The organism is Pedobacter superstes, from assembly GCF_037622515.1.
Lineage (GTDB): Bacteria > Bacteroidota > Bacteroidia > Sphingobacteriales > Sphingobacteriaceae > Paradesertivirga > Paradesertivirga superstes.
In genome coordinates, this window is sequence record NZ_JBBJCN010000005.1 from 230,687 (window position 1) to 346,029 (window position 115,343).

Sequence of the window (115,343 nt, forward strand, 5' to 3'; positions counted from 1 at the left end):
TAATAACTAAATTTCAAGCACCTTGGTCAACACTTAATCTCCTTATTTCTAATTAATTCGGTTTGAGCAATATGTAAAAGTCTTATTTACATTGTATAACTCCAAATGATTGTTCTTTTTTATTGTAATATTTTGAAGACAGAAATTCAATCAAAATGAACAATCCGAAAATCTTTAGATCGGGTCAGCTTTGAAACCCAGCTTTTCAACAATCTTTTTAATGTCTGTCTCCTCCATGTTTTCGGTTTCAACAGTCAGTGTTTTCTGCGGATCATTAATATCAACATTCCAGTTTTTGATACCGGCATTTGCATTTAAATGAGGAGTAAGCCTGGCTACACATCCTCCACAGTTTATTGTTGTTTTGAATTGATACTTTTTCATTTTAACAGCTTTTATTGTCACAGTTTATTTTTTCTGATTCGAGTTCAAACGTGCTGTGATGAACGTTTTGATGCTCAAGAGAATGGCGCAAACTCTTAATTACCATCATTTTTTGATCGAACGTAAGAGAGTCATTAATTCTGATATGAGCGGTAAGCGCATTTTCGGTAGTACTCAGTGGCCAGATGTGTATGTGATGTACATCTGTTATATTTTCATTTGACAGGATGAACTGTTTAATATCATCCACAATTATTCCATGGGGTACAGCGTCCACCGAAAGCTTGAAACTTTCTATTAATAATTTCAAGGTGCTGACAAGAATTATCAAAGCAATAACCAATCCCATAAAAGAATCTATCCAGTTCCAACCGGTAAAGGATATAATTATTCCGGCGGCAACAACACCAAGGGAAACTAAAGCGTCGGCAACCAGATGAAGATATGCACTTTTTACATTCAGGTCGCTGTCTTTATCTTTAAAAAAAAGGAATGCCGAGATTCCATTAACAACGATACCTGCTGCGGCTATCCAGGCTACCACCATCCCTTGTACTTCTTGTGGCTGGTAAAATCTCCTTATTGATTCATACATCATAATACCTACGGCTAGAAGTAAAATAACAGCATTGGCTAAAGCTGCCAGAACGGTTGTTTTCTTATATCCATAGGTGAAAAACTCAGTTGCTTTCCGCCTGGCTAAAGTAAATGCCAGTAGGGAGATGGCTAAACTTCCCACATCGCTTAAATTGTGCCCCGCATCTGTAAGTAAGGCCATCGAATTAAACTTTAATCCGGCAATTGTTTCAGCAATTACAAAAAGAATGTTAAGTATAATCCCGATTTTAAAGGCCCTGCCGGCGAGTAATTTGGGGCTCACAGCATGGGTATGATGATGATGTTCGTGGGAATGCATTTTATAGTTTTATGTATTTTAACCGCAGGCTGTTTGTTACCACGCTAATACTACTCAAAGCCATTGCTGCACCTGCAAGCATAGGGTTTAACAAAAAACCTGTAAATGGATACAATATCCCTGCCGCTACAGGTATCCCAATGATATTGTAGATGAAAGCCCAGAACAGGTTTTGTTTAATCACCTTAACGGTTTGCCGTGAAAGTTTAATGGCTTTGGGTACCTGTAATAAATTAGAGGAAATCAAAGTCATTTTCGCTACATCCATGGCAATGTCTGTTCCTTTTCCCATTGCAATACTTACATCAGCCTGCGCCAGAGCCTGACTGTCATTTATACCGTCGCCAACCATGGCCACTTTTTTTCCCTGCTCCTGTAATTGCTTTACAAAATCGGCTTTGTCTCCGGGCAGTGTTTCCGCTTTATAGTTTATGATTCCAACCTGTCTGGCCACAGCCTGTGCAGTTGTTTCATTGTCGCCCGTCAGCATATACACCTCAATATTCATATCCTGTAAAGTTTTTACGGCCTCTGAGGACGAGTCCTTAATTTTATCTGCTATCGCGATAGCCGCAAGTGCATTTTCTTTGTCAGCGAGCCAGATAACGGTATAGGCCCGGTATAGCCATTCCTCTGATTTTTGCCTCAGTTCATTATCAATATGAATCGCATTCTGAGTCATGAGTTTAGGACTTCCAACAAAATATGCATCCCCTTTATACATCGCGAATACACCTTCGCCTGTTAAGCTTTCAAAAGAATCTAAAGATAATTTATTCAATGTTTCAGTTTGCAAGTGTTTCACCACCGCCTCTGCCAGGGGATGCTCTGATTTTGACTCGATGCTATAAATTAAATCAGAAAGTTCTTTCTGATTTGCACCCGCTTTCCATTCTACCGATATTACCTCCGGCTTTCCTTCAGTAATTGTACCGGTTTTATCAAGAATTATGGCGTCTATATTTTTTGCCTGTTCGAGGCTTTCCGCATCTTTAATCAAAATACCGTTTTCTGCCCCTTTACCAACGCCGACCATTATCGCAGTTGGAGTGGCAAGCCCTAAGGCACACGGGCAGGCAATTACCAATACTGTTACCATGGCTAACAAACCCTGCGTAAAGCCATCATCGCCACCCAGTATTAACCATGTAAATAAGCTGAATATTGATACAGCAATAACTATTGGAACAAAAATACCTGCAACTTGATCCACCAATTTCTGTACGGGAGCTTTACTTCCCTGCGCGTCCTGAACAAGTTTAATAATCTGGGCAAGGAGGGTATCTTTTCCCACTTTTTCTGCAACGAACTTAAAGCTCCCCTTTTGGTTGATGGTACCTGCAAATACTCCGGCATCCCTTTCTTTGAGCACCGGGGTAGGCTCTCCTGTAATCATACTTTCATCGACGTATGATTTACCTGATACTATTTTACCGTCAAGCGGTATTTTTTCTCCGGGTTTAACCAAAAGGGTATCGTTCACCTTAACCTGCTCAACCGGAATGATTTCTTCGGTTCCATTTGTAATACGGATCACCGTTTTTGGCTGAAGACCCATTAATTTTTTAATAGCTTCGGAAGTATTCGATTTTGCACTTTCTTCTAAAAGCTTTCCTAAAAGAATAAAAGCAATTACAACAGATGCCGCTTCAAAATATACGTGTGGTTCTAAGCCCCGATTGGTCCAAAACTCGGGATAAACGGTGTTAAATACACTAAACAGATAGGCAATTCCCGTGCTAAGGGCCACCAGGGTATCCATATTGGCCTTTTTATGTTTTGCCTGTTTATAGGCATTGACAAAGAACTGCTGACCGAAAATTAGAACCACCGGGGTGGCAAGCGCCCATTGTATGTAATTTCCATAAGGCATATGCATGAAAAACATTCCCATTGCCACAATAGGGATTGAGGAGAGAATAGACAGCCATGTATTTCTCTCCAGCTCTTTAAATTTTTCTGTTTCTATAATTTCTACAGTGGCTTTCGCCGATTCTGCATCTTCAATAATTAAATCGTATCCGACAGATTGTACGGCGGATTTTAAATCCTCTGGCTTCACTTCAGAAGGGAGATATTCTATTGATGCTGTATTATTTGCAAAATTGACAGCCGCATTAATAACTCCTCTTTGCGACTGCAAAATGGTTTCTGCGCTTATTGCACACGAGGTGCAGCTTAAGCCTGTAACCGGGAAGTTTTCTTTTACACTGGAACTCTGGGCTCTCATATTCTTCTTTTTTGAATAATCAAATTTCGCTTTATTTATGAGGGCTTTTGTTACATAATCATGGAAAAGATTTATAAAATTTTTAGAGATATAGAACAAGAGTTCTCTTATCTCGTTTTCCGGAATACACCGATGTTAATGTTCAGTAGATTGAAATTTATTCCTTCTTCTTTCCTAAGATCAGCCTGATTCCCTTATCGAAACTAAAATAGCTTGACATCCAGTTTAAAAGCACAATGAGTCTGTTTTTAAAGCTTATTATTGAAATCAGATGAATAAACATCCAGATCAGCCATGCCAGAAAACCCTGGGTTCTGAATTCTTTTTTAAAAATTTTTAAATCAGCAACTGCGTGATTCCGGCCTATTGTGGCCATTGAGCCCTGATCGTGATAGTTAAACGGGACAGGAGATTCGCCTTTAAACTTCTTTTTTAGGTTTTTAGCCAGAAGCTTTCCTTGCTGTAAAGCCGGTTGTGCAACCATGGGATGTCCGTCGGGGTATTGCTCACTCAGCATACACGATACATCGCCAATTGCATAAATATTTTCATAGCCTTTTACCAGGTTATATTCATCTACAAGTATTCTGTTTCCTTTAAAAATACTTTCCTCTTTTAATCCTTTTATTGGCGATCCAATTACGCCTGCCGTCCAGATTAAGGTCTGGGCTTTCAGCTCTTCCCCGGAATCGAGCAGTACCGTTTGCCCGTCATATGACTTTACCCGGCGGTTCAGCCAAACCTTTACCCCGTAATCCTGTAAAAACTCAAGTGATTTTTCAGATGCTTCGGCCGACATACCTTTCAACAACTGGTCACCGCTTTGAATCAGGTTAATGTCCATTTGCTTAATGTTTAGCTCCTTGTAATCTTTTGGAAAAACATGTTTGCGGAGCTCACTGATTGCACCTGCGAGTTCTACCCCGGTAGGGCCACCCCCCACAATCACAAAGTCCATCAAAAGGTTTAATTGATCCTCGTCCTGTGCCTGCAACGCATTTTCAAGATTGCAGAGTATGGTATTTCGAAGCATTACTGCGTCGCTTATGCTTTTTAAAGCTATTGCATTTTTATGCATGAGCTCATTACCGAAAAAGTTCGTTTCCGCACCGGTAGCGATAACCAGATAGGTGTAAGTAATAACACCAATAGAGGTATTCAGGATATTCTGATCCGGTTCTACAGATAAAACTTCTGCCAGGCGAAAAAAGAAGTTGTTTTGCTTTTCGAAAAATTTTCTGAAAGGGTATGCGATAGAGGCCCCGTTTAGTCCTGATGTTGCAACCTGATATAATAAAGGCTGAAAAGTGTGATAATTGTTTTTATCGATAAGTACTATCTCAACTTCCGCAGATGTTAAAGATTTCGCCAGTTCTAAACCTCCAAATCCACCACCAACTATTACTATTCTTGGTTTTTCTGTATTTGGAATGACTGATAATTTACCCATGCATTATGTTTTTCTTACAAACACTAAGAGCTAATAATTGTTCCCCATATTGATTAAAGCTGACCTGTCGCTTTTGATTTATGCAAATAAACCTGCAATGGTTGTTGAAAGTAGCTTGTGAACCTTTAAGATAATTAATTTAGAAATGTTAGAGCACTTAACTCTGTTATGATTCAAAACCGGCCAGACTTATTTAATCAGATTTCCAGTCATCAGGCATTTCAGCAATTTCATGATACAGGTGTTATAAATATTCTGGGTATAAATAAAGATGGTATAATAGTTTATGCCAATGCTGCAGAGCTTAAGTATACAGGATATACAGCGGAAGAATACATTGGCAAACCGCTATCCGATTTTTATACTGATGAACAGGTACTTCAAAAACTTTATGAAAGCATGAAGGCTTCAGAGGAATTGTATAACCTGGAATCGGTTATTAAATGCAAAAACGGGAATCTGAAATATGCTTTATTAAGTTCAAGGAACATTGAGGATGCTACCGGAATAAATTATGCCTATTTATTTATCAGAGATATCAGCCTTTATAAGAAAAATGAGCGCTTGTTATCTTACTTAAATACAGCAGCTGAGGTATTAGCCGGGGCAAGAAATACATCAGACGCCTTAAATAAAGTTTCAGATTTAATTGTTCCGAAGTTTGCGAATTGGTTTACAATAGATCTTTTGAAGGATGGTAAACTGGAACTGATCAAGCTGGCTCATGAAGACCCGAAGTTCATTAAAGTGGCATTAGAATATCGTGAAAAGTATCCGGTAGGTTTAAATGCTGATCAGGGTAGTGCATTCGTTTTAAAAACTGGCCAACCCTTTCATTTGCCTTTTATTACTCCTGAAATGCTCGAAACTTTTATACCAGATCCAGAGCAGTTAACGATTGTTAACCAGCTGGGTGTTCACTCGAGCATTACAGTTGCCATGTTTAATAAAGAGACAATTACAGGATTAGTAACCTTCATTTCTTCTTCTCCGGATAAAAATTACGATGAAGCGGATCTTCGTTTTGCCCAGAACTTTGCCAATCATATCGGGCTGACCTTAGAGAACACCCGCCTGAATGCGGAAGCATTAGCAGAGATTGAGCGGAGAAGAAAAATAGAGGAAGAGCTTAAAAGAACTCAAATTCAGTTAAAATCTGCTCTCTCTTCCGGATTAATTGGTACATGGGTACGTGATTTGGAGAATGAAGTGATGTATGTTGATGAGAGTTTGTCGAAGATTTTTGATCTGGAATACTCATCGCATGGTATTGATCCAATGCTGTTTATAAACAGAATTCATCCGGATGACATTGCCGCTACGGAACTTAAGCGAAAAGAGTGTATAGACAAAGGCGGCATCTATGAAGCCGAATACCGTATAATCACTGGTGATGAAAGGATTAAATGGGTGTTTGCTAGAGGAAGTACAGATTTTAACAGTGCCGGTAAGGCTGTGAAGTTTTCGGGCGTGGTAGGTGAAATAACGGAACGGAAGCTGGCCGAAGAAGCTTTAAAACAAAGCGAAAAACGATTCAGACTGATGGCCGAAACTATGCCGCAGAAAATTTTTGTAACAGATGCCAAAGCGAATTTATTATATCTGAATCCGCAATGGGAAAAGTTTACCGGTTATTCAATTGAAGAGATCAACAAGCTTACTCTCTCTCATTTTATCCATCCTGATGATTTGAAGGAAAACCTGAAAAGATGGAAAGATGCGGTCGAAAATAGCGATGAATTTCAATTTGAACACCGGTTCAAGGCCAAAGACGGTAAATATTACTGGCATTTAACCCGGGCGCTTGCACTTCAGGATTCCAGCCAAAATAATATGTGGATCGGCTCAATAACTGATATTGATGAGCAAAAGAAAAATGAGCAAAAGAAGGATGAATTTATCAGCATCGCAAGTCACGAGTTAAAAACACCGATTACCAGCTTAAATGGCTATTTGCAAATTTTATCCCGCCGTGCTGAAAGTGAAAAGCTATTTTCCGTTAGCGATTTAATTGTAAAAACTCAGCGGCAGGCCCATAAGTTATCTTCATTAATAAGCGATTTGCTGGATGTATCTAAAATGCAGGCGGGAAAGATGAATTACAATTTCGCCGAATTTAATTTTGCAGAAATCATAGATGATGCAATTACTGATTCCCGGAATAATTATCCATCTCATACTATAAAATTAAATGGCAATCATGATGTTCTTGTGTTTGGCGATAAACACCGGCTGGAACAGGTTCTTTCAAATCTCTTATCAAATGCAGCGAAGTATTCACCCGATTCTGATGAGATACTGCTGATAATTAAAACCTCCGGAGAAATGCTTACTCTATCGGTTCAGGATTATGGTGTCGGTATTCCGGAGGAGAAAGCGCCCTATATTTTTAACAGATTTTTCAGAGTGGAAGATACATCGTTTAAATTTTCCGGTTTGGGAATAGGTCTGTTTATATCCCGGGAAATTATACAAAGGCATAAAGGAAAACTTTACTTTGATTCTAAAGTGGGAGAGGGATCAACGTTTACATTTACTATCCCAATTCATGGAGAAGAGGGGCCGAAGTAAAAGCCATCAAATTAAAAGGTATTAAGAAAAGCCTGCTATAAAAAAACAGAAACTCTTCAAATTCTCGCCAAGGCTTCGTCTTTGGAAAATTACATGCTATGCAACATTTTCACCATAGAAATTATGAAGGTATGTTTTTAACTTTTCTGCGGAAGTAATTCCAGTTTCGATAATAAGATTTTTAAAAACCTCAGGGCGCAGGCCAAATTGTTTAGACCAGTATTCAACTTCGTAATATTCATCAATATTGATTCTGTCTATATCCAGACTTCTAAATATATTGTCGTCCATATGTTTAATTTATACTAATATAAACGTATATTAAGCAAGAAAAGTTTTATTGGTAAAACAGGTATCTGGAAAACATAAAACGCCTGATTATAAACTCTGAGAACGTATCTTCTCCAAAATAAATTAGGGGTTTTCGGTATTTAAAACTGTATTTTTTTATAGATATTTGTTTGCATCCAGCTACCTGCTGAATAAATTAAAATAACCGACCGTGATAAAAGTATTATTAGCTGAAGATCATAATATTGTGCGAAACGGTATCCGCTCTTTACTTGATAAGCAGGCCGATATAAATGTCATTGGAGAAGCAACTGATGGACTTGAAGTTTTACAATTACTGGAACAGGGTTTGAGGCCGGATTTAGTGCTTACAGATATAAATATGCCCAACTTGAATGGCATGGCATTAATTGAAGAGCTTAAAAAAAAATCCCCGGATCTTAAAGTTCTGATCCTTTCCATGCTGGATCATGAAAACTATGTCCTTCAGGCGGTTAAGATAGGGGCAGCAGGGTTTTTGTTAAAGAATGTTAGTGAGGAAGAAATGGTATTTGCTATAAGGCATGTTATGGCCGGAAGCATGTATGTGTGCTCTGAGTTAACTGCGAAGCTCATAGCAAAACTTAACAACCTCCCTCAGTCTGATAATAAAGAAATAAAAGTCGCTATAGATTTATCGCGCCGGGAGATTGAGATTTTATTATTAATAGCAGAAGGTTTAACGAATAATGAAATAGCCGAAAAGCTTTTCACAAGCAGGCGCACAGTAGAAGGTCACCGCCAAAATCTTCTCGAGAAGACCGGAGCGAGAAACACTGCAACATTAATCCGATTTGCGGTTCGCAATGGAATTATTGATTAGTATTTAAAAGCACCGCGTTTTTCTATAGACTATATAAATCCATTATATAAGATCATAAATTTATCTCTAAACATTTTGCAATGCCTAACGCAAAAAAGGAAAAATCAATAAATAGTCTGGTTAAAAAAAAGAGCAACTCTGATTTAGATGCTACCGGGAGGGCCTCTTTTGCTATTGTTGGAATGGGTGGTTCTGCCGGTTCTTTTCATGCTTTTGAAAATTTCTTTCTGCATATGCCCGCAGACAGTGGGATGGCTTTTGTTATTATTATGCACCTGGATCCTAATCATAAAGGCCGGGTTTATGAGCTTATTCAAAACTTTACAACGATGCCTGTATTGGAAGCCAGAGATGGTTTAGCCGTTGAACCGGATAAAGTTTATATGATCCCTCCCAATAAAGATATGGGAATTCATAATGGAAAGCTCCTATTATTAAAGCCTGCCATGCCCAATGGATACCGGCTGCCAATAGATTATTTTTTTAAAAGTCTGGCCGAGGACCAATGGAACAGGGCGGTGGGTATTGTTTTTTCGGGAATGGGATCCGACGGTGAAACTGGCTTAAGAATGATTAAGGAAAAACTGGGGATTGTTATTGTTCAGGAACCTGGCACAGCGCAGTATGACAGTATGCCCAGAGCTGCTATTAATACCAGTCTTGCAGATTTTATTTTACCTCCTGAAGAAATGCCTATTAAACTTATCCAGTTTCTTAATCATCCGCTGATGGCCGATGAAGTATCAGACGAAATACAGCTCGAAAGCAAAGACACAACAGCAATACATAAAATTTTAATGCTCCTGCGTTCGCATACAGGGCATGATTTTACCCAGTACAAAAAAAGCACTGTAACCCGTCGGATAGACCGGAGAGTGGCTTATCATCAGTTATCGGATTACGGACATTATGTGAATTATTTAAGGGAGCATCCGCATGAATTAGATGTGCTGTTTCATGAATTGCTGATCGGTGTAACCCGGTTTTTTCGCGATTCTGCCTCTTTTGAAGCGTTAACCGATCATCTTTTACCCTTATTAAGAAGCAAGCCTGATAATGAACCCATTCGTATATGGGTAGCAGGATGCTCCACTGGTGAAGAAGCCTACTCTATTTCCATCATTGTAATGGAATATCTCGAATCGTTGAAAAGCAAGAGAGTTCCGAAAGTTCAAATATTTGCGACCGACCTTGATTTGGATGCCGTTGAATTTGCCCGTGTAGGCATATACCATGGTAATATTGTTGCCGATATTTCTGAAGATCGCATCGAACGTTTTTTTATAAAGAAGAACGATACCTACCAGGTAAAAAAGGAACTTAGGGAAATGATTGTTTTCGCTCAGCATAACATCATTAAAGATGCTCCGTTTACCCGGCTTGATTTATTATCCTGCCGTAATGTGATGATCTATCTTACCGCAGAGCTGCAGAAAAAAATCATTCCTATTTTTCATTATTCGCTTAATCCTAAAGGGATATTATTTCAGGGGCCCGCAGAAACAATAGGTGGTTTTACCGATATGTTCGTCCCCTTAGATACTAAGTGGAAAATATTTGAACGTAAAGATGGACTGGCAATATTAGGTAAAATGATTGATTTTCCTTTTAATGTGTCAAGGCAACCCCTTATTAGGCCAGAGGTTAACGAGCCCACCCCTAAAAAGAAGACTTTAGCAGATACCTTCAGTAAAATTCTTCTGGAGAACTACACCCCTGCCTCTATTCTTGTTAATGAGAAAGGCGATATTGTATACATCAATGGTAAACTGAGTAAGTTTCTTGAATTAAATTCTGGTGAGGCGGTAATGAACGTTTTCAGGATGGCCAGAGAAGAATTAAAATATGTAGTGAGCAATGCTATTCATCAGGCCCGTTTAAACAGGTCTGAAGTAAAAGTTGAAGATGTAAAATTAAAGGAGGACTCCAGCACCAGGTTGGTAACAGTTAAGGTCAAAACATTAGACAATACCCCTTTGCATGGCTTAATACTGCTGGTTTTTGAAGATAAAGGGATATTAAAAAAGGCAGCAAAAAAAAGTAAAACAGATAATGCCGGTTATAATGTTGCCATAGAGGAGCTCGAAAAGGATCTGATTTATACCAAGCAGCAATTGCATAATACGGTCGAGCAGATGGAAACCTCGCTGGAGGAATTAAAATCTACCAATGAAGAGTTGCAAAGTACCAATGAAGAGCTGCAGAGCACAAATGAAGAGGCCCTAACTACCAAAGAGGAAATGCAGTCGCTGAATGAGGAACTCATGACAATTAATGTGCAGTATCAGTCTAAAGGTGAAGAGCTAACCCAGGTAAATAACGACATGAAAAACATGTTGGATAATACGGAAATAGGGACTATCTTTTTAAATAACAATCTCGACATTCTGCGCTATACTCCACAGATAAAAAAGATTTTTAATGTAATTCCAACAGATCTGGGTCGCTCGATAACACACATTGTATCTAATTTCGACAACAGCAACATAGAGCAGGAAATTAAAGATGTGATTGATACGCTTTCTGTGAAGGAACTGGAGGTTCAGACCAAACAAGGGGAGTGGTTTAGCTTGCGTATAATGCCCTATCGCACTACGGATAATTTTATTAGTGGTGCGGTTCTGACTATTAATAAGATCACTTCATTTAAACAACTTCAGTTACAGGTAGAGGCTTTATCAGGATTTGCCGAACAAAATCTTAACGCCATAAGCAAGCCTGCACTATTAACAGATAAAACCCTGAATATAATTTCAGGGAATTTGCCTTTAGCACATAGCTTTAATATTAAACAAAAAGAACTGGGGGGGAAATCATTCTCTAAGCTGGTTCATGAAAAATGGGAGAACAGTAAACTTGATAAATTTTTAAAGGATGGGGTTTCAGCCGATAATGATACTAACGAAGATTCGGCTGATTTTTCGACAGAGTCATCTAAACTTAAAATCAGCTTGAAACGCTTTGTTAATAAAAATACTAAAGAAACATCTTCAATATTAATTGTTATAGATATGTAAGCCTTCGTATTGTGACTAAAGTTAAGAAAACGGTATATGCTGAAGATGCGGTGCTTAATCTTTTTCGGAAGAAGGCTGAAAAGATTTTGTCTGATGTGGTAAAGGATAAAGATCTTCAGTTTTCCACAAAGGAGATCCAGGAGCTTTTACATCAGATCCAGGTTCAGCATATTGAACTGGAAATGCAAAACGATGAACTCAAGCTTTCCAACGAAGAGGTGGAAAACCAGCGTCATAAATTCGTTGGATTATACGATCTGGCACCGGTAGGGTATTTTATCCTGGATCATAATGGCATAATACTGGAGGTAAATACTACAGGATGCAACCAGCTAGAAAGTGCAAAGCGTACTATTGTAAACCGTAGATTTCAAAGTTTTCTTGACAGTTCGGATGCAGATGCATTTTATTTGTTTTTCAGACGGATATTTAACTCGTCTGAAAAACAAAGCAACCAGTTTAACCTCTATACCGCAAAAGGAAAAACTATATATACTCAGGTCGAAGGGATTGTTATCCGTGACAGCTTTCTTGGAAAAGAACAATGCTACCTGGCTGTTATTGATATTACTGAGAGACGGAAGGCTGAATTGAAGCTACAGGAGACAAAAGAACGGCTCGAAATGGCTTTGGATGCTTCTGTAACAGGAACCTGGCAAATGGACCTGGGTACTAAGGATATTTTACTTGACAAGTTCAGCTGGCAGATCTATGGAGTAAAAGATCCCAACTCTGTACAAACTCTCGATTCCTTTGTTAAAAGGATTCATCCGGATGACTGGACGGAACTCAACAAGCAATTCCAGGATGCCATACAGTATAAACATGACCTTGAAGTTGAGTATCGTATTATTAAGCCCGACGGAAATATTGCATACATTTCTGCCCGTGGTCATGTAATAGAAAGACCAGGTTCTTCTAAGTCTTTTGTTGGCATACTGATGGATATTACCCATCGGAAAGAAATGGAAGAAGAAGCGATGAAATTAAAGGCAGAACATCAGAAAAATATTCTGACCGCAGTTTTTCGTGCCCAGGAAAATGAACGCAAACGTATCAGTGAAGCATTACATGATAGCGTGAGCCAGTTGCTGTACGGGATAAAGCTGAAACTTCAGGATTATAAACGGACGGATAAAGACGGCGCGGTATTTACAGAGTTAAATACGCTACTGGATCTGGCTGTAAGCGAAACCCGGAATATCTCTTTTGAGCTCGCCCCCGCAATTCTAAACGATTTTGGCTTATGTACAGCCCTCGAAGAAATGTCTAAAAGACTTAATACCACCGATCTGAAAATTCATTTAAGAGTTTCTGGTTTGAAAAGCCGGTTTGATCTGAACAAGGAACTCAGCATTTTTCGTATTATTCAGGAGCTGGTAAATAATGTGATTAAACATGCAAAGGCTACCGAACTAAAAATCGAAGCGACCAGAAAAAACAAAAGCCTAAGAATTAATGTAAAAGATAACGGAAGAGGTTTTAATAAAAATGAAATAAAAGCCTCGGGATCGGGACTTCATAGTATTAAGAATCGTTTGGATTTATTAAATGGTACCATGGATATTCAATCTGAAGAAGGTGCCGGAACACTTGTGGATATTAAATTTAGGGAGATTTTCTGAAACTTTTATGCCTGAAATAACAAAGATAGTGGTTGTTGGTGCTTCGGCCGGTGGTTTGAAAGCGGTAGCGGAATTAATCTCAAAATTCCCTAAAAACAATAATATTTCGGTATTTATTGTACTGCATGTTTCAAAAAACTCGATCGGACCTGTAATAGTTACTCACATTCAAAAGCATACTTCCTTAATTTGTGAAATTCCTTCAAATGGAGACCTAATAAAACCAGGTCATATATATATAGCCCCTCCTGATCACCACATGATTATTAAAAGGGACGAAATTTGCATCCATAACGGAGCACGGGAAAACCGCTGGCGCCCATCTATAGATGTTTTGTTTCGGTCCGCAGCTGTAGCATATGGCAGTAAAGTAATTGGGATTGTTTTAACCGGTTTAATGGATGACGGAACATCGGGAATGGGAGCTATAAAGCGCAGCGGTGGAGTTTGTATTGTTCAGGAACCGGAAGAAGCTGAATTTTCTGATATGCCCGCCAACGTTTTGAATAATGTGGATGTCAACTATCGCGTTTCGATCTCTGAAATGGGATATATATTGGAGGATCTGTTCTCCAAGCCTTCCGGTCCTGAAATTCGTGTACCCAGAGAATTGGAAATTGAAGCAGAAATAACAGAAAAACTTTCGAGTAAGATTCAGGATCTGGAGAAAATCGGCGAGCAAACTCTTTTTAGCTGCCCTGAGTGCGGAGGCGGCCTGTGGAAAATTAAGGGAGATACCGTGGTTCGGTACCGGTGTCATACCGGGCACGTTTATACACTGCAAACACTGTTGCAGGCACAGGCAGAAGGAATCGAAAAAGCGATCTGGGTAGCCATACGGATGCTTGAAGAGAGAAGAAATCTTCTCCTTATTTCTTCAGCTTATAACAGTAATTCACCAGATGATTCTGCCGAAGATATTAAATCGAGGACTGAAGATGTCAATAATCACATCGAGCGACTGAAAACAGTTTTGCAATTCATGAGGGTGAATGAACCGAATGCTTAATGGCAAATTCTATTGCAAGGGTTTCAATATTCTTAATATCATTCAGTTGTTTCCGTTTTATTTTAATAAACCTCACAATTTCAGCTGTTTACTCTGTATAAAACAGGTAATTCCCTCAGTAAACCACGTAGTTTTTCCTTTGCTTAATCGTATATAAAATAATACTTTTGTATTCAATCTAACTAATAAGAAAAAAGGATAATCTAAGCTTTAATTAATCCTATGATTAAAGCGTGCGTTTTCGTTAATGGATATACATTTAATAGTTGTTTAATATGTCAAAGAGAATTTTGGTGCTGGATGATGATATTGCGGTCTTGGAAGCCATGAAAACAGCCCTTGTAAATAATGGTTTCGACGTTAAAACCATAGGTAGGACTTATAATATTTTCAATAATATCGAGGAGTTTAATCCGCATGTAGTTATAGTAGATTTCATTCTTGGCGGAGTAAATGGTGCCGAGCTTTGCCGGCAGATTAAAACCAATCCGGAAACAAGAGATCTGCCTGTAATTATTATGTCAGCGTATGTTCCAAGTCAATTTATACTCGGGTGCTTTGGGTGCGACCACTTTATATCGAAACCATTTGGCACTAATGAATTATTGCAAGGCATTAATAAAGTTCTGAAATTAGATCAGCTTGCTTAGTTTAAGTGAGGAGTGTAAGTTCTTTGCAATTATAGTCGGGAATTAATTAGCCATTTAAACATTTACCCGTGGAAATTTTATTAACGCCTCAAATCCTGGGAACTCTTATAGATCAAGGTTATACGTATGCTCTGGCCAAATCGGAGTTCTTTAACGATAACTTCGAAACAATTCATTTAAGTCCGCTTAAAGAGAAGCCCAAACTGCCTGAACTTCCTGAAGGGTATAATACGTTTTATAAATTAACCCATGAGCCCTTGCAGATGCTGTCATCTTCGGTTAACACCCGTTTATTGGTAGATCTGAAGCCTCAAAATAATTCACCTTTGGGTGAGGAAGATTACTGTGACGACCACTATTTCAGATATAGCGAGGATTTTTTTGAGCAGGTATTGGATAGCATACAGGATTATGCTGTGTTTACAACTAACCGTAAAGGTGAGATCAATAGCTGGAACTCCGGCGCAGAACATTTGTTCAAGTATGCTAAAAATGAGATTCTTGGTTTAAATGTTTCGGTGTTATTTATAGAAGAAGATGCGAGTCATGATGTGCCCGCGTATCTGATCGAAACTGCTCTGAAAGAAGGGAAGGTTATTAAAGAAGAATTCCATATCTGTAAAGACGGCAATCTGTTTTGGGCGCGAGATATTGTTTTTCCGTTGTTTGATGAACAAAACAGGCACAAAGGCTTTACTAATATAATTCATAACCTGGAGGAAAAAAAGCAGTCTCGTAATCAGGCGATTGAGGCCTTATCGCTTGCCAGTAACATTATTGAAACTACTAAAGAGCCAGTGGTAATCCTGGACCAGAATCTGAGTATTAAAACTGCCAGTAAAAGTTTCTATAAATTATTCCGGCTTAAAGAAGAGGAAACTCATGAAAAGAATTTTTATTCTTTAACTCCGGGTTTAGACCAACATCATCTGAGTATATTATTCAACGATATTCTGCCTCGTGAACATAATTGTAAAGATTTCGAACTTAGATATGTGTTACCATCGGGAAAGTCAAGAATTCTGCTTATTCATGCAAAAAGAGTTATATCTGCTCCCGACAATTGCATTGTTAATATTCTTTCAATAGAGGACATTACAGAGGAAAGAATTCTTCAACAGGAAAAGGATGATTTTATAAGCATTGCTACCCATGAGTTAAAGACCCCTGTAACGGTTATTAAAGCGTCCGCACAGGTACTTCAGCGTATAAATTTAGAGGGGGCTTCTCCAATAGTGAAAAAGTACCTGCAAAAAATCGAAGAGCAGTCTGAAAAATTAGTTCAGCTTTCATCCCTTCTGCTTGATGTTTCCCGCCTTCGCTCAAATAAATTACACTTAGAAAAAGACGAATTTGATATTGCCGAACTTGTGGAGGAGGTAGTTGAGGATTTCAGAGTTGTGCAGAAAAACCATGAGATAGATATAGAGGAATTATGTCCATGCTTGGTTGTTGCCGATAAAGTGAAAATTACCCAGGTTTTAAATAATCTATTATCAAATGCTATAAAATATTCTCCGGATTCAAATAAAATAGTTGTTCGCGTTTTTTTTGATCCAAAATCCCATACCATTACGGTTGGTGTGCAAGACTTTGGAATCGGTATCCCCCTGGAAGAAAAGACGAAAATTTTTAAACGTTTTTCAAGAACCAGTCTGGTAGGAGAGAAAAATATTTCCGGTAACGGTCTGGGTCTTTATATCACAGCCGAAATTGTGAGAAGGCATAAAGGACACATTTGGTTCGAGAGCGAAAAAAATAAAGGCGCTAAATTCTTTTTTAGTATTCCCGCTATTTAATTACAAGTTCCAGGCAGGTTAATGTGTATTCGGTTTGTTACTCACAACAGGTAGTTGCCTTGCAATTAAGCGTAATTACCCCCTTTTTTGGGAAACTCGTTAGGTTTAAATTTGATGATACACCAACAAAAAAACATGAAAGTACAATTAACACCACCTATCCTGGATTATTTAATCGGGCAAGGTTATACCTACTGCCTGTCAAGAACCCAAACCATAAATAAAGGTAATACAGACGTTACCATTACGCTTACCCCTGTAACCGTAAAACCTCGTTTGGAAACCTTGCCACTCGGATACGATACCTATTTTAACATCACTCAGGAGCCTAAGCAAATGGCATTGGGTGTGGATGAAACGGAAATCCTGGTGGATCTCGTGAAAAGAGATCAGTTTATTTTGCACACGATCGTAAATAGATAAAATAAATTGAATGGGCAGCAAGGTCTTAGTGATGGACGATGATGATTTGATATTAGAAGTATTGAAAGAAGCGCTTTCTTATGAAAATTTTCAGGTAGAAACTGGCGGAGAATGCTTAAATATTCTTAAAACCGTGAATGATTATAATCCCGATGTTATCTTGATTGATTATTTAATTGGGAAAGTTAATGGCGGAGAGCTCTGTCATCAGCTTAAATCTAATCCTTCAACCCGACATATCCCGGTAATAATTATGTCGGCCTATCCCAGGGTTTTTGAATCATTAGGCAACTATGGATGCAACTCTTTTATTCCGAAACCATTTTCCCTTGATCAGCTTGTTGAGACAATCAACCGGGTCAGAAATCATTAAACTAATACTATGTATATAGAAGGAAAATATTTATTAGTCAGCTATCGCGATATCCCTCATACAGATTTTGTTTGTGAAAATGGCGGAGATCTTCGTGTTAAAGTGACAAAAATTTTAAAATCGGATGAAAAATTTAATGCTCAATGTTTTTTATCCGATGCTGCTGACAGATGTGTTTTTATTTTTGAAAATATAAGTAGTAAAATAATAAACGAACAGGAGGAGCTTTTAAGGGTCATTCACTGGTATAAAAACAAATTTGGGCTTAAAAATACCGACAGCTCTTTTGTGTTATAGCCGAATTTAGAATGAATTATATTTTCCTGTTAACGCTTTGGACCCTCTCTACCTATGTCCCTCAAATTAATTTTTGAGAGAAGTATCAGACACTTTTGACGTGTCTGATACTTCTAAAAGTGGTGTAAACGTCAAATGGTTTTTAAGCCGGAGATTATATGATTTAATGGATTTTTCCTGTTAATAAATTAACCGGTAAGGGAAACTGAAAATCCAGAAGTATTTTGAGAGATATTGAGAATTTAATTGCCGATTCTTTTCAGATCGCGCTTTCTTAACCAGCCTTTGGTGATCTGGCCTGAAGTATTAAAGAATACCACATAAATGTAGCCGTTTTTCTCATCTAATGCAGTGAGTTCTGCATTGTTCCAGTGAACAAGATGAGCGGTTCTTCGGGTATTAGCATCGGGTTGTGAATAAAAAAAAGCCTTATTTACTGCAAGTGTATACTTTTTCCTTTCCGGAATTTTGGGCGGATCGGTATCTGTACTTCCCAGTGGCCTTTCTAATGAGGTATCTATTTTAGAGTCTCCTGTGCCCGCTTCATCATCAGCAGGGACCTCTTCAGATGGCTGATCTTCAGTCGTGTTAGTGCTGTCACTAAGCTTAATTGAATCTCTTCGGGCTACGGCACGTGCGGTGCGCTCCCTTATAGCCGCCAGATCTTTTTCTTTTTTTTCTTTATCACTCAGTGTACTTGAATCAGCCGTGTTCACACTATCTATAGCCATGGTATTTAGATCCTCAGTGCTCTGGCTGTCCCGGTTTAACAAGGAATACGCTGCAAATACTCCGAGGCCTGCAAGTAAAATCAGTAAAGTAAAAAACACGGGTTTCGATATGCTTACTGAGGATTTGCCTGCGACCGTGTACATTTCCCCCTCACGTTGTTCTTTTTGTATAGCTGCAAGTCCGGGCGTTATACTTGCTGCATCCTGGTACTGCAATAACAAGGCATTTAACCGGTCAACTTCACTTTGTAATACAGCAACACTTTCTGCGTCGTCCCCGGGACCTTTAATATGCATGGTGCTATGAGATATTATGGCTTCATGAAGTTCCAGTCCGTCTTTGAATCGATTCTCAGGTTTCTTTTCAAGACATTTAGCAAGTACCCCAAGTAACCACGCAGGAACCTGCATCTCGCTTTCTTTTTTGTGCTGAGGCCAGTTTTCAGGCAAATGTTTTTTTCGTAGCTCCAATACATTAGGAACAGGGGTTTCCATATGTGAAACCATAACCATATTTCTTGAGGTTTCCCCATTGTCATTTAATGGAAAGGGGACCACCCCTGCAAGGAGCTCAAAAAGAATTACGCCGAAGCTGTATACATCTGTCTGGAAAAGCATTTTGCCATCGTTCTGTTCCGGAGCCATAAATTCTATGGCCCCGGCATGACGCAAGCTGCTGCGACGCTGCTCGTCAGACATTACGGATAAGCCAAAGTCAAGTAAAATATAATTTCCTGAACGGATATTGAATTTTACATTATTGCTTTTTATATCGCCGTGTTTAACAGATACCTTATGGCAATGGGCCAATGCGTTGGATAACTGATCAGCTACTTTAATGGCTTCGCGTACACTAAACACGGATTCATGAGGAGGTTTCAGGAGCTCTTCAAGGTCAGGCCCTTCAATAAACTCCATCTCAATAAATGGGAAGGATCCGCTTTCTGTTATTCCCGAATTCAGAATTTTTACAACATTTGGATTGGGCTCCTCATTAACTTTTTTCAGTTTTTCTACTTCATTTTGAAAATCTCTGAAGTTCTTATCATCATTGTCTTCAGTATGAATGGGGGTGGGCAGAAGTTTAACAGCGCTTATAATTTCGCCGATTCGTCTGCCTTTGTAGACAGAGCCCTGACCGCCGGTACGCAGTGCGCCCATGTTTTCTAAGCCTTCTGTTATTGTAAATACTTTGCCCATTTAATTAATTTAGTTCTAACGAAAAACGTGTATTGCCTAGCGTTTTTCAAATATTATATCAAAAAACTTCTTCTTTTTCTTCTTTCCATTATTCTCTGGTTCAGGCTCTTCACTGACAAACTGTGTCTGCTTTTCTTGCTCTGCAATTTGCGCTTTCAATGCTGAAATCCGCTTTGCATGATCGATAGAATCCTGTAACCGCTTGTCATTTAACCGTTCCAGATAAGTGATAGAGTCACGAAGCTGCTGTTTTTCGGCATGAAGCGCAACCGTATCGATCGCAGGTTCTTGATTGTTGAAAAATGAGAAACCCGCGAATAAGCTCAAACATGAAAAGAGGATGATTAGTCCGATCACCACAGGCTTTAACCCGCCTAAAATCGATCCCGACATCCGCTTGGACCGCCCTTCGGAGTTGAGGGCATAACCCGCTTCTTTGGATGTTTTTGTGTTTTCCTGCGACGCCAAAAGACTTTTTAAGCGCTTATTTTCTTCCTGCAAGGCGGCGAAATTACCGGCTGTTGAATTAGAATTATCAGCAATCGGTATTGTGCTGTTTAATACAATGGCTTTGTGAAGTTCAATTCCGTTTTTAAATCTGTTTTCCGGTCTTTTTTCCAGACACTTCGCAATTATGGAAATCAGCCATCCCGGAACCATCATTTCATGGGCCTTCTTTTCATCCGACCAATTGGGAGGGAGATTTTTTCTTCGAAGCTCAAGGATATCAGGCACGGGCATTTCCAAATGTGAAATCATTACAGCGTTTCTTGAAGTTTCTCCCTTATCATGCAGGGGAAAAGGAACTGTACCTGCTATTAGTTCATACAAAATTACTCCGAAGCTATAAACATCTGTTTCGAAAAGCATTTCGCCATTATTCTGTTCAGGAGCCATAAATTCAATAGCTCCGGCATGCCTCAGACTGGTCCGGCGCTGCTCATCAGACATTATTGCTAAGCCAAAATCCAAAAGCATATAATTGCCGGAATGGATATTTAGTTTAACATTATTGCTCTTAATGTCGCCATGCTTTACTGATACTTTGTGGCAATGAGCTAATGCATTTGATAATTGATCGGCTACCTTAATGGCTTCCCTGATACTGAAAACCGAATCGTGAGGAGATTTTAAAAGCTCTTCAAGGTCAGGACCTTCAATAAACTCCATTTCTATAAATGGTAAAGAGCCGCTTTCTGTGATGCCTGAATTTAGGATTTTAACAACGTTTGGATTGGGCTCCTCATTTACTTTTTTAAGCTTTATTACTTCGTTTTGAAAATCTCTGAAATTTTTATCGTTCTCATCTTCCGCATGAATGGGCGTCGGTAATAATTTCACAGCAGTGATAATGTGGCCTGTACGTCTTCCTTTGTAAACAGAACCCTGCCCACCGGTACGCAAAGCGCCCATATTCTCTAATCCTTCTGTTATGGTAAATATTCTGGCCATTCTTATTAATCCAAAGATTTATGTAGTACAACGCATAAGTCTTTATTCTGGTGTGTTTCAGGCTTTTCCTGATATGATAGCCTGATAGTTCTAATGTGTATCTATGATTGTGCCGAAGTTGAAAACTCGATCACTGCAGTTTCTCCTAAGATTATCTGGTCGCCCTCTTTTAAACGATGTCCTATATGCGTAGAATTAAGTTTTATCTGATTGTCATCGTCTCTCGACTTGATTTTAATTTTGTTCCCCGGAGGTACACCACCCTCATCAGCAAAAAGCATAAAGCATCCAGCGTCATTATTCCATTCAATATGAGCGTGTTGGCGACTAATATACTTATTGCAGTCATTTCCGACATCGCCGGGAAAGGCAATGGTATTAATCCGGAAAAATCCATCATTTGTCTGAGCTCTTTTTTCCCGGCCGATAGTGATTTTACCAGAAGCTGAACTAATCTGGTATTCCTCTTTTTCGGCTTGTCCGCTTAGTACCCTGATATAAGCGCTACCTGATTTTTGAATCGCCTGTTGGCGGGTTTTGATGAATAATGCTGCATGAACCTCAGCCAGTTTTTTTGCTTCTGGTGGAAATGTATCTACAAAAGTAATTTCCAATGTCCAGCCTTGTGGCAGATCTAAAGCAAAATCATCCGCTATCCGCTGAATTTCATGTTTAAAGAGTAGAGGCTCTTCAATATAAACTGCCGATTCGTATACATGTTTTTCGTTCTCAGAACATGTAATAAATAATTGAATTCCTCTTATATGTTTTCCTTCTCCGCCTTCTACTATTTGTAATTCTTCTTTTATTGATCGAAGCAAAGCATCACGAAGGCTTTTAACGTCCTGGGGACTTTCTGCATCTGTATTAAATATTTCGAACATTGATCTGCCTTTCTTTTTGAAGTGAGTCTGTATGTAAAGAAACAGAAAACACTGGTTATTGTTGGGATGATTGAAATCTAATTCTCAAATATTCAAAAAATGGCAGTCCGTTTAACAATTAGCCGAAAGATGGCTTTTTTAGATCAACCGTTTTTTGCCATCCCGAATGCACTTTGTCATCTCGACGAAGGAGAGATCTCTTGAGTTGCATTAGATTACTCGCTGCGCTCGAAATGACAATTTAGAATAGAATCCTTCAAAAATTAATTCCCATTTGTGCTGTCACTTTCCGAAGGCTGATTCTCTGCCTCAGGGATTGTAACCGGTGTACTTGTCTCGGAACGGTTTGGTGAATCCACAGGCTTTGCAGGTTGAGCCATACCCGGTATTATCTGTCCTTGTACTGGCTGAGCTGTCGAAAAGCTTTTAATATATCCTTTTTGTAATAGCAAAGGAATTACATGTTTACCCGCAAGCGCCACAGCATCACTCGATCCTTTTGTTGATTCAACTCTAATACAAACCACCATATGCCCGCTGCCTTTTGCCTTAGGGGCAAAAAATACATACCATCCATCATTTATCCGCTCTTTTTTCCATACTCTTTCCGGGGTACCGGTTTTACCGGCAACCGCTATGCCCAGCGTATAGACTTTTCCGGCACTTTGTTTCAGCATATAATCCTTTATTACATCAGCATACTGGCCTTCCTTAGTGATTTTGGCGCTGCCTTTAACATCCTGAACGTTATTGTGAACCTTTAACACATAGCGGTTTGCTACTATGTTCCCGTGGTTTGCAACGCCAGCCGCCATGCGGGCAATCGCAGCAGGGGTTGCGATTAATTCACCCTGTCCCCAGGACATACCCGAAATTCCTTTCGCACGGGTTCGTCTGATGTTATTAGGATTGTATGCCGGTTTAGTTTTAAATTCTGTGCTTCTCCACAATTCCCGCCATTTATTTTCCTGCTGTTCATTCTGGCCGTCTCTCTCATAAAAATAACCCCCAACTCCCCGTAAAAACATGCCTGTTTTAAGATATACATTTGCCATTTCTTCCTGCAAATGTTCTTCATTAGCTAATTTTATAAAATAAACATTATTTGATTTAACCACGGCGCGCTCTAGTGTAATTCTCCCCGTTTCATCAGGTTCAATCCCCTTTGTCCGGATTCTTTCATAAGGACTTACCATATAAGTTTTTTGTGTTGCCGTCATGCCAAGTTTATTGAAAGCTGCGATAGTGGTCGCAATTTTAGCCGTAGATCCTGGCTGAGTTGCGTAAGTAAATCCCAGATCGGCTGTTGTCATCCATTTCGACAATTTGTTCTGCTCCTGTACCGGCATCGTCATTTGTTCCCAGTCGTTTACCGGAGGGAGAGGGTAATTGGCCGAGGCCAGCACATCTCCGGTATTATCTTCCATAATCACCACCGATACGCGGTTGTCCTTTAATGAATCATCTAATGCAATAGACCGTTGAATGCTGGTTTGCAGGCGGGCATCAATAGTTAACTGCACATCGCGGTTACGCTTTTTAAATTCTTCGACTTTATCACTGTTAATCCCGGCCAGTAATAAGGGTGCCAGTTCGCTGTAATCTTTCTTGCTCACAGTCATCTCTTTAATTCCCCTTGCCAGGAAACGATCCTCGCGATAAGCGCTGGCTATGGCCGTAATTTTTTCTGAAGGAGTGTTGAATCCTCTCAGCTCTGCGGCATGCTGATATTCGGCGAAATACCCGTTAGTGCTTCCATTAAAGATTCCTGTATTGGCATCCCCGATCCAGAAAAAGGTTTCCTCAGCAAAGGGATAATACCTGTCGAGGCGTTTATGGATAACCGAATCAATATCAAAATTTAACCCTCCGGAGGCACGCAATAAGCCTTCCTGTTTTTTTATCAGTTCGGGCTTGCTGGTCGCAAGAAGGCGTCCGTCTCTGTCGAATAATGAACCGGCCTGAAGTCTGTTCATGAGAATTGCGATACGGGGGTTATAACTAAACATTCGCAGGCCGCTTCTGTCTGCAACCAAAGATGGCTGTACAACCCATTTCTGGTTGTTGAACAGATATCTCGAAACATTCACAGTTAACAATAAAACACCTATTAAAGCGGCAGCTAATGCCGGCACCAGGTTTTTGTCATGCTGCTTCGTAATGAAGCTCATTTGCACCTCGGTGCCTTTTACCATAGAGGCCGATAACAGAAAACCTGCTGCAAAGAAATTGGCCACCATAGACGAGCCCCCGTAACTTAAAAAGGGTAAGGATACGCCCGAAAGAGGCAGAGCCCCGGTCGATCCTCCGGCTATAAGAAGGAACTGCACAAAGGTGCTGACCCCAATTCCAGCGCTTAAATAAAACAAAAATGGTGTGCCTGTTTTTCGTCCGACCAGAATTGACCGGTGCAGGTAAATCAGAAACAATATAAAAATGCTGATAATTCCGGCCCAGCCAAACTCCTCGCCAACTGAAGGTAAAATCATATCGGTGTGTGCTTCCGGAATAGTCTTGGCAAATCCTTCGCCGACACCCTGCCCGGAAATTCCTCCGCTCGACATTGCCCAGATTCCATTGGCGACCTGGTCGCCTCCATACACTTCATTGTTCCAGGCGTCCTGCCAAATGGCTTTACGCTCTGTCAGACGCTTAACCGGTCCCGGGAAAGCTTTATCAAGGTATGGGATCTGATCAATCAGTAAAAATCCTGCAATAATAAGTAAGGCCATAATAGCCGATTCGCTGATCTGCTTTCGCTTAAATAGCATCGCCAGCACTACAAGAGTTATTGTTATTGCGGTGGCCAGCCATATATTATTTAATATCCAGGCAGCAACAACATACAATACAACCGAGCCGATCATAAACATAAAATCTCCACGGGAGAATGAAAACAGTACGATGAAAGTGAAACACACCACCATGGCCGGGCCCAAATCTCCAAGGATGAGGAAAAGAAGGATAGAAATAACGATTGCGACTAAGGCGAAGTAAAAAAACGACCAGCGTTTCCGGTAGCTTCGGTATTCGCTGATGAAACGCTCATTTGATGCAAAAAATCCCGCAAGGAATAAAATAATAAGGTATTTAACTATTTCACTGGGCTGGAATCCAAAGAGATTAACTTTTACTCCACTCCCTTCGGGACCGGTGCCAAATACAATAGTTAACGATAATAAAATCACAGCCATCACTGCCCATGGCCAGCCATTGGCAGCTTTGCGGTTATTTTTAAATACAAACATCCGGTATAAGCTGTTGTCTACATTGAATTTTCGCAGTTTAACAAACATCATTATACAAATGCCAAGAAGACCAAGTCCCAGATAGAGCAATGTGTCTTTTGCTAAAAAACGATCTCGAAGCGGATCCTGAAGGCTTAATAATGTTAATATGGAAAGCCCGGTAAGTAACATCACAAAAGGGATTATCAGCTGATCTGCTTCCGGGAATCTGAAAGATAAAAGAAGATGAACCAATAAGAAGCCTCCGAAAAAACATCCCATAACAATCCAGAACCACTTATTAAATTCAGCGGGCGTACGTACAATTAATGAACGTTCCTTTTTCAGGATATTAAAGTCGCGGGACGAAAAAAGACGGATTGTATGCGGTTCCTGAACGAAATTTAATTCTTTATCATTATTTAATTGCTGTACACCTTTAGAAATACCAAACTGGTACCCGGGCTGAAGAGGCAGAATTTCAAAAGCTTTATCATCAGGGAGCTTTGTGAAGGTATATACTCCTTCGGCATTTGTACGGGCATATGCTGTTAATGATTCTAATTGTTTGTGTTTAAGAGAGTCCAGAACATAAACCATTTTGAATCCCGGACCTTTTTCTACAAGCTCTGTTTCTACTTCGGTTACAGTTTCGCTATATGCGCTGTCCTGCGGTAATATCATTTCAAGCCGTACCAGTACGCCGGAGGCAGGCTGCTTGTCTTTCGTTAAGATCTTACCTGAGATAGAATTTTTGCCCAAGCCAACATTTGTAATTGATGGAAGCTGCTGGGGCTTGGACCTTTCTTGAGAAAAGGCGATGGAATCATCTCCTGTAAAGCCCAGCAATGATCTTGATACTTTCACCCGTTTTTTGAACGATTCGCCTCCTTTTAAATCAGCCTCATCGGCCTCTACAAAAAACTTGCGTTTGTTTAGTTCTCCAATATTATCAATGGGTTTTTCGGCAGGATTGAGACCTGCGGCTACTGCGGACTGGATAAGGCTGATGTCTTTTTTATCCTCAAAATAATATCCTTTTTGAAGTAAGGTTTTAATGCCTTCTCCGGGATCCTGGCTATTGAGATTTAGCATGGTACCATCCGACAGGCGGCTGCTGACATCTTTAAAGTCGCGTTGTAAAACGAAATAAAGAGAAAAGAATAAGAGTGCCAGTACTGCAGAGATGATTAGAAGAAATAAGCGTTCAGTTTTTCGGCTTTTTTTTAAGGGAGTATCCTCTGCCATGTTATCGTTTTGGTGTATTTAAAGAATCTGTTTTAAAAAAATAAGATCCGGCTAAACGGCCGGTGACATATTGTTTGTCGGGGAAAATGAAATAGTTTTGAACCGGCCATTTGCAATTAACAAAGAGCACATTTCGCAGGTACAAAGCATCATTTTGAGCAGATAGTGCTACATCGAAATTTTCAAATTGAACGCCATCCAGAAGTATGAATCTTGAGTCGGTAGAAAGTGATATAGCAGGACCTCTGAAAGAAGAGTCGGCTTTCAGGACTATTTTTCCTTTACTGAGAATGAATAAAGAATCATTATGAATGGTCAACGTATCGGTAAGAATAATTGCTTGTTTGAATACCGAATCGGAAAGTACCAGCGTGTCGCCGGTAAGTGCATTAATAGCATCCTGTAATTTAATCTCTTCACTGTTCTGTACAGTGTCGGCCGCAGGAATTTCAGCTGATTCTGCAAAGGCATTTTGCCTGGTAGTTCTCCATAATAAGAAGAGACTGGTGCCTAAGAAAAGCAGACAAAGAAAAACAAGGATCTTATTTGTTCCGCTGCTTCTATTTTTTAATGGCTCTTTGTGTATCGATTTCGGTGTAATATCCGGCAATTCCTGCCGGGTTTGACCGGAAGGCGACTTATGAGCCGGATCCTGGTTTTTTTTTGGCAATTCATGAACGGTGCCGAGGGCGGGTGTTGCCTGCCACGAAGACGCAGAGTCGTTCTCTACAAGTACTACTGTAATGTTGTCTTTACCCCCGTTTTTATTGGCCAGTTCAACCAATAATTTTGCTTTTTCTTCAAGAGATGCCTGGCTATTAAGGACTTCTGTAATCGCTTCTTTATTAACCATATCGGTCAGGCCATCGCTGCAAAGCAAAAGCATATCGCCGGGTAAAAAAGGAGAGCTGCCGGTTTCAATATAATCATCCTGCGTTTCGATGTCTTTGCCGAATCCGAGCGCCTTATTAATTTCATTACGTTTAAGGTGTTTCATGGCTGAATTCTCATCCAGGCGTCCCGAGTCTTCTAAAAAGCCTACGAAAGAATGATCCTTTGATACCTTTACCAGGGACAGATCGCGCAGTAGATAAAGCCTGGTATCTCCTACATGGGCATAATGAAATTGATTATTCTCTACATCAACAACAGCAAGCGTCAATACGCAAGCCATTTTGCTATGTTCTTTGTTTTGGAGTTTCTCTGCAAAGATCTTTTGATTGGCAAGAATAAACGAGGCTTTCATCGCTTCGATTAAATTTCCGGCTGGCTTTGCGAAATTTTCAAATATAGATTCCCGGGCTATTTCGGCGGCAATTTCTCCACCTGAATATCCACCCACTCCATCAATAGCGCATGCAATAATAAACTTATTGTTCATCACTTTCTTAGCAATGAAGGCATCCTCATTGTTATCGCGTACCTTACCGGTATCGGTTATTCCAAAAAAGTTTTCAGCCATTACGTTTATGTGTGTTTTTAATATCCCTAAAATGTGCTGCCAGTAAAAAGACACAAATGAGAAGAAGCATTACTGATAATATATGCGACATATTACGATTTAAAAATATTGATTCCGATAATGCCATTCAAAATCATCCTCGAATTTATAGGAAGTTCAATCCATGAAGGAGAATGTGGGTCACTCCTCTGAACTTCTTTTTCATTAACAATAGTTTTTTCGCCGAAAGAAGCCAGATAAAATTTGCCGTCAGTGTTATTAAATTTGATTGATAAGTGGGGAGTATTGACCCATTCTGACGGGATCTTGAAAATATTTGAATCCTCTCTGGTTTCTTCATCGCCAGAAACAATAATCTCCGCATCTTTCATATAATATTCAACCTTATGTCCGCGATAAGCTTTATCAGGCAAAATGGTTTCAAACCGGGCAAATCCGGGTTGTTCAGTATTTTGCAGTTTGCTTGCATCGTATTTTAATTCTTCAACGTAAGGTACTTCATAATATCCTTCACTATAAAAGTTAAAGCCTTTTAAAATGTCCTGGTTTACATCAAAGGTTTCGGCAATACCGGTTTGACGTGGTATAAAAGTAACTCTTAAATTTTCTTCTTTATGACTTCCTCCAGGCAGCAATTTCCCGATAAAACCTTTGTCGCCGCGGGCATAATCCGGATGCGATACAAACCGGAAAACCCATTTACTGCTCGATGGTTCTACAGTTTTTCCGCTTTCACGGTATTCATTAAGTATTTCGTAAAATTTCTTAACCGCTTCCTGAACAATTAGTCCGAAAATGCCCTTTTTGTTATCCATAAACTCCCGGTAATCTTCCGGGTTAAAGCTTATGATGTATTCGTGGTAGAAAACAATTCTGTCGGCAAAAGTCAATTGCCCGATAGATTCTTTGAATTTATCTATGATGTATTTATAAACGACGTTGGGTGTAAGAGCTTCCGGTGCTGTTGGCGCAGAGCCGCTATCATTTAAAAACCATTCGTGGATGCCAATACGTTGCCAGAATGAAGGTTCTGTTGTCATTTGTGATATAATCTAATGTGTAATTGTGATATGATATTATAGAACCACAAAAGGGGGGCGGATGTTTTAGGGGCGAGAGGAATTGCTGGCGGAAATTAAGATGGTAAATTATTTTATACAGTCTTCATACTTGATCTTTTAAGGTGACCCGTGCTAAAATAACTAATAAGAGGTCTTGTTTGGGTTTTATTTTACAGTTGCAAATTGGAAAAGATACGTTCTGCTTTTTTTAGCATTTTGTCATCCCGACCTTAGGAGGGATCTCATAGCGTCCGCTTGTGCTGTACTTGAATTTTAAAAGCTTTACATCTCGAAGCCTGAAGACTGCAATCGCCATTCCCCCCTAATCGTCCTCGTTTGTAACGAGGATGCAGCGAGGTCTGCGAATTTTTCGCCCCTTAACTCACATCCAAAATGAATTTCTAAATTTGGAAAACCATCAACCTTACCACTGTCCGGAGATCGATATTACATTACGAACCAGCATCAAACCTATTTCATCACCTGTACCATTGTTGAATGGGGTAGATCTGTTTACCCGCCCAGCATACCTTAGTTTCTAAATTCATTAAACCTTACATTTATTTTTATCCCCTAATCGTCCTCGTTTGTAACGAGGATGCAGCGAGGTCTGCGAATTTTTCGCCCGTTTTATTCCCATCCAAAATGAATTTCTAAATTTGGAAGACCATCAACCTTACCAATGTCCGGTGATCTATATTACATTACGAACCAGCATCAAACCTATTTCATCACCTGTACCATTGTTGAATGGGTAGATCTGTTTACCCGCCCAGCATACCTTAGTTTCTAAATTCATTAAACCTTACATTTATTTTTATCCCTGATGTAACGGGTTGGCATTGTCAATTGTTATATATAAAACTGGTTCACGATATGGATGCTGCTCGGTTCAAGGCGGAGGTTTTTTGCTTAAAAAATTTGTTGTACAGGTTAGCATTGCGGCTATTAAATAATGCACCCGAAGCCGAAGATGCGGTGCAACATATTATGATGAAGATGTGGCAAAAAAAAGATGAACTGAATGATATAGAAAACTTAACGGCATTTGTAATAAAGGCATTGCGAAATGATTGCCTGAACAGGCTGAAGAAGGAGCAAACAATCGTACAGCACCACGGACAGTTTGCGAAAACGCAATCTCTTTCTACGGAGGCTTCGCCGGGCAACATGGTAGAGCTCATAAAGGGCGCGATAAATAAACTGCCCGAAAAGCAAAGAATTACAATTCATCTCTGCGACGTGGAAGGTTTTGATACTAAAGAAATTGCAGAGTTACTGGATATAGATGAAGGCGCAGTGAGGACAAACCTTAGCAGAGCAAGACAAAAAATAAAAATGCAAATAATAAAACTTCAAGAGTATGAAGAGCGGAAAGTATAGTGGGCTTCTGGATAAATTTTATGCCGGCACCGCAAGTGCGGAAGAGATTAGTTTGTTACAATCAGAAGCGTTGGTCAACGAGCAGGATATTTTATATACCGAAATGCTGAAGGAGGAAAGAGGGCAAAAAATGGATTGGGAATTTGAGGATTTTATGAATGACATTCCCTCAGATAAGGTAGAAGCTTTTCCGGCCCGGAGAGTATGGATGAAAAGAATTTTGTCAGCAGCGGCTATGGTAGCAATAATAGGAGCTGCTTATATTCTGTGGCCGCAACCGCAAACGGATAAAATGGCAAATGTACCTGCATCGAATAAAACGGCAGAACCTAATAAAGAGCTTAGGGCAACCGCTGTATCACCGGAAAATGAAATAAAAGAGGCATCACAGGGAGCAGAAAAAGTAACAACAGTATCGAAAATAAACAGGGACTATGCTGTGAATACCGATAAGAAAAGACCGGTACAGAAAAGTATCAGGCAGGCAGATACAACAGGTGTGAGCAATAATTTAGACTCCCCCGAGTACCTGGTAATTGTAAACGGCCAACCTATTACGAATGAAGCAGATGCAATTGCCATAACCCGCGAATCACTGGCCATGATTTCGCAGAATCTTACCCTTACGGTAGATGAACTAAAACCGATAAAGCCGGATAAAAATAGAGCTATAAGACACCCTGATCAGGAATAATATCTCATAACATGAAAATCGATATAAAAAAACAATCAACGTAAAACTTGATGCAACTTAAAAGCAATAAAAAATTAAAAAAAAATGAATATGAAGAACTTAACCACAATCATCGCCGTCCTTTTCTTTTACGGCACAGCTTTCGGACAATTGAATGATGTCCACAAAATATTTGATAAATACCAGGAGGCAGAGGGTATTACTTCTATTAAAATAGGAAAGCCAATGTTTAGCATGCTGAACCGACTTAACATACATAACGAAGATCTGCAGAAAATAAAACCTTTATTAGGGAAGGTAAATTCTATAAATATCCTGATCTCAGGTGGAGGCAAACTATTAGACAGCCTTGTAAATTTGGGATCGATTTCCATACAACAAGGGAAGAATTCTCCAGGATTGCAAAATGAAATTAACCAGGCCGTAAAAAAATTAAATCTTGTGGAACTGGTAACCATAAATTCCAGCGGAAGAAAAATGAAATTATTAACAGCAGACTCTTCCGGAGACATACTGCACACCTTATTGTTGTCTATCACCGGTGACCAAAATGTTTTAATGTTGCTGGATGGGGAGATACCAATGGCCGAATTATCAAAATTTATTTCGGATCAAAAATGATTTTCTTAACCTGTCACAAAGAGATCATGACCCGAAGTATATTTCGAATAAAGCTTAGTTTTATTTTTTTACTTGCAGCAGCCAGTTTTAGTTCGTGCTTTGTTTCCTCGCGCAGTGATGTTAATGTCTTCAATAAGAATGAATATGCCAGCACGGTTTCAGTGAAAACAATTAGAGTGCCTATGTTTATCGGCAAGCCGATGATAAAAAATTATTTAAGATTTGGGGAAAATGTGCCGGGTGAAATTGTCAAGTTAACAAGCGGGATCAAAAAGGTAAGAGTCACACTTGCAGAAACCACCAATCCAAAACTGGTCACTGACTTTCGGAATTCTATAAATGGGCTTTCCGGTGCAGAATGGCTTTCGGTGCATAATGGTTCGCAATGGTTTTGTTTAAAAGCAGATCAGAATGACCAGGACGTGATAAAAAGGATCACAGTTTCCATTTCCGTCCCGGAAGCAAACCAGTTGGTTTATGTAAATGTTAAGTGTGATCTAACACCCGACCAACTGAGCAAACTGATCAATTATACACTGGATTCAGAGGCGGGAAATTTTTATTCTAAAGGAACCGGTAAAAGATAAAAGAAACCATACAATTAGATTGTCGCTATCCCACCCGTGTCTGGTGCCCTTCTCTAAATCGTCCCCTAAATCGTCCTCGTTTGTGACGAGGATGCAGCGAGGTCTGCGAATTTTTCGCCCGTTTCACAAACACACACACATGCAAAAGTAAATTTGGAAGACCATGTAATTGGGCATTATAGTCATGTAAACGGGTATTATGACTATGTAAACGGGCATTACGCTAATGTAATCGGGCATTGCGTCAGTGTAAATGGACATTACGGCGTTGTAATTGGGCATTACGATGACGTAAATGGTCATTTCTGTTATGTAATAGGCGACGCTTCTTAGAAATTCTTCCCTAAATCGTCCAGGTTTGGAACGAGGTGCAGAGAGCTTGGCGAATTCTTCGCTCGCTCTCATCCACATCGCGTCAGTTAGCAAGGCGATACACAAAGAAATTTATCCTGCTTGTCTTCAGAATGTTAGATAGGTCAGTCGTTTTCTAGCAGTATTTTATGAAACCTAAGATTAAACTTTTCGTATTTGATCGCCAATATGAAGATTATCCAAAAACTCCTACTGCTTTCCTTTTTTTTATCTGCAACCTTTTGTGATTCGTTTGGCCAACAAGTCGAAAAGAAAGTCTCACCCTTTCGTTTTCTAATCCGGGGAGGTCTTGAGTATGGTGGTGATGATGTGGCAGAGGTTTATTTTGTTGATGGAAGCAAGCAGTCTGTCAAAGCGGGTCAAGGGGCCTCTATCGGGATCGGAGCAGAATATCAAGTTCCGGGTTTAAAAAGATTGTTATTTCATGCTACAGCGGGGTACAAATTTGTGACGACTAAGGCCGATAATGCGAACATCAGTTTGAGCAGAGTGCCTGTTCAACTTACTGCCAATTGGATGGCGACTAAAAAACTACGTTTCGGTGCGGGATTAGCTTCTCATCAGGTCATTCGTTTTAAAGCGGACGATCTCGGAGAAGACATAACTTTCCGCGGTGCCCTGGGGCCCACGGTTGAGTTAGCATATAGCGTAATAGGGCTGACGTATACAGCTATAACTTATAAAGACCAGGCAGATCAGAAGTATTCGGCCAACGCTATTGGCGTTTCAATTACCCTTGCACTCCCTAAACGATAGTTTCTCATCCGGTCCCGAGTTTGGCGCAAAAATGTTGTTAAAGCATTCGTTGTAGAGTAAGCCTCTGATTCCGTTGGTGGAATCACCTCACCCTTGATTCCTGTCCTCAAGGAGAGAGTATATGTCGCCTTATCCGGTATGATGCCTGGCCTGTATAACACGTAGTGAGAAGGTTGTTAAAGACCCATCGTCGTATTATCCGCCTCTGTTTCCCTTCTCCTCGAGGAGAAGGGTTAGGGATGAGGTGATAAGAACAATTTTGATTAACGATCATCGGAATTAGGAGACAAATGATACAGATATAGTCTGTGGGACAACTACCATGGAGAAAGAGTTCATCGCCCGAACTCCAATGTTCTACCCATGTTCTACCCATGTTCTGATATATCCGCTATATGTTCCGTATCTGCACCGAATCACCATACCGACTGCACCGAGATTTCTCGGTTCAGATGCGGTTCAGATACGGAGCAGATCCGGTGGTGATCAAAGGCCGGTCAGTGGCCGATATCGATAAAGAACAATTTTGATTAGCGATCATCGGAATTAGGAGAAAAATGATATGGAGATGGGTCTGTGGGACACAGACCACGGAGAAAAATAAAAAAGGCGAGCTGCCCCGCCTTTTTTCTCAAATAATCCTTATTGTGATTTGCTTTTAAAATTTGTTAAGGAAAGCTGTCCTCATAAAACAGCTAAGCAAATCCCTCCTAATATTTCCTTTTCAACCAATTCTCAGGTAAGGGAACAATACAAATATTCATAGATCTGCCGTCTTCCGAAAGCATCGCCGATTGTATTTGAATTCTTGTTCCATCCGGACTAAAAGTTGGGTGGATATGATCCGCAGCTGTTGCTTTATGTCCGGTTGTCAGCTTGATCATTTCACGGGTATGTCTGTCTATGAGATAGAGTGTACGTGAAAAATCATCACCTGTTGCAAATCTGCCGTCCTGAGAGCCGTGAACATGCCAAAGTCCGCTGCCACTCGGCGTTTGACCCGCAATAGTCATTTCTCTTGTTCTAAGATTGACTATAGCCAGTCCGGTGGGCTTTTCGCGGGTTCCTGATGGTCCCCAGTCTGCTTCCTGGCCGGGATTTGCCCCGCCAACAGCAGTTGCCGGTGCTGTAACTCCCGTATTAGTTCCGGGTATTTTTCTGTGACCCATAATTGCCATGGCCACTTCATCACGGGAAATCACCGCCTCGTGCGTCACCCATTCGTAATCGGCCTCAGGGTAAAGAGGGCGAAGCCCGGTTCCGTCGGACAGTACTGTCCAGGTACGTTGCGGCGATTTACCACCGGTTTCCCAGCAAAATACCAGTTCGCCCGGGTTCCATGTATTCGATTGAATATGCCCAACCTGAAATGGTACTGAAATTACATGTTTAAATTGTCCGGTTTTAAGATTCATACTGCCTATGCCGGAAGGCCCTGCTCCCATATTGCGTGGACCGAAAGTTTCGGAAATCTTCGTGCCGGCGGCCAGGTATTTTGTCGCCTCTTCTTTACCTATACGGAAATAAACTAGTTCTTCGCCACCATCCAGGGCAAGATCGCCGCTTGCACCCATTTCTGCAGGCGTTGTGCCACAAATCCGTTGGTAAACAGAGGCAGCCTGCATTTTACCAGCCTTGCTGTCGGCAAAAAGCTTCGCGAGATCTACTTCAACAATATCCATCGAGCGATTGCGGTTTTGCCGCGGACCTGCCGGTTGTGAAACTGCTGCAGCAGGTCTTGTCTGGTTCCCGCTATTGCGTAAGAAGTATAATTTCATCGATTTTTGGGCAATACAAAGAGCTCCGCTATATCCGCCTTCCGATACCTGTACAAGGTCGCCGGTTTTCTCATTCACTGCCATCGCCTCGCCCTGAGCCCGGCTCGATCTGAATATCAGCCACTGACCATCCGAGGTCCACTGAGGGTGTGTTGGATAAATTTTACTGTCGCCCCCGGGTGTGCTGGTTAAAAAAGTAAGCATCGTGCCGGTAACCGGGTCTTTTACCACTTTACGCTCCGAAGGGAATCTTCTGCCAAGCTGAGCAAAGCTTCCGGAAGAGAAGAATAATGTGGTGCATAAAGCCAAGGGAAAAAATAAAACGCGTCTTATTTTTGTCATATATTTATTTTAGAATACGTTGGAATACTGGACAATTGGTTAATCGAAATTACAAACAAATTGAAGACCTGAGTAAAATACAGCGTATCATTTCTGTTATAACCTGAGTTCAATCTATAGATTTAATTTGGTGCCCAGACATCATGCTGAAAACGCTGATCCAATGCTATTAAGTTAAGGATTTGAAAGATGTCGGTGAGGACGCGACACAGGGGGAACAAATGAATCAACCAACCCCTTTAATTTTCCCGCCAGCGGGGACACAAAAGGGTTAAAACCCCGATTCATGAGCTTTGTCGCCGTGTAAGCTAAAGGACACCAACTGGGCATTGTCGCCGTGGTTGCAGTCTCCACCAAGCACTCAACTCAATACTATTGCCCGCTGGCGAAGAAATTTTGCTATTTGAATAAATCGAACTCAGGTTTAGATGTGTCACAAAAACGCCTTACATACGAGCCCGTTTTTTTAAGAATCTGCCAGAACTAAAAAGAATGCTCCCACGTATAAATAGCGTTTGTTTGCACCTAATTCTATAATTATAACCTTTTAAACTTGAGAAACAATAACCCGGTTCATACAGCAGATTCATTATTACTGAGGAAGCTGCATTCTACTAAGCTTATCATTACATTTAGCGTAATCGTAACAGCGATTTTAGTTTTAATAACATGGCTGTTTGATATTCATATTTTTAAGCAGCCTTTTCCTCAGTCAGGTGCTACAAGTCCAATTGTGGCCATTACAGCAATTTTATGCGGTTCCGTCTTACTGTTGGTATCCGGGGAGAACAAAAGTTCTTATTGTTTCAGGGCGGGTCAGGCATTGTCCTTGCTGGTCATTTTTGGTACTGCATTAAGGCTCCTGGTATATTTCTATAATCATAATGTCGATAGCTATATTTTTTCCACAGGAAGGTCTTTTTGGGATGGAAAGTTCGTATTGATTCCGGTGAATTCTGCCTTCGCATTCTTGCTCATTGGGATTTCATTGTTTCTGTTGACTTTTAAAAAGGCATTTCTGTCACAATCACTTTCGCTCATCACTGCTTCAATAGCGGTCATGTCACTTATCGGTTATTTGCATGATATGCCGGAGTTAGCTTTACCATTTCCGGATTCCCTTATTACACTAAACGGAACTCTATGGATACTGATGTTATCGGTATCTATACTTTTAGCGGGTAAGGATAAGGGATATATGGCAGAGATAATAAGTCATTACAGTGGGGGAAGAAGTGCCCGAAGCTTATTTCCAACGATCATAATTGTTCCTTTAATTCTGGACATATTACGTCTTTACGGAGAAAAAAAAGGCTTATATCCCTCATCATTCGGACTAGTACTTTTCTTTTTTACTATACTGGCGATTTCACTTTTTGTGATATTGAATTCAATAAAAGCGGCTAATAGAATTGATTGGGATCTGGAAGCGGAAACAGACGAACGCCAAAAGGCTGAGGACGAAATCAAGAAAAGCAAGTTGTTCCTTGAAACAATTGTTGAGAATATTCCAAACATGATCTTTGTAAAAGATGCTCAGGATCTTCGGTTTGCGGCAATTAATAAGGCTGGGGAACAATTATTAGGCATCTCAAGAGAAGATTATATTGGTAAAACAGATTTTGATTTTTTTCCTCGGGAGCAGGCAATATTCTTCAGGGAAAAAGATTGGGAAGTATTTAAAAATGAATCCATAATTGAGGTGGAAGAGGAGCCAATTTTAACCAAACAAGGCCAGCGTTGGCTCCGCACGAAAAAGATACCTGTAAAGGATGAGGAGGGGAAGCCTTTGTACCTTGTAGGGATATCAGAAGACATCACACAGGATAAGTTTCAACAAGATAAAATCAAGCAGTTTTACGCGGAACTCGAACTGAAAGTTAAGGAACGAACTTTGGAGTTGTCTAACAAAGAAAGGCGCTTCAGAGCTTTAATTGAGAACAGTACAGATTGTCTTACAATTACCAACGCTTCAGCAGTAATCATTTATGAAAGCCCGGCAGTAGAACGTATTACTGGTTATTTATTGGAGGAAAGAGCGGGAAGATTATTGTTCGGGAATGTACATCCGGAGGATGTTGAAAAATGCGAAAAACTCTATAACGCCCTGGTTAAAAATCCGGGGAAACCGGTATATCAGCAATACAGGATACTACATAAAAATGGCGACTATATCTGGATTGAAGGAACAGCAACCAATTTACTCGGGGATGAAAGTGTTAAAGCTACTGTTTTCAACTATCGTGATATTACTGACCGGAAACAACGAGAGCAGGAAAGAGAGGTACTCATACACGAACTAACAATGCATAATAAAGATCTGCGGCAGTTTTCATATATCACGTCTCACAATTTAAGGGCTCCGCTATCGAACCTATTGGGCTTGTTGGGGCTAATTGATATTAATACTATCGAAGATTCATCCTTGAAGGAGATCATTCAGGGCTTTGGAACTTCTACAAACTCATTAAATGATACGGTTAATGATTTGTTAAAGATTTTATATATCAAAGAGAATACTGGCTTAGAACAGGAAGACATTCACTTACTATCCTTATTTCAGAAGGTCGCGGCCCAGGTTTCTAACCTGATAGATGAAGTTGATCTGGAAATTGATCTCAATCTGAAACCCGGGACTGTTATTAACTTTAACAGAGCCTATATGGAAAGTATTTTTCTTAATTTGTTAACTAACGCAATTAAATATCGGTCTGATAAGCGAAAACTCAAGTTGACAGTTAGGATTGAAGAGTATGAAACAAAATCTGTGCTTACCTTTCAGGATAACGGAATTGGCCTGGATATGGAGAAGTACCGGTCCAAGGTTTTTGGACTATATCAGCGATTTCATAATCATCCTGACAGTAAAGGATTGGGTTTATATTTAGTAAAATCACAAATAGAGGCCCTCGGCGGCAGGATAGAGTTAGAGAGTGCAGTTGATGAAGGAACAAAGTTTACACTAACATTTAATAAAGCATATGCTGAACAAAGTTCTTTTTATTGATGATGATAGAGTAGCGTCTCTGATTAACAGGAGGTTAATGGGGAAGGTACTGCCGGAGGCCGAGATAGTTCAGGCTTCAAACGGAAAAGAGGCGATAGCTTATTACGTAAATTTGCTGGAATGTATTGATGAAAACGTATCGTACCCTGAATTAGTTTTTTTAGACTTACACATGCCTGTTATGGATGGTTGGGGCTTTCTGAACGAGTTTTCAAAACCACAATTTCAGCCTTTTAATAATACAAAGATTGTGCTCTTGTCGTCTTCTGTAAGTCCTCTCGACCTTGAACGATCCAGGGGATTCCCCATCGTAATAGATTTTGTTGCAAAGCCAGTAAGCGTAGAGTTGCTGAGAATGTATCAAGCCGATTTATAACAAAAAATGCCCTGGATCCAATATTAGAATCTTTGTCTTAAAGTTACTGAAGGCTGCAGCCCTTCATCAGAAAAACCTGCTACTGCCCTGATAAATAATCGTTTAAAGGGGTATATAAATATTCCGGCTCCATATCCATGATGAATAGTATCGGATGTATCATTTTCTATCCATACTCTTCCCGCATCATAAAAGCCAATCAGGCCAATTTTACCCGGAAGAAAGTATTTCATGAAATTAGGTAGGGTTATCCGGGTTTCGAAGTTCGTATAGGCAAGATTATCTCCTGCAAAGCGGAACTTTCTAAAGCCTAATAAATTATCCTGGCTGCCCAGGAACGCGCTCTGGTAAAATGCGGTTTTACCCAAGGTAAATCCTGCGCCGGTGCGGTTCGTCAGAATAAATTTACCCTTGGAGTCGAGAGATTTGTAAAAGGAAATTTGGGGAAATGCCTGGGCATATGAATCTGAATATTTATTTAATCCTGTATAACCGTGCATTCTTATTGTGAAGTTCAGGCCCTTGGTTGGAAACAGCATGTTGTCTCTGCGATCCCATGCAAAATTCAGAAACAGGCCTGCATGGCTTTTATCCTTTTGTAAATAATCGTATTGGTCAATTATGGGCTGGGTGCTGATTAATCGTCCGGAATTACCTGCGGGATTAAACTTAAAATGCTGGAAGGAAGGACCGGCGCTTATAGAGATGTTTCTTTTAAAGCGAATACGGAATGCCGGATCAAGTTGGAAATATGAAAAGTTGGTGCGGTAGTATGTTCTGAAATCACCACTTTGATCAAAAAAGGTTTCATTTCCCCTGCCAAAGAAGTTAAGGATATTTCCTTTCATATCAGCAAACCCATCGATAGTAAAATCGGTGTTTTTAAAAACGGAAATCCATTGTGCGTTATATTGTAGTATTAAGGCTCTGGAATTCAGGTTTTTTAAGACAGAAAACTTCTGCTTGCTGCCATATGGATCTTTACGAAAACCTTCCTTTTTTATGGAGTAAGCTAATCCTAAAAAAATACCGTCCACCGACCTCAGATCGACGGTAGGCGACATGCCTGAGGTATTGGTGTATAAATTGCTGAATACTTTTTGAGTGTTCAGGGTGTCATTAGACAAATGTTTTTTGAATTGTTCCTGTTTTCCCAGGAATTTATCATCATCCAGGTTTTCATAAATGTCCACTTTATTTTTCGAAGAGCTCAGTTCATAGCTTTTTTGTCCCTCGCCTCCGATAAGCCGCACCTTTATTGAACTGGTTGGAATATTCAGATGGATACTGTCTTTCCCTTTTCCCGTAAAAAGTCTTATTTCCCGGGTTATCTCTGGTTGGAAATTATTAGAAAATAATAGCTTTTCTGAATTTCCTGAGGGAGAAAGTTGGTGAACGGTCACATTGACCTCTCCATTCGCCTGTTCTTTGAATTGTATCAGTTCTTCCTTGTCAGAGCTTCGGATATCAATTATCCTGTAAAGGAAATGATAATAACTATCCATGGCCTGCATCATATTATTCCGTCGTCCCTGAAGTGTTTCGAAAATCCAATCTTTCCGGAAATTCACTGAGCCCGGCAGTTGATTTACAGCTTTTCTTAATATTTCATCAGGCAAGGCGGAAACAAATTCACTGGTCATTTGCATCCATTCTTTATAGGTATAAGAATTAAGCAATTGCTGATTGAGTTTTCTGCCATTGAAGAAAAATGCGTTCACATCTTTATAATTCGCGTTAAATCCTTCAAGAAAAGACAAAGAGCTCATGCCTGATGCTGCTTTGGGTAAAACGCCCTGGTTAATGTACAGGGCCTGGTCGCGGTCGCGGGGTATAACCAGATAGTCTTTGCCATTACCTTTCATCTTATCTACCCAACGCCACTGATCTTCATGCCTTCCCCAGTCGGCAATAAGTAAATCCAGTAGCCGCGCACGAAAAAATACAGCACTGTCTACGATATTTCCGTTACTTTCATCCAGCTTTTCGAGCATTTTAGAGGTGTTGTCAGAATCGCCTTCAGGCTCCCGCTTTTCCAGTAAACATACACTTCCGGCAAAATCTTTTTCATACTCACCCAATGCCTTATCATGAGCAACAAATCCAATAAGCGGATTGGTATGCGGGACTTTAACAGCAGCGGCCAAAACGGGCACCAATAAAGCAGAAAATGGATGCTGCGCCGAAAAATTATCATATATCCAATACTGATAAACCGAGCCTTTAATAATTTCCGGAGCCAGGCCATCCGAATGTTTTTCGACTGAGCGTAAAACCCATTCTACGCCGCTTTTATCCTCGAGTCGCAAAGAATGCGACTGGTGGCCGCCCCCCGTTTGCGTGGGTGTTAAGCCGCCCGCTATTTCAGAAATTTTAATTACAGGAAGTTTTACCGGTAAGGACCATTCTTTCCGGTAATTTTCGCCAAAAAGCTTTCTGTGGATATTTGGAACATCATTGTATGATGGATGCACTCTTACTTCGACGCTGTCCTTTGTCTCAGTTATATATTGTGCATGACAAGTAAAAATGCAGCTCAGGAAGAATACTATGCTCAATATTTTTTTTGTCATGTGTGGTTAGCCAGATTATCGCAATTCGCATATACTTAACAGTATAACCCAAGCAGTGTTTTAAAAGGGCCAGTATCGTTTCTGCAAGCAGAAGAAGACAAGGCTTTTCCGGATAAAATCAGCGCTGTATTTATTGTTAATTTATGTTTCGCCCAAGTTATACAAACAGGCGGTAGTAAATGTTGTTACCGTATAATTAAAACAGATGAATGTCACCACATAGAAAACGAATTCTTTTTTATTTGCTGGGTTTTTTAATTCTGGGTTTTATTATTCTTACCGCCTTAATATATGCTTTCCCCAGTTCTGTGGTCGATCAGGAATTTTCTGAAGAGATACAAGAACATCAGCATCCGTTTTTAGATGCTTTAATGAAGGGTATTAGTGCAGTCGGAGTGTTTCCCTATTCGGTAATAATGGTGTTATTCACAGCCGCAGTATTTCTTTTATTCAAATTTAAGAAAGAGGCTTTCTATATCTGCGCCACACTTCTGTCTGGTTTAATAAGTTCTTCATTAAAAATTATTATTAACAGGCCCAGGCCAACAGAAGACATGGTCAGAATAATAGGGGAAACGAAACGCCAAAGTTTCCCAAGCGGACATGTCCTTTTCTACGTGGTGTTTTTTGGATTTCTGACTCTGTTAATGTATCATCTGAAATCAATTAATACGCGGTTTCGAATAATTCTGGGCTGCATCTCTCTATTTTTTGTATTTACCATCCCTTTCTCAAGGATTTATGTTGGTGCCCATTGGTTTACGGATGTTCTGGGCGGTTTCTTATTCGGTCTGCTTTGTTTGCTTATATTAGGGTATTATTATTTAAGAAAACCAGTTTGAGTATTGTTCAGGGCGTTTTTTCTTAATTCAGATTGTCTTAATCCGGTTCAGTCACCCAAAACCTGTTTTTGTATTCTCCGATTTTTCTCGGGTTAAAGGCGGCCATTTATCTTAAATTATATATAACCATTTTCATCTTTAGCCGTACTAAAGAAATGTTGCCCCCTGCGGGTTTTAACAGAAGAATTTTAGATTGTTCCACACATCCCGGGTTACCTGGTTATAGCGTATTGAAAAGAGTTTATGGAATCGAAAATAGCGTCTTCAATTGGTTTTTTACATCATATGGGTGTTGAAGAGCTTTATGTGGTAACCACCCATTGGTTATCAGACATCGTGTTTTTTGAACAGGAAATCAGCTATTTCCAATCCCTTATCTCTAGATACTTTTTGCCAAATATTGAAGAAGATAATTTGTTGCTGATAAGAAGTCTCTCAACTCATTTTGGATCTCTTAACTTAAGGAAAGAACAGCTTCGAAATACTATTCTTCAACATCAGCATCAGTTAAGTGACCTGCTTCAAACAAATAATATTGAAAACGAATCTCAGCTTAACGTAGTTCATTCCGAGCTTGAAGGAAGATTTTTTAGCTTTATTACTGAGCTGAGGCAAATAAAGCTTGAGTTTTTTAATGCCACTAAGTTTAGCGGACAAGCTAAAACTAAGATCGGGGATAATTACTAAACATTTCGTGCTCAATGAATAATTGTGCTGTTTAATATCAGCAGCATTTTTGCCTTAATTTCACGGCGATTTCTCTTTTTTGCTAGCAGGGGTAAGACTCTCTGACGCTGTTTTCATGATTTGATTCTTAAAAAAATACTCTGATTAAGAATTCAGCAGGGGGCGTACCAGTTATTTTTTAAACACTTTATCGAAAGAAGTATAGATTAACTTTCTTTGTAAAATAATACAATCGATAATAAGGTTCCTTTAGATCAGACATACATAAATGATTTCAACCATCTTAATATTACTTCTGTTAGTTGTCTTTACCTATATTTTCCTTCATCAACCACAGTTCGGAAAGATATCTTCAGGCAAACGGCTTGAAAGAATTAGAAATTCTCCTAATTACAGGAATGGGAAATTTCAGAATATAAATCCTACTCCGGATCTGACCGAAGGTGTTAGTTATTTCAAAGTACTGAGGGAGGTGATTTTTAATAAAAGTAAAAGTTCCAGACCCCCCGCGATATTACCATCATCAAAAACCGACTTATTGAATTTGAATTTAGAAGACGATATATTGGTCTGGTTCGGACACTCTTCGTATTTTATCCAGGTTGACGGAAAAAAGATTCTTGTAGATCCAATCTTCAGCGGACGTTCTTCTCCTGTTAAATTCACTACCAGAAGCTATACTGGCAGCGATGTATATTCGGCAGAGGATATGCCAGAAATCGACTACTTGTTTTTATCTCACGACCACTGGGATCACCTGGATTATGAAACTGTTATCAAACTGAATCCTAAAATTAAAAAAGTAATTACTGGTTTAGGTGTGGGTGCTCATCTGGAACATTGGGGGTATTCGCCGGATAAAATTATAGAATGCGACTGGAATGAGGAAGTGAATTTGGAGGATGGATTTAAAGCGTACACTGCTCCGGGACGACATTTTTCCGGACGCGGCCTTAAGCGGAATCAGGTATTGTGGATGTCTTTTGTTCTTGCTACCCCTTGCATGAAGATTTATTTGGGTGGCGACTCGGGCTACGACTCCCATTTCGCAAAAATTGGTAGTCTGCATGGCCCTGTTGATCTGGCCATTCTGGAATGCGGGCAATACGATAAGAACTGGAAATATATCCATATGATGCCTGAAGAGATAGTTCAGGCTGCCATAGATTTAAAGGCTAAAGTACTATTGCCTGTTCATTGGGCAAAGTTTTCACTTGCACAACATGCCTGGGATGAACCAATAACACGTGTTTTAGAAGAATGTGAGAAAAGGGATATGCCTGTTCTTCATCCGATGATCGGCGAGTCAATTTATTTGAAAGACATGAAAACCTGCACGCCCTGGTGGTTGAATGTTAGATAATTAGTGTTAGCGATATTCGGCATAACCATATACATGATGCATTGCGATGTTCAATATGCGCTGGAGCGGGTTTAACTGTATTCTGGTTTAAACGAGCGGAGAAAAAGTGTATAAAAAAACAGACGATTTTATCGCAAAATTTATCAGGACAGGCTTGATTTTCAGAATGGCATAAATTTGGTATTGTACCTCACATGGAAAAGAAAACTCAACTAAGCAGCACAGACAAGCTTTTAAAAGCTATCCTTTCAAATGACGTAAGAAAATTCAGATTAAAGCAACAAAAAGTTTTAGATATGACGAAAGCTTCTTAAAAGCAGCCCGACACACACACATAAATATATACACGAAAAAAAGAGCATGAAACGGCTCTTTTTTTTATTGCATTAAAATCGTTTTTTCTAAGCAACGGGGTATTCCGGATCTTCCATAATATTGACATCGATGATAGCCCGGGCATTTTTCAATAACTCTCTGCAATCGGGGCTAAGGTGTTTGAGATGCAGGTTTTTGTTCGCTTTTCTATAACGTTCTGTTAACTTGTTTAAGGCATCTATGCCCGACATGTCTGCAACGCGGCTTTCCTTAAAATCGATAATTACTTCTTTGGGGTCTGTTAAGACATCAAACTTTTCATTAAAAGCAGAAACGGAGCCAAAGAAAAGGGGGCCGTAAATCTCGTAATGCTTTATGCCTTGTTCATCGGTATACTTTCGGGCCCGAATTCGTTTAGCGCTCTCCCAGGCAAATACCAGAGCTGAAATAATTACCCCTATTAATACAGCTAGTGCCAGGTTATGGAGCCAGATCGTAATTAAAGCAACCGTAAAACATACGACGACATCAGCCCCGGGCATTTTATTGATTATTTTAAAGCTTATCCACTCGAATGTTCCTATGGCAACCATAATCATCACTCCCGTAAGTGCTGCCAATGGCAGCAGTTCTATAACTGGTGCACCTACCAGGATTATGATTAAAATCGTTAATGCCGCAATAATTCCTGATAATCGTGAGCGTGCCCCTGCAGATAAATTAACCAGGGTTTGCGCTATCATCGGACAGCCTCCCATTCCTGAGAAAAATCCGTTTAATATATTGGCGCTTCCCTGGGCAAGACATTCTTTATTTCCCCGGCCACGGGTCCCGGTAATTTCATCCACCAGATTCAGAGTTAGTAAACCTTCAGTCAGTCCCACCGCTGCCATAATTAAAGCATAGGGGAAAATAATAGTCAGTGTCTGGAAGTTAAAGGGTACTATAGGGATATGAAAAGGTGGAAAGCCTCCGCTTACCGAAGCAATATCTTTCACAGTTTTGGTATCAATGTTAAATCCTAAAACTATGCCGAAAACCACCAGGATTGCGACAAGTGAGGCTGGTATGGCTTTGGTGATTTTGGGTATTGAAACAACCAGTGCAATGGTTAAAGCTGTTAGTCCTGCCATTATTGTCAGGCTACTTCCCGATAGCCAGGTAGTTTGTCCGTTAACTACTGTTTTAAATTGCTCTAATTGTGCCATGAAGATAATCACCGCCAGGCCGTTAACGAAGCCGTACATCACTGGCTGTGGAACCAGCCGGATGAATTTTCCGAGTTTGAAAAAGCCTACCAGTATCTGAATGAAACCGGCCATTGCAACTGCGGCAAACATATATTCGATTCCGTGAGATTTTATTAAAGCAATAAGAACCACAACTGTTGCACCGGCGCCTCCTGAAATCAGGCCGGGCCTTCCGCCAAGTATTGCGGTAACCAATCCCATTATAAAAGCGGCATATAGGCCGGTAAGTGGGGGCAGCCCTGCTAATATGGCAAATGAAAGTGACTCGGGAATCATAGTCATAGCAACGGTGAGCCCGGCAAGTATTTCTGCTTTATAATCCACTTTCTGACTAAAATCGAACAGGCGCAAATAGGGTTTCATTTGTCAAACTGAATTAAAAAGCTGCAAAGGTAGCGATTGGGAGGCTTAGCAGGTGGTGTTTAATGTTCTGGATGATTTATAAATTTATAATTCCATATTAAGCTGTTACGACCATGGACATAATTACGTAAGGTCTATAGGATAGGAACTATTGGTTGAATTATGTGTTATGGAAAATATCAATAGGAAGCATCTAATGTAAACACACAAACACAAATATTAATATGAAGAAAATTATTGTTATCGTTCTATTAACCGTCGTAGCATTTTCCGGATATGCGCAAAATGTTGATACCCGCAGAAAAATTGAAGTTTCAGGATCCGCCGAGGCGGAGGTAACACCTGATATAATTTATGTTGGAATTTCACTTAAAGAGTTTTTTCGTGATAATGCCAATAAGAAAAAAGTTGAAATTGAGGAGCTGGAGCGGCAGTTGCAGAAGGCAGTTCTGGATGCCGGCATCCCTAAAGAAAATTTCACCATTAACAATATTTCCAGCTATAACTATGCTTTTGAAAAAAAGAAAAATCCGGAATTTTTAGCAAGGAAGCAATACAGGATTAAGGTGACGGAGTTAAATAAATTTAATCAGATTTTAAGTTCAGTGGAACCGCGGGGCGTGGAGTATACTAATATTGAAAGTTATGATTACTCAAAAATGGAGTCTTTAAAGCAAGATCTCAAAATACGGGCGCTTAAGGCAGCAAAAGATAAGGCTTTGTATTTGGCAGGCGCTCTTGACGATAAAGTGGGTGACGCGCTTGATATTCAGGAAATAAATAATGAATACTACCCGCAACCAATGTACAGGGCAAATACTGTAATGAGTATGGACAAAGGAATGAGCGCTGAAATGGCTCCTATGCCTGATATTGATTTTAAGAAAATTAAATTAAACTACCAGATGAGGGCGGTATTTGAGCTGAAGAATTAAGCTTTCCACAGGCTCAGCCTCGACAGTCCCAGGGCTCAAGCTGGACAAATTAGTTCGAAGTTCAGCTTGAGCTATCTGTTGATTTAATGCTCATAGAGCACTAAGTAATGTTTCAGGTCGATATAGTTACCAATAAATGTTCAAGTTGATCCAAGTCAAACGGTTTGGCCAGATGTGTATCGGCGCCAGCTTCTTTTGCTAATTTTTCAACATCATTATTCGCTGAAAAATAGATCACCGGAATGTGCTTGTATTCAGAGTGGTTTTTTATTAGTTGAGTAGCCACTTTCCCCCCGGATTCAGGGATCCAGTTATCCATCAGTATAACATCCGGCCTCGTTTCCTCAATATCCGCTAAAATATTTGCACAGGTGGTTCTGGTGCTAATTTTCCATCCTTTTTCTTCCAGCAGATATATTAATATGCTTAAAATATCTTCATCATCATCAAAAACTAAAACGCTTTTTCCCATCATCTACAAAAGTATTGTAAATAAATTATTTGTACAAAAAATTAGTTTGTAATTAATTAGTTAAATTTTTATAGTGGAAGAGAAAACCAGAAAGTTGAACCCTTATTCTCCTCGCTAATTACGCCGACTTTTCCGCCATGTCGCTTTATAATTTCAGCAGAGATGAATAATCCTAAACCCAGGCCGGAGAATTTTGCAGACGATTCCTGAACTCTGAAAAACCTGTCGAACACAAAATTCTTTTTATCACTGGGTATACCAATACCAAAATCGGTAACCGAAACCTTAAGCATTTTATGCTCCTTAGAGATACTCAGCACAACCTCGTCTGCTTCAGGGGAATATTTTATAGCGTTAGACAGGAAATTTGTAATTACCTGTTCTAATCGATGCATATCTGCTTTAACCTTAATGCTTTTATCTCCCTCAACAATTATCTTGTGGCCTATAATATTATTTTCAATCTGATCCAGGCAGTCTTGAATAGCTTCACCAATGGCAAATTCAGAGGGATGGAACTCCAGGCGTCCAGCTGTGATTTTGGTAACATCCAGTAAGTCATCAACAAGTCCGGTTAAACGGTTAACCTGTTTATTTGCTTTTTCTATAAATGCATGGATTTCGTCAATGTTAGCATTTCTCCTGGTAAGGCGGGCTGCAATTTGAAGTGAGCCTTTCATGCTGGTTATAGGAGTTTTAAGTTCATGACTGGCAATACTCATAAACTCATCTTTCTTTTGCATCAGCAACTTCAGGGCGTCCTGGGCTGTTTCCTGTTCAGTAATATCTGTCAAACTACCTATGTATCCTTCAAAAACATCGCTTTCAATAGCATTGCTTTGAGCAAGTACCCAATGGTATTCTTCATCAACAAATTTAACTCTGAACTTAGAATGATAAGCAGTCCGGGTGTTAAAGGCCTCCATGAATTTTTTGTATTCTCGTTTGGCATCATCGGGGTGAAAAGCCTGGCCCCAGCCTAGATTTAAACTGTCATTAAAACTTAGTCCGGTACATTGAATCCATTGCTGATTTACATAATTACATAAACCTTTCGCATCCACTTTCCAGATCATGAAAGGGGCCTGATCAGATAGTTGCCTGAAATAATCTTCCGAAACTCGTAAGGCTTCCGAAACATTTTTCTGTTCATCAATATCTGTACTTGTTCCTACCCACATGGAAATTATGCCATTTTCATCAAACTGGGGCACCGCACGACTAAGATGCCAGCGATAGGTTCCATTCGCACTCAGTAATCTCCGTTCAATTTCAAATACTTCACCTGTTGTTATAGCTCTTTGCCAAACTTCCTTGTTTCGTGCTTTATCTTCTTCATGGACAATAGACTCCCATCCGGAGCTCGTCATTTCTTCAACTGTTTTTCCAGTGTAATCGAGAAAAATTATATTAAAGTAATTTAAGCTGCCATCGGGTAATGCCGTCCATAATTTTTGAGGAATAGCATTAGCCAGAAAACGAAACCGTTCTTCATTTCTTTTTATTTCCTGGTTAGCCCTTATCATATCGCTCACATCAAATGCGAATGTGGCTACACCATCAATGTTACCATCGATATCTAAAACTGGCTGATATACAAAATCAAACCATACATCTTCTGATTTCCCCTCACGCCTCCTGTCGACCTTTAAGTGAAAGGCTTTTCCAAAATAGGGCTTTCCTGTTTTGTAGACCTCTTTAATCAGTTCATCGGCTTCATTGTTCTCAATAGTAAAATCATCCAATTTTTCAATGGCTTTGTCCTGTAGGTCATTTCGCCCAAAGTAATCAGTTACCGCTTTGTTGATGAACTCAATTTTCAGGTTTGATCCGCGTCTTATGGAGATTAGGGCGGGAGCATTCATAAAAATGCTTTTAAACTCTTCTTGCTGATTGGTGATAATTTTTTGAAGCCGTTGTTCCTTGGCTTCGGCCGCCTTTTTATCCGAAATGTCTATTACATAGGTTACCGCAACGGCGTCCTGTTCATTCACCGATGCGGCTCCAAGCAAAACACTAATGCGTTTTCCGTCTTTACGTACATACTCATTTTCAAAAGCTGAAATAACTCCTTTTGTATTCAGCTGCTCTCTTGCCCAGGCATTTTTTTCAAGAAAGCCTGCGGGTGTTATATTTTGCCACGTGATTTTTCCGTTGTCCAGATCTTCCCGTGTGTAACCAAGCATATCTAAAAAAGCATCATTCGCACTAATAATAAGTCCGTCGGCTTTAGTAAAAAGCATCCCCACCATATTCGACTCGAATACTTTTCTGAACTTGCTCTCGCTGTTAATGATTTTTTGCTCCGCCTCTTTCAATGATGAGATGTCGAGCATAGAGCCAAGCATTCTATAGGGTGTTCCGAACTCATCTTGCAGCACACGCCCCCGATCCAGGATAATTGAATATGTGCCGTCAGCCTTTAAAAATCGATATTCTTCATGCCACTGTTCTTCATGATTATTAATTGCAGCAATAATACTTTCTTGAACCCTTTCCCTGTCGTCCGGATGGATTTTACTGTCCCAAAAAGTTCGTTTTTGGACCTCCGGATCAACTTCGTATTGAAATATTTTGTAAAATGATTCGCTCCACCATATTGAGTTATCAACCAGGCTCCAATCCCATATGGCATCATTTGTTGCCCTGGCCACCAGCCGGAAACGCTCTTCACTCTCAAAAAGCTCTTTTGTTCTCTCTTTAACTTTCTCTTCTAATCTGGAATTTGTCTTTTTTAGATTCTCTCTGACCTGAATAAGTTCGTTATAATTACTTTTAAGTCGTAATTCAGCTAATCTTTTGTCCGTAATATCAGAGAAGGTGGCTACAAATCCATCCATCATTTTGACGGCAACCACTTCAAACCATTTTTCTACATTGTTTTCGATAATGTTAATTTCGGTATGAAGAGTTTCCCCTGTAGTTACTACGTCTATATATTTCTCAATAAACCCGTTCTTCGAAATCAGTGGGACACTGCTAAGTTTTTTTCCGGTGGTCTGCCCGTCTATGTTAAATAAGAGCTCAGAAGAATAATTCGCTGTTTGCAGTTCAAAATCGGCGATCTTATTTTTCCTGTTTCTGATAGCTTTAAAAGCTACGATGGCGTTTAAACTCGAATTAAATACACCATTGATTATATTGTTGAGATTTTCAATTGCGGAGATATCTACAAAGGTAATTATCGCCCCATCAAGCGTTTTATCCTGTTTGATATATGGAAGGATCCGCATTAAGCAACGGTTATCATTCTGAAGAATAACTTCCCTCTCAACAGTTTCTCCGGTTTTTAGAACCTGATGTATATCTTTTAACAGATTTTCATACCGGATATTGGTAGAAATATGATTGATCGGCCTGCCTGTATCGGTCTCTATAAGATTGATCATATTGACAGCAGCCGAGTTAAATTTCCTGATTCGCAAATCAGAATCAAGAAATATCTGGCCGATATCCGTACTTCTGAAAAAGTTATTTAAGTCATCATTAAGCTCTATAAGCTCTTTAATTTTGAGCTGATGTTCGGTGTTTAAAGTATGCAGTTCTTCGTTGAGTGATTGAAGTTCCTCGTTGCTCGACTGAAGTTCTTCGTTTGCCGACAATAACTCTTCATTGCTCGATTGAAGTTCTTCGTTAGTGGTTTCCAGGCCTTCTATAGCCATTTGAAGGTTGGAGCGAGCTTCGGTCAATTCTAATTCAAGCTCAGCAACGTATTGATTTTGTTCTGCGGAAGAAAGTATATTAGAGTCTTCTTTATGATGTATCTGACTCTGGAAATGCTCGCCTAATATGATAAGAGTGTTTGGTTTACCTTCCAGAGGTTTGGGGGGAGTAACCGATATACTGACGAAAAGGTCGGTGTCGTTCGATTTAACCCGTACACTTTTCAAAAAAATCTTTCTTTCTTCTTTCCAGCTCCTTCTTACCGCTGTGTTCAGCGCTACTGAAAGCTCCTGCGGAACCATTTTTAGAATATTGAGATTCAGCTTCTTTTCTGGTAATGACAAAAATTTGTTGTAATCGCCGGCTGTTTCCTTTATCTCAAAATTAGTATCAATATAAAAGCCCACATACCCGAAATCCTCCATCATTGAATCACTAAATTCCTGGGTAAGTGTGCTTATTTTACTTTTCTCGATTTTTGGAAAGCCAATAGCCTGCCGTGGAAAAGATTTATTCCCGTCAAAAGGCCGATAGATTTCGTGCGGCTGAGTCTTATTATTTCCGATTTTTCTGAAAATTTTCCACTTACTGTTTACTTCATAAACTGATTCTTTTATAGAAGCGATTGTTTCGCTGGGACCCAAGAACAAATAGCCTTCCATATTTAATGAGAAATGCAGGGTGGAAAGTACTTTTTGCTGTAAAACAGAATTCATGTATATCAGCATATTCCTGCAACTTACCAGATCGTTCTTTATAAAAGGCGGATCCTTTATTACATTGTGACGCGCAAATACAATCTGTTTTCTTATTCGTGGGATGATCGAGTAATTTTTACCATCTTTTATAAAATACTGGTCAAGAGTTTTCTCGTCTATATCTTTTTCTATCGTATCCGGGTAAATATTTCTTGCGGCAAATTCAATATTACTTTCATCAATATCCGTAGCAAAGATTTTTACATCTAAAGACCTTGTTGTTTTTTGCAGGTATTTATCAATAAGTATAGCAATTGAATAAGCCTCTTCACCGGTGCTGCAGGCGCAGATCCATATCTTAAAAATCGAATTGTCTCCTTTTTCTCTTACAATGCGGGGCAGAACATCTTTGTATAAACTTTCAAAAGCCGGCTGATCTCTAAAAAACTTTGTTACACCGATTAAAAAATCTTTGCTTAAGCGATTTACTTCATCCGGGTTTTTATGCAGATGGTCTGCATACTCATTTAATTTACTGAATCCCTTTTGGCCCATACGTTTGCCAATCCTGCGGATAATGGTAGGGGACTTATAATAGTGGAAATCGTATCCGTTAGTCTTATATATCAGCGAAAATATTTCTGTTAGAAGACCGTCATCAATTTTACCTTTATTAAGAACGTGAACAGGATTTTCATGTATATGGTTGTAAATTTCCTCGGGCATCATTTCCGGGGGAAGAATAAAATCGGCATTCCCCGATGTTATGGCACTGTTAGGCATGCCATCGAATTTCGCGGTAACCGGGTCCTGAACGATGACCATTCCTCCGGATTGTTTAATCGCCTCAATTCCCCTTGTTCCGTCTGTTCCTGTGCCCGATAAAATTATTGCAATCGCTTTTTCCTTTTGATCCCCGGCAAGGGTATTTAAAAAATAATCTATCGCTGTATTCGGTGCTTTTTTCTCGATCTTTTCTGTCAGACGGAGTTTTCCGTCTTTAATAGTCATTAATTTTTTATTCGGAATGATATAAATGCACTCTTTGTGAACCTTCATGTCGTTAACAGCCTCATATACCTTCATGTGAGTATGCTTGGATACCAGTTCAACTAATAAGCTTTTATAGTCGGGTGAAAGGTGCTGAATGACGATAAACGAAAGGCTGGAATTTTCAGGCATATTGTCGAAAAACTCATGAATAGCTTCCAAACCACCTGCTGAGGCTCCTATTGCCACAATAAAATGATCACTTTTAGCACTCACCTTTGTTTCTTCAGTGCTATTTTTCAACAGTTCTTTATCCAGCATTTCGGAATATTTTTTTAATTAAATATTTTGAACAACATTCAAAAATGAAGCTCCGGACATCTTCTGAAATATACGAATCGTCTTTATGCCATGGAAGGGGCTTTTGGATTACCCTCTCAAGGACTGGGTGAGAATGTTTGGGTTTCGTTTTTACTAATTCTGATAACATAAAATAAATAAGATTGCCTCACAAATTGGGCCTGAAATACTCCAATGAAATGAGAGGGAAAATTAATCAGATCCTGTAAACCAAAGAAATATGTCACCAATTGACTGAACAAATTCTTTACTTGATGATTCCTTCTGACTCCAGGCGTCTGCCCAATTTACATGGGGTTATACGTTGTGGCGTTTAATAACTGCAGTTTTCTTAACCTGATTTTCATTAATGATTTTAAAATTGGAACTTTGCCAGGCCACTCTTTTGTAAATATTTGTCCCATAACATACCGGTATTATTTCCGTGAAATAACAAAAATCGTGTAGGTCTTGTTTGTGTTGCTGAATAAAAACAGATTAAGTCTGTTTTATTTCCAATTTCAATATATAGTAGAAATAATATTTTGTTTTTCAAAACCAGCCGATCATCCAGGCTAAAAGCTTCCAGATCAGGAACAAGAATAAAATAAAAAGAACGGCTAAAACTACAATGGTAGTGACCCAAACACTTTTGCCGCTACCCCGATGCTTTCCTTCTTCATAATGCTCTTTTAAGAGCCGGATATTTTTTGAATTCGCTTTGTAAAAAAAATCGAATATCTGTCCTAAAATGGGGATAGCGCCAATTGTTGCATCAAGTATTGCATTTATAGACATTAATGCAATTATTTTACCGCTGGCCCCGTTTCTTGCCATGGTTAATATTAAAGCTGATGATAAAACAAAGCCTGACAAATCCCCGGCAATTGGTATCAGGTTCAGAATAGGGTCTAAACCGAATCTGAAGGTTGTTCCGGGGATTCGAAAGCGTTCATCTAATAAATACGCGATTCGTTCAACCCATTTTAATTTCCCGCTAAGTTTTACTTCTGCGGGTGTGTTTCTGTTTACTGTCATTAATTTCTGAAGTTTTGTGTTACCATAAGTCCGTGAATACCACCATCAAGTATGCCAATTCCTAGTCGTCCGAAAGATTTATGCAAAATATTAGCCTTATGGCCGGGAGAGTTCATTAATCCGGAATGGGCCATTTTGAGCGTTTGTGCCAGGGCGAGATTTTCGCCCGCGGTTAAAAATCTGATATTTGCTTCCCGTATTCTGTCAAGTGGAGTTGCGCCTTCGGGACTTATATGCGAAAAATATCCTCTTGCAAACATGTCGTTGGAATGCCTGCGGGCAACTTTCGCAATTTCCGGGTCTGCATTTAGCGGAGGCAGTCCTGCTTTTAAACGTTCCTGGTTTACCATGATAAGCATTTTAGTTTCGAGATCGGTTCTTGGTTTGGGGTTTTTAACCCTGAAACCCAACTGTATAAATTTTTCGGAACCCGGTGGTATGGTGATTTTAGTGATGGATCGGCTCACGTTATTTAATACAGGCGAAAATGCAGCTTCCGCTTTTTCTACCGATGACGATAATCCTGAAGCTATTTTACTTTCCCGGGCTTCCTGCGTCAGTTTTTCGGAAACAGGTAACAGCAATATTAATGCGGCCGATAAGGCGGCGTAAATAACACCGCTCAGTAATCCTGGTATCATACCGGATACTCTATTTAATTTATTTGTATGCAGATCGGGAGTTATAGAAACCAAAAACCATTCGGAGAGATATGACAGAGCAAAGCGGATCGCAAACAGGGTGAGTAAAAATGTAAGCCCTAAAGCCCAAAATCCTGAGGCTATTCTTTGTGTATCTAAAAATGAAACAATGTAAGGATATACAAAAAACGTAAGCAGCAAACTACCTAACCAGCAGATGAGTTCGACCATACCAAGGATAAAGCCCTTCTGAATGCCGCTTCGAATTGATAAAGCAATTATAATTAGCAGAAGAAGGTCTATATAATTCATTGAATGTTCAACTATTTTCTATTGAACAAATACCTTATCTCCTGGTTCTGAATAAAACCATCGAAGGAGTTTATTGAATGATTAAGAGACTTTTAAAAAATTATAAAAGGTCTTTTTTGGTGGGTTTGTCGCAAGGTTTTGGCTGTAATATTAAAAAAATGATATTTTTTCCAAAAAAAACTTGCGCAATTAGCAAAATGGTTTTATATTTACATCAGGTTTATAATTGGTTAGTTAAAGGTCTCCATTCTCCCCGTTTGGAGGCCTTCTTTTTTTCAAACCGATTTATAGAGTAACAGAAGCCTTTTCAGGAATCGCTATAACGCATCGCTCATCTTTCAGGATTTTAATATATTCTTGTATTTCGAAGGTTTTTTTAAAGGTGGATTCTTCCTTTTTAAAAGCTTTCTTCAATTCCTTTCTATGTAGAGCCTCGTAAAACCTTCGGGTCTCAATCGCATTTTGCAGAATAAGACCCGGTACCTGCATCGGTTTATTCGAATCATCTATAGCTACCATAGTAATATAGCTTGTATTGGTATGCTTTACTGCGTGGCTTTTTACGTTTTCTGAGATAACTTTAATTCCAATTACCAGGGATGAATTACCAACATAATTTACCGAAGCCAGTAAAGAGACCAGTTCACCAACTTCTACCGGAGCAAGAAAATCGACCGTGTCCACAGATGCAGTAACGCAGTATGTATCAGCATGTTTAGCTGCACATACATAAGCTATTTTATCCATTAATGATAAGATTACTCCTCCATGAATTTTGCCTCCAAAGTTTGAATAAGAAGGGATCATAAGCTCTGTAAGTATTGTCTCCGAATAGGATACTTTTTTGTAACCGTCCATGGTGTTTTGATTTTTTATAATTCTTTAATTACAAAATTACCATTAATGATTAAAACATTTCAATAGAGGGCAAACTATGCTGTTTTTATGGTTTGATTTCGCTGGAACCAATAAAAAAAAGAAGAAATGGAAAACTACCAAGGAAAAAATGAGTTGTTGATTTAGCAAGTTCAAAAAGCTTGATTATTTACCTATTTAAAAAATCTAATTATGGAAAACGTATCAAATACTGATCAGCGAATGCTGACCGGGATGTTTAAAGACAGAGAGAGTGCCGAGCAGGCATACAATTCGTTAACGTCTAGAGGTTATAGCCAGGATGATGTAAACCTGATGATGTCTGATGAAACCAGAAAGAGACACTTTGCAAAAAGTGATGAGGACACCGATTTAGGGAACAAGGCACTCGAAGGAGCAGGTACTGGTTCCGCCATCGGCGGAACTGCAGGAGCAATAATAGGTGCTATTGCGGCTATCGGAACTGCTGTAGCAATTCCAGGGTTAGGATTAGTAGTAGCAGGGCCACTTGCGGCAGGATTGGCAGGCGCAGGCGCGGGCGGATTAACCGGCGGTATTGTCGGAGCATTGATAGGCTCTGGAATTCCGGAAGACCGTGCAAAGCATTACGAATCAGGTATTAAAGAAGGCGGTATTGTTATGGGTGTGAAGCCCCGTACTGACGAAGACGCTGAATATCTTGAGAATGAATGGAAAAACAATAGAGGAGAACATATTTATCGTTAGTTTTTAATAATTCATTTAAAGTCCGCCGGAATTTTCCGGCGGACTTTTTTGTTTTTGAATCATGCTATGTCTGAAGCATACGCTCAATTTCAATTTCTTTAAACATATTATTTGCATTAGAGTTATCTAGCAATGGAATGGATTTTAATAAAAACCAAATTGCCTGAACAGGGAAAAGATGTACTTCTTTTTGATGGCGGACAAATCTACTTTGGTTATTACAGTGAGATATCCGGAAAATTCATTCTGGGTAATGATAAAGTGGAAGTAAATGACTTTACGCACTGGATGCCATTACCTTCCTTTCCGGGGAAATAAAAACTTTATTAACAAATTTAAACACTTTACTGCTATTCGATAATTGAAATGACAGACAATAATATAGTTGTTTATCCCGGTGAGCCCTATCCTTTAGGAGCTACGTGGGACGGCAAAGGGGTTAACTTTGCTCTGTTTGCTGATAATGCAACCAAGGTAGAGCTTTGTCTATTTCATTCGGCCGAGGATGAAATAGAATATGCCAAAGTAAAACTGATAGAACGCTCCCATCATATCTGGCATGCTTACCTGCCGGATGCAAAGCCGGGACATTTTTATGGATACCGTGTACATGGGCCATTTGACCCGGAGAACGGGCACCGTTTTAATCCGAATAAGCTGCTTATAGACCCCTACGCCAAAGCAATAGCTGGTATTATTACATGGCACGACGCATTATTCGGGTACGAAATGGGACATCCTGACGGAGATTTGAGTTTTAGCGAAACAGACAGCGCCCCCTTTATTCCCAAATGTGTGGTAATTAACCCTGTGTTTGACTGGATGGGTGTCACAGCTCCCAAAATTCCTTATCATAAAACTATTATATACGAAACACATGTTAAGGGCTTTACTCAAATGCATCCCGATATACCCGAAGAGTTGCGGGGTACTTATGCGGGGCTTGCACACCCGGTTACTATTAAGTATTTAAAAGATCTTGGAATTACATCAATTGAACTTATGCCTGTTCACCAGTTTGTGAGCGACAGGTTTCTGGAAGAGAAAGGCTTACATAATTACTGGGGATACAACACTATCGGTTTTTTTGCCCCCGATGCCCGCTATTCATCCAAAGGCTTTCTGGGAGAGCAGGTAAATGAGTTTAAAAATATGGTAAAGGAGTTTCATCAGGCAGGGATTGAAGTTATTCTTGATGTGGTGTACAATCATACTGCCGAAGGCAATGAAAAGGGGCCCACCCTTTCTTTTAAAGGAGTAGATAACAGTTCCTATTATCGTTTAATGGACGACAACAGGCGTTATTATAAAGATTATACTGGTACCGGGAATACCCTGAATGCCAATTTGCCCAATGTATTAAGGCTTATGATGGACAGTCTTCGGTACTGGATCATAGATATGCATATTGATGGATTTCGTTTCGACCTGGCGGCGACCCTTGCCCGCGAGCTTCATGAAGTGGATAAATTGAGCGCTTTTTTCGATATTATACATCAGGACCCGCTGATCTCGCAGGTTAAATTAATTGCAGAGCCATGGGATGTCGGAGAAGGAGGATACCAGGTAGGAAAATTTCCTCCGGGATGGGCAGAGTGGAATGGCAAGTACCGTGATTGCATTCGCGATTATTGGCGCGGGGCAGATAGTATGCTGGGCGAATTTGCCGAGCGCTTTACCGGAAGCCCTGATCTATACCAGGATGATTACCGCCGGCCTACTGCGAGTATAAATTTTGTAACATCTCATGACGGATTTACCTTAAATGATTTAGTTTCTTATAACGAAAAGCATAATGAAGCCAACGGAGAAGGAAACAATGATGGTGACAATCATAACCGGTCATGGAACTGCGGAGAAGAAGGGCAGACTGAAAATCCGGAAGTACTGGCTCTGCGCAGTAAACAAAAAAGAAATTTTTTGGCGACTTTATTTCTTTCTCAGGGTGTGCCAATGCTGGTTGCCGGCGACGAATTTGGCCGTACGCAGAATGGGAACAATAATGCTTACTGCCAGGATAATGAAATCTCATGGGTAAACTGGGCTGAAGCGGATAACGAGCTTCAGGAATTTACAAAAAAGCTAATCCATATAAATAAAAATCATCCGACGTTTTGCAGAAGAAGATGGTTTAAAGGGCGTCCCATAAAGGGTGTCGGAGTTGAGGATATCGTTTGGTTTCAGCCTCACGGTGAAGAAATGTCGGAGGAGAACTGGAATCACGATTTTGCGAAATCTCTTGCTATATATCTTAACGGTAGAGGACTTTTTGCTGTTGGGTCTAAAGGGGAGTCAATAATAGACGATAGTTTTTATGTGATTTTTAATGCTCACCACGAACCTCTTGACTTTAAACTTCCTTCGCAGATATATGCCAGAGACTGGATAAAGATAATAGACACAAGCAGCAGCTTCTGCGAAGAACTATCGTTTGTAGCTGAAGATGTTATTAAAGTGGATGGTCGTTCTGTTGTGCTCCTGCAACATAAAATTCTTAAAAATGATCAGAGCAAAGATCTGTAAGCGGTCTGTAGGGATAAATTTTAATGATCAAAAACAGGCTGATATTTCCGTTTGGGCGCCTTACGCAAAACATGTGGAGATTTTGCTGCCTGAGAAACCATCGATCGCTTTAGAGAAGGATGAATTCGGGTACTGGTCGGGCAGGACCGATACCATAAAAGAAGGCGAACTTTATAAAATCAGGTTAGATAATGAAAAGGAACTTCCTGATCCGGCATCGCTGTCGCAGCCTGATGGAGTGCATGGTTTTTCAAGAGCTATAGACTTATCTAACTACAGATGGCAGGATAATGAATGGCAGAATATTCCACTGGAAGAGTATATTATCTATGAAGTCCATACCGGAACATTTACTGATGAAGGAACATTTGAAGCTCTTTCGAGTAAGCTCGACTATCTAAAAGAACTTGGTATCACCGCTCTTGAAATTATGCCGGTGGCTCAATTTCCGGGAACGCGAAATTGGGGATACGATGGAGTTTACCCTTTTGCAGTGCAAAATTCGTATGGCGGCGCCAAAGAACTTCAAAAATTAGTAGATGCTTGCCATTCCAAAGGGTTGGCCGTAGTTCTGGATGTGGTATACAATCACCTGGGACCTGAAGGAAATTATTTAGGCAATTTTGGCCCTTATTTTACTGATAAATACCATACCCCCTGGGGGAGCGCAATAAATTTTGATGATTGGGGCTGCGATGCTGTTCGAAATTATTTCATAGAGAACGTATTGATGTGGTTTCGCGATTTTCATTTTGATGCTTTGCGCTTGGATGCTGTTCATGCTATTAAGGATTTTAGTCCGGTGCATATTTTAAGGGAAATTAAACTTCGGGTAAATGAACTGAATCAGGAAACCGGCCGCCGGCATTACCTCATTATTGAAAATGATTTAAACGATAACCGTTTCATTAATCCGCTCGAAGAGCAGGGATATGGCATGGATGCTCAATGGATCGATGAATTTCATCATGCACTCAGGATCGTGGCCGGAGGAGCGCCCACCGGATACTTTGCTGATTTTAACGGGATTGATCATTTGGCTAAAGCTTACCGGGATGCTTATGTTTATGATGGACAATATTCTCCCCAGCGCTGTAAAACCTTCGGTATAAAAGCTGAAAACAATCCTGGGCATCAGTTCATCGTCTTCTCCCAAAATCACGACCAGGTAGGAAACAGGATGCTGGGTGAAAGAACCAGCAGCTTGATGAGTTTTGAAATGCAAAAGCTTTTAGCCGGCGCGGTGATTTTTAGTCCGTTTATACCTCTTCTGTTCATGGCCGAAGAATGGAGCGAGCCGCATCCTTTTCAATATTTTGTTAGTCATACAGACTTAAAGCTGGCAGAGGCGGTACGTAAAGGCAGGACTGAAGAGTTTGCCGCTTTTCATAATAAAGGCCAGGCACCTGATCCTATGGCAGAGGAGACTTTTGATAATTCTAAGCTTCAATGGGACCTGCTGGGCAAAGAACCGCATCGAACCATGTTTAATTATTACAGGCAGCTAATTGCTCTGCGAAAACAGCAGCCTGCATTAAAGCATCTGAACCGAAATCAACTCAGTGTTAAACACGATGAAAAGAATAAAACCCTGATTCTTTATCGCTGGTTTGACTCTCAAAAAATTATGTGTTTGCTGAACTTTTCTGCGACAGAGCAGCCTGTTGAAATTCAGGCTCAATTTTCATCCTGGTTTAAACTTATTGATTCTGCCTCTCCTGAGTGGAAAGGTCCAAAGGCGAGTCCTGATGAAATTTCATCTTATAGAAAACTAAATCTGCCTCCGGAATCTTTCTTAGTGTACTACATGCATAGACAATTGGAAGATGATGAAGCATGGCAGATGCTGGGTCATTCTTAAGGGTGTCCTTCATCTTTTCGCTTTGTACTGCTCCCCTGTTTAGGGAAGCTCCCGAAGGGTAGGGTAAAGTGTATATGCTATGGGTAACTTGTCGAGACGAACCGCTTTATACTTCGACACTCAGTACGACGCTTCGACAAGCTCAGTACGACGCTTCGACAAGCTCAGTGTGACGCTTCGGCAAGGTTAGCATGACACGAGCCATATTTTACTTTTTTTGAATTTTGAATTTTTATTTTTCATCACCTATGAACCCTATATCTACCTACCGTTTACAGTTCCATAAAGAGTTCACGTTCGCTGATTTCGAAAAAGTAATTCCTTATATTCAAAAGCTGGGTATCAAAACCATTTATGCGTCACCTGTTTTCGAATCCACTCCGGGAAGCACACACGGTTATGACGGCATGAACCCTCATAAAATTAACCCAGAGCTGGGAACCGAACAGCAACTGAGAGCGATAAGTAAGCGATTAAAGGAAAGCGGGATAAGCTGGTTGCAGGATATTGTTCCAAATCATATGGCTTTTAATCCGGATAATCCATGGATTATGGATGTCCTGGAAAAAGGCCGCCAATCTGTTTTTGCCTCATACTTTGATATAGACTGGAAGAGTCCTGGTGATGATGGAAAGCTTATGGTTCCTTTTCTTGGGGCGTATGTTGAAAACGTATTAGAGCATGAGCTAAAGATTGAATACAGTTCCGGAAGGTTCGTTATAAATTATTATGATGTCCGGTATCCATTGAACCTCAGATCTTATTTAATGCTCCTGAACGGTCAACGCATAGAGCTTCAGGATATTAAACAACTTAGCTTACAACTTGATCTGATTCACCAGGTCGAAGATCCGGAGATTTACTCATCGCAATGGAATGAGTTTCTATTACAGCTTCAATCTTTAATGAAAAATGCCGATGTAAGAGCGTATGTGGATAATTGTTTAATGTCTGTAAATTCCAGCAAAGAGCGTCTTAAGCATTTCCTGGATGAACAGCATTATCGTCTCGAGTATTGGGAAGAGACTGACAGGCAAATAAATTTTCGCAGGTTTTTTATCGTAAACGGACTTATTTGTTTGAACATGCACGATGAAAACGTCTTCGGGCATTATCATGCATATATAAAATTGCTCGTTGATGAAGGAGTGTTTGACGGTTTACGAATCGATCATATTGATGGTTTATACGATCCGGGCCGCTATTTAGAGCAGTTGCGTAAACTGGTAGGTAATAACGTTTATATCACTGTTGAAAAAATTCTACACGCAAAAGAAAAGCTCCCTCAAAATTGGCCCGTTGAAGGCACCACTGGATACGATTTCCTTGCTCAGGTAAATAATCTTTTTACAAATAAGGGCGCCGAGAAAGGATTGACCAGGTTTTATAAAAAACTAAGCTGGGATCTGGGCTCTGTTCAGCAACAGATTCACGATAAGAAAGCCTATATTCTTTATCAGCATATGGGCGGCGAACTGGACAACCTTTTTCATCTTTTGCTTGATTTAACTCTGATTAGTACCCCTGGAAATGACAGTGCAGATAATATAAAAAATGCAATTGCCGAATTTTTGATCCATTGCCCGGTTTACAGGTATTATGGAAATAGTTTTCCTCTTGAAGCATCTGAAGCAGACGCAGTTCAGAGTATTCTTAATCAGATAAGATTTAAGAAATCGGAGTTAAATACTGCTGTTGGTCTATTGGAGGAAATATTCTTGATAAAACCTCAGAAAAGAGATGAAGAATATAATTCAAGAGCCCTAAAGTTTTATATGCGCTGCATGCAGTTCACAGGACCTTTGATGGCAAAAGGTGTTGAGGATACTTTATTGTATACCTATAACAGATTTATCGGACATAATGATGTAGGAGATACACCCGAAACTTTCGGTTATACATCAGATGAATTTCATCATCTGATGTTGAAACGGCAGGAAAAATGGCCCTTGTCTATCAATACTACATCTACGCATGATACTAAGAGGGGAGAGGATATTCGGGCACGTTTAAATGTGCTGACAGAAATTAGTGAAGAATGGATAGAGGCCGTTAATGAATGGCGGTCTATTAATAGAAACCTATCCGAGGAAATTAATTTAGATCCTAATATTGAATATTTCATATATCAAACGCTGGTAGGGGCCTTGCCAATGGCCGGTCAGGAAGATGTTGATTTCGAACGCAGGATTTATGAATATCTGCGAAAAGCCTTGAGAGAAGGAAAGCAGCATTCTGATTGGGCCAGTCCCGATGAGGAATACGAAGCATCACTCATCCGTTTTGTTTCAGTGCTTTTGGATAAAGACAAACCGTTTTACAGGATTTTACAAAAGTTTAATCGCAGAATAGCTGATTTTGGAATTATAAATTCTTTATCGCAGTTAATTTTAAAGTTTACCTGCCCTGGTATTCCCGATACCTATCAGGGCTGCGAATTATGGGATTTAAGCCTGGTAGATCCGGATAACCGTCGCCCGGTAGATTATGAAAAACGTTTAACTTTCCTGGAGAACCTGGATTCACAGGAAGCAAATAGTGCTTTCATTCAAAAATTGTGGGAAAAGAGATCTGACGGACAAATTAAGCTTTGGCTGACACATGTTTTACTAACTATTCGAAACTCACATCCCGACATATTTGTGAAGGGGCAGTATCTTCCTTTAGAAGTTAAGGGGAAATATAAAGAGCATGTTTTTGCTTTTGCCAGGAGATATCAGCACGAGTGGACAATCGTGGCTGTACCCTTGCATTTGGCAAGATTAAGCAAAAATCAGGGACGGAATATCCAGGATTTGAATTGGAAAAATACCCGAATCCAATTACCCGATAGTGCACCCGAAGAGTTTGAACATCTTTTAGTAAACAGTAAAGGGAAAACTGAAAAGGAATTATCCATTAAAAATATTTTCAATAAAGTTCCCCTGGCTGTTCTCAGGATGCAGCATAGGGTAGGAAGCAGAGGGGCGGGCATTTTATTGCATATTACTTCTTTGCCATCCCCCTTCGGAATCGGCGATCTTGGTCCGGGTGCCCAAGTCTTTGCCGATTACTTAAGTAATAGCCGTCAAAAGTACTGGCAGATACTACCTCTTAGTCCTACAGGAGAAGGACAAGGATATTCGCCTTATAGTGCAATTTCAACAATGGCCGGAAATCCTCTGTTAATTAGCCCTGAGCGATTAGCGGATGAAGGTCTTTTGACAAAAACGTTTTTAAAGCAGTATTATCTCAAAGAGAAAGCGGCAGTTGATTTTGCAGCTGCGGAGAAAATCAAAGCAAAGATCTTCGATGAGGCGTATCATAATTTCTGTACTATAAATACGAGGCTTAATCCGGAGTTTAAGCAGTTTTGTGAATCACAATCGGAATGGTTAAATGATTTTGCACTTTATCTCTTGCTCAAACAGCATCATGGGGGTCTGCCCTGGTATAACTGGCCTGATGGATATAAATTAAGGGAAACAGAGGCTTTGATTCAATTCGCTGAAGCCAATGAAAATGATTTAAACAAAATAAAATGGCTCCAGTTTATTTTTGACAGGCAATGGACCGGCTTAAAGACCTACTGTAAAACGCTAGGTATTTATCTTCTGGGCGATCTGCCATTTTATGTAAGTATTGACTCCTCTGACGTTTGGGCAAATAAGGAAATTTTTTCTTTAAACGATGATGGTCAGATGATTGGTGTGGCGGGAGTTCCCCCTGATTATTTTAATGATAACGGGCAGCTTTGGGGAATGCCGGTATTTAGGTGGGACGTGCTTAAGGATCAGAATTACGATTGGTGGATTAAGCGCCTGAAAAAGAACATGCAGCTTTATGATCTTCTGAGACTCGATCATTTCAGAGCTTTTTCAACTTATTGGGAAGTTCCTGCCGGTGAAGAAACAGCCATAAACGGAGAATGGAAAAACGGGCCCGGAGCAGATTTTTTCCAAGTATTGCAGAAAGAATTTGCTGAGCTACCTTTTGTTGCAGAAGACCTGGGTGATGTGGATCAGGCTGTTTATGACTTGAGAGATGAATTTAACTTGCCAGGAATGCGTGTTTTACAATTCTCATTTGGCACCGATCAGTCGCATACTGTTCATAGTCTGCATAATTATGAAGTAAACACGGTGGTCTATACAGGTACTCACGATAATAATACCACTCAGGGCTGGCTCAGGCAAGACGCTGATGAAATAATCAGAAAGAACCTTGAAAAGTACACCGGAAAGACTTTAAGAAAGAGGAATATTCATAGTGTTTTAGGCAAGCTGGCTTATTCCTCGGTTGGTAAAATAGTGATTTTGCCAATGCAGGATGTAATAGGACTCGACGAAGATGCCAGAATGAATACACCTGCCTCAACCGGGAAAAACTGGGCCTGGAGATTGAAGTCAAAACAGATGAAACCCGAATATTCAAAAAAATTAAGAGAATGGGTAAAAATGTATAACAGAGAATAAATTAAAGTTTTTGCTTTAAACAAAGTTTTTGGATCATCTCAAGCAATTGCTCAGGTGTCAAAGGTTTGCTGAAAAAACCTGACAGATGGGAGTTGTTATTTGCCAGCTCTGCATCATTAGGATCTACAGATGAAGAAACCAAATAAATCTCCATAGGCTTTTCTAATGAAGGTTTAATTCCTTTATACGATTCCAAAAAGTCCCAGCCATTCATAAAAGGGGTATTTAAATCTAATAGCACCAAATCGGGAAGCTGGTCATTATTTGTTATGTTTCTCTTCAAAAAGTTGAAAAAGTCCGCACAATTAGAAAAATTTAAAATTTTGCTATCCTGGTGAATTTTTGAAACAGTACGGTTAATAATGAAATGATAAATCTGATCATCATCAACAACGGCTATCTTAAGCGGATTCAAATGCATATGTTATACTGCAATATATAATTTTTTTTAATCTGTTACCAGAGATTATAGATTTGTTACATACCCGGGATACGGTAAAAACATGAATAGCCAAATTGTAGGGATTCTCTTTAATGTAATCAGATGGACTGTTTGGGGAGGTATCCAGAAAAGATCAATAATTATGCAACACGTCTACTTCACCTTTGGCAATTTTTTCTTTCATTGAATCTTCCTTTTCAATCATATCAGCCAGAGTGGTTTCGGTCAGGATTTTTAATGTTGCGTCTCTGACATCTTTCATGACTTGCCGAATGCCGCAATATGCTTCATCAATACATTCTTCACAGCGTTCATAAAAATTAAGGCTAACGCAGGGAAGCAATGCAATGGGACCGTCTATTACCCGGATTATGGCAGCCAACTTTATTTCATCAGCTTTTTTAACCAGATAATACCCTCCGCCAGCGCCTTTTTTACTTCCTAAAAAGCCATTACGTTTAAGCTCCAATAAGATTGCTTCGAGAAACTTTTTAGGGAGCTGTTCTTGAGATGCTATTTCAGAAATAAGCATTGGCTTATTTTCTTTGTTTCTGGCCAGCGTCATTAAGGCTTTAACTGCGTATTTTGTTTTTTTGGTTAGCACTGGTTGTTTATAAATTTTAGTATTTCAAATAAAGAATTTCGGCTTAGGTATTTAGTATGATAGGAATCAACAAATAGCCAAGGATCATTAAACAAATGCTTGCTAAAAAATATAATAAAAAGCTGATGTGCTTTTTTCCTGCGTTCCCGGTTTCTTTATTTACAGCTAGCACCGAAGTAATATCGTTAAGTTGACGGACTTTATCTGAAAAATCTCCACCCAACTTTCTTCTGATATTTTCCATATTGTCCAGAACTTCATTCATTTCATCAGGAAAAGCGTCATTAAGGACTTCTTTTACCCGCTTTGCAATGGTCGGCGATTTTCCGTTTGTAGAAATGGCAATTTTTAAATTCCCTTTCTGCACCACAGAGCTCAGATAAAAATCGCACAGCTCAGGTTTGTCGGCCACATTTGTAAGCACACGGCTGGCTACGCATGCTGCATGTATTTCACTGCTAATATCCTTATCATTAATAGCAATGATTGATAAATCAATTCCTTCAAGGTCAGAATTTGAAAAAGGGCGCTCATGAAAAGGGATATTGTGCTTTTCAATAAGCGCTCTTACATCTGCGCTGATTTCTGAAGCCACTAAGTGTATTCTTGCTTTCGGACTATTGTTATAAATAGCATTAAGCTTTTCAGCGGCTACATATCCACCACCCACTAACAGGGTGCTGAGCTTTTCCAATTTAAAAAAAACAGGGAAAAGCGTGTTCTGCTCTTTAAGAGTAGTACTGGGTACTAATCGATCATCAGAAACAATTCCCTGCATTTGTATTTGTACTTACTCAGTTATTAATTGCGCATTGCGGTATTCAACCAATTGCTGATTAAACAGTTTTGATTGAGTAATATAATATTCCGCAAATTCTTTGCCGGGCTCCTGTGTATTTAACTGATAAACCAAATCTTGAAAACCCATATCCAGTTTAATTTTTCCGGAGGCAACAAAATACTCATCGAAATCTTTGATGATTCCTGCCTGTGTGTTTGTTTTTTTATCCTCAGAAACTAATAATGCCTTTGCAGAATTAACAAAGCCTGTATAAGCATAATAGATCGCATCAGAATATTCTCCGGCAGCAAACGATTCATCCGCTTTTTGGATTTTCTCTTCAGCTTCAACCAGAAGCACCGCAATTAAATCAATCATCACACTGGCGCATTCACCCACACCAATTGCTGGTTTGTATGCTTCACTTTGTTCCCAGTCGATAAAATCATCAGGAGTTATTCCGTCATGCTTTGATAATGGATTTAACAGATCGTAAAAGTAAATTTTACCTTTTCTGTTATAATAGTCGTTGAAAAGTTCACCTTCTAAAGCGTTTTGCTGATAATCGCCTAGTACATCTCTTAGTACCTGCGGGCCGCGTTTACTCGGTACTTTTACGATTTTCTCAGAAGCTACACCATTTCCATCGCCATTGGTTCCTCCTCCCAGTAAAACCTGCAGGGCAGGAGCAACTAAAGGACCGATCTTCATACTTGAGCCGTGGAAGCCGATAGCTGCCATAGAGTGCTGGCCGCAAGCGTTGATACATCCGCTGATTTTTATCGTGATGTCTTTATTGTAAATCAGGTCAGGGTATTCTTCATGAATAACTCTTTCAAGTTCACGGGTAATACCGGTACTGTTTGAAATTCCTAGATTACAGGTATCAGTTCCCGGGCATGAGGTAATGTCGGCAACGCTTTCAAAACCCGGCGTCGCTAAACCTAGTTCATTTAACTTTTCAAAGAGATACGGAAGGCTTTCTTCTTTAACAAAACGAAGAAGAATTCCCTGGTTTTGCGTTAATCGAAGATCATCAGATGCCGTTTCGCGAATTAATTCAATCAGTTTCCGCGCTACTGGTGTTTTTATATCACCGTTTTGTATTCTCAATCCAACCGAAACATAACCTTCTTGTTTTTGAGGATAAATATTAGTTTTTAACCATTGTTCGTATTTAAAAGGATTGGTAACTTCAATAACCGGAACCGAACCTGTTGGCAATACCGGAGTGCTGTGTATGTTTCGGTCAACTTTGAAAACGTTAACTTTTAATGCAAGCTGCTCTTTCTTCGCAAGGTCTAACAGTGCCTCTCTTCCTATATCCTGAATCAGATACTTCATACGAGCCTTCATTCTTTTGGCCCGTTCTCCATATCGATCAAAAACCCTGATAATTGATTCAGCAAAAGGTATTATATAATCTTCGTGAATAAATTCGGAAGCTAATTCGGCTACATGTGGCTGAGAACCTAATCCGCCACCGAACACAACTTTAAAGCCACGAACTTCTTCACCATTTTCGATTTTTACTTTAGGGATAAAACCTAAGTCATGGATAAAAGCGTATGCCGAATCCTTTTCAGAAGATGAAAACGCAATTTTAAATTTACGTCCCATATCCTGGCAGATAGGGTTTCTTAATAAATATTCGAAAAACGAATGCGCATAAGGCGTAACGTCAAAGGGTTCGTTGGGGTCAACTCCAGCCATCGGAGATGCCGTAACATTTCTAACTGTATTTCCGCAAGCCTCCCGAAGAGTAATCGAATCCTGTTCCAGTTCTGACCAAAGCTCAGGAGTTCGTTCAAGACTCACAAAGTGGATCTGAATATCCTGACGGGTTGTAATATGAAGGTTGCCGGTGGCGTATTCATCTGATACATCAGAAATGCGACCTAATTGTTTTGTGGTTACTCGTCCGTACGGAAGTTTAATACGTACCATCTGAACTCCTTGCTGACGCTGACCGTAGATACCACGTGCTAATCTTAAGCTTCTGAATTTTTCTTCATGAATAGCCCCTTCACGAAACATTCGAATCTTCTTTTCAAGATCGATTATGTCTTTTTCTACAATCGGATTTTCTAATTCAGTCCTGAAACTTTGCATTTCCTATAGAATTAATAGTTTAAGATGCAATATTACGGAAAAAGCCGTTTTTTTGAAAATTTATGTGTAGTGGAGATGTCAGATTCTTGTAATCAATACATAAATTTGGTCTGAAAATTTCGTATGCTTTTCTTGAAAAAGTATAGATTGAGGAAGATTAGGAGTTATAGATTAGAATTGAGGGTTTTAATGTATAATGCCCTGGATTTAATATCACTAAAGTTTTATGCCTGAAAAAAATATTCCACGACTTGATTTAAACGATTATCTTAAGGGGACACCGGAACAGAAAAGAAAGTTCTCAAATGATTTAGGCAAGGCTTTTACTGAAACCGGCTTTGTCACTATCGCGAATCATGGCCTGTCCACGTTATTAATGAATGAGCTTTATACCGAAGTGAGGAAGTTTTTCGAACTTCCTGAAAGCGTGAAAAAGAAGTATGAAGATCCGGATCTGGCTGGGCAGAGAGGATATACAAGCAAAGGAAAAGAGAAAGCAAAAGATTCCAGCACGCCTGATTTAAAAGAGTTTTGGCAAAGGGGGCAGACGGTTGTCGACGGAGATAAAGTTAAAGAAGAGTATCCCGATAATATTGAGGTTAAGGAGTTGCATGCATTTAACGAGGTAACAAAGGAAGTTTACGAAAAGCTCGAATTTGCGGGTATCAACTTATTGGAGGCTATTTCAACGTATTTAGGTCTTGATATAGATTTTTTCGCCGATAAGGTCCATAATGGTAATTCCATTTTAAGGGGTATCCATTACTTTCCTATTGAAGATCCTGATTCTTTACCTCCTGATGCTGTAAGAGCAGGCGCCCACGAGGATATCAATTTGATTACCTTATTAATCGGGGCCAGTGCAGATGGCTTAGAGGTATTAACCATTAACGGCGAATGGTTTCCTGTGAAGGCGCAGGGAGAAGATATCGTGGTTAATGTGGGAGATATGCTGCAGCGTTTAACGAATAATAAACTTAAATCAACCACGCACAGGGTAGTAAATCCGCCAAAAGAACTAATGAAAACTTCACGTTATTCTGTTCCTTTCTTTTTGCATCCTAAATCCTCTATGGATTTAACCAGTCTGGAAAGTTGTATCGACAAACAATGCCCAAAGGCGTATCCCGATATTACTGCCGGAGAATATTTAAATGAAAGATTAAGAGAAATTGGCTTGAAAATATAATTGATAGCAATTCAATTTACTTACTCATCTCGTTTCTGATTGCTTTTTCAAGTTCATCCTGAAGTTGTGTGCCGATAATATATTGCAATCCGTCTCTGTCGGTAAGGGTGACAGCTTCTTTGCCCCCTGCATAAAACCTGATCTTGCCTTTTTGATGAAGGTTATAGACGGGGTTATTGATAAGAAAAGAACTGTATGGTCTCTTTTCAACTTTAACAATGCTGTTTAAATCAATCTTAACTAGTTTTGTGGTCCATAAGCCATCCAAAATGACGCTTTTATTATAAACGGTTGTCCGGTAATGAACCATAAACAACATAAAAATAGAAACAATCAAAATTGCAAAACCTACTATTAGAAATAATTCTCCGTTACGGTCGCGGTTCTCGGTTACAAAATACGCCGCAAAAGCAAAGATAATCATCACCACACGAATGCTGATGCGGTTAAAATCTCTTCCCAGGTATTGTTTTTCAGTAAATGCTGGCGTATTTGTCATTGACTTTTTTGATTTTCGAATATAATAACTTTTTTTGTCTGCTCTGTTACTTTGTAACGCTCATCTGAACGGTAACCTGCAACCCATAGAATATCCCCGTTGCCGTTTTCCAAGACCGGAATATGTTTTTTTTCAGTAAGTGGTATTTTTAACCCGGTAAAAAAATCACTTAATTTCTTCTTTCCCTTCATTCCGAAAGGATGAAAATAATCCCCTTTCTTCCATTGACGTAATCTTAACGGGAATTGTAACATTTCTCCATCAAAAAAAGCTGACTCTTTATTAATGGGGGATTTAAACTCAGATGTTTGAACCTCCTGAATGTTAAAATTTGAGTCCTCCCAGCTGGCCTTTTTTTCCCCTTTAAAAATTAACGTGTCTAATGGTTTATTCGTCTTAAGAGCGGTCAGAATTAATGAGTTTCTGTCCAGCAACAAAGAATGAGTGGGAGATTCGAAAACTTTCCCTGCCTGCCCGTCCCAGGATTGAACAAGATCGTTTAATACCGGTTCTGAAAAGTTATATATCTTAAATAATTCATAAAGTAATAAACTTTTCGGTTCCAGTTGTCTTAAACTATCCAGCCTTATCTGTATATCCCCGGAAGGGAGCACCTGAAAAATTTTGGTTCTTAATTGCTCTGTCTGAAGAGACAGAAAATCCTCCAGGTCTTTAAATCGCCGGCTGTTAGATTCGAAAGTTTCTTCCAGCTGCGGGTTAAGCTCTTTTAATTTGGGAATAACTTCAATTCTTAATTTATTGCGGGCATATTTGACAGAACTATTTGAGCGGTCTTCCCGGTAGGCATATTGATTTTCTAAGATTAAAGTGTCGATTTCTTCCCTTCCCAGAAACAATAAAGGTCTGATAAGATTTCCTCTTTTGGGTAAAATTCCATGCAGGCCGGCTATACCCGTGCCTCGTACAAGATTTAACAAAACGGTTTCGACAGTATCGTTTTGATGATGGGCCAGGGCAATATAGTCGTACTCATGTTCTCCACGAATCTTCTCGAACCAATCGTATCGTAATTGTCTGGCCATCATTTGAACAGACATTTTATGTTGCCTGGCAAGAGCTTCAGTATTAAACGACGTAGTAAAAAAGGGAACTTTGAACTGACCGGCCAGGTTTCGGGTAAAGATCTCATCTCCATCCGATTCATCTCCGCGAAGTTTAAAATTACAATGGGCGATACCGAAAGTAAGATGGGCTTCGTTAAACAGCTGAGTCATTAAAACTGAATCTTTCCCCCCGCTTACAGCAAGCAAAACTTTCTCTGCTGGGTTAAATAGCTTGTTCAGCTCAATAAAAGACAAGAATCTGTTTAAAGGCAACATTTTTCAAAAATATCTAAATATCTTGTATTTACTTCCTTAACATACTTTAACGTCAAGATTATGTTTAGATGCTTTTAAAAAACTAATTTTGTAAGGTGAGAAAATTACTCTTTCTTTTTATTCTGATACTCTCCGTAAGGGGTATTTACGCCCAGAGCACAGTGCAGCTTGTGCAGTCTCAAACCTTATCCCCGGGCAAGCAGGGGCTGCGGGTTATTAAACCTGTGTTTGCACAGGATGGTACAACTTTATCTGCCGATAGTGCACATTTCAATAATGCAGCCAATGCTTTTGATGCTTTTGGGAATGTTGTCATAACTCAAAGTGACGGAACTGTGGTCTATGCAAATCAGTTAAATTATAACGGAAACACTAAACTGGCTCTTTTAACCGGTAATGTGCGTTTAGTGGATAAAGACGCTACTTTAACAACGAATTATTTAACCTATAATTTGGGTACGAAGATTGGAACATACATAGGCGGCGGCCAGGTTAATAACCCGCCTACGGTTATTACCAGTAAAGCAGGTTATTATTTTGGCACAACCAGCGATGCTTATTTTAAGAATAATGTTGTGGTAAACACTCCGGATGTATTGATTAAAACCGATACTTTAAAGTATAACTCTATCAGTAAGATCGCATACTTTTATGGCCCGACGGATATTCTAAGCAAGAGCGATAAAACTAATTTATATACGGAAAACGGACGTTATGATACTCAGTATGACCAGGCCTGGTTCGGGAGGAAAAACCTGTATACTGATGGTGGGAAGTCTCTTAAGGGTGATAGCTTGTTTTATGATGGCAAGGCAGGTTTCGGTAAAGCTATCAGAAATGTAACCTTTGTGGATAACGAACAGAAAAGTACCCTAAAAGGGAATGTGGGTATTTACCGTAAAGCAGATGAAAGTGCGCTGATAACCGGTAATGCGTATGTTACGATGCTTGCGGAGCAGGATTCTGCGAAAGTAGATACTATCTGGATGGCGGCAGATACCTTATTTACAAAACTTACTCTTTTACGAGATGTCATGCCGCTTGACGGTGAAAAGATAAAATCGGATACTGAAATCGTAGAAGATGCAGATGTTGTTATTGAAGGGCAGCCAAATACTGGTGGTACGCTCATCGTGGAACAGCCGGAAGAAACAACAAAGCCTCTGGCTGCTCCTGCAACAATACAAGATTCAACGGTTGTTAAGCCCGAAAAAAGTCCTCCCCGGCGGCGTTTATTCGGCTTGCTGAAACCTAAGAAAGATGATAAAAAGGAAAAAGACAAGGTGTTAAAAACTCCGGCGCAGCCTGCTGCTGCCGATTCTGCCCTGGCAATTGCTTCGCGCGATAGTGTTGCGGCAAAAGATTCTTTATCCGCTCAGGCAGCCCTCAAGTCTATTCTGGATACTGCCAGAACGCGTATAATTTTAGCATACCACAAGGTCAGGATATTTAAATCAGATCTGCAATCCAAATCAGATTCTGCTTTTTACAGTTACGCCGATTCAACCATTCGCTGTTTTCAAAATCCGATTATCTGGACTCAGGGTTCCCAGTTGTCAGCTGATACTATTTTTCTTCAGTTAAAAGATAGAAAGCTCGATAATATGCAGCTTAAAAAAGACGGGTTCATAGTCAGTACCGAAAAAGACTCCGTGAAATTTAACCAGGTAAAGGGTAAAACGATGACCGGTTTATTTAATAACAGTAAACTTTACAGGATGCTCGTTGATGGAAATGCTGAAAGTATTTATTATACCATGGAGGATAGTGTTTATTCGGGCCTGAATCGCACCTTAAGCAGCAGGATGCGGCTCGATTTTGCCAACAATAAATTAACCGATGTAATACTGGTTCGTAAAGCTGAAGGGGACTATTATCCGATTGAAAAGGTTCCTAAAGAAAAAGAGGTTTTGGAAGGATTTATCTGGAAGCCGAAAGACCGCCCTGCTTCAAAAGAAGAAATAATCCGTTCCTTAAGCAATCAAAATAAACCTGCTGTAAAACCGGCAAAGGCGGTTGCGCCATCAAAAAAGGCGGTTAGCGCCAGTAAAAAAAATTAGCTTGATTGAGATAAAAATTCCACGAGTTTAGCCATTGCTTTTCCGCGATGGCTGACTTTATTTTTCTCGTCGCCAGACATTTCGGAAAAAGTTTCATGGTATCCTTCCGGTTTGAAAATTGGGTCATAACCGAATCCGTCTTTTCCGGATCGAGCAGTTGTGATATGACCCTCTACAGTTCCTTCAAAAAAATATTCTTTCCCTTCTAAAATTAAGGATATCACACATCGGAAACGAGCCTTACGGTTTTCATTTGCACCAAGTTTGTCCAATACCAGTTGCATATTGGCTTCTGTATCCCTCGATCCCGCATAATGCGCCGAATAAACCCCGGGTTCGCCGTTCAGAGCGTCAACTTCAAGTCCCGAGTCATCAGAAAAGCAATCTACATGAAATTGATCGAAGAGATAACTGCTTTTTTGTGAGGCATTTTCTTCAAATGTTGATCCTGTTTCCGGAATGTCGGCGACGCACCCAATATCCTTCAGGCTTTTTAATTCAAAATTGTTGCCCACCATTGCCTGTACTTCGTCGAGCTTATGTTGGTTGTTTGTAGCAAATACAAGAGTTCTCATAGAGATTTTGAAGGATGGAATGAAATGATTGAACGATTGAATGAGTGAATGAATGGGATTAGAGCTTCTTCATCTCATCCCAAAACGCACGCTTCTTCTCAACATTACTAAGCATTTCGGCAATACTGAAAGTTGAGAGAATTTTGGTTCCCTGATAGGAAGTAATCTGGTTAGCCTGAACTCCTTCAATTTTCAACTGAGCAGGATTGATCCCGAAAAGGACTATTGAATTGCAGGCAAAAAACTCTTTTAGAGAGGAAAACGTAGCTGTGGGGTAACTGCTTAAATTTACAAGAGCAACATCCTTAATGTCCTGTTTCTTCCCTTTCAGAATATTTGAAAGTGTTTCTAATTCTTTTGGAACTATCGTTTTATGTGCCGGGTCATTGAAAAGAATAAGAATATATTTATTGTTTTCGCCCAGATATTCATAAAAAGACGGAGATTCCGTCTTAACAATTGCAGGGCCCGGAGTCTCAGTTTTTTCTGCAGGTATAGTAATAATTGCAGGTGTTGGTTCTATCGTATCCGTATTTAATGCCTTTATAACTGTTGTCGCGACTTCTCTGGTTTCAGAAAGTTCTGGTATTACATCAGCATGAATACTGTATAAATCATCAGTCATTAAAAATTGCAGGGCAAATGGATCGGAAATTTTCAGGGTGCTCATCAACTGCAAAATTAAGTGTATTCTGTTAAAAATAGTTAAAACATATAAACGTTACTAAATCAGTTTTAATTTCAGCTACCTTTACACAATACTAATTTGATTATTTGTTGATTAATAGATTATATCTGATATTTTTGCGACAGTCCTTCGCAAAATGAATACTGCAATACGGAATTGTTTTTATGGGTCTGGCAAGACCTTAATTTTTAAATACAGAATGAAGAATTTTTTAAGCATAATATTTTTATTACTCACCTCTTTTAGTACCCTTTTTGCGCAGAAAACCACGATCAATAAAATTGTGGCAATTGTGGGCGATAACATTATCCTTCAGTCTGATATTGACCGAGAATATGCAGATTACATTGCCCGCGGAAATCCTGAAAACCAGGAGTTGAAATGTTATATAGTTCAGCAGATGCTTACCCAGAAATTATTGACCCAGCAGGCAGTGATTGACTCTGTAACGGTAACTGATGATGAAATTACGAATGAAGCAGACAGAAGGATGCGTGCATTAATTCAGCGTGCGGGCGGGCAGGAGAGGCTCGAACAATTTTTAAACCGTTCGGTAATTCAATATAAAGATCAGATCCGCCCTGATATCAGAGAAAGGTTGGTTGCTGATAAAATGGAACACAAAATAACCGAAAACGTGAGTGTAACTCCGCTTGAGGTTAAACGTTTTTTCGAAGCAATTCCTAAAGACAGTCTTGAGTATTATAATGCTGAAGTTGAAGTAGGCGAACTGATAATGTATCCGAAACTCACAAAAAAAGAGAAAGAGGCATTTCATGATAAGGCAGAATCATTACGTCTTCGTGTAAAGGGAGGTGAGGATTTCGCAACACTGGCCAGGTTATATTCTGAAGATCCGGGTTCCGCGCCAGAAGGTGGAGATCTGGGATTTTTTGATCGCACAGTAATGGTAAAAGAATTTACTGCCACAGCTTTCAAATTAAAGCCCGGTGAGGTGTCTAATGTTTTCGAAACAGAGCACGGATTCCATATTTTACAGGTTATTGAGAGAAGGGGTGAACAAGTTCATGCACGACATATACTGATAAAAATTACTCCTACTGCCTCAAGTCTTGACCGGACCAAGTCAACTATTGACACAATTTATCAGAGTGTTGTGAGTAAAAAGATTCCTTTCTCAACAGCTGCTTCTCTTTATTCAGATAATAATGAAACCAAATACAATGGTGGAATGATGCTGAACGCTGAGAATGTTCAGAGCAGAACAACTTATATCCCTACCGATAAATTGGAGCCTTCAGTTTTTTTGACTATTGATACGATGAAGGTTGGAGCATTTTCAAGGCCTGAACTGTTTACCGGGAGAGACGGCAAGCAAGGATATCGCTTCCTGTATCTTAAATCTAAAACAGAACCTCACCAGGCTAGTTTAGATCTGGATTTTCCTAAAATTAAGGAACTCGCCTACGACGATAAAGTAAACCGTACGGTAAGTCAGTGGTTTGAAAAAAGGCGCAGTACAACTTACGTTAAAATCGATCCAGAATATCTTAACTGTTCAAATATGAAATTGTGGGTATCTAAATAATTTATGATATATGATAACATACAAATCGGATATAGAAGCTGTAGATGACCTTTGTGCATCTTATAATAAGATTCGAGAAGAAATTGCTAATGTTATCGTAGGTCAGGACGAGGTTGTGAAATCCGTGCTGATATCCATTTTCAGCAACGGGCATTGTCTGTTAGTGGGGGTTCCGGGGCTGGCCAAAACACTTTTAGTACAAACAGTTTCCCAGGTTCTTGATCTTACCTATAACCGCGTTCAGTTTACTCCCGATTTAATGCCTTCTGATATCGTTGGATCTGAGATTCTTGGAGAGGACAGGTCCTTTAAATTTATCAAAGGCCCGGTGTTTTCAAATATTATCCTTGCTGATGAGATAAACCGTACTCCTCCAAAAACTCAGGCAGCTTTGCTTGAAGCGATGCAGGAAAAGATCGTAACCGTCGGCGGACAAACATATCCGTTACCCCAGCCATTTTTTGTTTTAGCAACACAAAATCCTATAGAGCAGGAGGGAACATATCCTTTGCCAGAAGCGCAATTAGACAGGTTTATGTTTAATGTGTTTCTTTCATATCCCTCATTTAAAGAAGAGCTGCAGGTAGTTAGAAATACTACAGCGAACCGCGATGTAAATCTTCAGAAAATATTAAATGCCGAAGAGATTATTTTCTTTCAGAAGTTGATCCGTAATATCCCGATAGCCGATAATGTATTGGAGTATGCTGTTTCGTTAGCAGCTAAAACCAGGCCAAATACGGCAACTGCTACCGACGAAGTTAACCGTTTTCTGAGCTGGGGTGCAGGTCCGCGGGCGTCTCAGTATCTTGTTCTCGGAGCAAAGTGTCATGCAGCTATTTCTGGTAAATACTCGCCGGATATTGAAGATGTACATGCTGTAGCCGAGCCTATATTGCGACACAGAATAGTGAGGAATTATAAAGCTGAGGCAGAAGGTGTTTCTACGGAAGACATCATTAAACGACTGCTTTAAATTTCGTCCGGGAGCTGATTTTGAATTGCGGGGTTGAACACGAATCCGAGTAAACTCTATCAGGAATTCACATCTTCAAAGGGCTCCTGTTCAACAGAATAAAAGATCTATTATTCAGCTTTAACAGCTGGTATTTCGGTATACGCTTCGAATATTATATTCCAGACATAGCCTTGTTGTACTTCCCATATGCGTACGTAACTATATTTTTTACTCTGGCTCTTTTGACTGATTGTTGCATTTCCATAGGTGAAAGCTAATTCGCCACTGTATGATCTGTCGGCTTTTATTGGTTCACTACTCATATTAAAAGCCTGCTTTTGCCAGAAGCTCATAATGGCTTTTTTCCCACTAATTGGTTCGAATCCGGGAAATAAAAGGCGGCTTTCTTCGGCAATAAATTCTTTCAATGCGATTTGATTATCCGCTTTTAAGATAGTTCCCATTAATTTATCCGAGCTGAACACAACATCTTCGCGTTGTTGTAAGCGGTTTTCGGATCTTTGTTTCAGATAAATTTCATTTCTGGGATTTTGAAATATCAGTGCCGGACTGGATTTTGGCTTCTTATGAGCTACGCCTAAATCAATGGCAAGTTTCCAAACTCCTTTAGGATTCTTTTTCCAGATTGAAAGATAATCGCCATAATGGGTTACTTTACTTGAATCGGATTCCTTAAATGTATAGGGGCCACTTGTAAAACCCCAATCGCCGCTTTTGGAAATTCGGGCATAGGCAGGGCTCCAGCTTAAATAGCCAGAACTGTCGGGCTTACCTTTGAAATATTTTTGAACGGTAACTGGTCCGGGCCTGAAAATGATTGTATTCTCATCAGATACAGACAGAAATGCTTTTTTTATTCCTTTCTCTTTTGCCAATGCAGCAAAATAATTTTCAGCCGAAATAAGCTGACTGACTTTGTCGGTCGATTGAGAGATTGCCGCTCCTGCTAAAAAAACAAGAAAGAAAAATGGTATCAGAGTTTTGCGCATAGGAATTTATTCACACCTTAAAGCGTAAATTTTTGAATTTTGTTGTCCGGTATGTGTTTATGATTAAAGTTTACTCCAGGTACTGCCTTCTTTGCCGTCTTTAAGCTGAATTCCCAATTCCTGTAGTCCTATTCTGATTTTATCTGAAGTTGCATAATCTTTGTTTGTTTTCGCTTCTGAACGAAGTTTAATGATAAAATCCATCAGATGACTTATATCGTCTGTATTAGAAGTTTCTTCCACTAAACCCAGGATATTAAAGATGAAATCATGCACCAGGGACTTTAACGATTCAAGGTCAGTGGCAGAGATAGCTGTTTTTCCGTCATGAACGCTATTTATTATTCGCACGGCTTCAAAAAGTTCGGCAATAACAGCCGGACTGTTAAAGTCATCATTCATGGCAGCATAGCATCGTTCCTTCAGCGAATCTATATCCACCTCGGATGCCTTCTCAGATGCCTTAAGCTTATCCAGAAGAGCGCAGGCGCTCATAAGACGTTTAAAGCCTTTCTCTGAAGCTTCCAATGCCTCATTGGAGAAGTCGAGCGTACTGCGATAGTGCGCCTGCAGCATAAAGAACCGAACAGCCGTGGGCGAATATCCGCGTGTAAGCAATTTATGATTTCCGGTAAAGAGCTCATGTGGTAAAAATCCGTTTCCGGCCGACTTAGACATACGGGTGCCATTTACTGTTAGCATGTTTGTATGCAGCCAGTATTTTGCAGGTGTTTTATTATTGCAGGCTTGAGATTGTGCGATCTCATTGGTGTGATGCGTAGCCGCGAGATCCATTCCTCCGCCATGAATGTCGAAAGTTTCCCCTAAGTATTTACTGCTCATTGCCGAGCATTCTATATGCCATCCGGGAAATCCCCATCCCCATGGCGAGGGCCAGCGCATAATATGTTCTGGTTTGGCTTTAATCCATAAAGCAAAGTCTAAACGCCCGCGTTTTTCATCCTGACCGCCCAGTTCACGGGTATTGGTCAGTAAATCGTCCATGTTGCGGTTAGTTAATATGGTATAGTTATTTTGCTGATTATATTTTTCTACGTCGAAATACACGCTCCCGTTTACTTCGTATGCAAAGCCATTTTCAATGATCTCCTTAACCATCTCAATTTGCTCTGCGATATGTCCTGTAGCTGTGGGTTCTATGCTCGGCGGCAAGGTATTAAACAGACGCATAACCTCGCGGAAACCGATGGTGTAACGCTGCACAATTTCCATGGGCTCAACATGTTCAAGGCGGGCCTTTTTTGAGAATTTATCATCTCCTTCATCCCTGTCTCCTTCAAGGTGGCCGGCGTCAGTGATGTTTCTTACATATCTTACCTTAAAACCAAGGTGCAAGAGGTAGCGGTAAATGAGGTCGAAGGAAACAAAAGTGCGGCAGTTTCCCAGGTGAACATCACTGTAAACAGTCGGGCCGCAAACATACATCCCTACAAAAGGTGCATTAATAGGTTCAAAAATTTCCTTTTTTCTAGTTAATGTGTTATAAACAACCAGCTTGTTATTCATGTGGCAAACTTAAAGAATAGAGTTGAGATTGAAGCTAATTTCGGCTAAGGTTTTAATTCCAGATCGCATCGTACAGGATAATGATCAGATAGCTTTTTGTCGATAATGATATAATTATGAATTTCAAAATCCTGACTTGTAAGAATATAGTCGATTTGAAAGTTGGGAAAATCGCCATTATAAGTTATACCAAAGCCACTCCCTTTTTCGCGAAAACTGTTCTTCATTCCTTTTGCAAGGGTATTAACAGCGTAAGATATGGGAGTATCGTTGAAATCTCCCGCAATTATGTAAGGCATGTCTGACTTTTCGGCATGCTCCTTAAGGATTTTTACCTGCTCACTCCGTTTTATAAACGCATTTTTTATTCTGCGGCTTAAACGTTTTGTAGAGTTTACATCCGTATTTATCTCCTTCACGCTTTTTAAATATTCATAATCCTCAGGCTGAAAGCTAATGGATTGTAAATGGGTACTGTAAATACGTACGTTTTTGTTTTTGATTTTGAAGTCGGCGAATAATACGTCGTTGCCTTGCGCTAAAGTAGGGAAGCTAAGTTTTCCCCTGTTAATAATGGGTATTTTTGAAAATATAGCGTAGCCATTCATCTCATAGTCGTTTCCGGCGAGCTCTACTATATAGTAATGTTGTGAGTTTAACAGCTCGGTAATAGCTTTCTTAAAGTTAAATTCACCCTTTCTTCTGGTGAAAAATTCCTGAATACATAAAATGTCGGGTTGCTCTTTGCGGATAATATCCATCATCTGATCTCTTACCGACGTCTCATTACTGCTTTCAAATCTCTTGAAATAATGAACATTCCAGCTCATTATTCTGGTAATGGCCTTGGATGATTTAGGAACCTGAATTGCATTTTGTTCTCTGAAGCCAATAGTGCTTACCAAAAACTTCCATCCAAGAAGGATCGTTATTATTGGGACTAAAGCAAAAAGGGGCTTTTTAAATAACCAGAATACCGCAAAAAAGATATTAAATAAGAGAAGGGCCGGATAGGCCAGGCCTATGAAAGCAATCGGCCAAAAAGTAGTAGGTGATATAAATGAAGCCAGGTAACTTAATACAAGCATTAGAGATGCGAGAATATTTAAGACAAAAAGGGTTCTTTGTAACCAACCCGGCTTTTTTTTTGTACTTCTTACTCTCATTCTTTATTACTGGCTTTGAACAGTTGTTCTTTTTCCTGCTTGGTTAAACTGTCGTAACCGGATTGCGAAATTTTATCCAGGATCTCATCGATTAACTCCTGTTCTGGCACCCTGCTGGTGTTTACTGATGATGTATGACTGGGTTTTACTATTTTTAATTTCCTTCTTCTCTGAAAAATTTTGCTCCAATCGTTTCCGGCCTGCAATTGTTTTATAAAAACAAATCCTAATAGCGCACCTCCAAGATGGGCAATGCTGCCACCGGCATTCAATCCGGACATGCCAATGATATCGATTAATACATAGGCCAGTGCAAGATATTTTAATCTTACGTCACCAAAAAGGAGCAGTCGCAGAGAATAGTCGGGCAGTAACGTCGCCGTAGCGACTACAATAGCCATTACACTTCCTGACGCACCAAGTAAAATTGAATTGTATTTGTCCTGCTCAAAAGCGGGGAAAATAGTGTAGAACGCGATGAATAGTAAAGCCCCAAATATCCCACCCGCCAGGTAAGTAAACGTAAACTGCTTCTTATTCAGAAAATCTTCAAAGATTTTTCCAAACCAGTATAATACCAGCATGTTAAATATAAAATGAAACAGTTGTACATGCGTAAACATGTAGGTTACCACAGTCCATGGCTTGTACAGGAGTTTACCATAATACGCAGGAACTGAAAGCTGAAGTGAAAGCCATTCAGTAATCGAATAGCTCTTAGTAAATAACCATTCCAATCTTAGAAGACCCAGAACTAAAAACACAAGAACATTTATGCCGATAAATAAAAATAACCGGCTGCCAGAATAGAACATTTTGTTCCAAAGTTCTTTAAAAATAGACTGCTTCATATGAAACCTCCCGGCCTGCGTATACCCCAATACTTTATTAATAAGAAACCAAACAAAGCACCTCCGAGATGTGCAAAATGAGCAACAGAGTCGCCAGAAAATTGTTTAACACCAAGGAACAGCTCTAATAATATATAACATGGAATTAAGTATTTTGCTTTAACTGGAACGGGTATAAAAAGTAAAATTAATTCGGCGTTGGGAAATAACATTCCAAAAGCTATTAATACCCCAAATATCGCCCCGGATGCACCGAGCATCGGTGAGGTATAAAGTCCCATTAATTTCTGACCATCCTCCTGGCTTAATCCCTGAATATTCAGGGAAACCATATTAGTTGCGTAATCTACTGTTACCGCATTTGGATTGATAATGGAACCTGTAATTCCATAAACCTCTATCGCCTGAACAATCATTTGAAGAACAAGGGCTCCCAAACCGGTTATTAAGTAAAAGTTAAGAAATCGTTTCGACCCAAAAGTGTATTCGAGCACAGGTCCAAAACTGAAAAGTGCAAACATATTGAACAAGATATGCATTAATGACGTGGGACTGTGCATAAACATATACGTGATGACCTGCCAAACCCGGAAAGTTGGTGAATCAAAATAATAAACCGCCAGATATCTTACCAGCGGATAGCTGCCATTTCCTGAAAATAATTGCATGGCGATAAAAAAGATCACATTTATAATCAGCAAATTTTTTACTACCGGTGGAATATTAGACAAAGGCGATGATCTGTAGCTATTCATTCTTTTTCTTAAGTGGCAAATTATTTTTCGAACTTCTGAATCAATTCTTCAAGTGTAAATGTAATAATAACTGGTTTCCCGTAAAGTGAAATGTTTGGAGACTGGCAGGCGAAGAGCTGATCGATCAGATTATTCATTTCTGCCTGCGATAAATTTACGCCAGATTTGATTGCGGCGTTTTTGGCGAGCGTTCGTGCCAGGTTGTCCCGTTTATTCAGCTTTAATAGCGAAAAGTTATTTTTGAATCCTTCTAGCAGATGTTCAAGCATTTCCACTTCACTTATATTTGAACCAATATCTGCTGGAATTCCTTCAACAATAAATGTGTTTTTGCCGAATTCGCGTACCTGAAAGCCTAATGACTGTATATCGGGTAACAACTCTTTTACCAGTTCGAAATCTACTGCTCCAAGAGAAACTGTTTGAGGGAACAGGCTTTGCTGGCTCGCCCCCTGGTGGGTCTCTAATTGCTGTAAAAAACGTTCGTAGAGTATTCTTTCATGTGCAGCCTGCTGATCTACCAGCATAAAACCCGACTTTATCTGTGAAATTATATAGCGGTTATGAAGCTGGAAGAGCTGTTTTTCTCCGTGTTTTAAAATTGCTTTATCTTTATTCTCAGGCTCAAGCTCGAATTGTTGTTGTTCTGAAACGGGTGTCTTTACGATATCATACAAGGATCCCCAGTTTTTACTGACGTCTTGCCTGTCGCCGCCCATGCTTCTCATATAGGGAATCTCCCGTTCCTGCTTTTTTTCTGCCTGAAAGGGATTAAAGTCTGGATTAAAGCTGATTGCAGGGGGAACAATATCGGCATGAGCCTTTTCGGTGATCATATTATTGAAGCCCGTTTCCTGATTAAAATCCAGTGTTGGAGTGATGTTGTATTGCCCAAGTGATCGTTTGACAGCAGAGCGTATGATTGCATAAATAGACTTTTCATCCTGATATTTTATTTCAGTTTTAGTAGGATGAACATTAATGTCAATTTTGGCCGGATCTATATCTATAAATAATACATATAAAGGATAGCTGTCATCAGGCAACAATTCTTCATATGCTTTTGAAACCGCATGATTGAGATAAGGATCTTTAATAAATCGTTTATTAACGAAAAAGTATTGTTCGCCCCGGGTTTTTTTTGCGAACTCGGGTTTGCCTATAAAACCTTTAAGTCCGATAATACTGGTATTTTCTTCTACCGGAACCAGTTTTTGGTTATAAGAGCTTCCGAAAATATGCACAATCCTTTGCTTTAATGAAGCCTGGGGAAGATGAAAAATTTCATTTGCATCATGATGAAAGGTAAAGAAAATTTCGGGATGAGAGAAAGCAACCCGCTGAAACTCATCGATAATGTGACGTAATTCAACAGGATTTCCTTTTAAAAAATTTCTTCTCGCAGGGATGTTGTAAAACAAATTCTTTATACAGATGCTGGTTCCTGCAGGACAGGAAACAGGCTCTTGTTTAATTACTTCTGAGCCTTCAATACAAATAGAGGTTCCTAATTCATCTTCATGCTTCCGGGTTTTAAGCTCTACCTGCGCAATCGCGGCTATAGAGGCCATTGCTTCCCCTCTGAAGCCCATTGTCCGGATTGAAAACAGATCTTCAGCACGACGGATCTTTGATGTGGCATGGCGTTCAAAACACATTCTGGCATCGGTAACGCTCATGCCGCATCCATCATCAATTACCTGAATAAGAGATTTTCCCGCATCTTTAATGATCAACTGAATTTTTCCGGCACCCGAGTCAATAGCATTTTCAATAAGTTCTTTTACTGCTGATGCCGGCCGTTGAACTACTTCGCCCGCAGCAATTTGATTGGCAACTGAATCAGGTAAAAGTTGAATAATATCAGACATAATTTATGCGACAAATTTAATCAAATAAGCCGCCACTTTTAGCTCTAAAACTAGTATTGATGATTTTAGCATTTAAAAGATGTGCATCGTATCAGATAAATAGGATTGTCGCAGGATATTCCACAGCTGAGGTTTTATAAAACCTTCATTTATTTTTTATGTTTAAATAAAATCAATGTCTTTTAATGTAATTCTGCCTTTAATTTTCGTTTATTAGGGTATATTCAGCTGAGACTATTGAAATTTTACACAATGAAGATAAAGAAAATTGAAAGCTGGGTGTCTATTGCGCTACCAGTGGTGTTTCTTATTGTAATGATTTCCATGTCTGCCGATATTGACGAGCCGGTTAATATGAAATGGTGGGAGCATTCAAGGTCTCTTGAATCTTCAACAATTTTGCTTAATAATGAGCAGAACCTTGTGCCTTTACATGACCTAGAAAACATGAAGATCGCCAGTGTTTCGCTGGGTTCATCCTATCCCAGGGTATTTTCAAGTATTCTGAAAAAGTATTCAAGCGTAACATCTTTCACTATTAATTCAAGCCAGCCAGCTATTGATACTTTGAGTGCGAATTTAAAGTTTTTTAATACTGTTATCCTGGAAGTAACCGACGTTTCCCTTAACGAGGCTCCCGTTAAGCAATTTATTAATCAGATTCAGAAAGTGAAACAGCTTGTTATCGTTGCTTATGGAAATCCTCAGAGTCTTCGGTTTTTAGAAAAAGTTGATTGTCCGGTTTTATGGATGCCTGAAAGTAGTCGTGAAGCTGCCATTTATGGAGCGCAGGCAATCTTTGGTGGTATCGCGATTACAGCACGGCTGCCTCGGAATATCTCGTCCGACATAAAAGAGACAGGGTCTAGCACTACAGCTACACGATTGAAATATACGGTGCCCGAAGAAGCCGGCATTAGTAGTAAGGATCTTGAACAGCCGATTGACAATATAGTAGCAGAAGCTATTGATCAGAGAGCTACACCAGGTGCGGTAGTGATGGTTGTGAAAGACGGAAAAGTTATTTTTAATAAAGCTTACGGTAATCATACTTACCAGAAAGGCATTCCTGTTAGAACGGATGATATTTTTGACCTGGCCTCTGTTACTAAGATTGGCGCTACAACAATTGCTGCAATGCGTTTATATGAGGAAGGGAAATTAAAGCTCGACACCAGTATCGGGTCATATATACCTCTTGCAAGAAATACGGATAAAAATACCATTACTGTGAAAGAGTTACTTCTTCATCAGGCCGGGTTAATACCTTACATTCCTTTTTTTGAGCATTTAAAGCCGGTTGATTACAGCAGAGACTCTTCTTCTTTTTATCCGGTAAAGGTTGCCGATCATTATTTTTTGCGTGCCAATTACTTCAGGGAGGTGATGTGGCCTCAAATGCTTAACTCTCCTTTAGAGTCGCGTGGAAAGTATGTTTATAGCGATGTGAGTATGTATTTGCTTAAGGATATAATTGAACATCAAACGGCGGAGTCTCTGGATAGCTATGCTGCCTCACAGTTCTATGGACCTCTTGGAATGCATACTGCGGGTTTTAATCCCCGGAATCGTTTTGATATTCAGCGTATTGTTCCGACTGAACAGGATGATAAATTCAGAAAAACGTTGGTTCATGGCTATGTTCACGATCAGGGAGCCTCTATGGCTGGTGGCGTTTCCGGGCATGCCGGCTTGTTTTCAACAGCCAATGATATGGCTATACTCTTTCAGATGCTTTTAAATGGCGGAACCTATGGAGGCAAGCGATATTTTAAGCCTGAGACTATTGACTTATTTACATCAAAGAATTCGAATGTCAGTCGCCGGGGTTTGGGTTTTGACCGCTGGGATCCGGATAGAACAAACAGATATCCTTCTGATCTGGCTTCGGATAAAAGTTATGGACATACCGGATACACCGGCACCTGTGTATGGGTCGATCCGGAGTATAACCTGATCTATATTTTTCTTTCAAACAGGGTTTATCCAACGGTAACCAATAAGCTCTCCAGCTTAAGAATCAGGCCCCGAATACAGGATGCAATTTACCAGGCGATTAAGAAATCTAAGAATTAAGATAGCTGTTAAAGATTCTATTTACAGAAAACCAATGCTTATAGACCCTGCTGAAAATAATACTATTACATAAGAATTGACGGAGAGTAAACAATCTCCTTATATATTTATCTTTATTTTGCGCTATGAAAATTGGAATTGTATGCTATCCCACGTTTGGTGGTAGCGGAGTAGTAGCTACAGAGCTTGGGAAAGCTTTAGCAAATAATGGGCATCAGGTTCATTTTATTACTTATAGCCAGCCAGCCAGGCTCGATTTTTTTTCAGAAAATTTATACTATCACGAAGTTTCTGTATCCCAATATCCATTATTTGATTATCCTCCGTATGAATTAGTTCTAGCCAGCAAGCTGGTAGATGTAGTTCGCTTTGAACAGTTAGATCTGTTACATGTTCATTACGCTATACCTCATGCTTCTGCTGCATATATGGCAAAACAGATCCTGGCTACGTATGGTATCCATATCCCGGTTGTAACTACCTTGCATGGTACAGATATTACATTAGTTGGAAGGGATGTTACGTTTAAACCTGTAGTTACTTTCTCGATAAATCAGTCGGATGGTGTTACATCGGTGTCAGAGGACTTGCGAAAATCGACTTACGAGCATTTCGATATACAAAAAGATATACGTGTAATACCAAACTTTATAGATCTGAGCAGATTTAGTCTTAAGCCTAAAGATCATTTTAAAAAGGCGATAGCTCCGAATGGTGAACATATTCTTGTTCATACGTCGAACTTCAGAAAAGTTAAAAGAGCGACGGATGTAATAAGGATATTCAAAAAGGTTAATGAAGTTATTCCATCTAAATTGTTGATGGTCGGTGATGGTGAAGACAGAGTTAACTGTGAAACACTCTGCCGGGAATTAAAAATATGGGAAAATGTTCGCTTTTTAGGTAAGCAGGATGCAGTGGAAGAAATTCTTTCTGTGGCAGATCTGTTTATAATGCCCTCTCATTCTGAGAGCTTTGGGCTGGCGGCTTTAGAGGCCATGGCATGCAAGGTTCCCGTAATTTCATCAAATACAGGAGGTCTTCCGGAATTGAACCTTCATGGTGTGACAGGTTTTCTAAGTAATGTAGGAGACGTTGATCAAATGGCGAAAGATGCGATCTTTATACTAGAGGATGCTGATCGCCTGGCTGAGTTTAAAGAGAATGCATTAAAACGGGCTAAGGTATTCGATTTGAGTAATATCTTGCCGGTTTATGAACAGTTTTATAAGGAAGTGCTGGATGCAGCTTTGGTATAAGATTTAATCAGTTGAAAATTTCTGATGTCTCCATTGCATGAGCCATGAAGACAATTATAAAGCCGCCGCTTTGTGTTTCGCTTTGCCTTAATTGTCAGTCGCGAACTTTAAACATACCGGCGCTCCGATTTCAAGCTTTTCCCCCGTGTCGCTTAATAATCCAGTATTCTTATCACGTTTAAAGACAATAATATTATCACTACTCTGGTTTGCCACAAGCAAAAAATTGCCGGAAGGGTCTATGACGAAATTCCTGGGCGCTCTTCCCAGCGTTGATTGTCTTCCTACTGAGTTTAACCTGCCATCTTTCTGGATGGAAAAGATGGCGATATCATTGGCATCATCCCGATTTGAGGAGTATAAGAATTTTCCGTCGGGAGAAATATGAATATCAGCGGCCCATCTTCGGCCGGTATATCCTTCAGGTAAGCCTGAAATATTTTGGAGAAATGATAAATGTCCTTTTTTATATTTGTAGGCAACAACATCACAGCTTAATTCCTGAACTGCATAAGCAAATTTTTTATTTGGATGAAATTCGAAATGTCTTGGTCCGCTGCCTGCCGGTAATTTTATTAATTGATTGCTGCTTAAGGGAGAGGTTGCTTTTGAAATATATTTATACCCTAAAATTTCATCATTTCCTAAGTCACTTACATAAAGATATTTTTCATCGGGTGTCAGAACCGCTGCATGTGCGTGTGGTTTTTCCTGCTGCCCTTTTCCAAGTCCATTAGACTTAAAGGTAATTGTTTGAACGGCATCCGCTAAGCTTCCGTCTTTATTCACGGGAAGAACGCTAAAGCTACCTCCGGAATAATTAGCTACAAAAAGATGTTTTCTTTCTTTATCTAGTGAAACATAGCAAGGCCCATCACCATTTGACGGTTTTTGATTTAAGAGAGTTAAGCCTCCATTTTTGGCGTCAAATGCAAATGCGGAGACCGCACCTTTGCCGGGCCCCGCTTCATTAACGGCGTATACAAAGTTTTCATCTTTACTTAAAGCAAGGTAAGAGGGGTTTGATAATCCTGTTGCTTTGTTTTTATAAATCGATTTCCCGGTAGCTGTATCGAATTCATATACATAGATACCTTCACTTTTTCCAGCTTTTGTGTAGGTGCCAATAAGAAGGTTAAGCTTTTGAGCTTCTGCTTTCATAACAGACAATATCATCAGGAAACAGCAAATCAATACCGTGGGTTTCATTTTTTCAGGTTTAAATCGCAAGATAAGAATTCTCCGAAAACTCTTCATAAAGTTATTTTTCGGTCTTTGCGTGAAATTACTTTGCGGTTCTTTGCGCGAAAATGGTCAGTCTGTAAAAATTCCTGTAAAGTAAAAGGCTCCGTTTTCACGAAGCCTTTTTTCTATTTTATAAGATGCTTTAGTTGAATAATTTCTTTTTCTTCCAGGTATCTCCAGCGGCCTCGGGGAAGGTCCTTTTTAGTTAAGCTGCCATAAACAACCCTGTCTAATTTTACTACTTCATATCCCAGATGCTCAAAAATCCGGCGAACAATTCGGTTTTTGCCGGTATGTATTTGTATGCCAATTTCTTTTTTGCTGGCTCCGGCAACATAACTTAAAGCATCAGGTTTAATTAAACCGTCTTCAAGCTCTAAACCATATTCAATTTTATTGAAATCTCCCTGACTAAGGCTTTTGTTTAATTCAACCTGGTATATTTTGATAATGTTATTCCTCGGATGAGAAAGCTTTTCGGCCAAATCTCCATCATTGGTCATTAAAAGCAGACCAGTAGTGTTTCTGTCAAGGCGGCCAACCGGATAAATTCGCTCTTTAGAAGCTTTGTCAACCAGTTGCATCACTGTTCTGCGCTCCTGAGGATCGTCTGTCGTGGTAATATAATCTTTCGGCTTATTCAAAAGAACGTAAGTCATTTTCTCACGCTTCAATGTTTCTCCGTTATATCGGATTAAATCCTTAGATGGATTAACCTTATAGCCTAATTCAGAAACAACTTCACCGTTCACAGAAATTACACCAGCTTCTATAAGCTCATCTGCTTTTCTTCTGGAGCAAATGCCGGCATTTGCGATATAGCGGTTTAGTCTGATCAGGTCAGAGTCTCCCTGTGCTGCTTTCTTTCGCCCGCGGCTAGCAGGTTGATCTATCTTTTCTTCTGAAGTCCATTTGCGGGTTTCATTCTTGCTCTTAAAAGGCTTTCTTTCGTAAGGGAGTCCTCCGGGTTTCAACGAAGGCTTGTCTCCGTCTCTTTTAAATGGTTTCTTTTCAAAAGAACGTTCGCCTTCCGGCTTACTGAATTTTCTATCTTCTCCGGCTTTGAATGGTTTTCTTTCAAACGACCTGGCTTCTCTGGGTTTATCGAAAGTTTTTTCTTCCCCTGATCCGGGTTTTTTCCCAAATGACCTTTCTCCTAACGGTTTCTTGTCAAAAGATCTTGCTTCCCTGGGTTTGTCAAAGCTTTTGGCCTCTCCGGTTCGTGGCCTTTTGTCGAATGAGCGTTCACCGTAAGGTTTTTTATCAGCTCCGCTTTTATCAGAACTGAAGGGCTTTTTTTCAAAAGATCTGTCAGCTTTTCCGAAAGGTTTTTCTTTAGACCCGGAGAAAGACCTCTTTCCTGATGGCCGGTCATCAGATGAACGGGAATATTTTTTTTCTGCAGAATCGGAGCTGTCTGGCTTGTCTGAATGGCTTTTGTATGGTCTTTTCGATTCACCTTCAAACTTTTTCTTTCTATCGTTGTTTGAATTTTCCGGACGTTCGTTGTTTGAACTTCCCTGGAAACGATTGTTATTGAGGGATTTGTCTTCGCGACTGTTCCTGTTTTTTTTATCTGGCATGATACACTGCTAACCTTTCTAAAATGGGGTGCAAAGTTAAGAAAATAAACGCCGCTTATAGCAATGTGTTTTGACAATGTGCAAAAAAAAGTGCTTTTTGAGGGGCGGTAAGTGCTTGAAACTTAGGGGTAAAACGTAACTATTTGGTAATTAAGTATATAATGAGTACCTTTGAAATCTTTTTAGTTAAATAATAGTAAGGAACACATGATTAAAAAACATTTAATAGCATGTTCCGGACTGCTTGTAATAATGCTCTCGGCAAAATTACTTTTTTATAGTACTCCGGTCACCCGTTTAAATTCGTTTTCGCAAAACGTCATTCTTCCTTTTCAGTTTCAGAAAGAAGAAAAAACAAAATCCTCTCCAAAGTCAAAAATCCCGTCACTTAAATTTTCAAATGAAAGCTTGCCGAAAGGAAAGGTATTTGCTCAGAAAATTAAAAGGTATTTGATAGCGCATAGTTATAAAAGAATTCAAACCACAAAGCTGCATCGTAAGGCTGATCAATGGTTTCCTGTAATCGTGCCGATCCTGAAATCTTATGGTATTCCAGAGGATTTTAAATACATGCCTTTAGTAGAAAGCGGTCTGGCCTCAGGAACCTCACCTAAGGGAGCATCGGGTTACTGGCAATTTATGCCGGGTACCGCGCGTAATTATGGCTTACGTGTTAATAGCGAAATTGATGAGCGACAAAATATTCGGAAATCAACGATCGCTGCTTGTAAATATCTTAGAGAGCTCCATGGCATCTTTCACAGCTGGACTCTGGCCGCTGCGGCTTATAATATAGGAGAAGTGAATCTGTTGCGTCAAATGGCCAGACAAGGACAGCGAAATTATTACAAGATGAAGTTAAATGGTGAAACTGCATCTTATGTATATAAGCTTATCGCGATGAAAGAGATTATTGAAAATCCGCTGAAGCATGGTTTTGTACGAAGAGGTAAGGAATTGCTGGCTGAACAAGAAGCAGTTGAATCCAAACCCTATGTCATCGATCCTAAAGTTGAAGCGAGTGCATTAAAGGCTCTTTCTATACTGCAGAACTAAAAGCCTTTGTTTCGTTCGTTTGTCAGATAAAATCGTCTGGATAGCCCTTCTGCTAAAGTATGAATGGCATTGCACTCTTTTTTACTTAAAAGGGATGGACTTTCTCAAACAAATTCTAATCTTTATCCATTAATATTCTTTTTAATTTATGGACAAAGCTACCCCCGACCTTGGCGAGCAAAGTGAAGTAGAAGTTTATGGTGCCAGGGTGCATAATCTCAAAAATATTGATGTTTCATTCCCGAGAAACAAACTCGTTGTTATCACCGGTTTAAGTGGGAGCGGAAAGTCATCCTTAGCTTTTGATACTATATATGCCGAGGGCCAGCGGCGGTACATGGAGACTTTCAGTGCCTATTCCCGACAGTTTTTAGGAGGTATGGAAAGGCCCGACGTTGATAAAATCTCTGGATTAAGTCCTGTCATCGCTATTGAGCAAAAAACCACTTCTAAAAATCCCCGGTCTACCGTTGGTACTATTACAGAGATCTATGATTTTATGCGTTTGCTTTTCGCCCGTATCGGAGACGCGTATTCGTATGTCACCGGCGAGAAAATGGAGCGAATGTCTGAAGAGCAGATGTTCAAGAACGTACTTGAAAAGTTCGCCGGTAAAGCAATAAATATTCTGGCTCCGGTTGTTAAAGGTCGAAAGGGTCATTATCGCGAGTTGTTTGAGCAAATCCGGAAGCAAGGCTATCTAAAGGTCAGGGTTGATGGCGAAATTTTAGATCTGGCGCCTAAAATGCAGGTCGACAGGTATAAGATACATGATATCGAAATGGTAATCGACCGTTTGGTGGTCACCGAAAAGGATAAGAAACGATTATACACTTCGATTCAAACGGCATTAAAAACCGCTAAAGGGATTATTAAAATCTCTGATCAGGAAAACAACGAATTCTTTTTTAGTAAATTTCTTATGGATCCTGTTTCAGGAATTTCATACGATGAGCCTCAGCCCAATACATTTTCATTCAATTCACCTTATGGTGCTTGCCAGAAATGCAGCGGATTAGGCTATGTTTTTGAGATTGATAACAACGCGATTATTCCCAATCCGAAACTGAGTATCGTGCAGGGCGGACTAGCTCCGTTGGGCGAGTATCGTGAAACATGGATGTTCCAGATTTTAAAGGCCCTGTCTAAAAAGTTTAACTTTTCTTTATCAACCCCGATTGAAAAACTGGGAGAGGAAATTGTCAATGTCATTCTAAACGGTTCAGATGATATTATAACGGTGCCTGTTGAGTATAATAAATGGAATGTTCAGAATTACCAGATTACCTTCGATGGCATTATTAAAATGCTGGAAGAGCAAACCGAAAAACGAGGTGAGGAAGCCAGTGATGATCTGGAGAATTATCGTGTTTTAAGAAAGTGTCCTGAATGCGAAGGAGCGAGGTTGAAAAAAGAATCTCTTCACATAAAAGTGAATGAGAAAAATATTTTCGAGCTGGCAACGATGGATATTTCAAACCTTTCATCCTGGTTTGAATGTGTTGAAGATAAATTAACAGAACGTCAGAATGTAATTGCTAAAGAGATTTTAAAAGAGATCCGTTCAAGAATCGGGTTTTTGCTTGATGTGGGGCTAAATTACCTGACCCTCGACAGAACTGCTAAAACACTTTCGGGTGGTGAAGCCCAGCGCATCCGGCTTGCCACACAAATAGGCTCTCAGTTAGTAAATGTTCTTTATATTCTGGATGAGCCAAGTATAGGCTTGCATCAGCGTGACAATGCCCGGTTAATTTCCGCCTTAAAGAACCTTCGGGATATAGGAAACTCGGTGTTGGTTGTTGAGCACGATAAGGACATGATTCTGGAAGCAGATTATGTGATTGATATGGGGCCGGCCGCGGGTGTTCATGGGGGAGAGGTAGTATCGGCAGGTACGCCTGAAGAATTTACAAAAGCAAAAACTCTTACCAATGATTATATAAGTGGTGCTAAAGAAATTGCCATGCCGGCAATACGCCGTGAAGGGACGGGCAAATCTTTAGTGTTGAAAAATGCTACTGGTAACAATCTTAAAAATGTGACTCTTGAAATCCCCTTAGGAAAATTCATTAGCGTTACCGGGGTGTCCGGCAGTGGAAAGTCTAGTTTAATAGCGGAAACTTTATATCCCATTTTGAATCATCATTTTTTCAGAGCGAAGAAAACTCCGCTCTCTTATAAAAAGATCGAAGGGCTGGAGCATATTGATAAAGTAATTGAAATAGATCAAACCCCTATCGGACGTACTCCGCGCTCAAATCCTTCTACTTATACAGGAGTGTTTTCTGATATACGGAATCTGTTTGTTGGTTTACCTGAGGCAAGGATCAGAGGATATAAGCCGGGTCGTTTTTCCTTTAATGTAAAAGGTGGCAGATGTGAAACCTGCCAGGGTGCGGGAATGAAGGTAATCGAGATGAATTTCCTTCCTGATGTGCAGGTGCCTTGTGAAGAGTGCCAGGGTAAACGTTACAACCGCGAAACGCTGGAGGTTCGTTATCGCGGAAAATCTATCAGCGATGTTTTGGATATGAGTATTGAAGATGCGGTTGTGTTTTTCGAGCCCATCCCATCAATTTATCGTAAAATTAAAACTCTGTTTGATGTAGGTTTGGGATATATTAAACTCGGGCAGTCATCCACAACATTATCAGGTGGTGAAGCTCAACGGGTTAAACTTGCGACTGAGCTTTCTAAAAAAGATACAGGGAAAACCTTTTACATTTTGGATGAACCTACAACCGGATTGCATTTTGAAGATATTAATGTGCTTCTTGGAGTGTTAAACCGATTGGTAGATCACGGAAATACAGTATTGGTCATTGAACATAACCTGGATGTAGTTAAAGTATCCGACTGGGTAATTGATCTGGGACCTGAGGGAGGGTCTGGCGGAGGCCAGATTTTATTTTCGGGCACACCTGATGATTTGCTTAAAGTCAAAAATAGCCATACTGGTAAGTTCCTTAAAATTGAGATGGGACGTTAGTTGGTATTATTTTTTCCTTTTCCGAAAGAAGTATCCTGTCATAATAACTAGCGGAATACCCAGTAAGGCAACATACAGCACAATATAATTATTGGCATTCTCCAGTGAAATTATTTGGGGTTTTCCTATATATATTAAGCTGCTCCAGTAATAAGGAAGTAATAAAGCTGAATTGCTATGTTCTTGTGTAATCCAAACAATCTTAGCCTGATGTAGCGATATTGCTGCATCTTTCCTTTTTTGTAAATTTTCATAAAAGGATGTCATCAATTGCGACGTAGCACCATCGTTTATGTTCCATAGACTGGCAACAACACCATTTGTGCCAGCAGCTGTAAATCCTCGTGATAAGCTCAACACACCTTCGCCAGAAGCCATGGTACCATCTGCCGTACGACAGGAACTAAGAACCATCAGGTTAGGAACTCTGGCTATGGCGGATAATTCAAATAAGAAAAACTTTCCATCGGCTAATTGCAACGCAGGTTGGGCCAGTGGGCCAAACATAAACGAATGTGTGCTGAGATGAAGCACCTTGCTTGTGTTCAATGCGTGCTTAAAAGGCGTAATTGAAGCATCTTCATCAATAAAATATTTGCCTTTTAGTTGTTTTCCAAGCTTTTCCGCCTCAATAGCAACAGCTGGGATAGAGATATTTTCATCAATACTTTTTGAAATAAAAAATCCGCTAAACCCTTTTTGATCCGACTGTGCTTTTATAGCCGGGCTCAACCAGGTTTGTAGCGAATATGCATAGCTAATGGGTGTCTTCTTAATTAGAAATGGCCATTTGGCAATGGACATTGAATAGTTGGCGTTTGTAATTAAGGATTCAAAGGGAAGATAGGCTAAAATGTCGTCAGGAATAATTACGAGTTGTTGTAGTTCATTTTGTAAACTTTTCGACAAAAGCCTGCGGTAAACCTGATGAGAACTCTTGAAGAATTTCTCGGGGTTATTTACCATAGCAGATGGGCCATGCTTAAAATAGAATTGGATAAAATTGCTTATTTCCGGTTTTAATTGCCAGGTGTTGTCGAGCCGGATTATGGTGTCAATATTACCTTGCTTCGCGTTAATTATATAAACAGCCTTCTCACCCCAAAAGAAGTTGATAATAGTAAATTTGGAAGGTATTTGGTTAATCAGTTTTTCTGCCGGAAATGATTCAATAGTATTTGTTTTATTCCAGCTGGGATATCTCTTTTGAATTTTCTTATCTAATATTGCCAGCTTATATTGTGTTTCCTGAAGGTTGTTTAAAAGGGCTTTGCTCTCCTTATGAAGCAGATGTTCTTTCTGATAATAAGCTATTGCTCTTTTTAAGGCATTGTATTCTTTGAAGTTTGAATTATTGGTGTTTAAGACAGATTGTTGGTTACGTTGAATCTGGTCCAATAGTGTTCTGGCCTTTGTTTGTTCAGCGATGCCTAAGATTGTTAGCGAGTATTTCTTTTTTTTGGTTTTTATCCAGAGATCATAAGCAGTAGTAATGGCAACCTCCGCTAATCTCTTTGATTGCTTTTGATAATATACACGGTCATCAGCGTTGGCAAATTCATTTCGGGATTTATTTCCGGTAGCTAGGGCCAATAAATAATTATTTAGAGCTTCATCTTGTTTTTTCATTAACGATAAAGCATTTCCACGACCCTCTAATGCGTCATAAAGGCGATTCTCGCTATACAGATGCTTAAATGAAGGCAAACCTCCATAGTCAAAACTCCTGAAATCAGGTCTGAGAATTTGCAAGGCCTGGTTATAAAAGTTCAGGGCAATTTCCGGTTCCTTTTGTGCAATTGATATGTTTCCTGATTGAATAAGCAGATTCGCTTTTTCCCGGTTCCTGCTTCCTTTAAAATAATGCTCAATTAGTTGAAGTCCTTTATTGTAGTTCAGGCGGGCTGTGATGAAATTATTTTTTCTAAGTTCAATATTTCCAGCAAGTGTATACGCACTAAGTAACCAGTATAAGGAATTTGAACTCTTATTGCCGCTTAGGCTATATAGCGCCAGTTGGACTTTTTTTCCGGCCTCAACGTAATCTCCCTTTTCATATTCAATATCTGCGAGAGTATTGTAAAGCAGTCCGGACAATGAATGTTTAGGCGGTAAGTATCCAAATCCTTTCAGGCATGCTTTTTCTGCCTGTTTCAAATCTCCCATTGATTTATAAGAGATGGCTAAATTGCTGTAAATGGAAGCAATAGTCAGGCTGTCGCTTTTGGCAGAGGCAATTGTTAAACTTTTGTTCTGTATAAAAAGGGCGTTGCTATAATCGCCCAAACGGGTGTAATTATTTCCGAGAGGTTTAAAAATGTATTCAACCAGGTCGAAGCTTTTTAGCGGTTTTCGCTGATAAAAAGCGTAGGCCTTTTCGTATTGTTCTATGGATTTTAGAACATTACCAGTATAAAGTTGATAATAACCCTGATTAATTAAAAGGTTCAGCCATGCTTCATTCTCATCATTGGTTTGGGGCTTTCTCCAGGTTTCGCTTTCTGTGGCCATTAAAAAGGGTAGCCGTTCCCGGGGATTTTCAGCATTATATGCAATCCGGGCATATAGCCAATCCGTTAATTTATCATCTTGTCTAAGAGCGGAAAGTTCTGTGTCCAGTGTTTTTCTTTCATTATAGTGAGTGGGAGTTGCTGAAGGAGAAATGAAATAGTTATTTGTATGAGATGCTAAAACAAGTTCAGCATGACAAAGAGCCTTTTCTGATGCCAAGAAGAAGATAGAAAATATACAAATGATAAGCTGGGATATCGCTTTCATTGAATTTTATCACTTAGAATTTCCAGGCAAGATACGTCGAAAAACGCCTGTCGTTTATATTGAGAGCATACAGGTATCGGATTCCTAATGATGGTCCTACTCGAACCATGCCCAGCTGAATGTCTGCAAATAACGAGCTTTGCCATTGGTTAAAGCCTTGGTTTTCTTCTTTTTGTGTTTCATTTAAGATAATGCGCTGTCCATTTGGGTTCTCCAAAGAAGTGTTTTTTGTCTTTTCATTTGTCGTTTTTAGATTTGAAGAAACAATTGCCCCGGCTCCAAAGCCGATAAATGAATTTAAGTTGTATCGCAATTGTGCAGGTACCACATCAATTGAAATTACTTTTGATTTTCTAAACTGGTCCCTGTAGGCAACCTTATATCCAATGCGATTGATAATGGTATCTCCGCCCGTTCTTCGTCCAAGAAATGTTTCAGATTCATTAAATGTACTTACATAAAGCTCCCATTGCAGGTATTTTCGATATGGTGAAAATGGTGCAATGCTCAGGCCAAGGCTGAAATTCTTGTTACCCATTGTGAGGGCTGTATTATTAACCCTTGTGCCATACACAGCTATAATTCCGGGAGAAAAGCCAGGTTTAAATCGTCCAACTGAGCGATTTGTATAAATGGGTTCATTTTTATCAAACACAATTGCAGCCTGGCTGTCAAAAGGGACTTTCTTTGGTTTCTTTTTAAAATTGACAGCATATTCAATATAGCCCATGGTAGAATCCATATCGGAAACGCCTTTTTGTTTTACTCCGGGCAGATAAATATTCTTAAACACAAATCCTACACTGTCTTTAAAAACGAATCTCTCTAAACAGCTTTGATTACTGTAGGCCAAATTGCATGGAATACATTTGGGTTGCGAGTCGCTTATTTGCACTGAGGATACATCAAGACTGCCCGCAGCACGTATGCCTATCGCTACCTTTTTTGCCGGACCTTCTCCAGTATTTTGGAAACGAACTTTATAGGTCAGTTCCTGCTTTTTACCAGTAAAACGGTAATTCATTCTACGGTTTTTCAGCATCATTTTATTCGGATCGTGTGACGCTACAATTTGCAACTGTAAATCAACAACTTCATGCTCTAAAAGCGGGTCGTCAGGAATAAACACAGCCGAAATTGTTACTACTGCATTAGTGTCCTGAAGCATTTCAGGAGTAGTATTTAAAGAGATAAACATGAACCGCTCTTCTCCCTGCTTTATGTTTTCAAACTTCCAAACTTCACTGTTTCTGAATAATTCTGCTTTGTCTTTTAGTACACGCGAGTTTTCATTGGGTTTTACTTTTTCGATAATCGCAGGCCCTCCTTTTTGCTTCCAGTCTTCCTCAAAAATTTTTTGAAAAGGAACGTAAGCCATTAAGGTATTTAAGGATGATTTCTGTTCTTTATGGTGATTACGGGTTTCCTTTAACAGGAAGTTATCCTGCTTAAACTGCCTTTCATTATATAAAATAGCTAGCTTCCCACTTAAATTAGGGATATTCCATTCGGCTTTATTTCGGTACCCAATAAGTAAAACCATGTCTTCCGCAGGTTTTGGCATACGGTTAGTTTTTAGTTCAATACTTCCGTCAGATTTAAAAAATGTAGGTGATATACCTGCATGTCTTATGGGAGTGGGAGGTGCTTTTGTAATATTTATTTTTTTAGGTTTAGTGGGAGGAGGTTTTCCGTCGTCATAATTATTTGTGGCATACACACGAATATCGAATGTTCCGGTATCCCGATAGGAGTGAAGAGGATCTTTCTCAAAGCTAAAGCTGCCATCGCCAAATTCCCAAAAATATGTGTAGAACGGAACCGGCGCCCCTGCTATCTGTCTTAATTCTCTTAATGATGCGCTGAATTTTAATTGAGCGCTATCTTGATTTACCTCAATTACAGCCGGGATTGTATCAACAGGTACAACCTGTGCCTGAGCTGCGAAGGATAAGATGAAGACAAATGCTGAAGCCAGAACTCTCATGCGTGGTTAGTGGAATTAAATATAATGATTATTTATGAAGCAAAACAACACCAGTGACGAAACTCACTGGTGTTGTTATTGGCACATTTAAACAGACCATTAATAATTATTCAAGCCGTTTATTTCTGCCTGAACTATGGCTTCAGTTGTTTCAGCTAAATTTAGACTCTCTGTTTGGTTAGCAGTTATAGTAATCTCTTTCTTTGCGAAATAATACTTACCATCTTTAATAGAAAATGCTAATAAACGGCCCTCTTCGCCAACAGGCATCACATTGTCGTAACTTTTAACTTTATTAAGTCCATTAGGAGTATATAATTGCGCGGCAACATTGCTACCTTTGGCGCAAAAGAAGACAAAAGTTTCTCCGGAAAATCCACGGAAAGTGGCGAAAGTACCAGGGTTATTGGGGATTTCTACACTTACAGTTGTTTTAGGGTTAGAATAGCTCCAGAAAACATCGCAGTTAATCCATCCAAGCATCCCGAAATCAAACGCAAATTCTCCTTGTGTGGATTGAACTTCCCTTTGTCCGGCGCCATTCGCAGGTTTTGGAGCTTGCCATGCCATTTGTTTCGCGTCATTTTCAACTCCTTCCCACAGTTGAGTAACACCATCACGTTTTGCTGGAATCCGAACTTTCACGGGGATAGCAAGATTTCTGTCCACGCTTTCGCCATTTGCTTTAACATCGATAAAAATGAATCCGTCGGATACAAGCGGTGCGCCTGAGATGTGGTTAGTATTTGTACCACCCATAATTACATCACTTCTTTTTAACATTTCATAAGCAATTACAGTTACTTCGCCTGTAACCGGGATGCCGTTTTTAGTAAGAGATCCTACCGGAAAAGTGATTTTTGTTCCCCCGGATAAGTTTACTGTTTGGGGTGAGGCCGTTACATTCATAGTGATAGTTTGTTTTTTCGGGCCAATTTTTTCAGCAAATTCTTTCGCAGTGCTAGCTGTGTTTACAGGAATATTTCTGTCTTTTTTACATGCAGTGAATACTATTGTAGCTGTTAAAAATAGGGCTGGTATTAGATCGATCTTTTTCATGTTTTTATCTTTTTTTGTTTTTGCTTATTCTCAGGCTTTTCAGCATCGGCCTTTGTTTTTATGAGTTTATTTGATTATTAAAATTTGTATCATCAGGCATATTGCTAAAAGCATAGCCAGGTTTATCAGGCATTTTGTTAGTAATTGTTTATGGGTTCTCATTTTGTCTTTTTAAATATTGCTTACTCTTTTCAGGCTTTTCAGCGTTGGCCTTTTTGATCATTTGAAACTATATCAGCGCGGGCTGAAATTTGTTACCCCTCTTTTGAAAATAATTTTAAGTCAATGAAAAAGGACTTAACTTAGAATGATAAATTTTTGGAAAAGCTGCATCCCGATAATCGATATATTGAAGCGTTGCTTAATAACGACACACTAGTGGTGCAGGAAATCTATGAGAAGTTTTTCGGTAAAATCAAGCGGTATATAATTAATAACAGTGGCTCTGAGAATGACGCCTCGGATATAATGCAGGAAGCATTAATTGATATTTATCAGCAGGCTAAGTATAAGTCATTTAAGTTAAGTTGCCCTTTCGAGCCCTTTCTGTTGCTTGTATGCAAGCGCAAATGGCTTAACGAGCTGAAAAAAAAATCTGTTTTGCCGGTAACAAATATCGACGACGCTTTATTAGTAATTGGTGAGGATGTTTTTGCTGAAGCTGAATTGCTGGAAAAACAGGATGAGGAAGCGAAACGCTTTATACTGATGTTTGAGAAGCTTGGAGACAGATGTAAAGAGATTATCAGTGAAAGCCTTAAAGGCGATGCCCAGGAATTGGTAGCAGAAAAACTGGGGGTTACTTATGGATATCTTCGGAAAAAGAAATCTGAATGTATGGCTGCTCTCATCAAATTAATTAAGCAAAATTAAGTAGTTATGAGTATGTACAGCATGGAAGATATAGCCCGTTTTGCGGAAGGTGATATGAAGGGCGAAGAGCTTATCCAATTTGAAAATGCTCTTAAAACCGATAAAGATTTACAGGCGAATCTTGCCTTTTATCAAAATGTTCATTCATCTTTGAAGATGAAGCTGGTCCCGGATTTGAAAGATCAGGAGTTTAAAGCGTCTTTATCTGAGATTAGCGAAAACTACTTCAGAAAAGAAACCAAAGTAATTTCTATGCGCAGATACCTTGCCTGGACATCTGCAATAGCGGCAGTATTTGTTCTGTTTCTTATATGGGCTCCCTGGGACAAAAATTTATACCGGCAATATGCAGATACAAATATGCTTGCTATGGCCGAAAGAGGGGATAAGACGGAAGAACAGATGCAGAAAGCGGCGGATGCTTTCAATAAGAAAGATTTTTCTTCAGCTAAAAAGGCTTTGGAGAAGGTTAATAAGGTTGAGCCGGAGAATGCTATGGCTCAATATTATTTTGCCATTACTTTATTGGAAACGGGCGAAATTCAAAAATCCCGTAAGGTTCTGGATGAAATTTTTAATGGGACATCTATATTTAAGTATGATGCCGCATTTTATATGGCTTTAAGTTTTTTAAAAGAAAAAGATGAGCAACAATCAATTAGCTGGCTCAAAAAAATTCCTGCTGATTCGGATAGATATAAAAAATCACAGGAGTTATTAAACAAGCTTCTTTAAGTTGCGTTAACAAGAATATGCTCAACCTCCTAACCTCAGATCAGATTCGGAAAGCGGATAGCTATACCATAGCCCATCAGTCTATTCAGTCAATCGATCTCATGGAAAAGGCTTCTCTTGCTTTTACAGCTGCTTTTATTGAGAATTATCCCGACAAGGAAAAAACGATAGCAGTTTATTGCGGGACAGGCAATAACGGAGGAGATGGTTTAGCAGTTGCAAGGTTATTATTTACTAGGGGATACAAAGTTGATGTAAAGATCGCACGCTTTTCCGGAGTGTCGAGCAAAGATTTTGACGGAAATCTGGCCCGGCTTATGTCGGCGGGAATAGCATTGAATGAATTTAAGAAGCTGCAGGAAATACAAGGGGAGGCTGCCGATATTATTATTGATGCCCTCATCGGGTCGGGCCTGAATAAACCCCTGGAAGGTGAGTGGCTGACTTTGGTAGAATGGTTGAATAGTTTAGGGAAACCAATTGTTTCTATTGATATCCCGACAGGGTTCAAATCCGAGGGGCCGGTATCAAAACATGATGTAACGATAAAATCAGATCTTACAATCAGTTTTCAAAGGCCAAAAATTAATTTCTTATTGCCCGAATCTGCTTTCTGTATCAAACGGTTTGTGATTGTTGATATTGGACTGGACGAAGAATACCTCCAGTCGCTGGAGTCTCCTTATCAGTTATTAACCGATAGTGATATACCTATCCGTTTAAAGAAGCGTAAGCCTTTCAGCCATAAGGGGACATTCGGCCACGCCTTAATTATTGCGGGTGATATACAGACTATGGGAGCAGCCCTTCTTTGCTCTGAAGCTTGTTTAAATACAGGTGCCGGTTTAACAACGGCATGTATCCCATCTGAAGGATTAACTCCCTTAAATATTAGAATGCCAGAAGTAATGGCGGCTTTGAGGTATAATAATGCGCTTCCGGCAGATATGCAATGGGATAAATTTAATGCCGTAGCTATTGGGCCGGGTCTGGGAACCTCAGTAGAAAGTAAACAGATTCTGGCGGGCACTTTAAGTAATTTTAAACATCCTGTGGTTATTGACGCAGATGCTATAAACTTAATTTCTTTGAATCCAAACCTCATATTTTACGTGCCCAAATTATCTGTTTATACCCCCCATATTAAAGAGTTCGACCGGCTTTTTGAGCAGCACTCTAACTGGTGGGAAAGATTGGAAACAGGAATTGCAAAGGCGCGGGAGCATGAATGCATAATTATTCTGAAAAACAGGTATACAATGATATTCACGCCGGAGGGCAGATGTTATTTCAATCCCACCGGAACACCAGCTATGGCTTCAGGGGGAATGGGTGATGTGTTAACCGGAATGATTGTCTCTTTTATGGCGCAGGGGTGTAAGCCGGAAGATGCGGCCATTTTAGCTGTCTATCTTCACGGAAAGACCGGGGAGGAATTAGTTGCGAAAGATGGTGTTGCAATTGTTACAGCAAGTAAACTAGTGGACAAGATCCCTAAGATTCTGCATCCTCATTAAAAACCTTAACTGTTGTTTATTATTAAATAATACTTATCCCTTACATATTATTCAATGCAGGTATCATTATTAAAATACCTGATCAAACAGGTGTTTCTCTGCATGATAAGACGACCGAACCAATGGTCCGCTTTCTACATATTTGAAACCCATTTTCTGACCGATTTTCTTGTATTTGGCAAATTGATCAGGATGAATCCAATCTATAACCGGATGATGATTTTTAGTAGGCTGTAAATATTGTCCAAGAGTTAAGATATGTACTCCGGCATCAGCTAAGTCCTGCATTGTTTCAATTACATCTGCTTCGGTTTCACCTAAGCCTAACATAATCCCTGATTTTGTTCTCAAACCAAATTCCGAAATCCGTTTTAAAGCTTCCATACTTCTGTCGTACTTTGCCTGGATACGAACTTCCTTCGTTAAGCGTCTTACCGTTTCAATATTGTGAGAAATAACTTCGGGGCGTTCTTCGCACACACGGTATAAATTATCCCAGATTCCTCTAAAATCCGGAATCAGAGTTTCCATTGTAGTCTGTGGGCTTTCTCTACGGATAGCCCGGATGGTTTCTGCCCAGATAGTAGAACCTCCGTCCTTTAAATCATCACGGTCTACCGAAGTAATTACCGCATGCTTAACACTCATTAATTTTATTGAATTGGCAACCCGGTTTGGTTCATCGAGATCTACTGCTAATGGTCTGCCTGTGGCAACTGCACAAAATGAACAGGAACGTGTACAAATATTACCCAGGATCATAAATGTTGCAGTACCAGCACCCCAGCATTCGCCCATATTCGGACAATTGCCGCTTTCGCAAATCGTATGAAGTTTATGAGTATCTACAAGGCTGCGCACATGTGCATATTCTTTCCCTACAGGCAATTTCACCCTTAACCAATTTGGTCTGCGTGCTGTCTGGTTTGCAGGAATAACCGGCAATTCAATCATATTACAAATGTAAGTTATAGAAATGAGATGTAGGTTTTAAAAATTAAAATTCAAAAGGAAAAATTAAAAAAGCAGGATCTTTTTACATTAGATTGAACCATCTAAAGTCACGTTAATCTTTTACTATAAGGTCGAATAGCCACCCAATATTTTTTACTTTTAATTTTTTACTTTTGAATTATTATGACATCGAAAATAATATACTTAGGAGAATTAAGAACTGAATCGACTCATATCCAATCCGGAGAAAAGGTTATTACCGATGCTCCACTTGATAATAGAGGAAAAGGGCAGGCATTTTCACCTACCGATTTATTGGCTACTTCCTTGGGAAACTGTATGCTAACAGTTATGGGAATCGCCGCCAGGGAGAGGGAAATCAATATCGAAGGAACAACCTGTGCAGTTACTAAAATAATGGCAGCAGATCCTCGCCGGGTAAGCGAGATTCATGCAGAGCTCAACTTTCCGTTTTCATATTCTGACAAGGAAAAAGCAATTCTAGAACACACCGCTAAAACTTGTCCGGTATTATATAGCCTGCATCCTGATATCTTAAAGCAAATAACCTTTAAGTACGGATCTTCGTCTGAGATTTGATTATGAATTCACTGCCATTTGTTCGGCAGCTTCTTCTGCGGAGATTTCGCTGTGCGATGCTTCATAAATACACTCTCCATCTTTAATCAATAACAGTTGAGGAGATTCGTGATGAACATCAAATAGTTCTGCGATAGTATTTGAGATCTGACGATTTTTTATCAGGTCGAGAAAATAAACAGACGTTTCTTCAGGCAGGGCATCCCATTCGAATTCGAATTTCTTTTTAGCCATCAGGCTCGTCGAGCAGCGTGTGCTGTGTTTAAATAAAATGCTGTAACCTGCGGATTGTTTAATCGCATGTAATTGTTCAAGGCTTTCCAGTGGTGTCCAATTCATAAAAAATAGAAACTCAAAAATAGGGAGGTCTTGTATTGCAAAACAAGATTAATATCACTTTTTAAGGTAATATTACATAGAGATTGCTGAACCCGTCTTTTACCGTCTTGATTTGGGATAGGAGTTATATGCAGGGCAGGTTTTACTGGAACATGATTCAAACGTAACCGTAGCGACAAATAGTAAAAGGAATATAAGAGCTATTCTTCTCATAATGAAAGTAAAAGTATCAATTTTCAACTACAATACGAAAGTTTGTTCAATAAGTTTCAGAGAATCAAATTGTTTTGTAGATCTGCCATTAATAAGGCTGTAACAGCGGCTTCTTCACCTTTATTTCCATGTTTTCCCCCGGCACGTTCCTGAGCCTGTTCCAAGGTGTTTGTAGTGAGTACGCCAAATACTACGGGTTTATTATGTTTTATGCTAACCTGGCTAACTCCGTTTGCAACAGCATTACAAATAAAATCGAAATGAGGTGTTTCTCCTTTAATAACACAACCTAAACAGATTACTGCATCCAACTCTTTGTTGCTTAAAAGAATGTCGGCACCGGAAGTAAGTTCGAAACTTCCCGGAACAGTAACTTCTATTATGTTTTCTGGTTTAACGCCTTGTTTTTCCAATAATAATACCGCAGCATTATACAAAGCGCCTGTTATTTCGGCGTTCCATTGTGCTGTTACAATACCAATTTTGAAACCGTCTCCCATCGGGATATTGGTGTGGCTGAAATCGGATAGACTTTTAAGATGAGTTGCCATTGTATGAAAATGCAAATGAGGATGTCTCAAAGGTCACAAAAATACTCAACTTTCGACAGGCTCAAGATGACAATAATGACTTTTGAAGCACCCTCATTTTTTATAAGAGTGGAATAAAAAAACCTTAATTCAAACGTGCTTCAGCACGGGCAATATAAGCGTCAATTAATGAAGCTTCAGAACTTTCAGGATAATCCTGTTTAATTGTTTTATAAACATCCAATGCAGAATCAAATTCTTTTTGTTCTTCATAAACCAGCCCAAGTTTTTTCAGAAATAATGGAGTAGTAAATGAATTTTCAGATTTGTCAGAAGCTTTTTTGTAAAAAGTTTCAGCCTTGCTGTAATCCTTTAATTCAGAGTAAGCATCTCCAAGCATTCCTAAAACTAAAGGATCGATTACCGGACTTCCGGTTGCACTGTAGTTACCAAGAGCTTCAACGGCGCTTTGAAACTCGCCCTTTTGAAGATATAGTCCGCCAACATAAGCGTTTGCCAGATTTGCCGATTTTGTATTTGAATATTCTTCGGCAATTTTTTCAAATCCAGGGTATGATCCATCACCTTTGATTGCCCGGTCTTCCAGAGAGTCTGCTGCCAGATACTCTTCAGCTTTAAACATTTCGTTCGCTGCTTTTTCGGCCCTCGGAGCCAGATAGAATTTTTGATATCCTATGTAAAGCAGTATCAATGCTACAATAGCACCGCCAATTACGGCCAGGCTTTTTTTATTTTCCTGCACAAAATTACTTGTGCTGCCTGTTTTTGCGGGCTCTGTAATAGTATCTTTTTGATTAGTCGCCATTTGCGTTTTAAAAAAATGAAGTTTGCAAAAATACAGTTTTCGCATTTACAATCAAGACCTCTTTAAATTTAAAAAACAGAATGGCATCTAAACTGTAACTTTGTGGCTCTTTCGGTATGTGGCTTCAAAAAATATCTCTACTAAATTTTAAAAATTATGAAGAAGCAGAATTGACTTTTTCTGCTTCTGTAAACGCTTTTGCGGGTAATAATGGTGCCGGGAAAACCAATCTTCTGGATGCAATCCATTACTTATCATTATGTAAGAGTTATTTTAATCCCATTGATTCTCAGCAAATACGGCAAGGATCTGATTTTTTTATGATTCAGGGAACTTTTGAAAAGCAAAATTCAGAGGATGTAATCGCATGTTCCCTGAAACGGAATCAAAAAAAGCAGTTTAAGAGGAATAAAAAGGAATATCAAAGGCTGGCTGATCATATTGGTTTATTTCCCCTGGTCATGATATCACCCTATGATATCAGCATTATTATTGAAGGAAGTGAAGAGCGAAGACGATTTATTGATAATGTAATCTCCCAGACCGACAATCAGTATCTTGATGAATTAATAGTTTATAATAAGAATCTGGCCAACAGAAATGCTCTCTTGCGTACTATAGCGCAAACCGGCAGATATGATGCACAGCTATTGGAAATTTATGATGATCAGCTCGTAGCGGCAGGAAGCAATATTTTTAAGAAGCGAAGAGCTTTTATGGATAATTTTTTACCGGTTTTCGCCTCTCATTATAAATACCTTACAGATGATGCCGAGCAGGTTGAATTAATTTACGAATCTCAATTAGCTAAAGAAGATTTTTCTGTTTTAATAAAAAAGTCACTGGAACGCGACAGGGCTCTGGAACGCAGCACTACAGGTATTCATAAGGACGATTTAATATGCTCGATACATGGCATGCCTCTAAAGAAGTTCGGATCACAGGGCCAGCAAAAATCCTTTTTAATAGCATTGAAGCTGGCCCAATATTCTTATTTGAATGAGAAGAAGGGTTTTAAGCCCTTACTCTTATTAGACGATATTTTCGATAAGCTTGATGAAATGCGCATTACAAAATTGATGCAAAAAGTATCACACGATGATTTTGGACAGATTTTTATTACCGATACAAGCTCTGAACGGGTAAGAAGAATTTTTAATGGAATCGGTGTAGGACTAAGTATCTTTGAAATTGAAAACGGAACTATAAAAAATGGGTCGCAATAACGATAAGCCTTTAAAAGAAGCCATTGAGCAATTGCTTAAGGTGTATAAATTAAAGCGTAAGTTTGATGAAACAGCACTGATTGCAGCCTGGCCCGAACTTATGGGAAGGGCAGTAGCTAATCGCACCAGCCAGTTATATATACGCGAACGTAAATTATTTATTCGGGTAGAATCTTCGGTATTAAAGAATGAGTTATTGATGATTCGTTCGGAGATCGTAAAACGAATGAATGAGAAGGCGGGAAGTAAGGTTTTGGATGAGATAGTGTTTGTGTAGAAGGGCTAGAGGGATAGAATGATAGAATGAGTGAATGATAGAATTAATGAATAGGTATTCACTTATTCTATCATTCACTCTTTAGTCTAGAATCTCTCTAATGCGGAGAAATAGAAGTTTCCTTCAATTTCAGCATTTTCATCAGAATCAGAACCGTGAACAGCGTTTGCCTCAATAGATTCAGCGTATTTGTTACGGATAGTTCCAACATCTGCTTTTTTAGGATCTGTAGCGCCAATTACTTTACGGAAATCCTCTACTGCATTATCTTTTTCAAGAATAGCAGCAACGATTGGTCCTGATGACATAAAGTCAACTAAATCGTTGTAAAATGGACGCTCTTTATGTACAGCATAAAATGCTCCGGCAGTATCTTTAGTCAGGCTGGTGTATTTCATCGCTATAATTTTGAAACCGCCTTTGATAATATCATTTAAAATAGCGCCTGTATGTCCGTTTTTCACAGCATCGGGCTTAATCATTGTAAAAGTTCTGTTAGTTGCCATTTGGGTTTTGTGTTATTCAAAAAATCGCTGCAAACTTAGATAAATTTTTATTGATGTATTTTAGGATCTCAGATAAAAATTAATTGTTTATCAGCTGCCTGATCATCATATAGACTTGGGAGAGAAAGTATTTTCGCCTTTTTTGCCTGCCTGCCACAGATTATAAATCGGGCAATCTATCTAATTGTATTAAAAGCATTTTGTAACGTGAAGGTTTTTAATAGCTTTGCGTTTCTTTTTTTGGAAGATGTTGGAACTAAGCTCGCTTAAGGAATTATTAACTCAACCTCAGCACATTGTAATTACAACGCATCATAAACCTGATGGTGATGCCATGGGCTCTTCGTTAGGATTATATAGCTATCTTATTCAGAAAGGGCATCATGTTAGAGTAATCACCCCGACAGACTACCCGTTTTTTTTGCATTGGTTGCCTTACAACACCGAAGTTCTGGTGTATACTGAAACGGTACAGGAATCAAACAAGCACATAGAAGAGGCTGATATTATTTTTTGCCTGGACTTTAATGCGCTTTCGCGGATAAATGAGATGGGTGAGATAGTTCGTGCGGCAAAGGGATTGAAGGTAATGATCGATCATCATCTCGAACCCGAGGGTTTTGATGATTGCCGTCACTGGTCTATAAATGCATGCGCCACGGCACAATTGGTTTACGATTTTATCATGACGGTAATGAGGGAGCCGAATCTGATTAATAAGGATGTTGCCACCTGTTTGTATACAGGAATAATGACTGATTCCGGATCTTTTCGTTTTCCAACCACTACGCCCGCAGTGCATCATATTGTAGCTGATTTGATTTCAAGGGGCGCAGAAAATGCAAAGATTCACCAGTTAGTATACGATAACTTCTCTGAAAGCCGTTTACGTTTCCTTGGGTATTGTTTATTAAATAAGCTTGAGGTGTTTCAAGAGTATAACACTGCTTTGATCAGTGTTACTAGTGATGAGCTTGATAAGTTTGAGATCGATACGGGTGATACAGAAGGTTTGGTTAATTATGCCTTAACAATAAACGGGATACGGTTAGCTGCGCTGGTTATTGAACGAAAAGATAAAGTGAAATTGTCGTTGCGTTCTACAGGGGATTTTCCGGCAAATGAAATTTGTAAAAAGTATTTTAATGGCGGCGGACATAAAAACGCAGCCGGCGGGTTTTCTGATAAACCATTACAGGATGTAATTACACAATTTAAAAATATTTTACCTGAGTATAAAAGTCTATTAATATTATAAAATAAAAATGAAGAAAAATTTAATTATTTTAGGTTTTGCTGCTCTTGCTTTCGCAGGGTGTAAGCAATTTAAAAAAGGTCCTGGTGATCTGCAATACATTATTCACGAGGATGAATCTGGCGCAACCATTAAAGAAGGCGATTTTCTTGCCATAAAATTCATCCAAAAAACTGAAGAGGATTCAGTTCTTGCCAGCTCTTTCGATTTTGACCGTCCTACTTTTTTAGTTCAGCAAAAAGCTGCTTTTAAAGGAGATATTTATGATGGACTGGCTTTATTAAGTGAAGGCGATAGTGCCACATTTAAGATTAACCTTGACTCTATGGCGGCTAAAGGAATGCCTAAGCCTGCAAATACAAAAGGGAAATATATGTTATTTACTATTAAGTTGGATAAAGTTATCCCTAAAGGTAAAATGAACGATACAGTATTTCAAGGAAAAATTGATCAGTTCTTAAAGGCAGAGGTTGACAAGGCGAAAAATCAGGAAGCTGGAAAGATCAGTGGCTACGTTTCTTCGAAAGATTTGAAACCAACTGTAACCGCTTCAGGACTACAATACATTGTGACAAAAGAAGGTTCAGGAGCAAAAGCTTCAGTTGGTGATACCGTGAAACTAGACTATACCGGAATGTTTCTTTCTGGTAAAGTGTTCGATACCAGCGTTCAAACTGTCGCTCAGAAGTCTGGAACGTTTAACGCTCAGCGTCCTTACGAGCCAATGAAGGTTCCTGCCGGTGTAAACGGAACTATTCCTGGATTTGATGAAGCTTTATTATTATTCCCTAAAGGAACTAAGGCTACGGTTATTATTCCATCGAAATTAGCTTATGGAGAGCAGGGAAACCAGGCTATTCCTCCATACATGCCAATAATTTTTGATATTGAGGTTGTAGATATTATAAAAGCAAAGCCGGGTACTGTTCAACAGCAGCCAATGGTAATGCCGGGCATGCCTCAGCAATAAAAAATATAAGAGACTGTCTCAAAAGAGGGCGAGGTAACGTTCATGCTTTTGGGACAGTTTTTTTACATAGCGCGGCGCTAAGCAGCATGAACCCGCTCCTCGCAATGACTGTACTTGAAAGTTTCATATCTCCAAAAAAACAATTATTCTCGAATGAAACCATCATGAGTATACCCCTCACAAACATTAATGAATAATCTCATGATAGCTTCATCTCCTTTAAAAATAATGATATTCTAATGAAAAATATAATCACGGCATTGCTGCTGGTGGCATCGGTAAATGTTATGGCTCAGGGTGCTGCAGAAATGAAAAAGTTACCCAACGGACTTAAATACAAAATATATACGTCCAATAGTGGCCCTAAAATTAAATTGAATGATATTATCACGTTTAACTTCCTCCAAAAAACTGATAAAGACTCAATATTAGTTAACTCTTTCGAAGCAAACCGGCCTGCAACTATCCAGGTGCAGCCTGCACGGAATATTGCGGACCTCATGGACTTTTTTCCCTTATTGGCGTTGAATGACAGTGCTATTGTTAGTATTCCAACGGATTCTATTTTTAATAATCCTGAAATGCAACGTCCACCATTCCTGCCTCAGGGAAGCGCTTTGCTGATTACCGTAAAGATTAATAAAATTCAGTCTTTAGAGGAAGCAAAGGCCGATCAGCAGAAGATGATGGACGAACTTAAAAGTAAGGAGCTTTCATCTCTGGCTAAATATCTGGCCGATAATAAGGTTAATGCTATAAAAACGACTTCTGGATTAAGATACCTTATCACAAAACCATCTGTAAAACCAAAACCTGTTAAAGGAGATACAGTTTTAGTAAATTATATTGGCAGAACATTAGAGGGGAAAGTTTTTGATTCCAGTATAGAAGCAGAAGCGAAAAAAGCAAATCTTGAGCAGCCAGGCAGAAATTATGAACCAATAAGTGTTGTAGTTGGCCAGGGAAGTGTTATTCCCGGCTGGGAAGAAGGTATCGTGCTGTTAAATGAAGGTTCTAAAGCGAAGTTCATTATACCTTCCGATTTAGCCTATGGTCCTCAGGGTGCAGGTCAGGACATCGCTCCATTTTCAACTCTGGTGTTTGATCTGGAAATTGTAAAGGTTAAGCGTCCGAAAAAAGTGGCAGCAACAGTCGTTAAAAAACCAGCAGCCAAGCCGGTAGCGAAAAAACCTATTGCGAAAAAGCCTGCGACAAAAACAGCGCCAGTAAAAGCTGCCGCAACGAAGAAGAATTGATTTTAAAGACATCTCAAATCCGGAGCCTCCTGCATAAGGGGGCTTTTTTATTGGGTCATTTTGTCACTCTGTCACTGTATGGATAAAAAACATTGACATAAGACTGTCAATCTGTTTGCATAATATTATTGGCATAAGGCTTGATAACTATTGTTGAATATTTATTGAAAAAAATTAAACATACATATCATGTCAAAAATTATTGGTATCGACTTAGGAACAACTAACTCCTGTGTAGCAGTAATGGAAGGTAATGAGCCGGTTGTTATTTCGAACAGCGAAGGCAAACGTACCACACCATCTATTGTAGCTTTTGTAGAAAATGGTGAACGGAAAGTTGGTGATCCTGCAAAACGTCAGGCTATCACTAATCCTAAAAAAACTATTTATTCCATAAAGCGCTTCATGGGAAATAGCCACAATGAAGTTGCAAAAGAAATCAGTCGTGTGCCTTACGCTGTAGTGAAGGGTGATAACAACACACCACGTGTTGAGATAGACGACCGTAAATATACTCCTCAGGAGATTTCTGCAATGATTCTTCAGAAAATGAAGAAAACAGCTGAAGACTTTTTAGGTCATGAAGTAACTGATGCGGTAATTACCGTTCCGGCTTATTTTAATGATGCTCAGCGTCAGGCTACAAAAGAAGCGGGTGAAATTGCTGGTTTAAACGTTAAGCGTATAATTAACGAGCCTACCGCAGCAGCTTTGGCTTATGGATTGGATAAAGCTCACAGAGATATGAAAATTGTTGTGTTTGACTGCGGTGGTGGTACACATGACGTTTCTGTTCTTGAACTTGGCGATGGTGTTTTTGAAGTAAAATCTACAGACGGTGATACTCACTTAGGTGGTGATGACTTTGATCAGGTAATTATTGACTGGTTAGCAGATGAATTCAAATCTGAAAACGGAATGGACCTTGCAAAAGACGCAATGGCTCTTCAACGTTTGAAAGAAGCTGCCGAAAAAGCAAAAATTGAACTTTCCAGTTCTAACCAGACTGAGATTAACCTGCCATATATAACTGCAGATCAGAGTGGTCCAAAGCACCTTGTACGTACTTTAAGCCGTTCTAAATTTGAGCAATTAGCTGATAGTTTAATTAAGCGTACTATTGAACCTTGTCGTTCTGCATTAAAAAATGCAGGTCTGTCTACGTCAGATATTGATGAGATTATCCTGGTGGGTGGTTCTACACGTATTCCTGCTATTCAGGATGCTGTTAAAGCTTTCTTTGGAAAAGAGCCTT

Annotated in this window: 88 protein-coding genes (1 of these 88 cut by a window edge); 45 read left to right on the plus strand and 43 right to left on the minus strand. The window is 39.6% G+C overall.

From position 1 onward, the window contains the following. Window positions 1-174: 174 nt before the first annotated feature. The 4 genes from WG906_RS15065 to WG906_RS15080 form a co-directional block, all read right to left on the minus strand. A complete protein-coding gene (locus tag WG906_RS15065) occupies window positions 175-384 on the minus strand; it encodes a heavy-metal-associated domain-containing protein (RefSeq protein WP_339993619.1) in 210 nt (69 codons plus the stop codon). Between the two features lies 1 nt (window position 385). Next, window positions 386-1,300 carry a cation diffusion facilitator family transporter gene (locus WG906_RS15070; protein WP_339993620.1) on the minus strand — a complete coding sequence of 305 codons (915 nt, stop codon included), beginning with the start codon at window positions 1,298-1,300 and terminating at the stop codon, window positions 386-388. Window position 1,301: 1 nt separating this feature from the next. Beyond that, entirely contained in the window at window positions 1,302-3,530 is a 2,229-nt protein-coding gene (locus WG906_RS15075; RefSeq protein ID WP_339993621.1) for a heavy metal translocating P-type ATPase, read from the minus strand. 157 nt (window positions 3,531-3,687) lie between these two features. Next, a complete protein-coding gene (locus WG906_RS15080) occupies window positions 3,688-4,980 on the minus strand; it encodes an NAD(P)/FAD-dependent oxidoreductase (RefSeq protein ID WP_339993622.1) in 1,293 nt (430 codons plus the stop codon). Window positions 4,981-5,148: 168 nt separating this feature from the next. On the opposite strand from WG906_RS15080, the gene WG906_RS15085 reads away from it, so the two are divergent. Beyond that, the gene (locus WG906_RS15085) at window positions 5,149-7,551 is read left to right on the plus strand and encodes a PAS domain S-box protein (protein WP_339993623.1); all 2,403 of its coding nucleotides are present in this window, start codon (window positions 5,149-5,151) and stop codon (window positions 7,549-7,551) included. 96 nt (window positions 7,552-7,647) lie between these two features. Here WG906_RS15085 and WG906_RS15090 read toward each other — a convergent pair whose 3' ends face one another. Next, window positions 7,648-7,842 carry a DUF3606 domain-containing protein gene (locus tag WG906_RS15090; RefSeq protein WP_339993624.1) on the minus strand — a complete coding sequence of 65 codons (195 nt, stop codon included), beginning with the start codon at window positions 7,840-7,842 and terminating at the stop codon, window positions 7,648-7,650. 211 nt (window positions 7,843-8,053) lie between these two features. Between WG906_RS15090 and WG906_RS15095 the strand changes: the two genes are divergently transcribed. The 9 genes from WG906_RS15095 to WG906_RS15135 all read left to right on the plus strand — a co-directional run bounded on the left by WG906_RS15095 (window position 8,054) and on the right by WG906_RS15135 (window position 17,897). After that, entirely contained in the window at window positions 8,054-8,704 is a 651-nt protein-coding gene (locus tag WG906_RS15095; RefSeq protein ID WP_339993625.1) for a response regulator, read from the plus strand. A gap of 80 nt (window positions 8,705-8,784) precedes the next feature. Continuing rightward, a complete protein-coding gene (locus WG906_RS15100) occupies window positions 8,785-11,721 on the plus strand; it encodes a CheR family methyltransferase (protein WP_339993627.1) in 2,937 nt (978 codons plus the stop codon). 11 nt (window positions 11,722-11,732) lie between these two features. After that, window positions 11,733-13,346, plus strand: a complete 1,614-nt coding sequence (locus WG906_RS15105; RefSeq protein WP_339993629.1) for a PAS domain-containing sensor histidine kinase — start codon at window positions 11,733-11,735, stop codon at window positions 13,344-13,346. Between the two features lie 7 nt (window positions 13,347-13,353). Then, complete coding sequence (locus tag WG906_RS15110) at window positions 13,354-14,355, plus strand: chemotaxis protein CheB (protein WP_339993630.1); 1,002 nt, start codon at window positions 13,354-13,356, stop codon at window positions 14,353-14,355. A 275-nt stretch (window positions 14,356-14,630) separates the two neighbouring features. Further along, window positions 14,631-15,005 (plus strand): response regulator, encoded by a 375-nt coding sequence (locus WG906_RS15115; protein ID WP_339993632.1) that lies wholly within the window; start codon window positions 14,631-14,633, stop codon window positions 15,003-15,005. Window positions 15,006-15,073: 68 nt separating this feature from the next. Beyond that, complete coding sequence (locus WG906_RS15120) at window positions 15,074-16,804, plus strand: PAS domain-containing sensor histidine kinase (RefSeq protein WP_339993633.1); 1,731 nt, start codon at window positions 15,074-15,076, stop codon at window positions 16,802-16,804. 135 nt (window positions 16,805-16,939) lie between these two features. Beyond that, entirely contained in the window at window positions 16,940-17,227 is a 288-nt protein-coding gene (locus WG906_RS15125) for a hypothetical protein (protein ID WP_339993635.1), read from the plus strand. Between the two features lie 10 nt (window positions 17,228-17,237). Next, window positions 17,238-17,600 carry a response regulator gene (locus WG906_RS15130; RefSeq protein ID WP_339993636.1) on the plus strand — a complete coding sequence of 121 codons (363 nt, stop codon included), beginning with the start codon at window positions 17,238-17,240 and terminating at the stop codon, window positions 17,598-17,600. A 9-nt stretch (window positions 17,601-17,609) separates the two neighbouring features. Next, window positions 17,610-17,897: a hypothetical protein gene (locus WG906_RS15135; protein ID WP_339993637.1), complete on the plus strand. Its 288-nt coding sequence runs from the start codon at window positions 17,610-17,612 to the stop codon at window positions 17,895-17,897. 242 nt (window positions 17,898-18,139) lie between these two features. Here the strand turns inward: WG906_RS15135 and WG906_RS15140 are convergent, their stop codons facing one another. The 6 genes from WG906_RS15140 to WG906_RS15165 form a co-directional block, all read right to left on the minus strand. Further along, window positions 18,140-19,828 carry a serine/threonine-protein kinase gene (locus tag WG906_RS15140; protein ID WP_339993638.1) on the minus strand — a complete coding sequence of 563 codons (1,689 nt, stop codon included), beginning with the start codon at window positions 19,826-19,828 and terminating at the stop codon, window positions 18,140-18,142. 36 nt (window positions 19,829-19,864) lie between these two features. Next, a complete protein-coding gene (locus WG906_RS15145) occupies window positions 19,865-21,280 on the minus strand; it encodes a serine/threonine protein kinase (protein WP_339993640.1) in 1,416 nt (471 codons plus the stop codon). A 101-nt stretch (window positions 21,281-21,381) separates the two neighbouring features. Continuing rightward, window positions 21,382-22,164 (minus strand): FHA domain-containing protein, encoded by a 783-nt coding sequence (locus tag WG906_RS15150; protein WP_339993642.1) that lies wholly within the window; start codon window positions 22,162-22,164, stop codon window positions 21,382-21,384. 263 nt (window positions 22,165-22,427) lie between these two features. Then, entirely contained in the window at window positions 22,428-26,639 is a 4,212-nt protein-coding gene (locus WG906_RS15155; RefSeq protein WP_339993643.1) for an FtsW/RodA/SpoVE family cell cycle protein, read from the minus strand. Between the two features lies 1 nt (window position 26,640). Then, on the minus strand, window positions 26,641-28,101 hold the full coding sequence (locus WG906_RS15160) for a PP2C family protein-serine/threonine phosphatase (protein WP_339993644.1): 1,461 nt from the start codon (window positions 28,099-28,101) through the stop codon (window positions 26,641-26,643). Between the two features lie 92 nt (window positions 28,102-28,193). After that, a complete protein-coding gene (locus tag WG906_RS15165; RefSeq protein ID WP_339993645.1) occupies window positions 28,194-29,141 on the minus strand; it encodes a hypothetical protein in 948 nt (315 codons plus the stop codon). A gap of 942 nt (window positions 29,142-30,083) precedes the next feature. On the opposite strand from WG906_RS15165, the gene WG906_RS15170 reads away from it, so the two are divergent. From WG906_RS15170 to WG906_RS15195, 6 genes are all read left to right on the plus strand, one after another. Next, window positions 30,084-30,545 carry an RNA polymerase sigma factor gene (locus WG906_RS15170; protein ID WP_339993646.1) on the plus strand — a complete coding sequence of 154 codons (462 nt, stop codon included), beginning with the start codon at window positions 30,084-30,086 and terminating at the stop codon, window positions 30,543-30,545. After that, window positions 30,526-31,239, plus strand: coding sequence for a hypothetical protein (locus tag WG906_RS15175; protein ID WP_339993647.1), 714 nt, complete (start codon window positions 30,526-30,528; stop codon window positions 31,237-31,239). Before WG906_RS15170 ends, WG906_RS15175 begins: the two co-directional genes overlap by 20 nt. Window positions 31,240-31,329: 90 nt before the next feature. Beyond that, complete coding sequence (locus WG906_RS15180) at window positions 31,330-31,860, plus strand: DUF4252 domain-containing protein (protein ID WP_339993649.1); 531 nt, start codon at window positions 31,330-31,332, stop codon at window positions 31,858-31,860. After that, window positions 31,857-32,447, plus strand: coding sequence for a hypothetical protein (locus WG906_RS15185; protein WP_339993650.1), 591 nt, complete (start codon window positions 31,857-31,859; stop codon window positions 32,445-32,447). The genes WG906_RS15180 and WG906_RS15185 overlap by 4 nt, the downstream gene beginning before the upstream one ends. Before the next feature lie 153 nt (window positions 32,448-32,600). Continuing rightward, entirely contained in the window at window positions 32,601-32,780 is a 180-nt protein-coding gene (locus WG906_RS15190) for a hypothetical protein (RefSeq protein WP_339993652.1), read from the plus strand. Window positions 32,781-32,987: 207 nt separating this feature from the next. After that, window positions 32,988-33,575, plus strand: a complete 588-nt coding sequence (locus WG906_RS15195; RefSeq protein WP_339993653.1) for a hypothetical protein — start codon at window positions 32,988-32,990, stop codon at window positions 33,573-33,575. Between the two features lie 710 nt (window positions 33,576-34,285). Here the strand turns inward: WG906_RS15195 and WG906_RS15200 are convergent. Next, window positions 34,286-35,695, minus strand: a complete 1,410-nt coding sequence (locus WG906_RS15200) for a TolB-like translocation protein (protein ID WP_339993654.1) — start codon at window positions 35,693-35,695, stop codon at window positions 34,286-34,288. 553 nt (window positions 35,696-36,248) lie between these two features. Between WG906_RS15200 and WG906_RS15205 the strand changes: the two genes are divergently transcribed. Both WG906_RS15205 and WG906_RS15210 read left to right on the plus strand, forming a co-directional pair. Further along, a complete protein-coding gene (locus WG906_RS15205; RefSeq protein WP_339993655.1) occupies window positions 36,249-38,702 on the plus strand; it encodes a PAS domain S-box protein in 2,454 nt (817 codons plus the stop codon). Further along, window positions 38,677-39,078 (plus strand): response regulator, encoded by a 402-nt coding sequence (locus WG906_RS15210; protein ID WP_339993656.1) that lies wholly within the window; start codon window positions 38,677-38,679, stop codon window positions 39,076-39,078. Before WG906_RS15205 ends, WG906_RS15210 begins: the two co-directional genes overlap by 26 nt. Before the next feature lie 23 nt (window positions 39,079-39,101). On the opposite strand, the gene WG906_RS15215 is transcribed toward WG906_RS15210, so the two are convergent. After that, on the minus strand, window positions 39,102-41,651 hold the full coding sequence (locus WG906_RS15215; RefSeq protein ID WP_339993657.1) for a BamA/TamA family outer membrane protein: 2,550 nt from the start codon (window positions 41,649-41,651) through the stop codon (window positions 39,102-39,104). A gap of 209 nt (window positions 41,652-41,860) precedes the next feature. Between WG906_RS15215 and WG906_RS15220 the strand changes: the two genes are divergently transcribed. The 3 genes from WG906_RS15220 to WG906_RS15230 all read left to right on the plus strand — a co-directional run bounded on the left by WG906_RS15220 (window position 41,861) and on the right by WG906_RS15230 (window position 44,543). Further along, on the plus strand, window positions 41,861-42,493 hold the full coding sequence (locus tag WG906_RS15220; RefSeq protein WP_339993658.1) for a phosphatase PAP2 family protein: 633 nt from the start codon (window positions 41,861-41,863) through the stop codon (window positions 42,491-42,493). A 243-nt stretch (window positions 42,494-42,736) separates the two neighbouring features. Next, window positions 42,737-43,180: a hypothetical protein gene (locus WG906_RS15225; protein ID WP_339993659.1), complete on the plus strand. Its 444-nt coding sequence runs from the start codon at window positions 42,737-42,739 to the stop codon at window positions 43,178-43,180. Window positions 43,181-43,448: 268 nt separating this feature from the next. Continuing rightward, window positions 43,449-44,543, plus strand: coding sequence for an MBL fold metallo-hydrolase (locus tag WG906_RS15230; RefSeq protein WP_339993660.1), 1,095 nt, complete (start codon window positions 43,449-43,451; stop codon window positions 44,541-44,543). Between the two features lie 401 nt (window positions 44,544-44,944). On the opposite strand, the gene WG906_RS15235 is transcribed toward WG906_RS15230, so the two are convergent. Continuing rightward, window positions 44,945-46,471, minus strand: a complete 1,527-nt coding sequence (locus tag WG906_RS15235) for a SulP family inorganic anion transporter (protein WP_339993661.1) — start codon at window positions 46,469-46,471, stop codon at window positions 44,945-44,947. Window positions 46,472-46,695: 224 nt separating this feature from the next. Here WG906_RS15235 and WG906_RS15240 point away from each other — a divergent pair, with 224 nt between their 5' ends. Next, window positions 46,696-47,406: an SIMPL domain-containing protein gene (locus WG906_RS15240; protein ID WP_339993662.1), complete on the plus strand. Its 711-nt coding sequence runs from the start codon at window positions 46,696-46,698 to the stop codon at window positions 47,404-47,406. A gap of 112 nt (window positions 47,407-47,518) precedes the next feature. Here WG906_RS15240 and WG906_RS15245 read toward each other — a convergent pair whose 3' ends face one another. From WG906_RS15245 to WG906_RS15265, 5 genes are all read right to left on the minus strand, one after another. Beyond that, window positions 47,519-47,881 (minus strand): response regulator, encoded by a 363-nt coding sequence (locus WG906_RS15245; protein ID WP_339993663.1) that lies wholly within the window; start codon window positions 47,879-47,881, stop codon window positions 47,519-47,521. Between the two features lie 65 nt (window positions 47,882-47,946). Further along, window positions 47,947-53,550: a PAS domain S-box protein gene (locus WG906_RS15250; protein ID WP_339993664.1), complete on the minus strand. Its 5,604-nt coding sequence runs from the start codon at window positions 53,548-53,550 to the stop codon at window positions 47,947-47,949. A 570-nt stretch (window positions 53,551-54,120) separates the two neighbouring features. Then, complete coding sequence (locus tag WG906_RS15255; protein WP_339993665.1) at window positions 54,121-54,606, minus strand: DUF4112 domain-containing protein; 486 nt, start codon at window positions 54,604-54,606, stop codon at window positions 54,121-54,123. Further along, the gene (locus tag WG906_RS15260; RefSeq protein WP_339993666.1) at window positions 54,606-55,559 is read right to left on the minus strand and encodes a CAP domain-containing protein; all 954 of its coding nucleotides are present in this window, start codon (window positions 55,557-55,559) and stop codon (window positions 54,606-54,608) included. The genes WG906_RS15255 and WG906_RS15260 overlap by 1 nt, the downstream gene beginning before the upstream one ends. 285 nt (window positions 55,560-55,844) lie before the next feature. Further along, the gene (locus tag WG906_RS15265; protein ID WP_339993668.1) at window positions 55,845-56,417 is read right to left on the minus strand and encodes a hotdog domain-containing protein; all 573 of its coding nucleotides are present in this window, start codon (window positions 56,415-56,417) and stop codon (window positions 55,845-55,847) included. A gap of 210 nt (window positions 56,418-56,627) precedes the next feature. On the opposite strand from WG906_RS15265, the gene WG906_RS15270 reads away from it, so the two are divergent. The 5 genes from WG906_RS15270 (at window position 56,628) to treY (ending at window position 65,999) form a co-directional block, all read left to right on the plus strand. Next, window positions 56,628-57,161 (plus strand): hypothetical protein, encoded by a 534-nt coding sequence (locus WG906_RS15270; protein WP_339993669.1) that lies wholly within the window; start codon window positions 56,628-56,630, stop codon window positions 57,159-57,161. A gap of 132 nt (window positions 57,162-57,293) precedes the next feature. After that, the gene (locus WG906_RS15275; RefSeq protein ID WP_339993670.1) at window positions 57,294-57,479 is read left to right on the plus strand and encodes a DUF551 domain-containing protein; all 186 of its coding nucleotides are present in this window, start codon (window positions 57,294-57,296) and stop codon (window positions 57,477-57,479) included. Between the two features lie 48 nt (window positions 57,480-57,527). Further along, complete coding sequence (gene glgX, locus WG906_RS15280; RefSeq protein ID WP_339993671.1) at window positions 57,528-59,684, plus strand: glycogen debranching protein GlgX; 2,157 nt, start codon at window positions 57,528-57,530, stop codon at window positions 59,682-59,684. After that, the gene (treZ, locus tag WG906_RS15285; RefSeq protein WP_339993672.1) at window positions 59,662-61,545 is read left to right on the plus strand and encodes a malto-oligosyltrehalose trehalohydrolase; all 1,884 of its coding nucleotides are present in this window, start codon (window positions 59,662-59,664) and stop codon (window positions 61,543-61,545) included. The genes glgX and treZ overlap by 23 nt, the downstream gene beginning before the upstream one ends. A 248-nt stretch (window positions 61,546-61,793) precedes the next feature. Then, window positions 61,794-65,999, plus strand: coding sequence for a malto-oligosyltrehalose synthase (gene treY / locus WG906_RS15290; RefSeq protein ID WP_339993674.1), 4,206 nt, complete (start codon window positions 61,794-61,796; stop codon window positions 65,997-65,999). Window position 66,000: 1 nt separating this feature from the next. On the opposite strand, the gene WG906_RS15295 is transcribed toward treY, so the two are convergent. The 4 genes from WG906_RS15295 to WG906_RS15310 all read right to left on the minus strand — a co-directional run bounded on the left by WG906_RS15295 (window position 66,001) and on the right by WG906_RS15310 (window position 69,938). Next, a complete protein-coding gene (locus WG906_RS15295) occupies window positions 66,001-66,420 on the minus strand; it encodes a response regulator (RefSeq protein ID WP_339993675.1) in 420 nt (139 codons plus the stop codon). A 154-nt stretch (window positions 66,421-66,574) separates the two neighbouring features. Then, a complete protein-coding gene (locus tag WG906_RS15300; protein ID WP_339993676.1) occupies window positions 66,575-67,045 on the minus strand; it encodes an RrF2 family transcriptional regulator in 471 nt (156 codons plus the stop codon). 43 nt (window positions 67,046-67,088) lie between these two features. After that, window positions 67,089-67,823 (minus strand): precorrin-2 dehydrogenase/sirohydrochlorin ferrochelatase family protein, encoded by a 735-nt coding sequence (locus WG906_RS15305; RefSeq protein WP_339993677.1) that lies wholly within the window; start codon window positions 67,821-67,823, stop codon window positions 67,089-67,091. A 12-nt stretch (window positions 67,824-67,835) separates the two neighbouring features. Further along, window positions 67,836-69,938, minus strand: a complete 2,103-nt coding sequence (locus tag WG906_RS15310) for a nitrite reductase (protein WP_339993679.1) — start codon at window positions 69,936-69,938, stop codon at window positions 67,836-67,838. Between the two features lie 226 nt (window positions 69,939-70,164). Here WG906_RS15310 and WG906_RS15315 point away from each other — a divergent pair, with 226 nt between their 5' ends. Next, window positions 70,165-71,127, plus strand: a complete 963-nt coding sequence (locus WG906_RS15315; protein ID WP_339993680.1) for an isopenicillin N synthase family dioxygenase — start codon at window positions 70,165-70,167, stop codon at window positions 71,125-71,127. Window positions 71,128-71,143: 16 nt separating this feature from the next. Here WG906_RS15315 and WG906_RS15320 read toward each other — a convergent pair whose 3' ends face one another. Together WG906_RS15320 and tilS are read right to left on the minus strand one after the other, a co-directional pair. Further along, the gene (locus WG906_RS15320; protein ID WP_339993681.1) at window positions 71,144-71,626 is read right to left on the minus strand and encodes a hypothetical protein; all 483 of its coding nucleotides are present in this window, start codon (window positions 71,624-71,626) and stop codon (window positions 71,144-71,146) included. Continuing rightward, window positions 71,623-72,945 (minus strand): tRNA lysidine(34) synthetase TilS, encoded by a 1,323-nt coding sequence (tilS, locus tag WG906_RS15325; RefSeq protein ID WP_339993682.1) that lies wholly within the window; start codon window positions 72,943-72,945, stop codon window positions 71,623-71,625. Before tilS ends, WG906_RS15320 begins: the two co-directional genes overlap by 4 nt. Window positions 72,946-73,061: 116 nt before the next feature. Between tilS and WG906_RS15330 the strand changes: the two genes are divergently transcribed. Beyond that, complete coding sequence (locus WG906_RS15330) at window positions 73,062-75,026, plus strand: OstA-like protein (RefSeq protein WP_339993683.1); 1,965 nt, start codon at window positions 73,062-73,064, stop codon at window positions 75,024-75,026. On the opposite strand, the gene WG906_RS15335 is transcribed toward WG906_RS15330, so the two are convergent. Then, a complete protein-coding gene (locus WG906_RS15335) occupies window positions 75,023-75,601 on the minus strand; it encodes a non-canonical purine NTP diphosphatase (RefSeq protein ID WP_339993685.1) in 579 nt (192 codons plus the stop codon). The two genes, WG906_RS15330 and WG906_RS15335, sit on opposite strands and share 4 nt — an antisense overlap. A gap of 58 nt (window positions 75,602-75,659) precedes the next feature. Further along, the gene (locus tag WG906_RS15340) at window positions 75,660-76,271 is read right to left on the minus strand and encodes a hypothetical protein (protein ID WP_339993687.1); all 612 of its coding nucleotides are present in this window, start codon (window positions 76,269-76,271) and stop codon (window positions 75,660-75,662) included. Window positions 76,272-76,488: 217 nt separating this feature from the next. Here WG906_RS15340 and WG906_RS15345 point away from each other — a divergent pair, with 217 nt between their 5' ends. Continuing rightward, window positions 76,489-77,838 carry a peptidylprolyl isomerase gene (locus WG906_RS15345; RefSeq protein ID WP_339993689.1) on the plus strand — a complete coding sequence of 450 codons (1,350 nt, stop codon included), beginning with the start codon at window positions 76,489-76,491 and terminating at the stop codon, window positions 77,836-77,838. A 10-nt stretch (window positions 77,839-77,848) separates the two neighbouring features. Next, window positions 77,849-78,814: an AAA family ATPase gene (locus WG906_RS15350; protein WP_339993691.1), complete on the plus strand. Its 966-nt coding sequence runs from the start codon at window positions 77,849-77,851 to the stop codon at window positions 78,812-78,814. A 110-nt stretch (window positions 78,815-78,924) separates the two neighbouring features. Here the strand turns inward: WG906_RS15350 and WG906_RS15355 are convergent, their stop codons facing one another. The 6 genes from WG906_RS15355 to mutL all read right to left on the minus strand — a co-directional run bounded on the left by WG906_RS15355 (window position 78,925) and on the right by mutL (window position 85,976). Beyond that, window positions 78,925-79,806 (minus strand): YybH family protein, encoded by an 882-nt coding sequence (locus tag WG906_RS15355; RefSeq protein WP_339993692.1) that lies wholly within the window; start codon window positions 79,804-79,806, stop codon window positions 78,925-78,927. 63 nt (window positions 79,807-79,869) lie between these two features. Then, the gene (gene cysS, locus WG906_RS15360) at window positions 79,870-81,333 is read right to left on the minus strand and encodes a cysteine--tRNA ligase (protein WP_339993694.1); all 1,464 of its coding nucleotides are present in this window, start codon (window positions 81,331-81,333) and stop codon (window positions 79,870-79,872) included. A 44-nt stretch (window positions 81,334-81,377) separates the two neighbouring features. Further along, window positions 81,378-82,499 (minus strand): endonuclease/exonuclease/phosphatase family protein, encoded by a 1,122-nt coding sequence (locus WG906_RS15365; protein ID WP_339993695.1) that lies wholly within the window; start codon window positions 82,497-82,499, stop codon window positions 81,378-81,380. Continuing rightward, complete coding sequence (locus tag WG906_RS15370) at window positions 82,496-83,350, minus strand: rhomboid family intramembrane serine protease (protein ID WP_339993696.1); 855 nt, start codon at window positions 83,348-83,350, stop codon at window positions 82,496-82,498. Before WG906_RS15370 ends, WG906_RS15365 begins: the two co-directional genes overlap by 4 nt. After that, on the minus strand, window positions 83,347-84,105 hold the full coding sequence (locus tag WG906_RS15375) for a rhomboid family intramembrane serine protease (RefSeq protein ID WP_339993697.1): 759 nt from the start codon (window positions 84,103-84,105) through the stop codon (window positions 83,347-83,349). Before WG906_RS15375 ends, WG906_RS15370 begins: the two co-directional genes overlap by 4 nt. Window positions 84,106-84,125: 20 nt before the next feature. Then, window positions 84,126-85,976, minus strand: a complete 1,851-nt coding sequence (mutL, locus tag WG906_RS15380) for a DNA mismatch repair endonuclease MutL (RefSeq protein WP_339993698.1) — start codon at window positions 85,974-85,976, stop codon at window positions 84,126-84,128. A gap of 252 nt (window positions 85,977-86,228) precedes the next feature. Between mutL and WG906_RS15385 the strand changes: the two genes are divergently transcribed. Together WG906_RS15385 and bshA are read left to right on the plus strand one after the other, a co-directional pair. Continuing rightward, complete coding sequence (locus WG906_RS15385; protein WP_339993699.1) at window positions 86,229-88,052, plus strand: serine hydrolase domain-containing protein; 1,824 nt, start codon at window positions 86,229-86,231, stop codon at window positions 88,050-88,052. A 125-nt stretch (window positions 88,053-88,177) separates the two neighbouring features. Beyond that, a complete protein-coding gene (bshA, locus tag WG906_RS15390; RefSeq protein WP_339993701.1) occupies window positions 88,178-89,311 on the plus strand; it encodes an N-acetyl-alpha-D-glucosaminyl L-malate synthase BshA in 1,134 nt (377 codons plus the stop codon). Between the two features lie 87 nt (window positions 89,312-89,398). Here bshA and WG906_RS15395 read toward each other — a convergent pair whose 3' ends face one another. Both WG906_RS15395 and WG906_RS15400 read right to left on the minus strand, forming a co-directional pair. Next, window positions 89,399-90,520, minus strand: coding sequence for a lactonase family protein (locus tag WG906_RS15395; protein ID WP_339993703.1), 1,122 nt, complete (start codon window positions 90,518-90,520; stop codon window positions 89,399-89,401). A 161-nt stretch (window positions 90,521-90,681) separates the two neighbouring features. Then, window positions 90,682-92,139: a pseudouridine synthase gene (locus tag WG906_RS15400; RefSeq protein WP_339993705.1), complete on the minus strand. Its 1,458-nt coding sequence runs from the start codon at window positions 92,137-92,139 to the stop codon at window positions 90,682-90,684. Between the two features lie 207 nt (window positions 92,140-92,346). Between WG906_RS15400 and WG906_RS15405 the strand changes: the two genes are divergently transcribed. Together WG906_RS15405 and uvrA are read left to right on the plus strand one after the other, a co-directional pair. Further along, complete coding sequence (locus WG906_RS15405) at window positions 92,347-93,195, plus strand: lytic transglycosylase domain-containing protein (protein WP_339993707.1); 849 nt, start codon at window positions 92,347-92,349, stop codon at window positions 93,193-93,195. 148 nt (window positions 93,196-93,343) lie between these two features. Beyond that, entirely contained in the window at window positions 93,344-96,187 is a 2,844-nt protein-coding gene (uvrA, locus tag WG906_RS15410; protein WP_339993708.1) for an excinuclease ABC subunit UvrA, read from the plus strand. Window positions 96,188-96,193: 6 nt separating this feature from the next. On the opposite strand, the gene WG906_RS15415 is transcribed toward uvrA, so the two are convergent. The 3 genes from WG906_RS15415 to WG906_RS15425 form a co-directional block, all read right to left on the minus strand. Next, window positions 96,194-98,965, minus strand: coding sequence for a CHAT domain-containing protein (locus tag WG906_RS15415; RefSeq protein WP_339993709.1), 2,772 nt, complete (start codon window positions 98,963-98,965; stop codon window positions 96,194-96,196). A 13-nt stretch (window positions 98,966-98,978) separates the two neighbouring features. Continuing rightward, a complete protein-coding gene (locus tag WG906_RS15420; protein ID WP_339993710.1) occupies window positions 98,979-100,952 on the minus strand; it encodes a PKD domain-containing protein in 1,974 nt (657 codons plus the stop codon). A gap of 99 nt (window positions 100,953-101,051) precedes the next feature. After that, window positions 101,052-102,011: a hypothetical protein gene (locus WG906_RS15425; protein WP_339993712.1), complete on the minus strand. Its 960-nt coding sequence runs from the start codon at window positions 102,009-102,011 to the stop codon at window positions 101,052-101,054. Between the two features lie 318 nt (window positions 102,012-102,329). Here WG906_RS15425 and WG906_RS15430 point away from each other — a divergent pair, with 318 nt between their 5' ends. The 3 genes from WG906_RS15430 to WG906_RS15440 are packed head-to-tail and all read left to right on the plus strand — an operon-like array spanning window position 102,330 to window position 105,136. Further along, window positions 102,330-102,884, plus strand: coding sequence for an RNA polymerase sigma factor (locus WG906_RS15430; protein WP_339993713.1), 555 nt, complete (start codon window positions 102,330-102,332; stop codon window positions 102,882-102,884). 6 nt (window positions 102,885-102,890) lie between these two features. Then, complete coding sequence (locus tag WG906_RS15435) at window positions 102,891-103,619, plus strand: tetratricopeptide repeat protein (RefSeq protein WP_339993714.1); 729 nt, start codon at window positions 102,891-102,893, stop codon at window positions 103,617-103,619. 17 nt (window positions 103,620-103,636) lie between these two features. Further along, window positions 103,637-105,136: an NAD(P)H-hydrate dehydratase gene (locus tag WG906_RS15440; protein ID WP_339993716.1), complete on the plus strand. Its 1,500-nt coding sequence runs from the start codon at window positions 103,637-103,639 to the stop codon at window positions 105,134-105,136. 69 nt (window positions 105,137-105,205) lie between these two features. On the opposite strand, the gene lipA is transcribed toward WG906_RS15440, so the two are convergent. Beyond that, window positions 105,206-106,090: a lipoyl synthase gene (gene lipA, locus WG906_RS15445; RefSeq protein WP_339993717.1), complete on the minus strand. Its 885-nt coding sequence runs from the start codon at window positions 106,088-106,090 to the stop codon at window positions 105,206-105,208. Window positions 106,091-106,273: 183 nt separating this feature from the next. On the opposite strand from lipA, the gene WG906_RS15450 reads away from it, so the two are divergent. Then, complete coding sequence (locus tag WG906_RS15450; protein ID WP_339993718.1) at window positions 106,274-106,690, plus strand: OsmC family protein; 417 nt, start codon at window positions 106,274-106,276, stop codon at window positions 106,688-106,690. On the opposite strand, the gene ytxJ is transcribed toward WG906_RS15450, so the two are convergent. From ytxJ to WG906_RS15465, 3 genes are all read right to left on the minus strand, one after another. Further along, complete coding sequence (gene ytxJ / locus WG906_RS15455; protein ID WP_339993719.1) at window positions 106,691-107,029, minus strand: bacillithiol system redox-active protein YtxJ; 339 nt, start codon at window positions 107,027-107,029, stop codon at window positions 106,691-106,693. It lies immediately after the preceding gene. A 269-nt stretch (window positions 107,030-107,298) separates the two neighbouring features. Continuing rightward, window positions 107,299-107,793, minus strand: a complete 495-nt coding sequence (ribH, locus tag WG906_RS15460) for a 6,7-dimethyl-8-ribityllumazine synthase (protein ID WP_339993721.1) — start codon at window positions 107,791-107,793, stop codon at window positions 107,299-107,301. A 124-nt stretch (window positions 107,794-107,917) separates the two neighbouring features. Further along, the gene (locus tag WG906_RS15465) at window positions 107,918-108,598 is read right to left on the minus strand and encodes a tetratricopeptide repeat protein (RefSeq protein WP_339993722.1); all 681 of its coding nucleotides are present in this window, start codon (window positions 108,596-108,598) and stop codon (window positions 107,918-107,920) included. A gap of 116 nt (window positions 108,599-108,714) precedes the next feature. Here WG906_RS15465 and recF point away from each other — a divergent pair, with 116 nt between their 5' ends. Then, on the plus strand, window positions 108,715-109,824 hold the full coding sequence (gene recF, locus WG906_RS15470; protein ID WP_339993723.1) for a DNA replication/repair protein RecF: 1,110 nt from the start codon (window positions 108,715-108,717) through the stop codon (window positions 109,822-109,824). Then, window positions 109,811-110,101, plus strand: coding sequence for a DciA family protein (locus WG906_RS15475; protein ID WP_339993724.1), 291 nt, complete (start codon window positions 109,811-109,813; stop codon window positions 110,099-110,101). Before recF ends, WG906_RS15475 begins: the two co-directional genes overlap by 14 nt. A gap of 86 nt (window positions 110,102-110,187) precedes the next feature. Here the strand turns inward: WG906_RS15475 and WG906_RS15480 are convergent, their stop codons facing one another. Further along, window positions 110,188-110,607 (minus strand): nucleoside-diphosphate kinase, encoded by a 420-nt coding sequence (locus WG906_RS15480; protein WP_339993725.1) that lies wholly within the window; start codon window positions 110,605-110,607, stop codon window positions 110,188-110,190. 247 nt (window positions 110,608-110,854) lie between these two features. On the opposite strand from WG906_RS15480, the gene WG906_RS15485 reads away from it, so the two are divergent. The 4 genes from WG906_RS15485 to dnaK all read left to right on the plus strand — a co-directional run. Continuing rightward, a complete protein-coding gene (locus WG906_RS15485; RefSeq protein ID WP_339993726.1) occupies window positions 110,855-111,865 on the plus strand; it encodes a DHH family phosphoesterase in 1,011 nt (336 codons plus the stop codon). 7 nt (window positions 111,866-111,872) lie between these two features. After that, a complete protein-coding gene (locus WG906_RS15490; RefSeq protein WP_339993727.1) occupies window positions 111,873-112,832 on the plus strand; it encodes an FKBP-type peptidyl-prolyl cis-trans isomerase in 960 nt (319 codons plus the stop codon). 239 nt (window positions 112,833-113,071) lie between these two features. Then, entirely contained in the window at window positions 113,072-114,088 is a 1,017-nt protein-coding gene (locus WG906_RS15495; RefSeq protein WP_339993728.1) for an FKBP-type peptidyl-prolyl cis-trans isomerase, read from the plus strand. Window positions 114,089-114,277: 189 nt separating this feature from the next. Beyond that, window positions 114,278-115,343, plus strand: the 5' portion of a protein-coding gene (dnaK, locus tag WG906_RS15500) for a molecular chaperone DnaK (RefSeq protein WP_339993730.1). The gene runs 845 nt beyond the window's last position; the window shows 1,066 of its 1,911 coding nt (coding positions 1-1,066); the start codon lies at window positions 114,278-114,280; its stop codon lies beyond the right edge, outside the window.

Coding starts and splice junctions, on each gene's coding strand:
- WG906_RS15065 (WP_339993619.1), bottom strand. CDS start 384: ATGAAAAAGTATCAATTCAAAACAACAATAAACTGTGGAGGATGTGTA.
- WG906_RS15070 (WP_339993620.1), bottom strand. CDS start 1,300: ATGCATTCCCACGAACATCATCATCATACCCATGCTGTGAGCCCCAAA.
- WG906_RS15075 (WP_339993621.1), bottom strand. CDS start 3,530: ATGAGAGCCCAGAGTTCCAGTGTAAAAGAAAACTTCCCGGTTACAGGC.
- WG906_RS15080 (WP_339993622.1), bottom strand. CDS start 4,980: ATGGGTAAATTATCAGTCATTCCAAATACAGAAAAACCAAGAATAGTA.
- WG906_RS15085 (WP_339993623.1), top strand. CDS start 5,149: ATGATTCAAAACCGGCCAGACTTATTTAATCAGATTTCCAGTCATCAG.
- WG906_RS15090 (WP_339993624.1), bottom strand. CDS start 7,842: ATGGACGACAATATATTTAGAAGTCTGGATATAGACAGAATCAATATT.
- WG906_RS15100 (WP_339993627.1), top strand. CDS start 8,785: ATGCCTAACGCAAAAAAGGAAAAATCAATAAATAGTCTGGTTAAAAAA.
- WG906_RS15110 (WP_339993630.1), top strand. CDS start 13,354: ATGCCTGAAATAACAAAGATAGTGGTTGTTGGTGCTTCGGCCGGTGGT.
- WG906_RS15115 (WP_339993632.1), top strand. CDS start 14,631: ATGTCAAAGAGAATTTTGGTGCTGGATGATGATATTGCGGTCTTGGAA.
- WG906_RS15125 (WP_339993635.1), top strand. CDS start 16,940: ATGAAAGTACAATTAACACCACCTATCCTGGATTATTTAATCGGGCAA.
- WG906_RS15130 (WP_339993636.1), top strand. CDS start 17,238: ATGGGCAGCAAGGTCTTAGTGATGGACGATGATGATTTGATATTAGAA.
- WG906_RS15135 (WP_339993637.1), top strand. CDS start 17,610: ATGTATATAGAAGGAAAATATTTATTAGTCAGCTATCGCGATATCCCT.
- WG906_RS15140 (WP_339993638.1), bottom strand. CDS start 19,828: ATGGGCAAAGTATTTACAATAACAGAAGGCTTAGAAAACATGGGCGCA.
- WG906_RS15145 (WP_339993640.1), bottom strand. CDS start 21,280: ATGGCCAGAATATTTACCATAACAGAAGGATTAGAGAATATGGGCGCT.
- WG906_RS15150 (WP_339993642.1), bottom strand. CDS start 22,164: ATGTTCGAAATATTTAATACAGATGCAGAAAGTCCCCAGGACGTTAAA.
- WG906_RS15155 (WP_339993643.1), bottom strand. CDS start 26,639: ATGGCAGAGGATACTCCCTTAAAAAAAAGCCGAAAAACTGAACGCTTA.
- WG906_RS15160 (WP_339993644.1), bottom strand. CDS start 28,101: ATGGCTGAAAACTTTTTTGGAATAACCGATACCGGTAAGGTACGCGAT.
- WG906_RS15165 (WP_339993645.1), bottom strand. CDS start 29,141: ATGACAACAGAACCTTCATTCTGGCAACGTATTGGCATCCACGAATGG.
- WG906_RS15175 (WP_339993647.1), top strand. CDS start 30,526: ATGAAGAGCGGAAAGTATAGTGGGCTTCTGGATAAATTTTATGCCGGC.
- WG906_RS15180 (WP_339993649.1), top strand. CDS start 31,330: ATGAAGAACTTAACCACAATCATCGCCGTCCTTTTCTTTTACGGCACA.
- WG906_RS15185 (WP_339993650.1), top strand. CDS start 31,857: ATGATTTTCTTAACCTGTCACAAAGAGATCATGACCCGAAGTATATTT.
- WG906_RS15195 (WP_339993653.1), top strand. CDS start 32,988: ATGAAGATTATCCAAAAACTCCTACTGCTTTCCTTTTTTTTATCTGCA.
- WG906_RS15200 (WP_339993654.1), bottom strand. CDS start 35,695: ATGACAAAAATAAGACGCGTTTTATTTTTTCCCTTGGCTTTATGCACC.
- WG906_RS15210 (WP_339993656.1), top strand. CDS start 38,677: ATGCTGAACAAAGTTCTTTTTATTGATGATGATAGAGTAGCGTCTCTG.
- WG906_RS15215 (WP_339993657.1), bottom strand. CDS start 41,651: ATGACAAAAAAAATATTGAGCATAGTATTCTTCCTGAGCTGCATTTTT.
- WG906_RS15220 (WP_339993658.1), top strand. CDS start 41,861: ATGTCACCACATAGAAAACGAATTCTTTTTTATTTGCTGGGTTTTTTA.
- WG906_RS15225 (WP_339993659.1), top strand. CDS start 42,737: ATGGAATCGAAAATAGCGTCTTCAATTGGTTTTTTACATCATATGGGT.
- WG906_RS15230 (WP_339993660.1), top strand. CDS start 43,449: ATGATTTCAACCATCTTAATATTACTTCTGTTAGTTGTCTTTACCTAT.
- WG906_RS15235 (WP_339993661.1), bottom strand. CDS start 46,471: ATGAAACCCTATTTGCGCCTGTTCGATTTTAGTCAGAAAGTGGATTAT.
- WG906_RS15240 (WP_339993662.1), top strand. CDS start 46,696: ATGAAGAAAATTATTGTTATCGTTCTATTAACCGTCGTAGCATTTTCC.
- WG906_RS15245 (WP_339993663.1), bottom strand. CDS start 47,881: ATGATGGGAAAAAGCGTTTTAGTTTTTGATGATGATGAAGATATTTTA.
- WG906_RS15250 (WP_339993664.1), bottom strand. CDS start 53,550: ATGCTGGATAAAGAACTGTTGAAAAATAGCACTGAAGAAACAAAGGTG.
- WG906_RS15255 (WP_339993665.1), bottom strand. CDS start 54,606: ATGACAGTAAACAGAAACACACCCGCAGAAGTAAAACTTAGCGGGAAA.
- WG906_RS15260 (WP_339993666.1), bottom strand. CDS start 55,559: ATGAATTATATAGACCTTCTTCTGCTAATTATAATTGCTTTATCAATT.
- WG906_RS15265 (WP_339993668.1), bottom strand. CDS start 56,417: ATGGACGGTTACAAAAAAGTATCCTATTCGGAGACAATACTTACAGAG.
- WG906_RS15270 (WP_339993669.1), top strand. CDS start 56,628: ATGGAAAACGTATCAAATACTGATCAGCGAATGCTGACCGGGATGTTT.
- WG906_RS15275 (WP_339993670.1), top strand. CDS start 57,294: ATGGAATGGATTTTAATAAAAACCAAATTGCCTGAACAGGGAAAAGAT.
- glgX (WP_339993671.1), top strand. CDS start 57,528: ATGACAGACAATAATATAGTTGTTTATCCCGGTGAGCCCTATCCTTTA.
- treZ (WP_339993672.1), top strand. CDS start 59,662: ATGATCAGAGCAAAGATCTGTAAGCGGTCTGTAGGGATAAATTTTAAT.
- treY (WP_339993674.1), top strand. CDS start 61,794: ATGAACCCTATATCTACCTACCGTTTACAGTTCCATAAAGAGTTCACG.
- WG906_RS15295 (WP_339993675.1), bottom strand. CDS start 66,420: ATGCATTTGAATCCGCTTAAGATAGCCGTTGTTGATGATGATCAGATT.
- WG906_RS15305 (WP_339993677.1), bottom strand. CDS start 67,823: ATGCAGGGAATTGTTTCTGATGATCGATTAGTACCCAGTACTACTCTT.
- WG906_RS15310 (WP_339993679.1), bottom strand. CDS start 69,938: ATGCAAAGTTTCAGGACTGAATTAGAAAATCCGATTGTAGAAAAAGAC.
- WG906_RS15315 (WP_339993680.1), top strand. CDS start 70,165: ATGCCTGAAAAAAATATTCCACGACTTGATTTAAACGATTATCTTAAG.
- WG906_RS15320 (WP_339993681.1), bottom strand. CDS start 71,626: ATGACAAATACGCCAGCATTTACTGAAAAACAATACCTGGGAAGAGAT.
- WG906_RS15335 (WP_339993685.1), bottom strand. CDS start 75,601: ATGAGAACTCTTGTATTTGCTACAAACAACCAACATAAGCTCGACGAA.
- WG906_RS15340 (WP_339993687.1), bottom strand. CDS start 76,271: ATGAGCACCCTGAAAATTTCCGATCCATTTGCCCTGCAATTTTTAATG.
- WG906_RS15345 (WP_339993689.1), top strand. CDS start 76,489: ATGAAGAATTTTTTAAGCATAATATTTTTATTACTCACCTCTTTTAGT.
- WG906_RS15350 (WP_339993691.1), top strand. CDS start 77,849: ATGATAACATACAAATCGGATATAGAAGCTGTAGATGACCTTTGTGCA.
- WG906_RS15355 (WP_339993692.1), bottom strand. CDS start 79,806: ATGCGCAAAACTCTGATACCATTTTTCTTTCTTGTTTTTTTAGCAGGA.
- cysS (WP_339993694.1), bottom strand. CDS start 81,333: ATGAATAACAAGCTGGTTGTTTATAACACATTAACTAGAAAAAAGGAA.
- WG906_RS15365 (WP_339993695.1), bottom strand. CDS start 82,499: ATGAGAGTAAGAAGTACAAAAAAAAAGCCGGGTTGGTTACAAAGAACC.
- WG906_RS15370 (WP_339993696.1), bottom strand. CDS start 83,350: ATGAAGCAGTCTATTTTTAAAGAACTTTGGAACAAAATGTTCTATTCT.
- WG906_RS15375 (WP_339993697.1), bottom strand. CDS start 84,105: ATGAATAGCTACAGATCATCGCCTTTGTCTAATATTCCACCGGTAGTA.
- mutL (WP_339993698.1), bottom strand. CDS start 85,976: ATGTCTGATATTATTCAACTTTTACCTGATTCAGTTGCCAATCAAATT.
- WG906_RS15385 (WP_339993699.1), top strand. CDS start 86,229: ATGAAGATAAAGAAAATTGAAAGCTGGGTGTCTATTGCGCTACCAGTG.
- bshA (WP_339993701.1), top strand. CDS start 88,178: ATGAAAATTGGAATTGTATGCTATCCCACGTTTGGTGGTAGCGGAGTA.
- WG906_RS15395 (WP_339993703.1), bottom strand. CDS start 90,520: ATGAAACCCACGGTATTGATTTGCTGTTTCCTGATGATATTGTCTGTT.
- WG906_RS15400 (WP_339993705.1), bottom strand. CDS start 92,139: ATGCCAGATAAAAAAAACAGGAACAGTCGCGAAGACAAATCCCTCAAT.
- WG906_RS15405 (WP_339993707.1), top strand. CDS start 92,347: ATGATTAAAAAACATTTAATAGCATGTTCCGGACTGCTTGTAATAATG.
- uvrA (WP_339993708.1), top strand. CDS start 93,344: ATGGACAAAGCTACCCCCGACCTTGGCGAGCAAAGTGAAGTAGAAGTT.
- WG906_RS15415 (WP_339993709.1), bottom strand. CDS start 98,965: ATGAAAGCGATATCCCAGCTTATCATTTGTATATTTTCTATCTTCTTC.
- WG906_RS15420 (WP_339993710.1), bottom strand. CDS start 100,952: ATGAGAGTTCTGGCTTCAGCATTTGTCTTCATCTTATCCTTCGCAGCT.
- WG906_RS15425 (WP_339993712.1), bottom strand. CDS start 102,011: ATGAAAAAGATCGATCTAATACCAGCCCTATTTTTAACAGCTACAATA.
- WG906_RS15435 (WP_339993714.1), top strand. CDS start 102,891: ATGAGTATGTACAGCATGGAAGATATAGCCCGTTTTGCGGAAGGTGAT.
- WG906_RS15440 (WP_339993716.1), top strand. CDS start 103,637: ATGCTCAACCTCCTAACCTCAGATCAGATTCGGAAAGCGGATAGCTAT.
- lipA (WP_339993717.1), bottom strand. CDS start 106,090: ATGATTGAATTGCCGGTTATTCCTGCAAACCAGACAGCACGCAGACCA.
- WG906_RS15450 (WP_339993718.1), top strand. CDS start 106,274: ATGACATCGAAAATAATATACTTAGGAGAATTAAGAACTGAATCGACT.
- ytxJ (WP_339993719.1), bottom strand. CDS start 107,029: ATGAATTGGACACCACTGGAAAGCCTTGAACAATTACATGCGATTAAA.
- ribH (WP_339993721.1), bottom strand. CDS start 107,793: ATGGCAACTCATCTTAAAAGTCTATCCGATTTCAGCCACACCAATATC.
- WG906_RS15465 (WP_339993722.1), bottom strand. CDS start 108,598: ATGGCGACTAATCAAAAAGATACTATTACAGAGCCCGCAAAAACAGGC.
- recF (WP_339993723.1), top strand. CDS start 108,715: ATGTGGCTTCAAAAAATATCTCTACTAAATTTTAAAAATTATGAAGAA.
- WG906_RS15475 (WP_339993724.1), top strand. CDS start 109,811: ATGGGTCGCAATAACGATAAGCCTTTAAAAGAAGCCATTGAGCAATTG.
- WG906_RS15480 (WP_339993725.1), bottom strand. CDS start 110,607: ATGGCAACTAACAGAACTTTTACAATGATTAAGCCCGATGCTGTGAAA.
- WG906_RS15485 (WP_339993726.1), top strand. CDS start 110,855: ATGTTGGAACTAAGCTCGCTTAAGGAATTATTAACTCAACCTCAGCAC.
- WG906_RS15490 (WP_339993727.1), top strand. CDS start 111,873: ATGAAGAAAAATTTAATTATTTTAGGTTTTGCTGCTCTTGCTTTCGCA.
- WG906_RS15495 (WP_339993728.1), top strand. CDS start 113,072: ATGAAAAATATAATCACGGCATTGCTGCTGGTGGCATCGGTAAATGTT.